This window comes from Tessaracoccus aquimaris, assembly GCF_001997345.1.
Lineage (GTDB): Bacteria > Actinomycetota > Actinomycetes > Propionibacteriales > Propionibacteriaceae > Arachnia > Arachnia aquimaris.
The window spans coordinates 2,163,510-2,274,364 of the sequence record NZ_CP019606.1 but is presented as its reverse complement, the minus strand read 5'-3'; the positions used below and the strand labels follow the sequence as shown (position 1 = coordinate 2,274,364).

Below are 110,855 nucleotides of genomic sequence, written 5' to 3'. Positions count from 1 at the left end.
AGCGCCGCCGAGACAAGCGATCCGGCGAGGATCGCGAACTTCGCCGCCGCGGTGTGCGGACCGTCCGGGAACGACAGTTCCGCGATCAGGAGCGAGACCGTGAACCCGATGCCGGTGAGCAGGCCGACGGGCAGCAGGTCGCGCAGGCCGACCGCGTCGGGTAGTCGCAGCGGGGTGAGCTTGGTGACAAGCGCCGTCGTGCCCATCACGCCAACGACCTTGCCGACGACAAGGCCCAGGAAGATCGCCAGCAGCACCGGTTGCCTCAGCACGGCCAGCGGCCCGTCGCCGTCGACCAGCGAGACGCCGGCCGCGAAGAACGCGAAGACCGGCACCACGATCCCGGAGGAGAGCGGCTGGATCGCGTGCGCGAAACGGTGCGAGCGGGAGTCGCTCTCCCCATGGATCGCCCGGGCGGGCACCACGAGGCCGAGCAGCACGCCCGCGATCGTCGCGTGCACGCCGGAGGCATGCATGAACCCCCAGGCCGGCAGCCCGACGGGCAGCAGCAGCCACCAGCGGGTGCGGCCCATCCGGGTGAGCACCGCGAACAGCGCGACGCAGCCGAGCGACACCACCAGCCACAGGGGGGACAGCGAGGAGGTGTAGAACGCGGCGATGACGATGATCGCGAGCAGGTCGTCGACGACGGCAAGGGTCAGCAGGAACACGCGAAGGGCCCGCGGCAGGCCCCGTCCGAAGACGGCGAGGACGGCGAGCGCGAAGGCGATGTCGGTTGCCGTCGGGATGGCCCAACCGCCGAGCGCGTCGGTCGCGCCGGTCACGGCGATCACCGCCGCGAAGACCAACGCGGGGACGGCCATGCCGCCGATCGCTGCGAACACGGGAACCGCCGCCAGTTTCGGGTTGCGGAGGCTGCCAGTGACGATCTCCTGCTTGAGTTCGAGGCCCACCACGAGGAAGAAGATCGCGAGAAGGCCGTCGGCGGCCCATTGCGACAGGCTCATGTCGAGGTGCAGCGCGGCCGGGCCGACGGTGATCGCCGACAGGTCGAAGTAGGCGGAGCGCCAGGGCGAGTTGGCCCACAGCAGCGCGAGCGCCGCGGCGATCAGGAGGAGGATGCCTGCCACCGACTCGCGCGAGACGAAGTCGCGCAGCCGGGTGATGGGTGAGGTCATGGTGCCTTTCGGTGACTGTCCCGCCGGGGATCCGACGGCGCCGACCAGACTTCCCGGCACACCGCGAGGCATTTTACCGGAGGTCGCGCCCGCCGCCGAAACGATCGGGTGTGGAGGTCAGTCGGGTTCGGGCCCGACGACCCTGAAGAGCATGGCGGTCAACTGGCCGTCGCGTTCGACGTTCTCGCGGTGCAGTCGCAGCCTGCGGGGCATCAGCGGCCTGCCCGATCCGAGGGTTACCGGCGTCAGGTGGACCCACATGTAGTCGAGCAGGCCCGCGTCGGCGAACTGGCCCGCGAGGTCGCCGCCGCCGATCACCCACACGTCCCTGCCGTCTGCCGCCTCGACGAGCAGGGGGTGCAGGTCGGCGACGTCGCCCTGGAAGAGTTTGACGCCGTCGGGCACCTCGACGTCTCGGTGCGTGACGACCCAGGAGGGCTGCTCATACGGCCATGCGAAGGGTTTGCCGGAGGACTGGGCCTCGCGCCTCAGCCACTCGAGGGTGTTGACCCCCATCACGGTCGACCCGACGCGCTCGATGAAGCGGTCGAAGTCGAGGGTGGCGTCGTCGCCGTAGCGGCCCTGCGGGTCGCCCTCGCAGTTGGGCGTGTTGAAGAGCCACGTGAGGCTCTCGGCGTCGTCGGCGATGAACCCGTCCAGCGAGGTCGCCGTGCAAAAGATGGTGGCCATGATCCATCGTGTCACTCGACGACGACGATCGTGGCCCACCTCGTAAGCTCGGCCCCATGCCCGATCAGATCTTCGACCATCCGCGCCTGGCGGCGGTCTACGACCCGCTCGACCCCGACCGTGGCGATCTCGACGCGTACGTCGCGATGGTCGCTGAGTTCGGCGCGACCGACGTGCTCGACATCGGCTGCGGCACCGGCACCCTCGCGACCCGCCTCGCGGCCGACGGGGTCACGGTGGTGGGCGTCGACCCGGCGTTCGCGTCGCTGGAGGTCGCCCGACGCAAGCCGTATGCCGACCGGGTCCGGTTCGTGCACGGCGTTGCCCGCGACGTGCTGCCGCTGCAGGTCGACCTGGCGTTCATGACGGCAAACGTCGCGCAGGTGTTCCTGACCGACGAACAGTGGGCCGACACGCTCGCCGCCGCGCGGGAGGCGCTGCGGCCCGGCGGCAGGCTCGTCTTCGAGTCCCGGGTTCCGGAGCGTCGCGCGTGGGAGGGCTGGACGAAGGAGGCGACCCGCCAGGTCGTCGACGTCGCGCACGAGGGGCCGGTCGAGGACTGGGCCGAGGTGACCTCTGTCGACGGGGAACTCGTCACGTTCGAGTCGCCGACGATCTTCCACCGCGACGGCGTTCGGGTCGACTCGACGTCCACACTGCGGTTCCGGTCGAGGGACGCGCTTGAGTCGTCGCTGCGCTCGGCAGGATTCGTCGTCGAAGAGGTCCGCGACGCCCCGGATCGGCCGGGCGCCGAGTACGTCTTCGTGGCCTCGGTCGGGTCTGCCGACTGAGCGTGTCGGGCAGGCGCTGGTTGAGCCATGTCGGGTGCGGAGCGGCCGACATCGGTCGAAACCCTCGTTGGTTGAGCCATGGCAGGCGCGGAGCGGTTGGCATCGGTCGAAACTTCGTGAGGTTCGCAGGGACCCCGTTCCCCGAGTTCGTCGAGGGGTCCGATCGTGGTCGGGTCTCTGCGCGGGCGGAAGTTGGTTGGTTTCGACGCGCGTCGCGGCGCTTCGCGCCTTGGCGCGGCTCAACCCACGATTGCTGGTTGAGCCATGTCGGGCGCGGAGCGGTCGACATCGGTCGAAACCTCGTGAGGGTCGCAGGGACCTCGTTCCCCGAGCTCGTCGAGGGGTCCGACTGTGGTCGGGTCCCTGGTTGCCTGGGGGTTGGTTGGTCGACGCGCGTCGCGGCGCTGAGCGCCTTGGGGTCGCTGGTTGAGCCATGTCGGGCGCGGAGCGCGGTCGACATCGGTCGAAACCCTCGTGAGGTGTCCAGGGTCCTTGGGATCTGGTCTCTGCGAGGGTGAGAGTTGGTTTCGACGCGAGCTGCGGCGCTGCGCGCCTTGGCGCGGCTCAACCGGCGGTGTGCTGGTTGAGCCATGTCGGGCGCGGAGCGGCCGACATCGGTCGAAACCTCGTGAGATTCGCAGGGACTCGGCCCCCGAGCTTGACGGGGCTCAACCGGCGGGGGCCAGTCGCGCGTCAGCCGACGCGGAACTCGCCCAGTTCGTCCCAGTGGTCGCCGTCCATGCGGACGTTTCGGACCTTGGGCGTCTCCGGCAGGTAGGCGGGCAGGTCGGCCTGCGCCTTGCGGAAGTGCTCGCTCGTCACGTGGGCCTCGGCGGCGTCGTCCTTGAACGCCTCGATCAGCACGTAGGTGTCGGGGTCGTCGAGGCTGCGCGACCACTCGAAGAACAGGTTTCCCGGCTCTGCCCGGGTCGCCTCGGTGAACTCGCGGGTGATCTCAGGCCAAGCCTCGGCGTGCTCCGGCTTCACCTTCCACTTCACGCAGATGAAGATCATCGTTCCTCCTCGATCGGTCGTGCAGCCAGCCTAGTGAGGCGGTGGGGTCGACGCGCCGGATGGTCGCAGTCAGCGTCGATCGCAGGACCCGGCTGGCTACAACCGGAACTGGGTGTCCGACTTCCGCGGGGAGAACGCGAGCGTGTAGTCGTCGTCGGGGCGGGGACGGATGCCGATCACGTGATTGCTGCCCAGGTGGAACGCCCGGGTGAAGCCGCGCAGTGCCTTGACCCCGGCCTCGGCGTCGACCACGGGGCAGAACCAGTTGACGACGGTGCCCCGATGGTAGGCGGGGTTGCTGGGTGTGCCCCCGACATCGTTGCCGTCGCATTCGCCCACTCCGAAGGCCCGCAGATGGGAGTCGAGCGCGTCCCACATGTCGCTCATCATCCGCTCGTCCTCGGGATGCGAGAGGTCCTCGGTCGCCGTCCAGACCTGCAGCACCACCCATCCGCGGTCATCGTCGGGGAACGGTGCGTAGCCCTGCTCGGCGGCCTCCGACGTGACGTCGTCCATCACCTGCTTCGCCGTCACACCCGCCTTCGCCCCGGTGCGGCGCAAGGAGACCCCGCCCCGGTGGCCGACCTTGCCCGTGTGGACAACCACGCCGCCGTTGTCTGTCCAGGCGTCCAGGTAGTGCAGCGTGCCGTCGGCGTCGCGTCGGTACACGAGGTCCAGATACGCCATGGCGTGGCCTTTCGTCGGGGGAGGTCGCACTGCTCGGACCCTAGTGACCTGATGGGTCACCGACGCGGGTCCCGCCCGGCCGACGGCCGCGCCGTCGTGGCGACCGGGGTAGGGTTGCGTCACCGTCGAGGGGAGTCACGTGAGCCAGAATCAGACGCCGGAAGAGCCGCGCGGCAACGGCCGGGTTGCGGTGCTGCTGATCATGGCCGTCGGGCTGCTGACCGCGATCATCGTGCTCGTCTCGGTGCTTTCGCTGAAGAAGTCCTCCGAGCAGCAGGACGGGTCCGCCCCCGTCGTCGTGTCGGTCGGCCTGCCATGAGCGAGTTCATCACCGCCTTCTCGCCCGGCATGGAGCACGTCTTCCGGCAGCGCGACCTCGAGAAGAGCCTGATCGTGGAGACCGGCAAGGGCGCGCCCGGGCCTCAACCGCCCGACCTCGAGTCCGGCGTCATCGAACTGGACGTGCCAACGCGCCCAACGAACGACGACGACGACGAGGCCTGACCCCTAGTCGACGTGACCCAGGGGACGGACGCGGCGCCGCGTGATCGACCCGACGATGAGCAGCATCCGCGGTTCGTCGCCCATGTGAGCGCTGCCAATCGGCAATCCCGGAAACGAACGTGGAATGCTGCTCAACGACAGACCCGCGCTCACCAACTGCGGCCGCCACCGCCGCCCCTGCCTCCGCCGCTGCGGCCGCCTCCGCGGGACCCGCCCCTGCGGGAGCCGCCGCCGCGGCCGGAGCCACCAGAGGAGAACTTGGTGAGCCCAGTGGCAAACGACGTCGAGGCCTGACGCAGCGTCCGACGCCCCGGCGCGAACGAGGCGCGCGTGCCCGGCCGAGGCCAACTGACCGACGACAGCAACTGCGCGAAGGCGACCGACGCGCCGCCGAGCATCCAGCGCGACCGGTTCCCGTCCAGGTCCGCGCCGACGAGGTCGGCCCAGGAGTCCTCAAGGCCGAAGATCACCGCGTAGGGCAGCAGCGGCTCGTACAGCTTGACCCTGGCCCTGTCGTCCGCGTCCCGGAGCCGAGGGGCTGACGAGGTGGACTGCAGCCAGGCGATCCGGTCCTTCTCCGCCATCGACATGAAGCGTTCGAGGCCGCGCAACTCGCCAAGCACTTCCTCGCCGTGCTCGGTCAGCCGACCGCCCGTCGGCATCCGGAACGCGGCGGCCACGAGCAGCAGCAGGCCGACGAGCCCCACGACCCAGACGACCCACCAGTGATCGCCCATCGCCCACAGGAAGACCGTCGACAGGGCGACGAGGAGGAGGAGCAGGACGTACGACTTGACGAACCAGCGGCCCGAGCCACCGGCCCTGCGCAGCCCGAGCGACTCGACGAGCGCGCGCCTGCGATCTTCCGTGAGGGCGTGCGGCACGTGTGACGGGTCGATCCGGCCCGCCGGGAAGTAGTCGAGCAACAACTTCCTGGTGGTGTCGTCCTTCACCTCCGCGAGGCCCTCCGCGACGAACCCGGCCCGCAGCCGCTTCGCCTCGCCGCGGGTGACGCGACGGGGTGGGCCGGCCTGCACGTACTGGTCGGCGAAGTCGCCCGCGGTGGTGAAGCGCACCTCCCCGTCCAGCACCGCTGCGATCAGTTCGGCGGTTGGGCCGCGCTCCGCGACACCCCAGACGTCCGCGGCCGCCATCAGCGGCAGGTCCTTGGGCGGGGCGAAGCGGACGGCCGCCTCGGCGTCGGTACGCGGCCGGGCGAGCCACCGCCGCACCTGCGCCACGGCGAGCGCGGCGAGGCCGACCGAGCTTGTCGCGAGCAGGAAGGGCAGCCTCCACAACGTCGGCGTGCGCGGCGTGGCGGCCCGCTCGAACGTCGCCGGCTCGAACCCGACGGCGAACGTCACCCCCTCGAACGCGCCGAGCGCACCGTCAGACGTGGCGGTGAAGGAGGTTCCGTCGGCGCCGTCGGTGCGCGAGATCGTGCACCGGTCCCTGGACCCCTTCGGCCCCTGGTAGCAGGCGGCGTCGCCGTTCAACCGGTCGACAAGCGAGGCGGGCACCCGCAGCGTTGCTGCGACCCGGTCGAAGCCGGTGCCCCACTGATTGCCGTTGGCGTTCTGATAGATCTCCTGACCGCCGAAGGTGTTCAGCGCGACGTCGGTGAAGGTGTAGCTGATCCGGTAGGCGTACCTACCCGGCTCCAGGTAGGTGTTGATCGAGCCGATCCTGATCGACGTGACCCCGGAGTCCGTGTCCACGTCGGTCTGCGCAGGCCCCCAGACGTCGGGGCCTCGTCGCCCGGGCCGAGCGGGCTCCACTCGACCTGCACGTCGCGGACCTCGTTGGAGTGGCCCCGGTAGCGGGTCGGGATGTCGCGGATGATGCCCCGCGCCGACGAGGTGAAGTCGATGACGACCACCTCGGTCACGTCGAGGTCGAGGCCCCCGTCGTGCTCGCGCGCCGAGTAGTCGGCGGTGAAGGTGTGCCCACGCATCGCGTCGTCGGGCCTCGGTGCGTCCCGCGGGCCCCAACTGGCGGCGAGCCACGTCATGGCGATGAGCACGACGATCAGCCCGATCAGGAAGCCGACCCAACTGGACCAGTTACGCCACATGCGCGAACCCTAAGGCACGCTCACCAACTGGAGCCACCGCCGCCTCCCATGCCGCCGCCGACGCTGCCCCCACCGCCGGAACTGCCGGAGGACCAGCTTCCGCCTCCTCCGCCTCCGCCCGACCAGCCTCCGCCGGAGCCGTCGTTGCTGCCTGCGAACATGTCGGAGATGGCGCCTCCTGCGCTGCTGAACCCGTCGCTCGCGCGGCCGTTGGCGCTGCTGAGGGTCATCGCGTGGTCGTAGGAGCGATGGCTGGAGTAGTTGTACGACTGCAGCATGTCGGTCAGCAGGTAGGCGCTCACCAGCGGGGCGACCGACCCGGCCGTCGGCACCCGGTCGTCCTCGCCGATCAGGCGGCCCCACGACTCCTCCAGCCCGAAGATGACGGAGTAGGGGAGAAGTGGTTCGTAGAGCTTGATGAGCGTCTGGTCGCCCCGGGCGACCCGCGGGGCGGTGTCGGTGCCCTGCAGGTAGGCGATCCGGTCGGCCTCCGACATGGCCATGAAGTGACGCAGCCCGCGCAGGTGCTGGTAGACGTCCTTGCCCTTCTCGGTCAGCTTGCCCATCGGCTGGGTGCGGTACAGGGCGATGATGAGCAGCAGCACCGTCACGACGGTCATCAGGATGTTCCACCCGGTGATCTCGAGCGAGATGTTCAGGGCGATCAGGTTGAACACGCCGAGCACGATCAGCCCGAAGATGTAGGTCGGCAGGAACCACGACCCCGCCTCCTTGTACCTACCGAAGCGCATGCCTGCCTCCTCGACGAGGGAGCGGCGCCGCTGCACGAGCGTGTCGCTCGGCATCGAAGACAGGCCGTAGCGGAACTGGCCGCGCAGCAGGCTGCCCACGCCGCGGTCGTCGAGTGTGTCGATGCCCTCGAAGCGGATCGACTCGCGCAACTGTTTGCGTTGCCTCGCCTGCCGCCACTTGGACATGCCTGCCTGCGCCTCGGAGGCCGCGGCCTCGGGCGTCACGATGCTGATCTGTTTGGTGACGACGGCCTGGATCAGTTGGGCGGCCATGCCGCGCTCGGGGACTCCCCACACGTCGGCCGCGACCACGGGTTCGACGCCCTTTGGCGGCTGGAACTCCGTGACGAGCACCCGCCTGTTCAGCAGCCACCTGCGCACCAGCGGGGGAGGACGACGCCGAGCAGGATGATGAGCGCGACGCCGAGCGGCACCGCCATCACGATCAGCGCGGTGTACAGGGCCCGCTGCGGCGTATACGCCTGGGAGAAGGTGCCCGGCTCGAAGCCGACGGCGAAGGTGAGCGACTGGTGCGGTTCGAAGCCCCGCGCACCCGAGGTGAAGACCACCGGGCCGTCCCCGGTGCGCTCGACGGAGCAGGTGGCGCGGTCGCCCTCCGAGCCCATGTAGCAGGCCGCGTTGCCGTTGAGGCGCTCGGCCAGCCCGGCAGGAACCGTCAGCTTGGTCGTCACGCTGCCGAAGGGGACGCCCCAGCCGGTGCCGTTGGCGTCGAGGGCCACCTCCTGGGCCTTGCCGTCGGGGGTGTTCATGGCGACGTCGGCGAGCCGGTAGCTGATCCGGTAGAACTGCTGGCCGGTCTCGAGCGTCGAGTAACTCGAACCGATCCGCAGGGCGATGCCGCCGTCGATGTCCTCCTCGCTGAACGACGCTGGGGTCCACTCCTGAGGCGTCTCCGATTCGCCCGGCTCGTAGAACTCGTTGGCGTCGCGCAGTCGACCCTCGACGACGACGTCAGAGACCTCGTTCTCGTGGCTCTGGTAGGTCAGCGGGATGGCCCGGATGATGCCGTGCTTTCCGGTGTGCTGGATGTCGACCTCGAGGGTCTCGGTGATGAGCACATCGAGGCTGCCGTCGTCCTGTTGCTCCAGGTCGTAGGTGGCGTCGAAGGAGGTGACCTCGAAGCTGGAGTCGAGGTCTCCGCTCTGGCCCTTCACGCTCGCCATCACGATGGTCAGGATGACCGCCAAGGCCCCCGCGATCAGGGGGTAGGCGATCCAGCGTCCGATCGTTCGCAGCATGGTGAAAGGGTAGGTGGCGCCAGGATCACGGGCAGCGGGGCGCGCGCTGGCTAGGGCCGCTGTTGGCGGCCGCGGCCGTCACCAGCGGTTGTGGACGTGCTCGGCCCAGCCCTCGATCCCGTCGATGCTGACCCAGGTGCCGTGTTCGTCGCGGACCCTGCCCCGCCAGGTGCCGAAGCACTGGTTGGTGTCGGACGAGAACACCTTGAGGTCGGTCACCGACTGCTTCAGGTGGAAGGGCTTCATGGTGGCGTCGATGCCCGCGCCGCGCACCCGCCACGGCGACATCCAGTCCTCCTGGTCGTACTCCCAGACCAGTTCCTCGCTGATCTTGGTGAGCCGACCGTCGACGACGAGCGAGTTCTCCGTGCTGCCCGTCGCGTCGGTCCACTTCCCGCCGACCTGCAGCCCGACGACGCGCCCGTCGACCACGCCTGCCCCCGCTCCCCAGTTCCAGGTCACGTCGTATGGCCAGCGGCCACGGCCGTGGTCAAGGGTCGCCCAGGCGCCCTCGGCGGGCAGGTCGTGGCGGGTGCCGTCGATCGCGACCCAGCCGGTTGCGGGCCGGGCGACGTCCTTGACGGTGTACTGGAAGCGCGTCTCGCTCCAGGGCACCACCACGCCGAGGCACTCGTGCCCCTCGGGGCGGTGCGCCACGATGTCGACCTCGACCCTGGGGCCGCGTGCCCGGAGCCTCGTGCCGCCGTCGACCTCGTCGATGGCGATCTTGACGGCGCGCGTCGACGTGCGCACGGGGCCCTCGCCGAGTGTGCCCGGCAGGTCGACCGAGCCGCCGAGCACCCCGATGGCGTCGTGCGCGACCGCCTGGCCAGTGGCCCGGTCAAGCACCCAGATGCCGTGCACCGCCGCGTAGTCGATGTCCGAGGTGACAAGGGCGATGACGTGGCTCGGCGTCATCACGGCCCAGTACTCCCACCGCTTGTTGCGCCCCGCGCCCAGCCTGCCGCGGCCGATGCCGTCGGTGCGGATCAGCGGCGTGCGGGTCCAGCCCGTCGACGCCGGATTGAGTCGACCGTCGGGCAGCGTCAACGACACCGGCGAGGTGATCTCGCACTCCAGCACCGGAACCGGCCTGGACGGCAGCCCGAGCGCGACGGCGTCGTGGCGCTGCCGCAGGCTGAGGTTCGAGCGGTGCACCGAGTCGGTGTCGACCTTCACGAACGCCCGGTCGTAGGTGACAAGCCCGTTTGTCTCGCCCTCCACGTCGCTGAGTTGGGTGTAGATGTAGGCCGAGAGGCCCCCGTCGATCGCTGGGCCGATCTGGTCGTGCTGCAGGCGCAGGAAGGCACGCTCGAATTCGCCCCGGTCGGCGAACCGGCGGTAGCCGAACTCGTCGTCGCCCCACGTGTGCCCCTCCACGCGGTGCGAGTAGCCGCCGTACTCGGTCAGAGCCGCGGCGCGCGCGTCGGAGGCGTCCGCGTCGCTCAGTCGGTACCTGCGGAAGTAGACGTGCCTGCTCGCCAGGTCGCCGCCGCCCTGGTCGTGCCAGCCGCTCGCGTGGTCGATGGGGCGCGTCGGGTCGAGTCCGCGCAACCGGTCGGTCACGGCGAGCGAGTCGAACTGGCCCCAGGCCTCGTTGAACGGCACCCACAGAGCGACGCTCGGGCTGGAGCGCAGCAGGGCGACCGTCGCGTCCAACTCCTCGAGGAACTCGTCGCGACCCTCCTCGTCCTGCCTGCCGAAAAGCCGGTGCCTGCGGTCGTCGAGATTGAGGGGGGCGACGACGGGTGCCTGGATGACGAGCGGGTTGTAGCGCCTGCCCCCGTTGACCATGTCCTGCCACACCAGGATCCCGAGCCGGTCGCAGTGGTGGTACCAGCGCAGCGGTTCGATCTTGATGTGCTTGCGCAGCACCGTGAAGCCAAGCTCCTTGGCAAGTTCGATGTCGTAGACCATCGCCTCGTCAGAGGGCGGGGTGTAGAGCCCGTCCGGCCAGTAGCCCTGGTCGAGCAGCCCCGCATGCAGGTACGGCGCGCCGTTGAGCAGCAGCCGTGGGTGCCCCTCAGCGTCGGGGCCGACCCCGACTGAGCGCAGCCCGAAGTAGCTCTCGACCTCATCGTCGCCGAGCCGCACCAGAACCTGATGCAGGAAGGGATCCTCCGGCGACCAGCGCCGCGCCGAGCGGCCAAGGGGGATCCGGGTCGCCACGTTGACCCGGACGTCTGCCTCGTCGACGCGCCTAGCGTCGCCGAGGATCCGGACCCGCGCCGTGCCTTCGTCGGCCACCACCGTCACCTCGACGGCGCCCTCCTCGAGCAGGGGCGTGAGCACGACGTCACGTACGAAGACCTCAGGCACCGACTCGATCCAGACGCTCTGCCAGATGCCCGACTGCGGCGTGTACCAGATGCCGCCGGGGCGGGTGGACTGCTTCCCGCGGCTGCGCCAGGTGGCGTCGGTGTCGTCGCCGACCCGGACGACCAGTTCTTCGTGGCCAGCGGCGAGCGCGTCGGTGATGTCGAGCGCGAACGGCAGGTAGCCTCCCCGATGCGACCCGACGCTGACGTCGCCGAGGAACACCTCGCAGTCCTGGTCGACGGCGCCGAAGTGCAGCAGCACACGGGAGCGCGCGAAGCCCTCGGGCAGGTCGATGCTGCGCCGGTACCAGAGGGCGGAGGCGGCGTCGAGCGTGCGGCCAACGCCCGACAGGGGGGCCTCGGGCGAGAAGGGCACCACGATCTCGCCGTCCCACACCTGCGGCCTGCCCGCGTCGAGCGGGGTGAAGGCGTAGTCCCAGGGGCCGTTCAGGTTCAGGTAGGAGTCGCGCACCAGTTGCGGGCGCGGGTACTCGGGAAGCGGACGGTTCGGGTCGAGGCTCTCGCCCCAGCGGGTCAGCATCTTCAGGCCTCCTGTCGGCGGCCGAGAAGCCGCACGGGTATGACGATGAACACGGCCACCACGGCGGCCGCCACGAAGATCCAAGGGGTCGGGACCTGCCTGGTCACGCCCAGGTCGACGTAGGTCTCGTTGGCGCCCCGGATGACGGCGGCGCCGATGAACGGGCCGACCACCATCGGGATCAGCACTACCGCCACCATACGCAGCCCCTGCACCTCGCCGGCACGCCCCTCCGGGGTCAGGTTGCGCACCGTCGCGGACAGCGCGGCGACCGCCAGCATGAAGCCGCCCATCATGACGATGCCGACGACGATCACCTGCACCATGCCGCGCGCCAGGAACATGCCGAGCAGCCCGACGACGTAGCCTCCCATCACGGGCAGGATCGCGCGTGTCGCACCGACCCGGTCGAGGACCCGGCCGCCGAGCACGCTCAGGATCGCCGCGCCGATCAGGACGGAGGCCAGCACGATCGGGTAGCCGTCGATGCGCAGGTAGCGCTGCACGTAGATGATCAGGTAGGGCAGGAACACCTGGGTGCTGGTGCCGAGCACCGCCCACGCGGCAAGCGCGATGTAGAGCTTGGGGCGCTCCCGCATGGTGGACGGCCGCAGCCCGTTGATCAGCGTCGACAGGTAGGAACCGCTCGGCCTCGGCGTGGTCGTATCGCGCAGGAACAGCGCCGCGAGCACGCCGACGACGGCCGTCGCGCCGCCCAGGATGCCGAAGAAGGCGAGCCAGTGGCCCTGTTGCGTGAGCGGATCGAGCGCGCCGAAGATGATCAGCATCGCGAGCAGCGGGAAGGTCGCGAGCACCCCGTCGACCTTGCCGCGGTTCGACTCGCTGGTGGAGTCGGTCACCCAGGCGTTGAACGCCGCGTCGTTGGCGGTCGCGCCCAGCGCGCTCATCAGGCAGTCCAGCGCCACGATCGCCACGATCGCGACGACGACCGCGTTGACCGCTGGGAACAGCAGCGCCGCGGTGTGCACGTCGATCAGCCCGAAGGCGGCGGTGCTCGCGCCCCACAGCACGTAGCCGGCCGCGATGAACGGCGTGCGACTGCCGCGCCGGTCCGACCAGGCGCCCGCGACGAAGGTGGCGACGGTCGCGGCGATCGCCGAGGCGGCGACAAGCGTGGCCAGCACGTTGGGGTCGTCGGTGATCGTGTTGTACACGAACACGTTCAGGTACATGTTCTCGAGGGTCCAGGCGAGTTGCCCCGTGAGGCCAAGGACCACCACCCAGAACCAGAGTCGGCGTCCAACGGGGGCGGCAGGCATGGCGCAACCCTAGTGGCTTCGCGACGGCCTGGGAGCGGGGGTGGAATTGCATCGCCATCAAGCGATACCATCGACGTATGGCGATTCAAGTGAGCGGTGAGGACCGCGAGGCCTCCGCGGTCTTCGCGCGACTGTTCCACGCGCTGGCCGAGCCGTCGCGGCTGGTCATCCTGCAGCACCTCTCGACCGGCGAGCACCGGGTGCGCGACCTCGTCGAGCACCTCGGCATCGCCCAGTCGACCGTCAGCAAGCACCTCAGTTGCCTGCTGGAATGCGGGCTCGTCACCCTGCGCGCCGAGGGTAGGGCCTCCTGGTACGGCCTCGCGGACGCCGACGACCTCGCGGGCGTGCTGTGCGCGGCGCAGCACCTCCTCGACGCGACCGGGGCGCGCGTCAGCCTGTGCAGCCAGTTGATGCGGCCGGAGGTCGCGTGATGGCGCACGACCACGCCCATGCCGGTCCCGTGACCCCCGACCATCGCCGCCGCCTCGGGTTGGTCGTCGCGATCACGGGCGTCATCGTGGTGGCCCAGTTCGTGGGGTCGATCATCACGGGCAGCCTCGCGCTTCTGACCGACACAGTGCACGCAGTCACGGACCTGTCCGGGCTGATCGTCGCGCTGATCGCCGCGACGCTGATGCTGCGTCCTGCGAACGACCGCAGGACGTGGGGCTTCCGTCGCATCGAGGTGATGGCGGCGCTCGGCCAGGCGGCGCTGCTGCTCGGCGTCGGCGTCTACGCCGTGATCGAGGGCGTGCAGCGGTTGGTCAGCCCGCCCGAGGTGCCGGCGGGGGAGTTGCTGGTCTTCGGCATCATCGGGCTCGCGGCAAACCTCGTCGGCCTCCTCGTGCTGCACGGTGGCCGCGACGCCAACCTCAATATGCGCGCGGCGTTCCTCGAGGTGCTCAACGACGCGCTCGGCTCGCTCGGCGTGATCGTGGCCGCCGTGGTGATCGCCACCACAGGGTTCCAGCGCGCCGACGCGCTCGCGGGCCTGCTGATCGCAGCGCTGATCCTGCCAAGGGCCTTCGTCATCCTCCGCGAGACGACCAGGGTGCTGATGGAGTTCACCCCCGAAGGGCTCGACCTCGACGAACTGCGCGCCCACCTCGTCGAGGTCGACCACGTGATCGAGGTGCACGACCTGCACGCCTCGACGGTCGCCACCGGGCTCCCGGTGCTGACGGCGCACGTCGTGGTCGCCGACTCCTGCTTCCACGACGGCCACGCCCAGGGCATCCTCGCCGAGGTCCGCGCCTGCGTCGCGGAGCACTTCGAGGTGGCGCACACGACCTTCCAACTCGAGGGCCCCAGCGCGCACGGCGACGACGAGGCGTGCGCCGTCAGCGCGGAACGCTGACCACGCCGACGGCAAGGGCGAGGGTCCCGATGGCAAGGGCCGCTACCCCCGGCACGGGCAGGACACCCGCCGCGAGACACGCCGCCGCCGCTGCCCCCGTCACCGGCCAGAGCGGGGTCGCAGCGGCCCCATCCGTCGCGCGAGCGGTCGCCACCGCTAGCAGATAGCCGCCCAGGCCAAGGCCAAGGAGCGCCCGCAACAGCAGCGGCACCGGATCCAGCGGTTCGGCGATCGCGGCGCCGATCCCGACCGCTGCGAACGCGATCGAGAGCATCGTCCACAGGTGGATCGACAGCCCGATCCGGGGAGAACGCCTGCCGAGCGCGTTGTGCGGACGCAGCGCGGGCGGGCCCGAGAAGCCCAGGACGAACATCAGAAGCAGGATCGCGAAGCCCGCCAGCACGGTCGCCACGAACGGCGGGTCCCAGTCGCTACGGGCCGCGTCAAGCACAAGGGTGCTGGCGATCGTGCCGAGCAGGATCAGCCACACCAGCCCGAGTCGCTCGCCCAGATGCTCCGCGTCAACCGTCACCGCCTCGTTGTCGGCCCAGGCCCGCAGGCGCCTGCGCAGACGGCGGTCGTTGACCCGGGGGTGGCGTTGCCGTCGCCCGGTGCGGATGGCCAGCACCCCCATGTCGACGAGGACCCCGAGCCCCCACAGCCAGTACTTGCCGGGGGTCGCGACCCACAACGACACGATCCAGGGCGCCGTCACGCTGCCCGCCTGGAGCAGCATCGGGTCGTTGACCAGCCTGCGGCCGGTGTTGCGCGCCCCGGCCGCGATCATCAGTCGCAGCGCGATGAACGCGATGGCGAACGCGTTGGCGCGCCCAGTGAAGTGCAGGGGCGAGGTGGCCGCCATCACTCCGAGCAGCACCATCGCCAAGACGACAGCGCGGGTCGCCGTCCTCTCGGCGGCCAGGTCCACATACATGACCACCAGGGTCCAGGCGAACCATCCGGTACTGAACAGCACGAGGAAGATGCCGAGGTTCGCCGCATCGGCGCCGGTCAGCAGGCCGTCGACGAACACCGCAACAGCCGCCGCCCCCATCAGGTCGAAGAAGAGTTCCAGCCACTCGATTCCCGAGTGGTCGCGTTCACGATCTGCCGTTGTCGCTGCGTCTTTCACGGGGAAAACTGTGCCATCCCGTCACGCGACAGAGGCGCTGTACCGCAACTCTGGCGGCGCGTGTCGATCGGGGAGGCCCGGGGCGGCGCCGACCGCCGGCGGTCGCTCGAGCGGGCTCGGCGACGCGAGGCGCAGGTTGGGCATGTCGGCCGCCCGGTTTCCGGCAGCCCCTTCCCATCAGAACTAAATCGCTTTAGTATCTGCCTTCAAGAGGGGGTTTCCTCCTCCTCCCTGAACAGAGAGGTTCACCCCATGAGACGTGCCATCGCCAGCGTCGCCGCGGGCTCGCTGCTGATCGGAATCGGGATCTCCGCCGCGCAAGCCGCGGACAGCGTCCCGGCCATCGGCTCCAAGGAGATCGCGTCGGCCCAGCCGCGCTTCTCCGGATACCGCCTGCAGGAGATCAAGGACTGGTCGCCCGAGACGGACCCCTACTCGGAATACCTGCGTTCTGCTATACCGCTTCAGCAGCGGATCGCCCCGCTGCAAGCCACCCAGGCCAACCCGACCCTCGACGGCAAGGCCGAGGTCATGCTCATGCAGGGTGACTACGGCAATGCCTTCTTCGACACCCCCATGGTCAACAACGATTTCGCCAACCACACCCTCAACTTCTGGCAGTACGTCGACTACTTCAGCCCTTGGCATGGCGCCGCGACCGCGAGCACGCCGTCCAGCCTGTACGACCCGGCGACCTCCGACTGGCGCAACCGCGGCTTCGAGTTCGGCATCGTCAACATCCCGAACCCCGCCTACACCAACGCCGCCCACCGCAATGGCGTGAAATCCATCGCCACCATCTACTTCGACCCCGCGTTCCGCCCCGGCCAGACCTTCAAGGAGTCCTTCGACAAGGATCCGAACTCGCACGGCTACGTGATCGCGCAGAAGCTGAAGGAGATGGCCGAGTACTACGGCTTCGACGGCTACTTCCTCAACCAGGAGGAGGGCGGCGACGACTCCGAGTTCAAGCCGTTCATGGCATGGCTGACCGCCCAGGGCCTCTACACGCAGTGGTACGACACCAACAGCACTTTCAACGCCGCCAAGAAGGAGTGGCTCTCCGACGAGACCAACGGCCAGATCCACGACTCAGTGTTCGTCAACTACGGATGGCCCTACTCGGTCAACCAGGCGCTCTCCTACGCGGCGGCCAACGACGTCGACCCCTACAAGGAGGTCTTCTTCGGCGTCGAGGCCAACCAGGCGAAGTTCAGCGGCTCGCACACCTCCTCGAGCATGCTTCCCAACCTGTACGCGCCCGGCACCAAGAGCCCGCGCGGCAGCGTCGCGCTGTTCACCCCCAGCGACTACTACCAGCGCGGCCTTGACGACGACGTCAAGATCCCCGCCCTGACCAAGGACCTGCCGCTGATGCAGCAGGACGAGTTCCAGTGGATGATCGCCGAACGTGAGCGGATGTACTTCTCCGGCGTCAAACAGAACCCGCGCGACACCGGCACGAAGGCAGGCTTCGCCCGCGCAGACGTGGGTGTCAAGAACGCCTCCGGCTGGGTCGGCGTCGCCGACTTCACCCCCGAGCGCTCCGTCATCGGAGGCACCGAGTTCTCCTCGACCTTCAACACCGGCCACGGCATGCAGTGGTTCAGCCAGGGAAAGGCCACCGACGGCGAGTGGACCGCGATCGACTCCCAGTCGCTGCTGCCGAGCTGGCAGTGGTGGGTCGACACCGAGGGCGCCCGACCCAAGGTCGACTTCGACTACGGCGATACCCTGACCAACAAGTCGACCGCCGGCACCGAGGTCGCACCGACGTTCACTCAGGTCGGCGGCTACGAGGGCGGCAGCTCGCTCGTGGTCCACGGCGACCTGAGCGCCCCCACCACACTTCGCCTGTTCAAGACCGACCTGACCGTCGAGGACTCGTCCAAGCTCAGCCTCACCTTCAAGAAGACCTCCTCCGACAGCGCAGCCATGCGCGCGGCGCTGATCTTCGCCGACGCCCCTGACCAGGTCGTCCCCGTCGACCTGCCCGACACCACGGCCGCCGGGGACTGGACGACCAGCAACGTCGACCTCGCGCAGTTCGCGGGCCGCAAGATCGCGACGATCGGCCTGCAGTTCGACGCCGCCTCCGGCTACCAGATCAACGTCGGCGCCATCGGCGTCACGGCGGGCGCGAAGGCGCCGGCCAAGCCCGCCGGCCTGTCGATCACGCACGCCTACTCAGACGGCCAGGCCGAACTGACGTGGGACGCGGCGGGCTTCGACTCCGTCGACCGCTACGAGCTGACCGCCATCGCCGCCGACGGCACCGCCCGCCACATCTACACCGGCTATGCGGCACTCGCTTACGCGAAGGTCGCACCGACCGACGGCGTGGTCGGCTACGAACTCCGCGCGATCGGCCACGGCGGCGCGGTCTCCGAGCCCGCAACAGTCTCGTTCGACTTCTCGGGCCAGCCCTCCAAGGTCACCGTGGCAGAGGCTGCCTCGGCGTCCGGCCTGCTCACCCAGGCAGCAAAGGCTGGCGAGGTCACCCTGACCTGGACGCCGGGAGGCAGCGCGGGGAAGACCTGCCGCGTCGACCTGTCGCTTCTCGACATCGCCAAGGACAACATCGACGACCAGCCATACGGCGCCTCCGTGCCGTGCGCCGACGGGTCGGCCACCGTTCCCGTCCCCGTCGCAGAGGGCTACTCCTTCGTCGCGACGGTGACCGCGGGCGACGGCCCCGGTGTCGCGGTGCGCGGCGCGACGCGTGACACCAAGGCGGAGCCGATGCCGTTGAGCGACTTCACGCTCGCTGGCCAGAAGCTTGCGCTGCACACGCCCTCCCCGAAGGACTGGTGGAAGCTGTCGGTGAAGTTCGCCACGGAGGCCGGCGCCGAGACGACCCTCGTCACCGCCAAGCGCGGCGACAACTCGAACCGCGGCCTGCAGAACATCCGCAACCTGCCAGCGGCCAACGGGACGGTCATCGTCACGGTGACGGACTACTCCGGTAACACCGTCGAACAGCGCCTGAAGGTCGCGGGCGGCGAACTCGTCCGCGACACGATGGCCCCCGTCTTCACGGTCACGCCGAGCGCCGAGGTCGCGGTCGAACTCGGCTCCGAACTCGAGCCGATCACCGTCGCGGTGACCGACGATTCGCCCGTCACGCTGCGGCTCACCACGCCGCTGCCCGAGGGGATGTCGTATGCGGGCGGCGTGCTGTCAGGCACCCCGGCGCTCGGCACCCACGTGATCGGTTTCGACGCCGTGGACTGGTACGGCAACCTCGCCCACCAGGACGTGACGATCACCGTCGCCGACACCACCGGCCCGACGCTGACCGCGACGCCGCCCACGCCGCAGACGCTGCGCCCCGGCACGACGGCCACCCCGGTGACCTTCGCCTCGACCGACCTGTCCGGGCCCGTCACCCTCGACGTGCAGGTGCCGAAGCACTTCACGGCGACCAAGCGGGCGGACGGAAGCGTGGTGGTGACCGGCAAGGTCTCCAAGCCGGGCCGCTATGAGATCGTGGCCACCGCCACTGACGCCTTCGGCAACACCAGCACGGTCACCGTGCCGATCGAGGTGAAGGCGGGCAAGCCGTAACCAGCCTAGAAAGGCGGCCCAGGGTGACCCTCACCCTGGGCCGCTTCGCGTCGCCCCCCAAGCTGTGACGGCTCAGTGGCTCGCGATGCAGAACTGGTTGCCCTGCGGATCCGCGAGCGTGATCCAGCGGAAGGACTCGTCGCCGCGCTCCTCGACGAGGCTCGCGCCGGCCGCCAGCAGTTCGTCGCGGGCGCCGTCCAGGTCCTCGACGGTGAGGTCCAGGTGGATCCGGTTCTTCCCGGGCGTCGGGTCGCCGACGTGCTGGATCGCGAGCGTCGGGGTGCTCCCGATGACGAAGAACCAGCCGTCGTTCTCGGCCTGGATCGGGGCCCCGAGCCGCTCGGCCCACCAGGTCGCGAGGGGGCGCGGATCGGAACTGTCGATGGTGATCATTGCGATATTGAGCGTCATGCGACCACGCTAACGGCCGGCACCGACAGTTCGTGTCGGTGCCGGAAAGTCGGCCCGACCTGCCCGTGCGCGCGGCACAATGACCCGCATGGAACTGGAGTTTGACGGCGAGATCATCGAGTGGCGCGGGCCCGCGCCGTTCCTGTTCGTCGTGCTTCCAGAGGAGGCCGCGGGGGTGATCTCCGACTCGGCGTCGATCCTGACCTACGGATGGGGCTGCATCTCGACCCGCGCCGTGATCGGCGGGACCGAGTTCACCACCTCGCTCTTCCCTCGCGACGGCGGCTACCTGCTCCCCGTCAAGGTCGCGGTTCAACGCGCGGAGGACATCGGCCTCGGCGACGTCGTCCACGCGACGATCCACCTCGAGCCCCGCGTCTAGGAGTTGCCATGACCCTCGAACTGCACACCACGATCGAGCCCGTCGGCCCAGCCGCCGCGATCATGCTCACCGACGCCCAGGTCGCGGAACTATCCGCCCGCAAGACGCCACCCGTGGTCGTCACGATCGACGGACGGTCGGCGCGACTGCGGGTCGCAAGGATGGGCGATGTCATCTGCATCGGGCTCAGCAAGGCGGCCCGCGCCGAGTTGGGCGTGGAGATCGGAGACAAGGTCGCGGTCGCGATCGCCCCGGACGAGCAGGAACGCACCGTCGAGGTGCCAGCCGACCTGGCCGCGGCGCTCGACGCCGACCCGGCGGCCAGGGCAGCCTTCGACGCACTCAGCTTCACCCGCCGCAAGGAGATGGCCCGCGGCATCGCCGACGCGAAACAGGACGCCACCCGGCAGCGTCGCCTCGCCAAGGCGCTGGAGGAACTGGCCGGCTGAGCCGCCGTGGCACAATGACCGGCGAACTCGTCCAAGGAGGCGCGATGTCGCACTGGTTCACCGAGGCCCGCTTTGGTCTCTTCGTCCACTTCGGCCTCTACAGCGGCGCGGCCCGCCACGAGTGGGTGCAGACCTACGAGCAGATGAGCCCGAAGGAGTACCGCGTCTACTTCGACCACTTCGACCCCGACCGCTTCGACGCCGAGGCGATCGTGGCGGCCGCGGTCGCGGCGGGCATGGGCTACGCCGTCCTGACGACCAAGCACCACGAGGGCTTCGCGCTGTGGGACTCCGCCCTGACCGACTACACGGCGACCGCCGCCTGCGGGCGCGACCTGGTGCGCGAGTTCGTCGACGCCGCGCGGGCCGCGGGGCTGCGCGTCGGCCTCTACCACTCGCTGATCGACTGGCACCACCCCGACTTCACCATCGACTGGGTGCATCCGCTGCGCGAGCGCGCCGACGTCGCCGAGGCCAACGCATCGCGCGACATGGCCCGCTACCGCAACTTCCTGCACGGGCAGGTCGCCGAACTGCTCACCGGGTACGGAGAGATCGACTACCTCTTCTTCGACTACACCTACCCCGAGACCAAGCAGGGGCTCCGCGGCAAGTCGGCGGAGGACTGGGACTCGGCGGGCCTGCTTGCGCTCTGCCGACGCCTGCAGCCCGCGATGATCGTCAACGACCGGCTTGGAGTCGAGGGCGACTTCGTGACCCCCGAGCAGTACCAGCCGACCGCCCCGCTGCTCAAGGACGGCGCGCCTCAGGTCTGGGAGGCCTGCCAGACGATGAACGGGTCGTGGGGCTACGACCGCGACAACGTCAACCACAAGCCAGCCGCGCTGCTTGCGCAGATGCTCGTCGACTCTGTCTCGATGGACGGCAACATGCTGCTCAACGTCGGCCCCGACGGCAGGGGAGCGCTGACCCCGCACGACGCGGCGACGCTTGCCGAACTGGGGGCGTGGATGGACCTGCACCGCGATGCCGTCATCGGCTGCGGGCATGCGGACCTCGAGCCGCCGCGCGAGGGGGTCTACACGCGCCGCGGAAACAGGTTGTACCTGCACCTGCACTCCTGGCCGCTCGGCTTCGTGCACCTGCCCGACCTTGCCGGACGGGTCAGCTACGCGCGCCTGCTGAGCGACGGGTCCTGGCTGCGCACCTCCGTCAGCAGCCCCGACCAGCGGGCCTCGCACCTGACCCCGGCGGGGGAGCGGGCCGGGACGCTGACGGTGCACCTTCCGGTGCAGCGGCCAGACGTGCTGGTCCCCGTGATCGAGTTGACGCTGATCTAGGGAGCCGCGAGCGTCAACTCGTCGAGCACCAGGCGCGCGGCCCCCAGCAGCGGCGCGTCGGCGCCGGTGGTCGCGGCCTCGATCCGCAGCGTCTGGGTGACCAGGGGGTGGCAACTCGCGTACACGCGGCTGCGCACGGCGGCCAAGAACGGCTCGGAGGAACTCATCGACCCGGTGAGGAAGACCGCGTGAGGGTTGAAGAAGTTCACCACCCCGGAGAGCACCTGGCCGAGGTGGGTGCCGGCGCTTCGCACCAGGCCGGTGGCCGTGACGTCGGCCGCCCTGGCGAGTTCGAGCGCCTCGGCGGTGGTTGTCACGTCGTAGCCGGCCTGCCGGAGTTGACGGACCACCCCTGCCCCGCTCGCGACCGTCTCGAGGCAGTTGATGTTGCCGCAGGAGCACGGCACCTGTTCGTCCGAGTCGATCCTGGTGTGCGTGATGTCCCCGGCGGCGGAGGTGGCGCCGCGGTGCACCCGCCCGTCAACGATGATGCCGGAGCCGATCGCGGTGCCTGCCTTGACCGTGATCGAGTGGCGGCGGGTGCCGAGGCGGACCCGGTGTTCACCGAGGGCCGCGAGGTTCGCGTCGTTGTCGACGGCCACCGGCACGCCGAACACATCGCTGAGATGGTCGCCGACCCGGTATCCGGGCCAGCCGGGCATCCGGGAGGGCTGCTCGACCCCGCCGATCTCGGGGTTGACCGGGCCGGGGAGCGAGACCCCGATGCCGCGCAGCCTGCTCGAGCCGAACTCCCGCAGCGCGGCCGCCACCGCGTCGAGGGTCGGCACCGGACCCTCGGCCAGCGTGATGGGGAGCGCGGCGGTCTCCACGAGCGCGCCGCTGAGGCCGTGCCTGCCGAGCCGGGCGTGGCCGCCGCCGAGGTCGATGGTGAGCACCTCACCCTGGCCCCCGTTGATCTCCAGCAGTCGTGGGCGCCGTCCGCCGCTGGAGGCGCCTGCCCCGCTCTCCCGCAGCAGGCCGGTGTCGACGAGTGACTGGACCCGCAGCCCGACGGTCGACGCTGCGAGCCCGAGGGCCGAGGCCAGTTCGGTGCGGGAGCGGGCCTGCCCGCGCGCCACGAGGTCGAGGATGCGCTGCGCCGTGACGTCCGTCTCGCCGGTTTCAGGGGGAGTCCGCATGATCTTCCTTCGGGGTCAAAGTAAGACAAGGGTATCCCTCGACGGTCCGCGATGCGCCCGGTAGGTCACCTTTTGATAACTTTGCGCCTCCCTCTAGCGGTTTCCTGCTGGATATGTCACAGTAACTTCATTCAGTCGTGTGGAAAGTTGTTTCGATCATCGAACAAAGTCCACCACCCGAAGGAGGGTTTCAATGAAGAAGATCCGTTTGGGAGCAGTGGCCGCGGTCGCTGGGCTCGCCGTCGTGCTCACCGGCTGCGGTGGCGGCGGCAACTCGCCGACGCAGGGCGGCACGAACGGTGGCGGCGACAAGGGCGAGGCGATCGTCGTCGACATGTGGGCAGGCAGCGAGGACGACACCAAGGCGCTCGAGGCGCAGATGGACGTCGTCAAGAAGCAGAACCCCGACATCAAGGTCGAACTGCGCACCGCACCCTGGGGTGACTTCTTCACGAAGCTCACCACCAACATGGCCTCGAACAACATGGCCTGCGTGACCGGCATGAACTCCGGCATGCTCGCCAGCTACACCGACGGCTTCGCCGTCCTCACCGCCGACGACCTCAAGGCCGCTGGCCTTGCGGAGAGCGACTTCGCCGAGGGGTCCCTTGAGATCCTCAAGAACAAGGGCGAGCTGTACGGCCTCCCGTTCGACGTCGCCACCATGGTGACCTACTACAACGAGGATCAGCTGACGGCCGCGGGCGCGACGCTGCCAAAGATCGGCTGGACCTTCGACGACTTCGAGGCGGCGGCCAAGGCGGCAACCAAGGACGGCAAGTACGGCTTCGGCATCGGCATGGGTGGCTTCCAGTGGCAGGCGCTCCCGATCGCCAAGGCTGGCGTGCAGCCCGTCACGCAGGACGGCAAGCTGCAGCTCACCGACCCCGCCTTCCTCGACGCGGCCACCTGGTACGCGGGCCTCGTCACCGAGCAGAAGGTCGCGGCTCCTGTCGCATCGGCCTCTGACACCGGCTGGGGCGAGAACCAGTTCACCGGCGCCAACGCGGCGATGGCCGTCGACGGCACCTGGAACGCCGTCGGCTACCTCAACAACGACGCTGGCTTCAAGGCGGGCCTCGCCCCGCTGCCCGCGGGCGACAAGGGCAACCTGTCGCTGATCCTCGGCTCCGGCTACGGCATCTCCAAGAACTGCGCCAACAAGGACGCGGCCCTCAAGGTGCTCGGCTCGCTGCTGAGCAAGGACTCGCAGGACTCCATCGCAAGCTCCGGTCGCAGCTACCCGGCCCGCGCCGAGAGCCAGCCGCTGTACTTCGAGTCGATCGACGAGGCGCACCGCGACATGGTCAAGGCCACCTTCGAGGCGGCGTTCAAGAACGTCGAGGGCCAGTACGTCAGCGACAACTGGGCGAAGGTCGACACCTACGTCCAGCCCGAACTGGTCAGCGTCTACAACGGACAGCAGGACATGAAGACCGTGCTCGAGACTGCCCAGCAGCAGTTCGGCGGCTAGGGGAATCCTCGACGATGACCTCGACAACCGCGCGAACGCGACGCGGGTCTCTCGCAAGGATGGAGGCGCGCCAGGCGCTGGGCTTTGCCAGCCCAGCCCTGGTGGGCCTCGCCCTGTTCACGATCGTGCCTGTCGTCTTGTCCATCGTGATGAGCTTCTTCGACTGGCCGACGTTCGGCGCCCGCACCTTCAACGGCGGGGCGAACTACGGGCGCCTGCTCGATGACCCCAACTTCCTCCCGGCGCTGAAGAACTCGCTTGTCTTCACCGTCCTCTACGTCCCCACCAACATCATCTTGTCGCTGCTGCTCGCGATCGGGCTCGGCCCGCGCATTCGCGGCCGCGGCGCACTGAGGGTCCTGTTCTTCATCCCCGTCGTGACCCCGATGGTCGCCAACGTGCTGGTCTGGAAGATGCTGCTGCAGCCCCAGGGGCTCTTCAACGGCGTCGCCACCAGTTGGTTCGGCGTCGAACTGCCCAACTTCCTGGCCGACCGCAACTGGGCCATGATCATGGTCGTCGTGATGAGCGTGTGGCAGGGCCTCGGCTACAACATGCTGATCTTCTCCGCCGCGCTCGAGCAGTTGCCCGAGTCGGTGCTCGAGGCGGCCGCCATCGACGGTGCGTCGGGCTGGCGCGTCACCTGGGGCATCATCCTGCCGATGATCTCGCCGTCGATCTTCTTCGCGGCCGTCATGACGATGATCACCTCGCTTCAGGTCTTCGCGCAGCCACAGTTGCTCACCGGAGGCGGACCAGGCAACGCCACGCTGCCGTTGGTGATGTGGATCTACAACCAGGGCTTCAAGTTCCAGGACCTCGGCCTTGCAGCGGCTGGTGCCTGGATCCTGTTCGCCCTGATCATCATCATCACCGCCGTCCAGTTCGGTGCCCAGAAGAAGTGGGTGCACTATGAGCACTAGTCCGATGGCAATGCCGCTCGACGAGGGAGTCGAGGCCGAGCACCGCTCGCAGGCGAAGGCGCCGCTGACCCCCGGCCAGCGCGCCCGCCTGATCCTGGCCCACATCACGGTCTACCTGGCGGCGGCCCTGTTCATGCTTCCGCTCATCTACGCCTTCTTCTCGGCGCTCAAGCCGAACGGCGAGATGTTCGCGATGCCCCCGCGCCTGATCGGCTCTGAGGTCCGCTGGAGCAACTTCGTCGAGGTCTTCAAGTTCGGCCCGTTCTGGACCTACATCTTCAACTCGCTGTTGGTCGCGATCGCGGGCACCCTCGTCGTGCTGATCGTCTCGTCCTGCGCCGGCTACGCCTTCGGGCGGCTGCGCTGGAAGGGCCGCGACGCCGTCTTCATCCTCTTCCTCGCGACGCTGATGGTGCCAGCAGAGGTGCTGGTCATCCCGATGTTCCAGGTCATGCAGTGGTTCAACTGGGTCGACACCTACCAGGCGCTGGTCCTGCCCTTCGCGTTCGGCGCCTTCGGGACCTTCCTGATGCGCCAGTTCTTCCGCGGCATCCCCTACGAGATGGAGGAGGCGGCCCGCGTCGACGGCGCAGGCCCCATCAGGACCTTCGTCCTGATCCTGCTCCCGCTGTCGAAGTCGGCCCTCGCGGTGCTCTCGGTGTTCACCTTCCTGTCCTTCTGGAACAGCTACCTGTGGCCGCTGATCGTGACGGTCGACTACAACGCCCGCGGGACCCTCCCCGTCGGCCTCGCCAGCTTCTCCGGCCTCACCGGAACCCGCTGGGACCTGCAGATGGCGGCCGCGATCATCTCGATGATCCCCACCACGCTGCTCGTGATCGTCCTGCAGAAGCACCTCGTCAAGGGCATCGCCATGGCCGGCCTCGGGGGGCGGTGAGGTGGCACCCGAGCAGAACGCCATCGCTGGCATCGACATCGGAGGCACCAAGATCGCCGCGCTGCTCGTCGACGACGGTGGAGCGGTCCTGGCGAGGGGCGTCGTGCCCGCGCCAGCAAGCGACGGGGGCCCGGCCATGGCCGACGCCGCCGCCGGGCTGGTCGCCTCGCTCGTCGCGAGTTCCGGCGTGCGACTCGTCGCGGCAGGCGTGGGGGCAGCAGGGGTCATCGACGCCGAACGCGGCCACGTCACGGCCGCCTCCGACACGTTCACCGGCTGGGCGGGGTTCGCGCTCGGGCCCGAACTCGAACGCCGCCTCGGCGTGCCGGTCCGGGTGGAGAACGACGTCAACGCCTTCCTGCTCGGCGAGGTCGCCTGGGGAGAGGCCTCCGCCCCCGACGTGCTCGGCATCATGCTCGGCACCGGGGTCGGCGGCGCCGTCGTCCTCGACGGGAGGCTCAGGTACGGCCCGCACGGCGCGGCCGGCGAGATCGGGCACACCCCCGGCTACAGCGACCTGGTGTGCACCTGCGGCCAGGTCGGCCACCTCGAGACCCTCGCCTCCGGGCGCTCCATCGAACTGCGCTACGCGGAGGCCGCCGGGGTCGCCCGGTCCGCCGCCGCGATCGCCGACCTTGCCCGCACGGGCGACCCGACCGCGCTCGCCGTCTTCGACAAGGCGGGAAGGGCGCTCGCGATGGCCTGCGTCGCGACCGCAGGAGTGCTCGACCTGACCCGCGTCGTCGTCGGCGGAGGGGTAACGCACGCCTGGGACCTGCTGCTTCCCTCGCTCGAGGCGACGCTGCGCAGCGATGCCCCCGTCTCGGGTGTGCCGCTCGACGTGGTGCGTGCCAGGCTCGGGGGAGACGGCGTCGCCCTCGGTGCGGCCGCCGCCGCGCAACGACGACTCAACGCCGCCTGACCGAACCAAAGCTCACTGAGAAGGAAGTGACCCGCGCCGTGACTGACGCACCCCTGGCCCACGAGATCTGGATGGGACCGCTGCCCGCCGTCGGGCCCGGCGGCCTCGCCAGGCCGCGGATCGGCATCGCGGGGATCTCCATCGAGTCGAGCACCTTCTCGCCGCACATCTCCGGCGACGAGGCGTTCACGATCCGCACCGGCGAGGACCTGATCGGCTACTACCCGTTCCTCGACGAGGGCAGGGAACTGCGTGAGGCGGCGCAGTGGGTGCCGCTGACCCACGGCAGGTCGCTGCCAGGCGGGGCCGTCGCGCCGGAAACCTACTCCGCCATGAAGTCGGCCATCCTGGCGGGCATCGAGGCGGAGGGCCCGTTCGACGCATTGTTCTTCGACATCCACGGCGCGATGAGCGTCGTCGGCATGACCGACGCCGAGGGCGACCTCGCGCGCGCCGTCCGCGAGGCGCTCGGGCCGGACGTGCTCGTCTCCGCGTCGATGGACCTGCACGGCAACGTCTCGCGCGACCTGCTCGACGCCGTCGACCTGATCACCTGCTACCGGATGGCCCCGCACGAGGACTGGCTCAACACCAAGGAACGCGCCGTCCACAACCTGCTGACCAGGCTGCGCGGGCCGCACGGCTCCGATCCGCTGCTGCGCAGGCCGTGGAAGGCGTGGCGCCAGGTGCCGGTGCTGCTGCCTGGCGAGAAGACAAGCACCAGGCTCGAACCGGCCAAGGGCATCTACGACGCGGTCCCGGTCGCCACGGAGGTGCCAGGCGTGCTGGAGGCGGCCGTCTGGGTCGGCTACGCCTGGGCCGACGAGCCGCGCTGCCAGGCCGCCGTCGTCGTCACGGGCGACGACCGCGACGCCATCGCCCGCGAGGCGGAGCGGCTGGCCCGCCGCTACTGGGACGCGCGCGCCGACTTCGTCTTCGTCGGCCCCACCGCCACGCTTGACGAGGCGCTCGACGTCGCGCTGCTGCCCGGCGCCGCCCGACCGTTCCTGATCTCCGACTCCGGCGACAACCCGACCGCGGGTGGCGCGGGGGACGTGTCCTGGACGCTCGGGCGCCTGCTGGAGCGCGCCGCCCTGCGCGACCCGGACCTCACCGTCATCCACGCCTCGATCTTCGACCCGGCGGCGGTCGCCACGGCGGTCGCGGCGGGCGTCGGCGCCACCGTCGAGGTGGAGGTGGGCGGCCGCGTCGACCCCGGACCCTCGGGGCCGGTGAGGCTCCGCGGCGAGGTCTTCTCCGTGACCAACGGCGACCCGGTCGCGGGCACCCAGGTCGTGGTGCGGGCCGGGGCGGTGCACGCCATCATCACCGAGCGTCGCAAGCCCTTCCACCACCTCGACGACTTCCGCAGCCTCGGCCTCGACCCGGCGGCCGCCGATGTCGTGATCGTCAAGATCGGCTATCTGGAGCCCGAACTCCACGACCTCGCGGGCGACTGGATCCTCGCGCTCACCCCAGGCGGCGTCGACCAGGACCTGATCCGGCTCGGCCACCACCGGCTCGCCCCCGGCGTCTACCCGTTCGACACCACCGTCGAGCACCCCGACCTGACCCCTGTCGTGACCCGACGAGGAGAGGAAGCCCCATGCTGAACTTCGAGACCCGCACCGGCCCCGACTTCGGCGCCAACCCGCCCCACTACCCAGAGGCCCGCGTCCCCGAGTGGTACCGCGACGCGAAGCTCGGCTTCTTCATCCACTGGGGCCTGTACTCGGTCCCCGCGTGGGCCACGACCCACGGCCCCGGCGGCGTCCCCGTCGAGGACGCCTACACGCACCACCAGTACGCCGAGTGGTACGGCAACACCGTCAGGATCGCGGGCAGCCCCACCTGGGAGCGCCACCAGCGCGTCTTCGGGGTCGGCACCAGCTACGAGGACCTGGCCGACCTGTGGAAGGCCGAGGCGTTCGACGCGGACGCGTTCGTCGCCGAGCTGGTGGGCGCGGGCGCCCGCTACGTCATCCCCACCACGAAGCACCACGAAGGCTTCTGCCTGTGGGACACCCCCTCGACCGGCTTCAACGCCGCCCGCCGCGGCCCCCGCCGCGACCTCGTCCAGGAACTGCACGACGCGACCCGCGCCGCGGGCGCCAGGTTCGGGGTGTACTACTCGGGCGCGCTCGACTGGCACGTCTCCGACTTCCCGCCCATCGAGTCCGACACCGACCTGTTCCGGTTCCGCCGCAACGACAAGCAGTTCGCCCGCTACTCGGCCGACCAACTCGAGGAACTCGTCGCCCGGTTCGCCCCGGACGTGCTGTGGAACGACATCGAGTGGCCCGACGGCGGCAAGGATGCAGACGAGCACTCGCTCGCGGAGATGTTCCGCCGCTACTACCTGGCCGTCCCCGACGGCGTCATCAACGACCGCTGGGGAGTGCCGTACCACGGCTTCCTCACCCGCGAGTACTCGCACGTCCCCGAGATCATGGCCGACCCCTGGGAGGCGACCCGCGGGCTCGGCTTCTCCTTCGGGTTCAACCAGGACGAGGACGACTCCCACTCGCTGTCCGGCGCTGCCCTGATCCGGCTGCTCGTCGACGTCGTCAGCAAGAACGGCAACCTGCTCATCAACGTCGGGCCGCGGGCCGACGGCTCGATCCCCGGACTGCAACTCGCCGCGATGCGCGAGCTCGGCGCCTGGCTTCGGACCAACGGGCAGGCCGTGTACGGCACCCGGCCGTGGCTGCGCGCCGGGGAGGCAACCGGCGCGCCGCGCGCCTACACCGCGAGCGGCGGGGCGGTGCACGTCCACGCGCTCGACCCGTCGACCGGCCGGCTCGAGCTACCCGCTGAGCTCGACGGGCGCGCCGCGACCTGGGCGGGCGGAGCGGAGGCCGCGATCGAGCGCCGCGACGGAGCCGCCGTGCTGCTGATCCCCGACGCGCTGCGCGCCGAGCCCGTCGCCGTCGCGACATTCGGGGAGGTTCGCTGACAGCGGACTGCACGGGATGAGGCTCCCGTGGGTCGGTAGCCTTGGTGGGTCAGCTGCAGAGGAGGGCCCATGGATCCCGCGCTCATCGTTCCCGACGATCAGGTCTGGGAGTCGATCAAGTCGGAGTGCGCCGCGGCCGCGGCCACCGAGCCGTTGCTCGCCGGGTTCCTGCACGCCACCGTGCTCAGCCAGCCCGACATCGAGGAGTCGCTGAGCTACCTGCTGGCGAGCAAGTTGGAGAACTCGACGCTGCCCGCCCTCGGGCTGCGCGACATCTTCTTCGACGTGCTGCAGGAGGACGAGTGCATCCAGCGCGCGATCCTCGCCGACCTGCAGGCCGTCGTCTCACGCGACCCCGCCTGCCCCGGCTACGCCAACCCGCTGCTCTATTTCAAGGGATTCCAGGCCATCCAGGCCTACCGCGTCGCGCACCACTACTGGGTGCAGGGCCGCAAGGCGCTCGCCTGGTACCTGCAGTCGCGCATCTCCGAGGTGTGGGCCGTCGACATCCACCCGGGCGCGCGGCTCGGCAAGGGCATCATGTTCGACCACGCCACCAGCGTCGTGATCGGCGAGACCGCCGTCGTCGACGACGACTTCTCGATGCTGCACGAGGTCACCCTCGGCGGCTCCGGCAAGGAGGGCGGCGACCGGCACCCGAAGATCGGCCGCGGCGTGCTGATCGGCGCGGGCGCAAAGGTCCTCGGCAACATCCGGATCGGCGACTGCGCCAAGATCGGCGCGGGCTCCGTCGTCCTCAAGGACGTGCCCGACCACACGACGGTCGCTGGCGTCCCGGCCAAGGTCGTCAACGTGCCCGCCACCTCGCTGCCTGCCTTCGACATGAACCAGAACTTCGAGGCCCTCGACGCCTTCGACCCATGCATCTAGACCCCTCCGAGGAGATCCCGCTTGCAGGCGGCGACGTCACCGAGGGCGTGGTCCGGGTCGGTGACACCGTCCGCCGCCCGATCGGCGAACACAGCGACCAGGTGCACGTCGTACTGCGGCACCTCGAGGCCAGCGGCTTCGACGGCGCGCCGAGGCTGCTCGGGGTCGATGACCGGGGCCGCGAGATCCTGACCTTCGTCGACGGCGAGGTCGCCGGACGGCCCTGGCCGTCGTGGGTCGGCGACCTGGAACGCGGCCGCTCGGTCGCCCGCCTGCTGCGCCGTCTCGACGACGCCATGCTCGACCTCGGCCTCCCCGACGGTGCCACGGCCGGCCCGCGTCCGGAGGGTTCTCCGGAGCCGGTCGGCCCGGCGCCGACGTTCCTCGGGCACCGCGACATCACCCCCGAGAACACCGTCTTCCGCGACGGCGCCGCGGTCGCCCTGATCGACTTCGACCTGACCCGGCCGAGTTCGCGCGTCGACGAGGTCGTCAACCTGCTGCAGTGGTGGGGCGGGTGGCAGGCGCCCGAGGATCGCGACCCGGCGTTCGACGGCGTGGACGTCGCGCGGCGCGGTAGGGCGCTGGTCGACGCCTACGGGCTGGACGCGGCGGATCGCGCCTGGCTGGTGCCCGCGTCGATCTCGACCGCGGAGCGTTCCTGGTTCTCGATGCGGGATCGCGCCGGGCGACTCGGGGGCGGCTGGGCGAGGATGTGGGACGACGGCGTCGGCGACGCGATCCGACGCCGCGAACTGTGGCTCCGCGGGGCCGCGGAAACGCTGGGTTCCGCGCTGGCCTGATCGCCCGATTTCCGCCGCGCCCGGGCGGCGAGGCGTTAGCGTGAGACATGCGGATCACAGACGTCATCAACCACAAGGGCAGTGCGGTCGTCACGGCCCGACCCGACGACGACGTGGCCCACCTGGTGGGCCTCCTCACGGACAACAACATCGGCGCTGTCGTGGTCGCGGGAGCCCACGGCGACGTGGCCGGGATTGTGGGGGAGCGGGACGTGGTCCGCGCCCTCGCCCGGTTCGGCGCCGAGGTGCTCGGCATGCCGATCTCGGCCATCATGACCCCAGAGGTGCACACCTGCGGCATGGACGATGACCTCGCCGACATCGCCGCCACCATGACCGAATTGAGGATCAGGCACATTCCCGTCCTCGTCGACGGTCACCTCGCGGCCATCGTGTCCATCGGCGACCTCGTCAAGAACCGGATCGACCAGTTGCAGTCCGAACAGGAGCATCTCGTCAACTACCTGCACGGCTGATCGGCGAGGATGGCGTCATGCCTGAGATGACCTGGTCCCACCTCACCGCCGACACCGTCGAGCAGTGGGCCGACCTCACCAACGAGTTGGCGCGCGCCGATCAGACCCAGGAGTTCTACGAGGCCGAGGACCTGGCCGAGGAACTCACGGAGGCGGGCATGACCCCCGCGACGGACACCTGGGCCGCCTGGGACGGCGACACGCTGATCGCCTACGGCCAGTTGCGCGTCGGGTTCACCGCGGGCGACGACGGGGAGGTGCGCCTCCAGATCGACGGCGGGGTGCGACCCCAGTGGCGCGGACGCGGGATCGGCCGGGACCTGATGGACAGGGCCGAGGCGAGGGCCGCGGCCCTGAACGCCGAGCGCAACCCCGGATCGACCGGGCTGCTGCGCGTCTCGGCGGGCCTTGAGGGCTCGTCGGCGTACCGGATGCTGAAGGCGCGCGGATACCTGCCGGTGCGCTACTTCACGCTGATGGAGCGCGACAACCCGGGCGAACCGCTCGACGTCGACTGGGCCGGCCTGGCTTCGCCGACCCCCGAGGACGAGGAGGCGGTCCGGGTCGCCCACAACGCGGCCTTCACCGACCACTGGGGCTTCGCGCCGTGGACGGCAGAGCGGTGGCACGACGTCTACGCGGGTCGCCCTGCGCGGCCACAGGTCTCGACCATCTCGCGCCGCGACGACGGCTCCGTCGACGCTTACGTGCTGGTCAGCCAGTACGAGCCGAAGGAACTGTGGGTCGGGTTGGTCGGCACGATCCGCGAGGCGCGCGGCACGGGGCTTGCGACCAGGGCGCTGGCGAGGTCGCTCGAACTGGCCCGCGACGTCGACGGCATCACGGTCGTCGGCCTCGACGTGGACTCCGAATCGCCGACCGGGGCGACCCGCCTGTACGAGAGGCTGGGGTTCGTCGCCAAGCAGACAACAGTGACGATGACGCGACCAGCCTGACGTCGCCCGCGGGGCGGCACCGACAAGGAGAGTTCGATATGCACATTCCACCGCCCGTCCCGTTCACCCTCGCCTGGATCGCGCAGTCGCTGATCGTGCGGAAGAATCGCGACACCCCGGTGCCGGTGCTGTCCCGGGCCGCCGGCGTCGCCGTCGGTGGGGTGTCGCTCGCGCTGATGGGCGGCACCGTCGCCCAGTTCCGGCTAGGTGACACCACGATCGACCCGGCACGCCCCGACCGGTCGAGCACGCTGATCACCACCGGCCCCAACCGGCTGACCCGCAACCCCATCTATCTGGGCTTCGCTGGCCTGCTCGTCGCGCACGCGCTGTGGCGTGGCTCGCTCACCGCTGCCCTGCCCGTCGCTGGCTTCGTCGCGGCCGTCACGCCGCAGATCGAGCACGAGGAGGACGCGCTGATGTCGCGCTTCGGCAGGGCTTACGCGCGCTACGTGGGTCGCGTGCCGAGGTGGGTCAGTTGGCGCTGACCAGTCGAGTCGGGTGAGACGGCAGGGGTTCCCTTCGGGCGGCCCTGGGCGTAGCGTCGAGGACCAGCCAGAAGGAGGCAGCCATGCCGGCCAAGAGGGACCCGGGCCCAAGCGTCAAGGACAAGGAACTCTACGAGGCGCTCCGAGAGGAGGGGAACTCTAACCTCGAGATTTCACGGGGGTGTGGTCTCGACCGGCGGAATGAATGGCGAAAGGTGCTCCTGGCCTGGGATGATACGAGGTGTTGAGACCCGTAGCCATCCGCTGGAAGGAGCACCTTTCAGGTGTCCCACCCTACCTTGTTCTTCTACCCCCGTCCGCGGGTGGACGTCGCCGAGGTTCCGGCCCTCGCGCATGCGGGCGCTGTGCTGCTGACCGACACGATTCACGCCACTGGCCTCGCTGCTTCGCTGCGTGAGGCGCTGGATTCGTGGACGAAACCGCTGGCAGAGCATCACAGCTCGAAGGTCCTGCTGGATCTCGCACTCACTCTCGCGATCGGCGGCGAGCACGCTTCGGATGCTGATCTGCTGCGGTGCGAACCGGACCTGTTCGGTGACGTCGCCTCGGCCCCCACGATCTCCCGCATGCTCACCACGCTGGCTGAGGACGCGCCCGCCGTGATCGAGGCGATCTCGAATGCCCGTCGCGCCGCGCGGGAACGGGCCTGGGCCTTGGCCGGGGAGCACTCCCCCGCCGCGGGGGCCAGTGCGAAGAGCCCGCTGGTCATCGACCTCGACGCCACCCTGATCAACGTCCACAGCGAGAAGGAGCAGGCCGCACCGACGTTCAAACGCGGCTTCGGCTATCACCCGCTGTGCGCGTTCCTCGACCACGGCAGCGAAGGGACTGGGGAACCGCTGGCGATCCATCTCCGCCCCGGCAACGCCGGCTCGAACACCGCGGCTGATCACATCACCGTCACCAAGGCCGCGCTCGCGCAGCTCCCACCAGCCCTGCTGGCCCGGAGCAGGCGGGGGTCGAAGAAGATTCTGATCCGCACCGACGGAGCCGGCGGCACCAAGGACTTCGTCAAGTGGCTGACCAGGCGGCGGCTGGCCTACTCCGTCGGGTTCACTCTCCCCGCGCACACTCCTGACCTGCTGGAACATATCGATGAGGCGCAGGCGTGGACTCCGGCCTATGACACCGATACCGACGGGATCCGCGAGGGGGCGTGGGTGGCGGAGCTGACCGGACTGCTGGACCTGTCCGGGTGGCCTGCCGGGATGCGGGTGATCGTGCGGAAGGAACGCCCCCACCCCGGAGCGCAACTACGGATCACCGATCACGAAGGAATGCGCATCACCGCGTTCGCCACCAACACCCCGCGCGGCCAGCTACCCGTCCTCGAGCTGCGTCACCGCCGCCGCGCACGATGCGAAGACCGGATCCGCAACGCCAAGGACCTGGGCTTGATGAAGTTCCCGCTGCAGGGCTTCGCGCAGAACCAGATCTGGTGCCAGATCATCCAGCTCGCCTCCGAGCTCGTCGCCTGGATGCAGACCATAGCTCTGACCGGCCATGACGCGAGGAAGTGGGAACCCAAACGGCTCCGCGCACGCTTGTTCGAGATCCCCGCGACTCTCGTGCGCCGCTGCCGGCACAAGGTCCTCCATCTCGCCGAACACGCCCCCGAAGCCCGAACCGTCCTAACCGGCATGAACCGGCTCCGCACCGCCGTCGCACAGACCTGACCAGGCGGCTCCACCCGCCCCACCGACCAGCAGAATCCTCCTCTCGGGAGTGGAACCCGACCGCCCGCAACGGACACTGCGACGATCTGTCACACCCACATGCCAGAATCAGCAGCTGAACACCGGCAACGACGCCGAACGCCCCCGCTCACCAACCCGATGAAACATCGAGGCTAGAGGCTTCGGCGCAGGTGCACAGTAGAGCGTGCTCGAGGGCCTGCAACGGCAATGCCTCGGTGGGCAGGCGGGCCGCGACGGCCCAGCCGACGATCCGCCGCGTGCGGACGTCCGTGAAGAGCGCGGCGTCGCAGAGCCCTTTCGGGATGCGAACGCAGGTGAACTTTGCGGCCCAGATGCCGCGGGCAGAGGCTGGGCGCTGCTTCGCGGCTCGGCAGCCGCGGGAGGTGAGAAACCCACATTCTGTCGTGCCGACCACGCGGCAGACAGCCTCGAAACCGAATTGTTCACGGTGCATATCGATGAACCGGATCATTTCGTCGTGGGGCGATCGGGCTGCGCGGATAAAATGCCGATGCCTTCTTCAAGATCTCGTTCGCACGGCGCATGTCGGTCACTTCGCTCCTCAGCCGGCGATTCTCCTCCTCGAGCGATTCCTGCGGACGGGACGATCTCTCGGCGGGGCCGTAGCGGTTGCACCAGCTCCGCAAGGGCTCCTCACCGACGCCGAGCTCGGGCGCGACGGCGCGGGTCGACTGCGCTCCTGGGCCACTTTCAAGGGCGTGGCGGGCGTAGACCATGCGGACCGCACGATCACGCAGCTCCGAGCAGAACTTCGTGGGCATACTCCAGTTCTCCTTCGTGAGACTCGGGAAGGAGACCCAGCGCGCTACAGCGTCCTGGCCGGCATCGTGAGCGGCTCTGGCTCTCGCATCTCCCCTCTGCGCCACTACACTCGCCGGATGACTGAACACCTTGGATGCTCCGGTGGCACCGCACACGCGATGCGACCGCAGGTCCGACCAAAGCAACAGCAGCCGATTGCGGATCTCCGATCATTGATCACGGATCGAGGCGAGGTCGTCGACTGCCAATGTGGGCGCGAGCACACGGTTGACCAACTTGGAACTGAATTCGAGTTCCCGGAGAACATGCGAGAAATCCTGCGTGAAGGAGCCGGTCGCCCTCGCCTGGATGTATTCGGCCCCTCCTTCCTTCTGCGAATAAACCGGATCGCAAAAGCAGGGCAAGAAGATCTACGAATAGAATCACTACACATTGTCTTTCATGACGACTGGCTGGTGGTCTTTGAAGATGTCGACGGAATCGGGACCGCCTGGCATCCGGCGGAAGACAACTCAGGGCGATACTTTGCCGCAGATGAGGCGGAACTGACGCTAACGCTCATCGTCGAGGCCGCGATCGATTCCTATGACTCTGCCGCACTTTCCCTGGAGGACGGCACTGCGGACTGCGAGTCGAGTATTTTCGGGGAATTCGAGAAGGACATCGAGAGCGTTTATCGGCTCGGCTCCGATGCCAGCAAGGTCCGCTCCTCTCTTGCTTCCCTGTGCCGGTTCATCGATCGAATCCCCGCGCCAGGGGCGTCGAAGAACTCAGACTGGTCAGCCGATGCTGCGGCCTTCGCCGAGGACGCAGATGACCTTCTGTCCAGAGTGTCCGGCATCCACGCACGGCTGACACAGCTCGTTACGGTTTACTTGGCCCTAGTGGCCCAGAAACAGAACGAGGACATGAAGCGCGTTTCAGGGTGGGCCGCCATCCTATTCACTCCGAGCCTTGTCGGAGCGATATACGGGATGAATTTTGCGTCAATTCCGGAACTTACCTGGGATTTTGGCTACCCGCTATCGATTCTGGCAATGGTCATCATCTCCGCGGGCCTGTACGCCGTCTTCCGCCGTCAGCGTTGGCTCTAGCCTCGATGTTTCATCGGGCTGGTGGGCGGGGGCGTTCGGCGTCGTTGCCGGTGTTCAGCTGCTGAACGGCTCGGCTACCCAACCCAGAAGCCCTTGGCGCTGCTGGAACGGATCATCAAGCTCACTACCAATCCGGGTGCGGTGGTCCTGGACCCGTTCTGCGGGTGCGGGACGACGGTAGACGCGGCGCAGAAGCTCGGTCGGTCGTGGGTAGGCATCGACATCACGTACATCTCGATTGACCTCATCATCAAGCGGTTGCAGGCCACTTTCGGCCAGTCCGTCATGGACCAGGTAGTGGTGGATGGAATCCCGTACGACATGCAGTCGGCGCAGCGCCTGTTCGAGAAGTCGCCGTTCGACTTCGAGCGCTGGGCGGTCTCGATGCTCCACGCCCAGCCGAACGAGAGGCAGGTCGGAGACAAGGGCATCGACGGCGTTCGCCGGTTCATCATCGACAGCACCACCGTTGGCAAGGTCCTTGTCTCAGTGAAGGGCGGCAAGACGGTGCCCCCGACCCACGTGCGCGATCTCGTTGGGACCGTCCACAATGCCCGCGACGCGCAGCTCGGCGTGCTGATCACCCTCAACGACACGCTCACACGAGGCGCCCAAGAGGTCATCGACACGTCCGGCTTCTGGACCCATCCTGCGAACGGTCAGGACTTCCCGACCTTGCAGCACATCGCCGTGCGAGAACTCATGGCCGGCCATCGACCCAACCTGCCAACCGCCCTCGCCCCGTATATCTCCGCTCAACGAGGCATCGAGTTCGTGGACCAAGGGAAGCTGTTTGGTTGAGATGCCGGAGCCTCGATAGCCTGCCGCGCCGGTGCGCCACAAACGCTCTGTCGTGGGTCGATCAGGGCGCCCTGTACGTTTGGGACTTCATGCCAACACTCACGGGCCCTCTGGCTCTATCCGAGTGCTTCGCCTCTACCGGCTCTGGCCCGGCTTCGGCCAGCTGTCCAACTTCTCCGACCAGTACGCGGCGGCGACTCGACGCTTCTTGTCGTTTGGGTCGTAGCTGGCATGAACGGTGACTGCGAAGCCGCCGCCTTCGTCTTCGATGGCGTCAGCCCAGTCCACTAGCCAGTCGTCGTCGCCGAAGTACTCCGTGAACCCCGCCGCTAGCCTCGAGTTTTCATAGCGGTGTGGTCTCGATGGGTGGGAGGCATAGAGAAAGGTGCTCCTGGCCTGGGATGATACGGGGTGTTGAAGCTCGTAGCCATCCGCCGGAAGGAGCACCTTTCAGGTGTCCCACCCTACCTTGTTCTTCTACCCCCGTCCGCGCGTGGACATCGCTGAGGTCCCGGCCCTCTCGCATGCTGGTGCGGTGCTGCTGACCGACACGATCCACGCCACCGGCCTCGCTGCTTCGCTGCGGGAAGCTCTGGATCCGTGGACGAAACCGCTGGCCGAGCACCACGCGGCGAAGGTCCTGCTGGACCTCGCACTCACTCTCGCAATCGGCGGGGAGCATGCTTCGGATACTGATCTGCTGCGTTGCGAGCCGGGCCTGTTCGGTGATGTCGCCTCGACCCCGACGATCTCCCGCACGCTCACCACCCTCGCCCAGGACGCGCCCACCGTGATCGAGGCGATCTCGAAAGCCCGCCGCACCGCGCGTGAAAGAGCCTGGACCCTCGTCGGAGCGCATTCCCCGACTGTGGGGGCGAGCGTGAAGAGCCCGCTGGTCATCGACCTCGACGCCACCCTGATCACCGCCCACAGTGAGAAGGAGCAGGCCGCACCGACGTTCAAACGCGGCTTCGGATATCACCCGTTGTGTGCGTTCCTTGACCACGGCAGCGACGGGACCGGGGAACCACTGGCGATCCAGCTGCGCCCCGGCAACGCCGGCTCCAACACCGCCGCTGATCACATCACCGTCACCCGGCAGGCTCTCGCGCAGCTGCCTGCGGGCCTGCTGGCCCGGGGTGGTCGGGGGTCGAAGAAGATCTTGATCCGCACCGACGGGGCCGGCGGCACCAAGGACTTCCTGGCCTGGCTCCAGCGGCAGCGTCTGGCCTACTCGGTCGGGTTCACCCTCCCCGCAAGCACCCCTGACCTGCTGAAACGCCTCGACGAGGCAAAGGCGTGGACCCCCGCCTACGACAGCGAGGACGAGGGGATCCGCGAGGGGACATGGGTGGCGGAGCTGACCGGGCTGCTGGATCTTCAGGGTTGGCCGCCCGGGATGCGGGTGATCGTGCGGAAGGAACGTCCTCATCCTGGGGCGCAGCTGCGGATCACTGATCACGAGGGGATGCGCATCACCGCGTTCGCCACCAACTCCCCGCGCGGCCAGCTTCCCGTCTTGGAGCTGCGGCACCGTCGCCGGGCGCGCTGCGAAGACCGGATCCGTAACGCCAAAGACATGGGCCTTGAGAAGTTCCCGCTGCAGTCCTTCGCGCAGAACCAGATCTGGTGCCAGATCATCCAACTCGCCTCCGAGCTCGTCGCCTGGATGCAAACCATCGCCTTCACCAGGCACGACGCGAGGAAATGGGAACCCAAACGGCTCCGCGCGCGGTTGTTCGAGATCCCCGCGACCCTCGTGCGCCGCGCCCGGCACAAGGTCCTCCACCTCGCCGAACATGCACCCGAAGCCGTGAGGGTCCTGACCGGCGTCAACCGGCTCCGCACCACCGTCGCACAGACCTAACCCGGCGAGACCACCCGCCCCTACGACCAGCAGCTCCTCTTCTCGGGAGTGGAACCCGACCGCCCGCAACGGACACTGCGACGATCTGTCATACCCGAATGCCACAATCAGCAGCTCAACACCGGCAACGACGCCGACCCACCCCGCTCACCAGCCCCATGAAACATCGAGGCTAGTGAGCTTGATGCAGCAAGTACTTGCTGCGGAGAGCAGGTTGGCGTGCCCACGCGGTGAGCACGCCAACCAGGTTTTACGCTTGCACCGAGCGCGGCGGCAGTACCCAGCCCGCACGAGGAAAGTGGCAGGTGTAACCGTTCGGATAACGCTCCAGGTAGTCCTGATGCACAGGTTCCGCCTCCCAGAACGACCCAGCCGACTCAATCCAGGTGACCACCTTGCCGGGCCACAGACCCGACGCGTTCACGTCTGCGATGGTTTCACGAGCGATCTGCGCCTGCTCAGGCGTGACCGGGAAGATCGCAGACCGGTAGCTCAAGCCCGAGTCGTTACCCTGTCGATTCGATGTCGTTGGGTCGTGGATCTGGAAGAAGAACGCAAGAATGTCACGGTAAGTGGTCTTGGCGGGGTCGAAAACCACCTCCAGCGCCTCAGCGTGGCCCGGATGCCGATCATAGGTGGCGTGGCTGTTCCGCCCGCCGGTATAGCCGACGCGGGTCTGCAGGACGCCCGGCTGACGTCGGATTAGGTCCTCCATTCCCCAGAAACACCCACCGGCAAGAACAGCCGTCTCGGTGCCTGGTGTGCGGGTGATCTGTCCGGTGTCGTGGATCCCACTGGTCATGATGCGTTCTCCTCTGCTGTGTCGGTGATGTCGAAGAGCGAGCGATACTCGCCGTATCCCTGGGCCTCGAGCTCCGCGACAGGGATGAAGCGGAGCGCAGCCGAGTTCATGCAATAGCGCAGTCCCCCAGCCTCTGCAGGGCCGTCGTCGAACACGTGCCCCAGGTGGCTGTCGGCGCCTGCGGATCGAACCTCGTTCCGCTCCATCCAGAGCTTTCTGTCACTCTTCGTGTGGACGACGTCCGGCTGGATGGGCCTGGTGAAGCTCGGCCATCCCGTGCCGCTCTCGTACTTGTCGGTGGATGAGAACAGGGGCTGACCCGAGACCACGTCGACGTAGATGCCGGGCTCGCGGTTGCTCCAGTACTCGTTGCGGAACGACGGCTCAGTGCCATCCTCCTGCGTGACGCGATACTGCAGCGAGGTGAGACGGCTGAGCGCCTCGGGAGTCTTGCGGTAGTCGTTGGACACGATTCCTCCGTTTCCGCCGCCGCTGGGTTGCGGCGTCACTAACTAGAACGCAGGAAGTGGACCTTTTAGTCCCAAGTTTCTGGGAGATCGCTGTGACTTCAGCTCTCGACTCGTCCGTCAGGCGTCTGTTCGAGTGCGGCACCCGACGATGGCGACTGAGCCAGTCGCTCCGAGGGACTGAGTAGATTGTCGAGTCGCTCACCGCCGGTGATCCGACGACAACACTCTCCGTCCCGGCGCCGACGTCAAGCGAGGTTCCCGTCAGCATCGCGTGCCCGTACCGGGTGCTCACTGAGGATGGAGATCCTGTTGAAAAGATTGATGGAGGCGGCCACCCATTCAGCGCTGACAAAGGTCTCCTCGCCGAGCGCGTTACGGGCAGCGAGGAGGTCCGCTTTGCTGTTCTCGCTCAGTGGCAACTCGGTCGCTGCTTCGGCGACAGCGAGCAACGCCGTCTCCCGGCTGCTGAACAGGGTGGCTTCCCGCCATGCCGGCAGCAGATCCAGCTTCTGCTGCGGCACACCCAGCTTTCGAGCCTGCCGTGAGTGCAGATCCAGGCAGAAGACACATCCGTTGAGCTGCGAGACACGCACCTTGACAATCTCGCTTTCGGCGAGCGTCAACCCGTGCTTGGCGGTCTCCTTGGAGACAACAGCCGCGAAAGCCCCAGCTGCCTTCCAAGCGTCGGGGAGAGCTTTGTCCATGTAAGGGAGCGCGTCATCCCCTGAATGCATCATCGCTCCCCGGGCGCGTCGTCGCCGCGCGCGCCGAGGAGATGGTCTTCAGTCGAGGGAGTGATCCTGTCCCCCACGCTGGCGGTGGCAACCATGCTTCCTTCTCTCAATGTGACTCAGTGAATGCGCCCGTGGCCCGAGCGTGCGTTGCCCGGAAAGGTGGGGTCCACGACATCCGCGTACTGGGGGTGAGAGTGGACGAAAGCCGTGGCGAACGGGCAAGTGAGAGTGGCTGTTCGCCCCTCGGCGCGGAGCAAGTCGAGGACTCCGCCGAGCAGATTGCCGGCGATCCCTTTACCGCGGAACTTGGGGAACACCGCAGTAGCGAGAATTGTCACCCGTGTCCCCGCTTCGTTGTACAGAAGTCCTGCTGCCGTCTGGCCGTCGACCCAGAGCTCGTATACGCCAGCCTCCTTGTTGTCAGTGATGGTGACTTTCTCCGCCTCGATCGCGCCGGTCGCGGGGTGTGCCAGTTCCCGGACCACTTGATCACTGCCTGTCAGTGTGACCATGCTCTCTTGGTTGCTTTCCATGTGCGTCCTGTCGTCGTGTGGTCACGGATCTACCCCTCGTACGAGCCACGCCGAGCATTCGGCGCGACAATGGCGTGCGGGAGGAGAATCCGGCGAGGTTGGCATCTGAAGCCACCGGAGCCCTCAGTACTACGCCGGCGCGTCCGCCTCAGTCCGGCTAGGGAGCACCCAGTCCGGGCGGACGAAGTGACAGGTGTAACCGTTGGGGTACGTGATCAAGTAGCCCTGGTGCTCGGGCTCGGCTTCCCAGAACGACCCAGCGGGCTCGATGGTCGTGACGGCGTTTCCTGGCCACAGACCTGACGCGTCGACGTCCGCGATCGTGTCGCGCGCGATCTGCTCCTGCTGCATGGAGGTCGGGAAAATCGCGCTCCGGTAGCTCGTGCCGTAGTCGTTGCCCTGGCTGTTCAGTGTCGTCGGGTCGTGGACCTGGAAGAAGTAGGCCAGAATGTCGCGATACGTCGTCTGGGCCGGGTCGAACACGATCTCGATCGCCTCGGCGTGCCCCGGGTGGTTGCGGTACGTTGCATAGTCGTTTTCGCCCCCGGTGTAGCCGACACGGGTGTCGACCACGCCTGGCTGGCGCCGGAACAGATCCTCCATACCCCAGAAGCACCCGCCAGCGAAGATGGCCGTCTCAGTGTCGGGGTTGCGGGTGATCTTCCCGCTGGTATCGATGCCGCTGGTCATGCTACGTCTCCTGTCGGCTCTGCGTCCGAGTTGAACAGGGAGCGGTACTGGCCGTATCCCTCCTCCTCAAGCGACGAGGCCGGGACAAAACGGAGAGCGGCGGAGTTCATACAGTACCGAAGTCCGCTGGCGTCCTCCGGTCCGTCCGTGAAGAGGTGGCCGAGGTGGCTGTCAGCACCCGCCGAACGCACTTCGATGCGGGGCGTGCTCAGTTGATAGTCGGTTCTCGTGTCCACGGCGTCGTCATCGATCGGTTTGCTGAAAGTCGGCCAGCCCGTCCCGCTCTCGTACTTGTCAGTCGAGGAGAACAGGGGCTGCCCGGAGACCACGTCGACATAGACGCCTGGCTCGTCGTTCGCCCAGTACTCGTTGTCGTAAGCGGGCTCGGTGCCCTCATCCTGCGTGACATGGCGCTGCTGTTCGGTGAGGCGACCGAGCGCCTCTTCGGTCTTGACGTAGTGCTTCGAACTCATGTTTTCCTCCTCGATACAGCTGACCTTTCTAGAGTAGGTCATCTTGGACCTTGAGGTCCATATATTGCTCAACTGGGCGTATGCTCGACCCAGCTCAAGGCTTCGGCGTTGAGCTCCCTGTAGCGCATGGCGAGCCCCGGCCCCGGCCAAGACGACCGCCCGCCGATTGCACGTCACCACGTTGGATTCGAGAGGCTCAAATGACCGACTTGCGCGTTCCACCTCACGTCCCCTCGCTTGCGCTGAACCCGGCAAACCAGAGCACGTCGGCAGTATCCTCGGACCAGCAAGCTCTCATGGACGAGATGCAGACGACGGCGCCAGCGAAGGAGCCATCGTTCTCAATCGCCCTGGACGAGTCCGCCGATCTGTTCGTGGCCACGAAGAATGGCGTCGAGTTCGGCGGCGTGTTGTTCGCCGAAAAGAATGACCGGGTGCTGCTTCTCGCGACGTCGATCCTGCCGGAGTTCCGAGGGCAGGGGTTGGCCGCGGCGCTCACACGAAGGGTGCTCGACATGCTTCACGCACAGGGCAAGAACGTGACTGTGAAGTGCCCGGTCTTCCGCTCGTTTGTCCAGCACCACCCGGAATACGCCGGACGCTTGGACCACCGGCCAGGACGGGACCGGAGTGCTGATGCCTAAGCGCGACATGAATCGCTTCGGTCCGGTACTCGAAAACGTGAGCTTCCAAAACACGCGGTTCGACCCCAACCAGACCCGCTTCGAGCGCTTGGCGAGCAAGATGGCAGCGGCATTCGGATACTCGGCGGAACTTCCCGGCGATCCGCGACTGCTACAACTGCTTAGGCTTCGCGTCGCACAACTCAACCCGTGCTCCTACTGCCTCATTCTGCACACCGAGGTCGCGACCAAGATCGGGATCTCTCAGGTCGTGGTCGCGCATCTGCCGTCGTGGCGGGAGAGCACGATGTTCTCCGTGAAGGAGCGAGCATCTCTGGAATACTGCGAAGCCCTCACCGTCTTCAATCAGGAGAGGTTCGCCGCTGCGCATGACAAGCTGCGCGCCCACTTCACCGAGCGTGATGTCGCCGAGATCGCCGCGGTGATCATAAACATGAACGTTTGGACTCGCCTCAAGCTCGCGCAAGGCGCTGTGCCCGTTGATGCAGAAGCGATGCGAGCGAACGAAACGCAGATCCGCGGTCGGGATGACTCTGCATGAGCCCTATCGATGGATTTGGACCCTGTGGACGACTTTACTCACACAGCCGACAGCGATGAAGTGATCGTCATGGTTACCCTGCAATTCAAGCCCGTTCGGCAGATAGAGTGCTAGCGGAAATGGTGCCTAGCCTCGAGATTTCACGGGGGTGTGGTCTCGATGGGTGGGAGGCATAGAGAAAGGTGCTCCTGGCCTGGGATGATACGGGTTGTTCAGACTCGTAGCCATCCACTGGAAGGAGCACCTTTCAGGTGTCCCACCCTACCTTGTTCTTCTACCCCCGTCCGCGCGTGGACATCGCTGAGGTCCCGGCCCTCTCGCATGCGGGCGCGGTGCTGCTGACCGACACGATCCACGCCACCGGCCTCGCCCCTTCGCTGCGGGAAGCACTGGCTCCTTGGACGAAACCGCTGGCCGAGCACCACGCGGCGAAGGTCCTGCTGGACCTCGCACTCACTCTCGCAATCGGCGGGGAGCATGCTTCGGATACTGATCTGCTGCGTTGCGAGCCGGGACTGTTCGGTGATGTCGCCTCGACCCCGACGATCTCCCGCACGCTCACCACCCTCGCCCAGGACGCGCCCACCGTGATCGAGGCGATCTCGAAAGCCCGCCGGGCCGCGCGTGAAAGAGCCTGGACCCTCGCCGGAGCGCATTCCCCGGCTGCGGGGGTCAGTGCGAAGAGCCCGCTGGTCGTCGACCTCGACGCCACCCTGATCACCGCCCACAGTGAGAAGGAGCAGGCCGCACCGACGTTCAAACGCGGGTTCGGCTATCACCCGTTGTGCGCGTTCCTTGACCACGGCAGCGACGGGACCGGGGAACCGCTGGCGATCCAGCTGCGCCCCGGCAACGCCGGCTCGAACACCGCCGCTGATCACATCACCGTCACCCGGCAGGCTCTCGCGCAGCTGCCTGCGGGCCTGCTGGCCCGGGGCGGGCGGGGGTCGAAGAAGATCCTGATCCGCACCGACGGGGCCGGCGGCACCAAGGACTTCCTGGCCTGGCTCCAGCGGCAGCGTCTGGCCTACTCAGTGGGGTTCACCCTCCCCGCAAGCACCCCTGACCTGCTGAAACGCCTCGACGAGGCAAAGGCGTGGACCCCCGCCTACGACACCGAGGACGAGGGGATCCGCGAGGGGACATGGGTGGCGGAGCTGACCGGGCTCCTTGACTTAGCCGCGTGGCCTGCCGGGATGCGGGTGATCGTGCGGAAGGAACGTCCTCATCCTGGGGCGCAGCTGCGGATCACCGATCACGAGGGGATGCGCATCACCGCGTTCGCCACCAACTCCCCGCGCGGCCAGCTCCCGGTCTTGGAGCTGCGGCACCGTCGCCGGGCGCGCTGCGAAGACCGGATCCGTAACGCCAAAGACATGGGCCTTGAGAAGTTCCCGCTGCAGTCCTTCGCGCAGAACCAGATCTGGTGCCAGATCATCCAACTCGCCAGCGAGCTCGTCGCCTGGATGCAGACCATCGCGCTGACCGGCCATGATGCGCGGAAGTGGGAGCCCAAACGGCTCCGCGCGCGGTTGTTCGAGATCCCCGCGACCCTCGTGCGCCGCGCCCGGCACAAGGTCCTCCACCTCGCCGAACATGCACCCGAAGCCGTGAGGGTCCTGACCGGCGTCAACCGGCTCCGCACCACCGTCGCACAGACCTAACCCGGCGAGACCACCCGCCCCTACGACCAGCAGCTCCTCTTCTCGGGAGTGGAACCCGACCGCCCGCAACGGACACTGCGACGATCTGTCATACCCGAATGCCAGAATCAGCAGCTCAACACTGGCAACGACGCCGACCCACCCCGCTCACCAGCCCCATGAAACATCGAGGCTAAGGAGAAGTCGGCGCGCATCGCCAACGCCGCGGCGGCCACGTCACGCAGCGCCGTCGGTCGGAAGGGTGGCGAGGCCGAGGACTACGAGGACCGCACCGTCGAGGAACTGCGCAAACGGGCGGCCGAGTTGGAGATCTCCGGCCGGTCGAAGATGACCAAGGCCGAACTCATCGACGCCCTGCGCCATCACTGAACGAGCCACCCGGCTGCCGTTTCGCGAGCGCGTGAGCGGGGCTGGCGTTGAGCAGCATCGTGGCCTCGGCTGCGGTTTGCACGTTCCAACGCCACGAAATCGGCAACGAACGTGGACTACTGCTCAACGCCACAGCCGACGCCGGCCCGGGCGCAGCCGGGGAGGTCAGTCGAGGTTGACCCGGCGCGCCAGGATCTTCATCCCGGCCGCGGCGAGGTCGGCCTCGATCGCCTCGGTGTTGCGGGTGTTCAGGCCCACCACCACGACGCTGGTGTCCAGGTTGCCCCGGTGAACGGCCAGGTGCTGGATGTTGGCCTGATGCGCGGCGGTGATGCCCGTCAGCTTGCTGAGGCCACCCGGCTCGTCCTTCGCCTCGATCGTCAGGCGGGTGCCGTGGTCGCGGAAGCCGAGCAGGTCGATGAAGGAGTCGAGGATGTCGGACTCGGTGATGACGCCGATCAGTTCATCGCCCTCGACCACCGGCAGCATCTCGATCTTGCCGTCGCGCAGGATGACCGCGGCCTCCTCAAGCAGCGCGTCGGGGGAGATCACCACGGGCGGGGTGCTCATCACCTTGCCGACCTTCAGCTTCGAGATCAGGTAGGTGGCCTCCTGCGCGCTGAGCGTCGTGGCCTTCGACGGGGACGCGGCGGCGATGTCGTTGCGGGAGATGACGCCGACAACGCGCCTCCCCTCGACGACGGGCAGGTGGCGCACGCCGCGCTCTGTCATCACAGACAGGGCGTCCGGGATCGACTGGTCGGGGGTGACCGTGAACGGGCTGGTGGTCATCCGCTGCTTGACGAACATCTCTTCCTCCGAGCTTGAGTCCTCCGCCGAGCCACGTCGGTCGGCGGGTGTGTGCGGCTCGCGATCCAGCCTAGTGGTCGCGCTCCTGGCGGGTCCGGGGAGGATCCCGAAAGGCGTCCTCAGCCGCCGAGGTAGGCCTTCTTTACCTCGTCGGTGGCCGCAAGTTCGGCCGCCGGGCCCGAGAGCACGACAGAGCCGGTCTCGAGCACGTAGGCGCGGTTGGCGATCTGCAGCGCGATGTTGGCGTTCTGCTCGACGAGCAGCACCGTGGTGCCCGCCTTGTTGATGTTGACGATGATGTCGAAGATCTCCTGCACCAGCAGGGGCGCAAGGCCCATGGACGGCTCGTCGAGCAGCAGCAGTCGTGGCTTGGCCATCAGCGCCCTGCCCATCGCGAGCATCTGCTGCTCACCGCCCGACAGGGTCCCGGCGAGCTGCTTGCGTCGCTCGGCAAGGATCGGGAAGCGCTGGTAGACCTCGTCGTAGTCGGCTGCCACGGCGTCCTTCCGCAGGAACGCGCCGAGTTCGAGGTTCTCGAGCACCGTCATGTCGGGGAAGATCCGCCTGCCCTCTGGCACGTGCGACATGCCCCGCCGGACGCGGTCCTGCGCCGACAGGTTCGTGATGTCCTTGCCCTCGAGCGAGATGGAGCCCGACGACGGCCGCTTCAGCCCGGAGAGCGCCCGCAGCGTCGTCGTCTTGCCCGCGCCGTTGGCGCCGATCAGGGTGACGATCTCGCCCTCGCTGACGTTGAACGACACGGATTTGATGGCGTTGATGACGCCGAAGTGGACGGCCAGGTCCTTGACCTCAAGCACTCGGGGCCTCCTCTCCCAGGTAGGCCTCGATGACCTTCGGGTTGTTGCGCACCTCGTCGGGGGTGCCCGACGCGATCACGATGCCGTGGTCGAGCACGTAGATGCGCTCGCAGATCTTCATCACGAGGCTCATGTCGTGCTCGATGAGCAGGATCGTCAGGCCGAAGTCGCGGCGCAGTTCCGCGATCAGCCCGGTCAGTTCCGCGGTCTCGGCAGGGTTCATGCCCGCGGCAGGCTCGTCGAGCAGCAGCAGCGATGGGTGGGTGGCGAGCGCCCTGGCGATCTCAAGGTGGCGCTGCTCGCCGTATGACAGGTTGCGGGCCAGTTCCTTGGCCTTGCCTCCGAGCCGCATCAGGTCGAGCAGTTCCTGGCTCTCCTCGCGGATCCGCCGCTCGCTCGCCGCGTAGGGCGGGATGTGCAGCAGCGACGCGAACAGGTTGTACGGAACGTTCTGCTGCAGCGCGATCATCACGTTCTCCAGCACCGTCAGGTCCTTGAAGAGGCGGATGTTCTGGAACGTCCGGCCGACGCCCGCGGCGCAGATCCGGTGCGGGGCCTTGCCTCCCAGCGAGGTGGTCGTGCCGTCGATGTCGAGGGTGATGGTGCCTGCCGACGGCGGGTAGACGCCGGTGAGCAGGTTGAACAGCGTGGTCTTTCCCGCGCCGTTAGGGCCGATCAGGCCGATCAGTTCGCCCTTGTCGAGGTGCAGATTCGCCTCGAAGACGGCGGTCAGGCCGCCGAAGTTGCGGGTCAGTTTGCTGACTTCCAGCAGGCTCATCGGGCCTCCTCCGCGGTCGCCTTCTTGCCCTCGCGTCTGAACACTCTGCCGAGCACCGTGTCGGTGACCTCCTTGGATCCCATCAAGCCGCCGGGGCGGAAGATCATGATGAGCACGAGCACCAGCGCGTAGATGATCATCCGGATGTCGGAGAACTCGCTCAGCGCGACCGAGACGATCGCGAGCAGGATCGCCGCGATCACGGTGCCCGACAGGGAGCCCAGGCCGCCGAGGACGACGATCACGAGGATGTCGATGGACTTCATGAAGCCGAACTGGTCGGGCTTGATGAAGTAGAAGTAGGACGCGTACAGGCCGCCGCCGATGCCCGCGAAGAACGCGCCGATCGTGAAGGCCTGCACCTTGCTCGCGGTGGTGTTGACGCCGATCGCCTCCGCGGCGATCTCGTCCTCGCGCACGGCGATGGCGCGGCGACCCTGCGAGCTGCGGATGTAGTTCCACAGCACGATCAGCGTCAGCGCCGTGAACCCGAAGGCCCAGTTCCAGTCGACGACCTGCGGGATGCCGGACAGGCCCGCCGCGCCGTTGGTGATCGGCAGGTTCAGCATGACGACGCGGATGATCTCGGCCATGCCGAGGGTCGCGATGGCCAGGTAGTCGCCGCGGAGCCGCAGCGTCGGGAGGCCCACGAGCGCGCCGACGAGGGCCGCCGCGATGGCGCCTGCGAGCATGCCGAGCAGGAACGCGGGCACGTCGCCGAGCGTGGGGCCGAAGTTGATCGAGATCAGCGCGCACGTGTAGGCGCCGATCGACATGAAGCCTGCGTGGCCGAGCGAGAACTGGCCCGTGAAGCCGGTCACCAGGTTGAGGCTGGCGGCCAGGATGATGTTGATGCAGATCGTGACGATGATCGAGAAGACGTAGTCGCCGATCAGGCCCGCGTTCATCAGGCCGAGCACGATGGCGTAGGAGGCGACGAAGGGGAGGGCGCGCAGCCCGATCCGGGTGAGCGTCGACATCACACCTTCTCCTTACGGTTCTTGCCGAGGAGGCCAGCGGGCTTGACGATCAGGATCAGGATCAGGATCGCGAACACGACGCCGTCCTTGAACATCGAGTAGCCGAGGCTCGACACGAGCGTCTCCGAGCCGCCGATCACGTAACCGCCGATCAGTGCGCCCGGGATGATGCCGATGCCTCCGAAGACGGCGGCGATGAAGGCCTTGAGGCCGACGGCGATGCCCATCAGTGGCTTGATCGAGTTGTAGTAGACGCCGACCAGGACGCCCGCGGCTCCCGCGAGCGCAGAGCCGATCGCGAAGGTGAACGAGATGGTCCGGTCGACGCTGATGCCCATCAGGCGCGCCGCGTCGGGATCCTGCGACACGGCCCGCATGGCCTTGCCCATCTTCGTCTTCTTGACGATGAACTGCAGCACGATCATCAGGAACACGGAGACGCCGATGATCAGGATCTGCTGGTTCTTGATGATGACGCCGCCGACGTCGATCGAGCCGTTCATGAACGACGGCATCGGCGGGTAGGCGCGCGGATCTGGCCCGACGAAGAACATCATCGTGTACTGCAGCAGGAGGGAGACGCCGATCGCCGTGATGAGCGCCGCAATGCGCGTCGAGTTCCTGAGCGGCCGGTACGCGACGCGTTCGATGACGACGCCGAGCACCGTGCACACGATCATCGCCAGGATCAGCGACTCGAAGAAGCCCAACTTGAGGAAACTCATGGAGGCGTAGCCGACGTAGGCGCCCACCATGTACACCTCGCCGTGGGCGAAGTTGATCAGCTTGATGATGCCGTAGACCATCGTGTAGCCGAGCGCGATCAGCGCATAGATGCTGCCGAGCGACAGGCTGTTGATCACCTGTTGCAGAAACTCCGTCATGTCACCCTCCCACTGGCGGGGCGCGGCCGGGTCAGACCCGGCCGCGCCCCTCAGTCCGGCTCGGTCAGCCGACCTTCTCGCTGGTGGCCTGCTTGCCGTCCTTGAGGCCGATCACGACGATCGACTTGACTGGGTTGTGGTGCTCGTCGACGTCGAAGGTGCCCGTGACGCCCACGAAGCCCTTGGTCTCCGCCATCGCCTTCTGCACGGCCTCGCCGGTCAGCTCAGAGGCGCGGCTCACCGCGTCGGCGACGAAGTGACCGAGGTCGTAGCCGAGCGCGTGGAACGCGTTGGGCTCCTCGTTGTTGGCCTTCTTGAACGCCTCGATGAACTCGACGACCTTCGGGTCCTTGTCGATGGAGGAGTAGTGGTTGGTGAAGTAGACGTCGTTGAGCGCTGCCGCGCCGCCCAGTTCCTCGAGCTTGGGCGAGTCGAAGCCGTCGCCACCGAGGACCGGGGCGGTGATGCCGAGGTCGCGCGCCTGCTTGATGATCAGGCCGGCCTCCGAGTAGTAGCCGGGCAGGTAGATGACGTCGAAGGTCTGGCCCTTGATGCGGGTCAGGATGGTGTTGAAGTCGGTGTCGCCTGCGACGAACGCCTCCTCGCCCGCGATGGAGCCGCCGAGCTTGCCGAACTCCTCGGTGAAGGCGGTCGCGAGGCCCTTCGAGTAGTCGTTGGAGTTGTCCTTGATGATGACGGCCGTCTTGCCCTTCAGGTTCTCCGCGGCGAACTTGGCCATCACGGTGCCCTGGAAGGAGTCGTTGAAGCAGATCCGGAACGCGTACTCCTGGACGGACTTGCCGTCCCAGGTGACGTCGTCGGCGGTGGCGGAGCCGGACACGACGGGGATCTTGTTCTTGTTGGCGACCGGGATGGTGGCCTTGAAGCCGCCCGAGGTCGCGGGGCCCATGCAGGCCAGCACCTTGTCCTGGGACATCAGCTTGTTGGCGAGCGTGGTGGCCTCGGCAGCGTCGGACTTGTTGTCGTACTCGACCAGCTTGATCTTCTTGCCGCCGACGCCGTCCTTGGCGTTCAGTTCCTCGATGGCCATCTTGATGCCGACGGCGGAGGCCTGGCCGTAGGTGGCGACGTCGCCGGAGAGTTCGTAGTTGAGGCCGAGCTTGATCTCGTCGGCCGCCGGTGCGGCCCCGCCGCCTCCGCCGCCCGGCTTGGCGGAACAGGCGGTGGTTGCTGCGACGGCTGCGACGCCGAGGGTGGCACCGAGGACGGTGCGGCGGCTGAGGTTCATGGTGTCTCCCAGGTCGTTGTTGAGCGAGGGCGCGTGTCACGTCTCGCGTGACGCTGGGGACATCTAAGCACCGAAGAACCAGAAATCACCCCGTTGGTTACCAAAGCGAGACAATGTCAAACGCCCGCGGGTTCGTGCTTACGGCCTAGCCCGGGCTCGATCACCGTTGCCAGGTGATACCCAGAGGGGTGAGGGAACCCTCGACGTTCTCGACGGAATCGTTATGGACGGCCGCCGTCAGGCCTGCGAGCACCGTCGTGTCGAACCCCTCCGCCGCGGCGTCGGCGGCCGTCGCCTTGACGCAGAAGTCGGTCGCGATGCCGCACACGTCGACCGAGGTGATGCCCCGCCTGCCGAGCCAGCGGGCCAGCCCCTCGCCGTCGGGGGACCCGCCGACGGTGCCCTCGAAGCCCGAGTAGGCCGCCTCGTAGGACCCCTTGTCGAAGACAGCATCGAAGCCGAACCCCGTCAGGTCGGGGTGGATTTCCTGCCCGGGTGTGCCGACGACGCAGTGCGGCGGCCAGGTGTCGACGAAGTCGGGCGTCGCGGAGAAGTGGGAACCGGGGTCGATGTGGTGGTCACGGGTCGCGACGACGGCGTCGTAGCCGTGCTCGCCCGCCAGTAGCGACGCGACGTCGGACGCGACGGCGTTGCCGCCGTCCACCCCGAGGGCCCCGCCCTCGCAGAAGTCGACCTGCACGTCGACGACGATCAGTGCCTTGCCCATTGCCAGCCTCCAGGATCGGTTTGCGACAGCCTAGCCAGTAGCGTCGTCACCGTGAGTAACCCGATCCACGTCTCGGCAGTCGTCCTCCGCGATCTCGAAGGTCGCGTCCTGATGGTGCGCAAGCGGGGCACCGCGATGTGGATGAACCCGGGAGGCAAGCCGGAGGCGGGCGAGGACGGCGCGCGGTGCGGCGCCCGCGAGGTCGCGGAGGAACTGGGGCTGAGCCTCGACCCCGCGCGACTGGTGTTCCTCGGGGAGCAGCGCGCCGCGGCGGCGAACGAGGCGGGTCGGACGGTGGTGTCGCAGACGTACGCGTGGCCCGACCCTGTCGCCGTCGACGTGCGCCCTGCCGCGGAGATCGACGCGGTGCGCTGGGTGGGGCCAGGCGACCTGGGCGATCCGAGCCTGGCGCCGCTGTTCGTCCAGGCGATCGTTCCTCTGCTGGACGATCACTGGCTAGGGTGATGGCCATGCAGGTAGTCAAGGGCATTGTGGCCCGCGCCAAGGGCCAGCCAGTCACTCTCGAAGACATCACCGTCCCCGACCCGGGGCCAGGCGAGGCGGTGGTCACCATCCAAGCGTGCGGCGTGTGCCACACGGACCTCCACTATCGCGAGGGCGGCATCAACGACGAGTTCCCCTTCCTCCTCGGGCACGAGGCGGCGGGCATCGTCGAGGCCGTCGGTGAGGGCGTCACCAACGTCGCACCGGGCGACTACGTCGTGCTGAACTGGCGCGCGGTGTGCGGCGACTGTCGCGCCTGCCGTCGCGGCGAGCCCCAGTACTGCTTCAACACGTTCAACGCCACCAACAAGATGACACTCTCGGACGGCACCGAACTAACGCCGGCGCTCGGCATCGGCGCGTTCATCGAGAAGACGCTCGTGCACGCGCTGCAGTGCACCAAGGTCGACCCGGCCGCCCGCCCAGCTGCCGCAGGGCTGCTCGGCTGCGGCGTGATGGCTGGCCTCGGCGCCGCCATCAACACCGGGGGAGTGACCCGCGGCAAGTCGGTCGCGGTGATCGGCTGCGGCGGCGTCGGATGCGCCGCGATCGCGGGCTCTGCGCTCGCGGGCGCAGGCACCATCATCGCCGTCGACCTGGACGACAAGAAGCTCGAGTGGGCAAAGGGGCTCGGCGCCACCCACACCGTCAACTCCTCCGGGGTTGACCCGGTCGAGGCGATCCGCGAACTGACGGGCGGCTACGGCGCTGACGTGGTGATCGACGCCGTCGGCATCCCCGCCACCTGGAAGCAGGGCTTCTACGCCCGCGACCTGGCGGGCACCCTCGTCCTGGTCGGCGTGCCGCATCCCGACGCGAAGATCCCCGAGATCCCGCTGATCGACGTGTTCGGGCACGGCGGTGCGCTCAAATCGAGCTGGTACGGCGACTGCCTTCCCTCGCGCGACTTCCCGATGCTGATCGACCTGTACCTGCAGGGCAGGCTCGACCTCGACGCGTTCGTGAGCGAGGAGATCGGCATCGGCGACGTCGAGGCGGCGTTCGAGAAGATGCACCACGGTGAGGTGCTGCGCTCGGTGGTGATCCTGTGACCCTCACGCACGCGGTGACCTCCGGCACCTTCTCGCTGGACGGCCAGACGTTCGACGTCGACAACAACGTGTGGGTGATCGGCGACGAGCGCGAGGTGATCGTGCTCGACGCCCCCCACGACGTCTCGGCCATCATGGCGGCGGTCGACGGACGAAAGGTGCAGGCCATCGTCTGCACCCACGCGCACGACGACCACGTCCGCTATGTCACGGAACTCGCCGACCTGACGGGCGCTCCGATCTGGCTGCACCCCGACGACGAGCCGGTCTGGAACCTGACGCATCCCGACCGTCGCTGGGACCAGGACCTCGCCGACGGGCAGGAGTTCACCGTCGGGCCGGTGACGCTTCAGGTGCTGCACACGCCTGGCCATTCGCCGGGCGCCGTGTGCCTGTACTCGCCGACGCTCGGCTGCGTCTTCTCCGGCGACACCCTCTTCAACGGGGGCCCGGGGCGACGGGCCGCTCGTTCAGCAGTCGCGAGGTGATCGAGGACTCGATCCGCCGCAAGCTGTTCGTGCTCCCCGACGACACGGTCGTGCACACCGGTCACGGCGACGACACGACGATCGGCGCGGAGGCCGCAGCCCTCGGCCGCTGACGGCACCCCCCGCCGGGGACCCCCGTCCTCGTGGGGCGGTGGTGAGGCTCGCCCTTGAGCATGTTTGGTTGCTCGTTGTCGGTTGAACCGCATTTGATCGTTCAGATCCGCAACGAGTCACCAAACATGCTCAACGCAAGGCCCGCCGTGCGCACGAAACTGCGCGCTCGAGAGGTGGGAAGGCGGCGGCGCGCCCAAAGGAGGAAAGGGCGCGCCGCCGCTGCTCGGTTGTCCCGTCACCCTCAGCGCCGGGGTCGTGGCCGGGTCATCCGGCTCGGGTCAGTGCTCGTGTGGCTGGTCGGGCTGGCCCGTGACGATCGCGATCTCGAACGGCGTGACGCCGAGCGCATGTCGCTCGACGACCTCAAGGTCGTGCAGGTCGATCACGACGAGTTCGTCCGCGGCCGCGTCCGTGACGTAGGCGCGCTCGCCCGAGACCTTCAGGATCGGTCCGGGTGCGTGCCAGTCCTCGTTCTCCTGCCAGGCGCCGATCGCGGCGACCGAGGCGGTGACGGTGCCCTTGTCCGGGTCGATCACCTGCACGGCGCCGTCTGTGGTCAGCACGAGCGCCTCGCCGTGCGGGCCGCGAGCAAGCGAGCGGAACCAGTAGGAGGCGCCGAGGTCGACGAGTCGCAGCGACGCGTCGGTGGTGTCGATCAGCGCGACCTGGGTCGGGTGCTCGTGCTCGGCGGACTCGTCCACCTTGTAGTCGGCAAGCACGATCGTTGAGGTCGGGGACCCGGCGAGGGTGCCGGATCGGCCGTAGTTGCCCTCAATGGCGACCTTGTGGAAGGCCCCGCCGCGGTAGACCACCGCGCCGTTGGCACAGCCGATCACCGCAACGTCGCCGCCCGAGGAGGGCTTCGCGGTCGCCTCGCCGTGCGTCGACGGGCAGTTGGTGGTCTCGGCGATCACCTTGTCGGCGGCGCGGACCTGCACGGTCGTGCGGGCCTCGGTGGTGCCTTGCGTGTGCAGGACTGAGCCGTCTCCGAGTCGGACGGCGACGCCGTGGTGCGGCGCATCGGCCGCGAGTTTCTCGACGGGCGCGCCTGCCTCGGCGATCGCGTCGCTCTCGATGATCTGGATGGACCCGTCGCCGTCCCCGAACAGGGCCGTGTGGTCGCCGTGCGCGACGGCGTGACCCGGCTTCGCGGCGGTGTAACTGACGTCGGTGAAGGCGGGCTCGCTCGCGTAGTAGTGGGAGTGGTCGCCGTGTGACTCGGCCTGCAGGCCGCCGTCGAAGACCCGGAACGCGTCGCCCTCGGTGACCATCACGTGTCGGCCGTCGCCCGAGTCGTTCAGCCGGACGAGGCCCTCCGTCGGGATCGTGGAGATGGTGTCGCCGGTGGCGAGGTCGACGGTGCTGAGGCCGCCGTCGTGGGAGATGACGGCGCGGGGATGCGAGCCGCTGACCTCGGTGGTCTTGGCGGCGGTCGGGGTCGGGGAGTCGTCGTCGGTCGCGGGGGTCGCGCCCGGCTGTGCCGGTGCGGCACAGGACGCCAGCAGGGTCAGGGGGAAGAGCAGCAGGAGTAGTCGTCTGTGTGTAGCCATGGCTTCACCTTAAATGAAACTGAGACTGATTATCAATAAGACGTGAGGGTGTGGCCCTTTCGGGGGCACCGTTCGCTGAGCTTGTCGAAGCGTCCGATCACCCGGCGGCGTTCGCTGAGCTCGTTCAAACACCCGGTAGCCGCGCGGCTGCCGAGGATGCGTGGTCTGCGCGGGTTTGGTCGGTGGTTGCGGACCCCTCGACGAGCTCGGGGAACGGCCGCTGAGCTTGTCGAAGCGTCCGGTCACCACGCGGCAGGCAAAGAAAGCGGTGAGCGCGGGTTTGGTCGTGGTTGCGGACCCCTCAACAGGCTCGGGGAACGGCCGCTGAGCTTGCCGAAGCGTCCGATGCCCAGCATGTCTGGCGCCCATGAGCGCGGGGAGGGCCGTTCGCTGAGCTTGTCGAAGCGTCCGATCGCGCGCGTGTCTGGCGCCCGTGAGTGCGGGGGAGGGCCGTTCGCTGAGTTCGTCGAAGCGTCCGCGCGGCAGTCGAAGACGCGTGGTCAGCGCGGGTTTGGCCGATGGTTGCGGACCCCTCGACCAGCTCGGGGGCCGTTCGCTGAGCTTGTCGAAGCGTCCGATCACCCAGCGTGTTGGTTGGTCGGGTGGTCAGGGGTCGGTCCTGCGGTGGTTGCGGACCCCTCGACAGGCTCGGGGAACGGTGGCTGCAGCTCCGAGACGGTGGTTGCAGATTGCGTCGAAGCGTCCCGAGCTGAGCGGCCGCCCCGACCCGGCGAATGCGCGTCAGACGGCGATCGTCATCCTCAACAGGTGACTGGCGCCCGCGGGGATCAGTACCGCCGTCGACTTGACCTCTCCGTACTCGACGCAGACGAAGCGCGACCACTCGTCGCCGGGCACCGGCGGATCCTCGGGGCCCGGGTTCCACACCACGACCGACCCGGCGCCCTGGGCCGCCAACCGCAGCGTCCCCTCGTCCGAGACGATCGTCGTGGGCCGGTACTCCCGGTAGACGCGATCCAGGTAGCGACCGACCGGCACAGGGGCATCGTCGGTGCCGTCGACGCCCGCCGCGTAGTCCGTGTACCTGGCGCCCTGCAGTCCGTCGACCGTCGCGGTCCTTGCGTCGGTGAGCAGATAGGGGTGCAGCGCCATCTCGACGACGGCGTCCCTCGACGGGGTCGCGACCGTCAGGCCGAGCGTCAGTCGTGACGCGTCCGCCACCACGTCGAGTTCGTAGCGCAGGTCGGCGGGGAAGCGGTCCGCGCCAGGCAGGTGGGCCGTGGCGGCACCGTCGGTGGCGAGGACGACGTGCGCCCGATCCTCGCCCGCCTCGGAGGCGACCACGCGCCACCGGACCCGGCTCACCAGCCCGTGGATGAACGGCACCTCCCAGTCGCCGGTGCCGACGCCGAACCAGGGGGTGCACACAGGGATGCCGCCGTGCCACATCGCCTCCGTGCCGGGGACCGCGTCAGAGGCGGTGTACAGCGCCTCGCGGCCGCCCGGGCGCCAGGACGTGACCGTCGCGCCGATCGGGTGCACCGACAGCGACCCCCATGAGCCGGAGAGGAACAGTGCGTCGTCAGGGGAGGCCGTCATGGCCCCAACGCTATCGTCCGGGGCCGCGGACGCGCCGCGCGGCCCAGTCGCGGCGAATTAGGATGAGCCCATGCCGACGATTCGCCCAGCCACCCACAACGACATCCCGGCCATCACTGAGATCTACAACGAGGCTGGCGTCGGAACTACCGCGTCCTACGCGCTCGAGCCCGTCACCGTCGCCGACCGGCGCGCCTGGTTCGACCGACTCGCCGCCGAGAACCACCCGGTGCTCGTGTTGGAGGACGACGGCGTCGTCATCGGCTACGCCAGCTACGGCAGCTTTCGCTCGCTCGGCGGGTACGCCTACACCGTCGAGCACAGCGTCTACATCTCGACGGGGCACCGCGCCGCTGGGCTGGGCCGGATGCTGATGAACGCCCTGATCGACGTCGCCCGAGGCAACCGCGTGCACGTCATGGTGGGCGTCATCGACGCGGCCAACTCGGAGTCGATCGCCTTCCATGAACGGCTCGGGTTCGAGGTTTCCGGCAAGCTCCCCGAGGTCGGCCGGAAGTTCGACCGTTGGCTTGACGTGGTCTTCGTCACCCTCGTGCTGGCCTGACGAGGCCCACTACGATGGCGACCATGGCTTATCACGCGGACGCGACCGACCTGACCGACAAGGAAATCCTGACCTGGGAGGGCTTCGGCGACGCGGCGCGCGAGCTGTCCCAGGCTGTGGTCGACTCAGGCTTCGAGGCCCAGACGATCATCGCGGTCGCCCGCGGTGGCCTCACCCTTGCAGGTGCGATGACCTACGCGATGGGCGTGAAGCTCACCGACGCCATCAACGTCGAGTTCTACACCGACGTCAACGAGACCCTTCCCGACCCGGTGCTGCTCGCCCCGATGCTGGACACCGACGCGATCGCCGGGCAGCGGATCCTGGTCGTCGACGACGTGGCCGACTCCGGTCGCACGCTCGGCCTGGTCATCAAACTGCTGCGCGGCTTCGGCGCCGAGGTGCGCTCGGCGGTGCTCTACTCCAAGCCCCGCACCATCGTCGCCCCCGACTTCGTGTGGAAGGCCACCGACGACTGGATCGTCTTCCCCTGGTCGGCCCAGCCACCCGTGACGAAGGAGCAGTGATGGCAGAGACCCGTAAGTTCAAGCCCACCGAGGGCGACGACCTCCAGAAGCAGGTCAGGGAGGCCATCGGCGAGACCGTCCGCCCCTTCGAGGCGGGACGGAAGGGCCAGAGCCAGGACCCCACCGACGACGAGAACGGTGCTGCCGCCCCGAGCATCACTGACCTCGACGCGTCGACCGGCTTCCTGTTCTACCCGCCTGCCGAGTAGCCGTCCATTGGGCCACACCCAGGCCGAAAAGCGGTGCGCGGTAGGCTCTGCACTTGTAAGCCGCGGACAAACAAAGTAGTTAGGACAAACTGTGACTCTTGAGTGGACCGAACAGGACGCTCGCGCCGTCGACACGGCCCGAATCCTCGCTGTCGATGCGGTCGAGAAGACCGGAAACGGGCACCCTGGCACTCCCGTATCCCTGGCCCCCGTGGCTTACCTGCTGTACCAGAAGGTGATGAACACCGATCCCCAGGACTCGGCCTGGATCGGTCGCGACCGCTTCGTCCTGTCCGCCGGCCACGCGTCGATGCTGCAGTACGCGCAGCTCTACCTCGGCGGCCTCGGGCTCGAGTTGAGCGACATTGAGTCGCTGCGCACCTGGGGCTCCAAGACCCCCGGACACCCCGAGTACGGCCACACCGACTTCGTCGAGTGCACCACCGGCCCGCTGGGCGCAGGCATCTCCAACGCGGTTGGCATGGCGATGGCCGCCCGCCGCGAGCACGGCGTCTACGACCCCGAGGCACCCGCGGGCGAGTCCGTCTTCGATCACTTCGTCTACACGGTCGCCGGTGACGGCTGCCTGCAGGAGGGCGTCTCGTCCGAGGCGTCGTCGCTGGCGGGCACGCAGGAACTCGGCAACCTCGTGCTGATCTACGACGACAACCGGATCACGATCGAGGGCGACACCGACATCGCGTTCAACGAGGACGTCGACGCCCGCTACGCATCCTACGGCTGGCACGTGCAGCACGTCGACTGGACCCATGGCGGCACCGAGTACAAGGAAGATCTCCAGGCGCTCTACGACGCCATCGAGGCAGCAAAGGCCGTCACCGACAAGCCCAGCTACATCCGCCTCACCACCGTCATCGGGTGGCCGCTGCCGAACAAGCAGGGCCAGCACTCGATCCACGGCTCGAAGATCGGCGGCGACGAGATCGCAGCGCTGAAGGACCTGCTCAAGTTCGAGCAGAAGCCCTTCGGTGTCGAGCAGGACCTCGTCGACGCGACCCGCGCCAACCTCGCCGCCCGCGGCAAGGCCGCCCGTGAGGCATGGGACGCCCGCTTCGCCTCCTGGGTCGACGCCAACCCGGAGCGCGTCGCGCTGCTGCAGCGCGTCGAGGCCCGCAAGCTGCCCGAGGACCTGAAGCTTCCTGTGTTCGAGGAGGGCAAGAAGTCCACCCGCGCCGCCTCCGGTGAGGTGCTCGCCGAACTCGCAGACCAGCTTCCCGAGCTGTGGGGCGGCTCCGCCGACCTCGCGGGCTCGAACAACACCACCATGAAGGGCCAGAAGTCGTTCCTGCCCGACAACCGCGTCTCGAAGGACTGGCCGGGCGACAAGTACGGCCGGACGCTGCACTTCGGCATCCGTGAGCACGCGATGGGCGGTGTCCTCAACGGCATCAACCTGTCCGGGCTGACCCGCGCCTACGGTGGCACCTTCCTGGTCTTCGCCGACTACATGCGCCCCGCCGTCCGCCTCGCGGCGCTGATGAACCTCGACTCGATCTTCGTGTGGACGCACGACTCGGTCGGCGTCGGCGAGGACGGCCCGACGCACCAGCCGATCGAGCACCTGGCCGCGCTGCGCGCCATCCCGGGCCTCTCGATCGTGCGCCCGTCGGACGCCAACGAGACCTCGGTCGCGTGGGGCGAGATCCTGCGTCGCACCGATCACCCGGCAGGCCTCATCCTGTCGCGTCAGGACCTCCCGACGATCCCGCGCGGCGACACGTACGCCTCGGCCGAGGGCGTCGCGCAGGGCGCCTACGTCGTCAGCGAGGCCACCGGCGACGTGCAGGTGATCCTGATCGGCACCGGCTCCGAACTCTCGGTCGCCCTTGACGCGCAGGAGAAGCTTCAGGCCGAGGGCGTCGGCACCCGCGTCGTGTCGATGCCGTGCCAGGAATGGTTCGACGAGCAGAGCGACGAGTACAAGGAGTCGGTGCTTCCCGCCGACGTCACCGCACGCGTCTCCGTCGAGGCGGGCATCGCGATGGGCTGGTCGAAGTACGTCGGGCCTAAGGGCACCTCTGTGAGCATCGAGCACTTCGGCGCCTCCGCGGCCGGCGGCAAGCTGTTCGAGGAGTTCGGCTTCACCGCCGACCACGTGGTCGACGCGGCCAAGTCGGTCCTTTCCTGATTCAACGCTTCGGGGCCCTTCCCTTCGGGGAGGGCCCCGTTCGCGTCCCCGGGGTGCGGTGGTCGGGCGTCGGGTTTGAGCATGTTTGGTAACTGGTTTCCGATGTTGGCGGGCGGGCTCAGGTGGTGGGTGCAACAACTTGGTTGGAGGGTTGTTGTGTCGTATCCGGGTGTGGTTCGGGAGATGGTGTTAGCCAGGATCGCTGGGGGTGAGTCTGGGTTCGCGGTAGCGCGGGAGACCGGGATTGGTCACGCGAGTGTGCGGAGGTGGGCCAAGCTCGCTGGTATGAGTTTCCAAGTTGGCCGTTTAGGTGGTGTCCCAGGAGCGGCGGAGCATCGACGTAAACGTCCCCTGCAACGGATCGAGCCTCAGATCGAGGAGGCTGACTGGGTCGACCCGCGAGGGTGTTTGACCCGGGAAGCTCGGGTCGTGATCGAGGTCCGACTCCGGGACGGCTGGTCCCAATCGAAGATTGCTGCCGTGCTCGGGGTGCATCGGTCAACGGTGTCGCGTGAGGTTCGACGGGTTCCTGGCCGGTATCGGGCCAGACCCGCCCAGCGCGCCAGGCAGGCTGCCGCTCGACGACCACGACCCTCGAAGCTTGGTCCCGGGACACCACTGCGCCGGGAGGTGATCACCGGTTTGAGCGGGCGGTACTCTCCCGAACAGATCGCTGGACGACTGAAACGACAGTTCCCTGACCGGCAGGATATGTGGGTGAGCCACGAAACGATCTATCAGGCGCTCTACGTTCAAGGGGCTGGCGCGCTCCGGCATGAACTGACCGTGGAGAAGGCACTCCGGTCAGGCCGGAAGAGCCGCAAACCGCAGTCGAAACTGGTCGGCGCGCCGGTGTCGTCCAGGTCCTGGATCGGGCCTGACACGATCATCACTGCCCGACCAGTCGAAGCCCTCGATCGGGCAGTACCTGGCCATTGGGAAGGTGACCTCGTGATCGGCCGCGACTCGCGTTCGGCGTTGATCACCCTGAACGAACGCGCTTCACGGTTCACGCTGATCTCCAGGCTCGATACCCATGACTCGGTCACCGTCACTGACCGGCTGCAGGAGATGATCCACCGGCTCCCCGCCGCGGCGTTCAAGACGTTGACCTGGGACCAAGGAGTCGAGATGGCCCGGCATGCTCAGTTCACGATCGCGAGCGGTATCCGGGTGTTCTTCTGTGATCCTCACTCGCCCTGGCAGCGGCCCACCAACGAGAACGGGAACGGACTCATCAGAGATTTCTTCCCGAAGGGCACTGATTTCACCACCGTGACCGATCAAGAGATCGCCGACATGGAGACCAGCCTCAACAACAGACCCCGCAAGGTCTTGAACTTCGCCACCCCCGCTGAAACACTCCAACAAATACTCAACGTTGCGTCGACCACTTGAAACCGCCGCGTTAACACTTGTCAGGGTGCGGAACCAGCAACCAAACATGCTCAAGGCGAGAGCCGCCCCGAGCCTGGTTGGAGGGGTCCGTAAGCTGGACCAATGGGAATCAGCGACATCCTCAGCAAGGTCACCGGAGACAAGCCGATCGTCCTCGAACTCGACATGGCGCGCGGGGTGCTTGCCGCGCGGCCTTCCAACCCACTCCAGGCACTCCAACTGATCAACTCGGCAACGCTCAGCGGGCTGCGCGACCACCTGCGGGTCGCGGCGGACGACGAGCGGGTCGTCGGCCTGATCGTGCACGCCGTGCCCACCTCGGTGACGCTGGCCCACGCCGAAGAGGTGGCCGGACTCGTCGAGGAGTTCGGCACCAAGAAGAAGACGATGGCCTGGGCCGAGTCGTTCGGCGAACTGACGAGCGGGCTCGGCGCTTACCACCTTGCGACCGCCGCGCAGGAGATCTGGCTCCAGCCGACCGGCGCGGTGTGCATCGAGGGCATCGAGCTGAGCGTGACGCTGCTCAAGGGCCTGCTGAACAAGGTCGGCGTCGAGCCGCAGTTCGGGCAGCGCTACGAGTACAAGACCGCCGCCAACACCTACGCCGCCGACCACGTCACAGAGCCGCAGCGCGAGATGACCACCCGGCTCGGCCAGTCAATCGTCGAGTCGCTGGTCGGCGACATCGCCCGCCGCCGCAGCCTCAGCGCTGACGCCGTCTGGGAGGCGGTCAACGACTCGCCGATCGAGCCCGAGCGCGCCAAGGACCTGGGCCTGATCGACCACATCGGCTACCGCGACGAGGCCTACACCTCGGTGCTCACCGCCTGGGGCGTCGAGCCCGAGTCGCTGCTGTTCGCGCAGCGCTACTCCAACAAGGCGGAACTGGCCAAGAAGTTCCGCCCGAAGCAGCCCAAGATCGCCCTGGTGCAACTGCGCGGCGCGATCGTGACCGGACGCGGCGCCCGAAGCGTCACCGGCGGCCAGCAGGCGGGCGCCGACGTCGTCGACGAGCAGTTGCGCGCCGCGCTTCGCGACGACGACGTCAAGGCCGTCGTGTTCTCCGTCGACTCACCCGGCGGCTCCGCCGTCGCCTCCGACTTCATCCGCCGCTCCGTGCTGCGACTGAAGGAGGCGGGCAAGCCGGTCGTCGCGCACATGGAGTCCGTCGCGGCCTCCGGCGGCTACTACGTCTCGATGGGCGCCAACGAGATCGTCGCGCAGGCCACCACCCTGACCGGCTCGATCGGCGTCCTCGCGGGCAAGATGGTCACCGCCGGCCTGTACGACAAGCTCGGCCTGATCCGCGAGACCGTCGACATCGGCGCGGCAGCAGGCACCTTCTCCAGCGCCCACGAGTTCTCCGAGGCTGACTGGGAACGCCTCAACCGCTTCCTGGACCGCGTCTACCTGGACTTCACGACCTTCGCGGCCGCCGACCGCGGCATGGCCTACGACGACCTCGAGCGGCTCGCCCGCGGCCGGGTCTGGACGGGCGCCGACGCCAAGGAAGGCGGCCTCGTCGACCACATCGGGGGCAGCGCATCGCCGTCGAGCGCGCCGCCGCGCTGGCCGGGGTCGACGTCGACAAGGTCCGCCTGAGCCACATCGGCGACCCTGGCTTCATCGCGATGTTCAAGCCCGCGACCTCCTCGGAGTCCGCGGCGGGCGGCGCACACCTGCCGAGCGTCGAGTCGGAGTTCGCCGCGGTCGCGGCACGGCTCGGCATCGAAACGCCCGGCGTCCTGGCGATGCCGTGGCGGATCAGGACCGCGTGACACACCTTCGTTTAGGTGGACGAGCCGAGGGTTTCGTAGCATGGGAGACGTTTTTGGCCATCAGGGCTTCGAGGGGTGCAGGTGAATAAGGGTAAGAAGATCGCTCTGGGGGTCGTCGGCGGAGCCGTCGTGCTCCTTGGCGGCGGATATGTGGCGTCCTACTTCGTGGCGGGCAATCAGGTCCCCGCGAAGGCCGAGGTCGACGGCGTCGCCATCGGAGGGCTCGCCCCCGACCAGGCGGTCGAGAAGTTGCGCACCGAACTCGGCCCGAAGGTCGACGCGCCCATCACCGTCGCGGCGGGCGACCGCTCCGTCAGCATCACCCCGTCCCAGGCCGGCCTGATCGCCGACTACGAGAAGACGGTCGCCGAAGCGGGAGGCGGGTTCAGTTGGAACCCCGCGGACATCCTGCACTCGCTGACCGGCGGCGGCTCCGTCGACCTGGTGCGCCTGGTCGACCAGCCGAAGCTGACCGCCGCCGTCGAGGCCGACGCGAAGACGTTCGACGTCGAGGGCGTCCCCGCCACCGTCAAGTTCGACGCTGGCAAGGTCGTGCGCACCGAGGCCGCCAACGCCGAGAACCTCAACGTCGCCAAGACGACCGAGGCCGTCACTGCAGCGTTCGACGACGGCAAGGGCCACGTCGAGGCCGTCGTGGACTCCGTCGAGCCGGCCGTCACCGACAAGATGGTCGACGAGGTCGTCACCTCCTTCGCCGACCCGCTGGTCAGCGGCCCCGTGACCCTGACCCACAACGACACCTCCATGCAGATCACCCCGGCCGCGCTGGCCGAGGCGGCCACGTTCGACGAGCAGGACGGCAAGCTCGTCGGCAAACTCGACGCCGACAAGTTGTTCGCCTCCACTGCGGAGGCCCAGAAGGCACTGAAGCTGAACACCGCCAAGGACGCGAGCTTCGCGCTCGACGGCGCCGGCGTCAAGGTCGTGCCTGCCGTGGTCGGCGAGGAGATCGACAAGAAGTCCTTCGTGGCAGCCGTCGAGAAAGCAGCCACCGCCTCCGGCGCGGAGCGCACCGCCAAGATCGAGGTCGCCACCAAGCAGCCCGAGTACACCACCGAGAAGGCGACCGCGCTCGGCGCGTTCACCAACATCGGCGACTTCACCACGAACTACCCGCACGCCGCCTACCGCAACACCAACCTGGGCCGCGCCGCGGAACTGGTCAACGGCACGGTGCTGATGCCCGGCGAGACGTTCTCGCTGAACAAGGCCCTCGGTGAGCGCAACTCGGCAAACGGCTTCGTCGACGGCTACGTCATCAACGGCGGCCGCCTCGTCAAGGAGTCCGGCGGAGGCATCTCGCAGGCCGCGACGACCCTGTACAACGCGGGCTTCTTCGCCGGCTACAAGGACATCGAGCACAAGCCCCACAGCCTCTACTTCGACCGCTACCCGGCGGGCCGCGAGTCGACGATCTACTACGGCTCGCTCGACATGCGCTTCCAGAACGACACCGAGTATCCCGCGGTGATCCGCGGCTACATCAGCCCGTCGTCGTCCGGCAAGAAGGGCTCGCTGACCTTCGAGATCTGGTCCAAGCCCACGTGGGAGAAGGTCACCTCGACCGAGATCGCGAAGTCCGACTACTACACCGGCACCACCCGCACCGTGAAGGGCGACCCGAAGTGTGAGCCCCAGGCGCCGATCCGCGGCTTCACCGCCTCGTGGAGCAGGCAGTTCTGGCAGGGCGGCAAGGTCGCCAAGACCGAGAAGTACAGCTGGAAGTACAACGCGGGCGACCGCATCGTGTGCGAATAGTGGCCGTCGGGGGCCCCCGCCCGAAGCAGCGCTAAGCTGAATCACGCACAAGCACTCTGAAGGAGAACCAAAGTGACGTACATCATCGGTCTGCCATGCGTTGACGTGAAGGATCGGGCCTGCGTCGAAGAGTGTCCCGTTGACTGCATCTACGAGGGCAACCGGATGCTCTACATCCACCCCGAAGAGTGCGTGGACTGCGGCGCGTGCGAGCCCGTCTGCCCCGTCGAGGCCATCTACTACGAGGACGACGTTCCCGAGGAGCAGGCCGAGTACTACGACGTCAACGTCCAGTTCTTCGACGACATCGGCTCGCCCGGTGGCGCCGCCAAGCTCGGCGTGATCGACAAGGACCACCCCGTCGTTGAGGCGCTGCCGCCCCAGGCTCAGTGAGATGGGGCTGAGCTCCCGCCTGCCCGATTTCCCCTGGGACACGCTGAGCGGGGCCAAGGCCGCCGCCTCCGCGCACCCCGACGGCATCGTCGACCTCTCCGTCGGCACTCCGGTCGACCCGACGCCCCAACTCGCGATCGACGCGCTCACCGCGTTCGGTGACTCGCCCGGCTACCCCACAGTGTGGGGCGCCCCTGAGACCCGGCACGCGATCGTCGACTACCTGCAGGACAGGTGGCACTCGGTGCCGCTGACCGACGAGTCGGTGATGCCGGTGGTCGGCACCAAGGAACTGGTTGGCTGGCTGCCGACGCTGCTCGGCATCGGGCATGGCGAGGCCGTCGTGTTCCCCGAATGCGCCTACCCGACCTACGAGGTGGGGGCGCTCACCTCTGGGGCCCGACCGGTCGCGCTCGACGACCCGTCGTCCATCCCAGACGACGCCAGGCTGATCTGGATCAACTCGCCCGCCAACCCGTCGGGGCGGATCCTGGGCCTCGACGAACTGCGCGCCTTCGTCGCCGCCACCCGCGAACTGGGGGCGGTGCTGGCAAGCGACGAGTGCTACGGCGAGTTCGCGTGGGACGCCGAGCCCGTCTCGGTGCTCGACCCCCGCGTCAACGACGGCGACCTGACGGGGCTGCTCGCCGTCCACTCGCTCTCGAAGCGCTCCAACGCCGCCGGCTACCGCGCCGGGTTCGTGGCGGGCGACCCCGCGATCGTGCAGGAACTCGTGGCCGTGCGCAAGCACCTCGGCATGATCGTGCCGCGTCCCATCCAGGGCGCCATGATCGCGCTGCTTGGCGACCGGGAGCACGTCGAGGAGCAGCGGCAGCGCTACCTGGCGCGCCGCGCCGTCCTTCGGCCCGCGTTGGAGGCCGCAGGCTTCCGGATCGACCACTCCGAGGGATCGCTGTACCTGTGGGCGACCCGCGGCGAGCCGTGCCGCGACACGGTCGCCTGGCTGGCCGAGCGCGGCATCCTGGTGGCCCCTGGCGACTTCTACGGCCCCGCGGCCGCGCGTCACGTCAGGATCGCGCTGACGGGCACCGACGAGCGGATCGCCGCCGCCGCGTCCCGCCTCGCCTGATCCTGCCGGACCTGCCGTTGAGCAGCATTGCGAACTCGTTGCAGAGTGGAACGTGAAAGTAGGCCGAATCGGTCGTCGAGGGTGGATTACTGCTCAACGCCAGACCAGCGGATCGCCGCCGCCGCGTCCCGCCTCGCCTGATCCTGCCGGACCTGGCGTTGAGCAGCATTGCGAACTCGTTGCCGAGTGGAACGTGAAAATGGCCCGAATCGGTCGTCGAGGGTGGATTACTGCTCAACGCCAGACCAGCGCCCGAGCGTCGACTCGCGCAGCGTCAACTCCCACGGGACCTTGACGCGTTCGCCGACCGCCTCGGAGCCCTTGATGCGTGCCACCAACTTCTCGAGCACCTTGTCGACGAGGAACTCCAGGTCGGGCGTCACCGTGGTCAGTGGGGGAGTGCAGTACTTGCCCTCGAGGATGCCGTCGAAGCCCGCGATGGCGACGTCGTCGGGCACCCTGACCCCGCGCTCGGCGCAGGCCCGCAGCGCGCCGATCGCCATGAGGTCGTTGAAGCAGAACACCGCATCGGGGGGCTCCGGCAGGTCGAGCAGAGCCGCCATCTCCTCCCTGCCGGACTCGCGGGAGTAGTAGTCGGTCGAGCGGATGTACTCCTTGACGATCGGCAGGCCCGCGTCCTTCATGGCCTTCTGGAAGCCCTTGAGTCGCGCGGAGCCGGTCGTGACGCCCTTGCTGCGCCCGATCGCGCCGATCCTGCTCCGCCCGAGCGAGAGCAGGTGCTCCGTCATGGCGCGGGCGGCGGCGACCGAGTCGACGGCGACGTGGTCGACGCCCTTGGGGATCGACCGCTCGCCCAGGAACACCGTGGGGGCCCCGAGCCGCGACGGGTCGATGTCGCCCGCCTCAAGGGAGAGGGGGAGAAGATGACGCCGTCGATCATGCGGGATTGGACGCCTTCGAGGACCTTCCGCTCGGCGCGCTGATCGGCGCGCGTGATGTCGAGCAGCATGATGTAGCCCAACTGCTCGGCCTTCGCGTCGACCAGCGTCGCCAGTTCCGCGAAGTAGGGGATGTCCAGCTCAGGCACCGCTAGCGCGATGAACCCGGAGCGGCCGTACTTCAGGTGGCGCGCCGACAGGTTGGGCCGGTAGCCCAGTTCCTCGATGGAGCGCAGCACCTTCTCCTTGGTCGCCGCGGAGATGTGGGGAAAATCATTGACCACGTTGGAGACGGTCTTCACCGACACCCCAGCGTGGGACGCGACGTCGCGCAGCCTGACTGCCATGCGCGCCACCCTATCCTGGCCGGAGCGCCGCCATCCAGTCATCTTTGCTCTCGTTGCAAGACCGATGCGCTGGCGGTCGGTCCCATCCGAAAGGGTGAGGCCCTTCGCGCAGGTTGTGGCGGGGGCAAGGTCGACTCAAACGACCCTTGGCTAGGAGCTCTTCCCGAGCGTGACGACCGCGCTCGAGGCCGCGGACGGGGTCTTGGCCTGGTGCCATCCCTGCTTGGTGTGGCTCCACTCCTTGTCACCCACCACGACCGACGTGACGCCGCCGTCGTAGCTGTTGGCGACCACCTGCTGGGCCGCGGCCCAGAGCGTCGTGTCGTCGCCGGCCGTCAGCGTCATCGTCGCCCCGTCGGTGGAGACCTGCAGCGCCTCGCCGAACGTGGCGAGCACCCGCTCGAACGCGGCGGGCTTCGCGGTGGGGGCCTCGTTGAAGCTCAGGCACGACAGCGTCGCGGGCGCGGATCCCCGCAGCGCTCCCGCCACGGCCCGCGCCTTGGCCTCGTGCTTGCGGTACGCCTCCGGGTGGCCGCTGCGCTGGACCTTCTGCGCGATGTCGTTGACGTCGGTGGTTTCCCAGTTGTCGAACTTGACGAGTTCCTCGTAGAACCGGTTCGAGGAGTACCAGGGATCCATGATCTCCTCCTCGGTTCCCCAGCCGTACGAGGGTCGCTGCTGGAACAGCCCGAGCGAGTCGCGGTCGCCGTAGTCGAGGTTCCGCAGCGCCGACTCCTGGTAGGCGGTCGCGATCGCGACGATCGCCGCCTGCTCGGGAAGGCCCCGCTCGACGGACGCGGCGACGATGATCGACGCGTTGGTCGCCTGCTCCTGCGAGAGCGTGGTCGGGTCCTCGGAGCCGGGGATCAGCACCTCGCACTGCTCCGGGGTGAAGCGCTGGTACAGGTACTGGTATGCCTTCCAGCCGCCGAACCCCGCAAGCCCGAGGAGCACCACGACGACGAGCGTGATGATCAGCGGTTTGCGCATCAGTTCTTGTGCAGTTCGGAGTTGAGGGCGACCTTCGAGCCGCGGCGGTGCCGCACGATGACGCTGCCCTGCAGCGAGTCGCGCAGGAACAGCAGGTCGTTCTGGCCGCTCAGTTCGCGGGCCTTGACGATGGCGCCGTCGTCGAGCTTCACTTTGGTGCCCGCCGTCACGTACAGGCCCGCCTCGACGACGCAGTCGTCGCCGAGCGAGATGCCAACGCCGGAGTTGGCGCCGAGCAGGCAGCGCTCGCCGAGCGAGATGACCTCCTGCCCGCCTCCGGAGAGGGTGCCCATGATCGACGCGCCGCCGCCGACGTCGGTGCCGTCACCGACGACGACACCGGCGGAGATCCGGCCCTCGACCATCGAGACGCCGAGCGTGCCAGCGTTGAAGTTGACGAAGCCCTCGTGCATCACGGTGGTGCCCTCGGCGAGGTGGGCGCCGAGGCGGACGCGGTCGGCGTCGGCGATCCGGACGCCCGAGGGGACGATGTAGTCGACCATGCGCGGGAACTTGTCGATCCCGTAGACGGTGAGCTGCTCGCCGCGGGAACGCAGCAGGGTGCGGACGCGGTTCACGTCGCCGATGCGCACCGGGCCAGCGGTGGTCCAGGCGTTGTTGGGGAGCACGCCGAAGATGCCGTTGAGGTTCTGGCCGTGCGGGTGGACAAGGCGGGAGCTCAGCAGATGCAGCCGAAGGTAGGCGTCCTCGACGCCCTCCGGGTCGGCGTCAAGGTCGATCTCGACCCGCACGACCTTCGTCTCAACCTGCCGGATCTCGTCGACGTACTGCGCCTCGACCAGCATCGACGGCGGCTCGTCGCTGATCTCGTTGCCGAGCCTGGGTTCCGGGTACCAGGCGTCGAGGACGGCTCCGGTGGTATGAACGGTGGCAAGGCCCCAGGCCCAGGCGGTGCGGGTCGCGTTGGTCATGCGGCAAGTCTAGGGGGAGCCTCAGCCAAGGACCTTCTTCGCGGCCGTCTCGATCGCCAGCTGGACGGCCGTCTTGCAGATGGCCTGAGCAGGCGGGATCCAGCCGAGGGAGGCGCCGTAGGTCGCAGGGATCGCCGCGATTGCTGACCAGTACTTGGCGCAGAACACCGACAGGTCCACGATCGAGATGATCTTTAGCACCAGGATCGCGGCGCCGATCACGAGCAGGCAGGTGCCGGTGATCTTGGCTGCCTTCGACAGGTTCTTCGACACGTCCTTCGGGGAGTTGTCCGACTCGAAGTTCGACGTGAACGCGTCCTTCGCGGCGCCCTTGTTGTTGTTCTTGACCTCGTCCGCTGCGCGATCGGTCGCCTCGACCAGCTTGGTGACGGCGTCGGAGAAGCGTTGCCACTTCTGCGCCCACTGCATGATCTCGGTCTCCTGGCCCTCTGGGAACTTGAAGCCGATCAGCTGCGTGAACATGGTCAGCGCGCCTGGCAGGGTGATGCTCATCTCAGTAGTCCTTCCCGACGAGGGCCGCTAGCGAGGACGCAGCCTCGGAGGTGTTCTGGTACAGCTCTCCGACCTTGCGAAGCGTCTCGGACTGGTCGAAGAGGCCGTCGATGAGCCCGTGCACGATCTCACGGAACGCCTCGATGAAGATCCGGTAGAGCTCGTTGGCGATCTTGCCGATGGTGTCGTTGGTGCCGAGGACCTGGAAGTCGGTCACGGAGTCGAGCAGCTTGTCGATCTCCTCCTTGATGAACGACGTGGCGTCCTCGATGAGGCCGCCTGCCTTCTTGTAGGACTCGGGTGAGAAGACGATCTCGCTCATCAGCCCTCCTTCGCCGCGGTCGACTCCATCATCTGGGTCATCAGGTCGAGGTATTCGGTCAGGCTCCTGCTCGCCTCGCCCGCGATGGCGTCGAGGTCGGTGTTCAGCGTCGACGGGTCGGTGGCGTCGGCCTGCATCGCGACCATCAGCGCGTCGGCGTGCGCCACGAGCGCGGCGTTCATCGCCTCCTTGAGGTCGTCTGCCAGTTCGACGCTCGACTTGCGTAGCGAGCGTGGGTCGATCGCGATGTCGCTGACCTGGCCTCCCGAGACGGTGACGCGCACCATCTGGTCCTCGGAGAGGCCCTCGCCCTCGACGGTCGGCACCTCCACCTGGGGGAGCGGCTTGTCCAGTTCGGTGCCGAGCTTGCTCAACAGCTCTTCGAGTTCATTCATGTGGGGTCCTTACTGGGTGGTTGCCATCAGGGCGCCGAAGAGGTCGCCGAACGACGAGAAGCGAAAAACGGTGTGCCAGCCGTACCTGGCGACGGCCTTCCACTGGCCCTCGGAGGTGTCGAAGGCGAACAGCACGTCGCCAGCCTCCCCGATGAAGCGCAGTGGTGTGTCGAGCGAGGTGACGCCGTGGATGAGGCGCTCGTTGGCGTCGAAGATGCCGGGCAGGAAGCCGCCCTGCTCGTCAACGTCCTGCAGGCCGTAGACGACGATGCCGTCGAAGTCGAACCCATCGGTGACGCGCAGCAGGTCGGCGTACTCCGCTGGGAGGTCGATGCCGAACTGGCGCTGGAAGGCGGGCCGGATCTGCGCGATCTCCGCCTCCGACGCGCCACCGCGCTGCGGGAACCCTTGGGCTTCTGCGTAGTCGACCCAGTCGGTGATGGCGCGCATCTCAACCCGCCAGGGTCGCGCCGCCGCCCAGCACGATGGTGACCTGCTGGCCGCCGATCGGCAGGGAGATCACCGACACGTTGCCGAAGCGGACCTCGGTGATGGACTGGTTGACGTGGTTGCAGTTGCACTGCGACTGCGCGGACGTCGGGGCGAGTTGGTAGTGCGACGGGGCCGCGTCGGTGCCGGGCACCCGCTCCATCTGGTAGCCGGCGGGCACCCTTCCGTTGCCCGCCTGGGCGACCTGCTGCTGGTTCATGCCTGCCTCGCGGAGCGTGCCGGGGTCGGCGGAGCGCAGCGCGTCGCCGCGGGCCTGCTTCTCGCCGGTGTTCCACATCGCGGCCAGCCGTCGCTCGACGTCGACCGGGTCGTAGGTGGCCGTCGCGATCGTCGCGATGCGGGTGGAGACGCCGCGGTGCGACCCATAGGTGCCGCCCTGAAGTGCTGTCGCCTGCGCAGGTGCCTCGCTTGCACGGGGCCCGGTGGAGCCGGTGTGGGTGCCGTAGGTGCCGCCCTGCAACGCCGTCGCGGGTGCGGGCGCCTCGCTGGCGCGCGGTCCGGTTGAGCCCGCGTGCGTGCCGTAGGTGCCGCCCTGGAGCGCGGCGGCCGGTGCGGGCGCCTCGCTTGCGCGCGGTCCGCTCGACCCGGTGTGCGCGCCGATCGTCTCGCGCGACCGGTCCCGCTCGGGCCTGCCCTCGACCTGGGGTGGGGCCGCCGACAGCGCGGGCGCGGACGAACCCTTGTCGCTGCGCGTCTTCTTGATCCATTTGACGAGGAACTTCGCGACGAGCTTGGCGAAGATGCCGCTGCCCTGGCTGCTCGAGGTACTCACAGTCGCGATCCTATGGAGCACAGGGGGCCAACTTGCCGCAGTTTCAACAGGAATGGGTAGCGGTACCTAGCCACCCGGTGAGTCCGGATCGGCGCCGCCTAGACTGCGCGGCATGGCCATCTCGAAGATCCTGCTCTTCTACCGCTTCGCGCCGTTGGCCGATCCGGAGGCCGTCAGGCTGTGGCAACTGGAACTGTGCACCCGCCTCGGGCTGCGGGGCCGCATCATCGTCGCCCCGCACGGCATCAATGGGACCCTCGGGGGAGACATCGACGCCTCCAAGGCCTATCTGAAGGCGACACGGCAGTTCGGTCCCTTCCACGACCTTGACCCGAAGTGGTCGGAAGGCTCGCCCCTGGACGCGGATGGGGCGAGCGCGGACTTCCCGCGCCTCAGCGTCAAGACCCGGCCCGAACTGGTCGCATTCGGCCACCCCGAACTTGCCGTCGACGGGGACGGCGTGGTCGGCGGAGGTAGCCGCCTGACGCCGGAGCAGGTCGACGAGTTGGCGGCCGCCCGCGACGACGTCGTGTTCTTTGACGGCCGCAACCGGATCGAGGCGGCCGTCGGGCGCTTCGACGGCGCCGTCGTGCCCGACGTCGACAACACGGCCGACTTCGTCGCCGAACTCGACTCGGGCGGCTACGACCACTTGAAGGGCAGGCCGGTCATCACGTACTGCACCGGCGGGGTGCGCTGCGAGGTGCTGAGCGCGCTGATGATCCAGCGCGGCTTCTCCGAGGTGTACCAACTCGACGGTGGCATCGCGCGCTACCTGGAGCGGTTCGGCAGCGGGTCGAGGTGGCGCGGGGCCCTGACGGTGTTCGACGCGCGGGAGGTGGTCGAACCGGAAGGCGCGGAACCCATCGGGGTGTGCCACCGCTGCGGGGCGCCGTCGTCGCGGCTTCAGAACTGCTCTGACCTGGCGTGTCGCACCCGGCTCGTCACCTGTTCGGGTTGCGCGGGGCGAAACATCGCGTGCGGCGACCACGCAGCCAATAGCCTTGGCTCCCATGAGTGAGCTGTTCGACGGCTACCCCCGGGGGCAGGCCGTCTACGACGAGATGGTCGGCCCCGACGGCGTGCGGCCGGCACTGAAATCCGTCGCCGCCGAGTTCGACCGGCTCGGCCTCGACGAGGTCCGCACCCGCGCCGACTACCTCAGCTCCGTCTACATCGACCAGGGCGTCACGTTCGACATCGGCGGCGAGGAGCGGCCGTTCCCGCTCGACATCGTGCCGCGCGTGATGCAGGCTGCCGAGTTCTCCCACGTCGAGGCGGGCAGCAGGCAGCGGGTCCGCGCCATGGAGGCCTTCCTCGACGACATCTACTCGGAGGGCCGCTGCTTCGTCGACGGCGTCATCCCGCGCCATGTGGTTGCCTCCTCCCCGCACTTCCACCGCGTGATGGCGGGCCTGACCACCGCAAACGGCGTCCGGGTCCACATCGCTGGCATCGACCTGATCCGCGGCGACGACGGCGTCTACCGGGTGCTGGAGGACAACGTCCGCAGCCCATCAGGCGTCTCTTACGTGATGACCAATCGGCGCGCGATCAACTCGGCGCTGCCGGAGGTCGCGGGCAAGCACCGGATCCGCCCCGTCGAGGACTACCCGTCCGAGCTGCTGAAGGCCCTCCGGGCGGCCGCCCCGTCCGGCATCACTGACCCGACCGTGGTGGTCCTTACGCCCGGCGTCTACAACTCCGCCTACTTCGAGCACGCGCTGCTCGCCCGCATGATGGGCGTCGAACTGGTCGAGGGCCGCGACCTGGTCGCGCACGGCGGCCGCGTGTCGCTGCGCACCACCCGCGGCCTTCGCCCCGTGCACGTCATCTACCGCCGCATCGACGACGAGTTCCTCGACCCAGCAGTGTTCCGGGCCGACTCGGTGCTCGGCTGCGCCGGCCTGCTGAACGCGGCGCGCGCGGGCAACGTGACCATCGCCAACGCCGTCGGCAACGGCGTCGCCGACGACAAGCTGGTCTACAGCTACCTGCCTGACCTGATGCGCTTCTACCTCGGCGAGGAGCCGATCCTCGCGCAGGTCGACACGTGGCGGCTGGAGGAACCCGACGCCCGCGAGGAGGTCCTCGACCGGCTCGACGAGCTCGTCGTCAAACCCGTCGACGGCTCGGGAGGCAAGGGCATCGTGATCGGCCCGCGCGCCACCCCCGAGCAGTTGGAGAAGCTGCGCCGCCTGATCATCAAGGACGCGCGCGGCTGGATCGCCCAGCCCGTCGTGCAACTCAGCACCGTGCCGACCATGATCGACGGGCAGTTGCGGCCCCGCCACGTCGACCTGCGGCCCTTCGTCGTCAACGGCGGCTCCGAGGGCATCTACGTGCTGCCCGGCGGCCTCACCCGCGTCGCGCTGCCCGAGGGGGAGCTGATCGTCAACTCATCGCAGGGCGGCGGCTCGAAGGACACCTGGGTGCTCGCCGACTCGCGCCCCACCCGTCGCCGCGAGCAGGACCGGCAGGTCGCCCGGCCCTCCGCGGTGCCGCTGAGTGACCAGATCATCGACCGGGTGATCAGGCACCAACACGAGCAGCAACAGCAGAGCCGGGGAGGGGAGGCGTCATGCTGAGCCGGATCGCCGACTCCCTGTTCTGGATCGGCCGCTACCTGGAACGGGCGGAGGACACCGCCCGCATCGTCGAGGTGCACCTGCACCAGAGCCTCGACGACCCGACGCTCGACAAGACGCAGGCCGCCAACGACCTGCTGCTGCTGATGGGGCTGCCTGGTTCCGAGAGCCCGGACGTGCTGCTGCGGCTCTGCTACGAGGAGTCCTCACCCGTCAGCTTCCTCTCCGCGCTCACCCACGCCCGCGAGGCCGCAAGGAGGGCCCGCGAGACGGTCTCGACGGAGGTGTGGGAGTCGATCAACACCACGTGGCTCGCCGTGCGCGGCGGCCGCCTGCAGCGGATGCGGCCCGCGTCGATGTTCAAGTTCATCCGCGAACGCTGCGCCGTCATCGCGGGCCTCGCGGACAACACCATGAGCCACGACGAGGGCTGGCTGTTCCTGACGCTTGGCCGCAGCATCGAGCGGATCGACATGACCTCGAGGCTGCTGTCGACCCCGTCGTTCGCAGCGAACTCGCAGCGCGCCTGGGACCACGTGCTCAGCGGTTGCGGCGCCCACCACGCGTTCGTGCAGCGCTACGGCGCGCTCGCCTCCGACCGGGACGCCGTCGAGTTCCTGATGCTGGACAGGCTCTTCCCCCGCAGCCTGATCTACACGCTCAACACAGCCGTCGAGGCGCTTGCCCAACTCGGCCCCAGCAACCTGCGGATCCGGCCGGACGACCCGGCGATGCGACTGCTCGGCGCGGCCCGCGCCACGCTGGAGTACCTGCCGCCCGACGAGATCCTGCGGGACCTACCCGAGGAGATGGCCCGGCTGCAGGCGGTCTGCTCGCAGGCCACGAGCGCGATCTCCGCACGCTACTTCGAGGGCTCCGCCGCAGCGGAGTGGGTTGGAGGTGCCTGGTGAGCCAGTACCGCATCGTCCACACGACCGGCTACCGCTACGGAGGCGGCGCAACCGACTCGTTCAACGAGGCCAGGATGACGCCGCTGACGTCGCGCCGCCAACTGGTGCTCTCCAGCAAACTCGACATCACCCCGGTCGCCTGGACGCACAGCTACCGGGACTACTGGGGCACCTCCGCCGTCGCTTTCGAGGTGCACGAGCGGCACTCCGAACTGAAGGTCGTCGCGACGTCGACGGTCGACATCCACGAGGTCGGCCGCGTCGAGGAACCGCTCGGCTGGGAGGGCCTCGCCGACCCCGAACTGCGCGACCGCTACGGGGAACTCCTCGGCCAGACTGGCTACGTCCGGCCGCACCGCGACGTGTTGCGGATCGCCGAGTCCGTCCGGAAGAACGCGCCGACCCCTGTCGACGCCGTCGCGGAACTGACGAGCAGGCTGCGCGGCACCGTCGGCTACGTGCCAGGCGTCACGCAGGTGCACACCCAGGCCGCCGAGGTGTGGGAGCAGGGCGCCGGCGTCTGCCAGGACATCGCGCACCTGACGCTTGGCGGTCTGCGCGCGATGGGCATCCCGGCGCGCTACGTCTCCGGCTACGTCGTGCAGCGGGCCGACCCGGCGATCGGCGAGGTGCTGATCGGGGAGTCGCACGCCTGGCTGCAGTTCTTCGACGGGGAGTGGCTGGGCTACGACCCGACGAGCGAGTCGGTGCCGAGCGGCACCCACGTCGAGGTCGGCTTCGGCCGCGACTACGCGGACGTGCCGCCGCTCAAGGGCATCTACACCGGCTCCGGCGGGTCCGAGATGTACGTGTCGGTGGAGATGACGCGGCTCACCTGAGCGGCCTCCGGCACGTCGTTGACGGCCGCGGTCACCGTCCGGATGAACAGCAGCAGCCAGACGAACACAGAGCTGACGGCGCCCATCTCGAAGGCCGTGATGTTCAGGTAGCCCGCTCCGAGGTGCAGGTAGACGACGCCCGCGAGCAGCGCCACGACGATGAGGGTCACGGCGATGAAGCCGCCCGGCAGTTTCTTCAGCAGGATCGGCACGCCGACCAGCAGCACCGCGAACACGCCGATCGCGCCGTAGGTGACCATGTTGTGCCAGAACATCGACAGGTTCACGGGTATCACGCCGACCATGCCGAGCAGCAGCCCGAGCGCCACGAGCGCGACGCGGATGAAGCGGACCTTCCAGACGGGTTCGTCGTGGTGCTCCGCCCAGGTCGACAGGTCGTGGGTGAGGAAGTCGGCGAGCGCCATCAGCACCAGCCCGCTGAGGATCAGGGTGAAGTTGAACAGCACCCCGGAGCGGTCCGAGGCGGCGCCGAGCGCGGAGAAGTGCTGCTGCCACCACTGCGGATCGGACGAACTGAGCGCGCTGGCGAGCGATCCGACCACCAGGAAGAGGGCCACGAGCACCGACAGGGACTCGGTCGTCAGGGTCGTGGCGCTGGAGGCAGACACGTAGGCGGCGATCGCGCAGACGAGGCCGACGGTGAAGGCGCCCGCGTAGCGGTCCAGGTCAAGGGTGCGGAAGGCGCCGGAGAAGACGGCGTAGACGGCGGTCGCCGCGAAGAACGCGAACGAGGCGTGCACAAGCGCGAGCCCCGCCTGGTCGAGGAACCTGCGGGGCCGCGAGAGTTTTTCGAGCCAGGGCCGCTCGCCAAAGCCCGTCAGCCGCATCGCGATCAGGAACCCGATGCCCGCGGCGAAGAAGGCCACGAAAGCGCCGAGTTCGCCGACCGAGCCCCGGCCGAAGATCGCCGACTGGGGCTTGAGAATGAACAGGGCGAGGACGACGCCGACGACGAGCCCGATCCCGCCCAGCAGGAGGGCCAGGTTCTCGTCCCGGGACGTGCGGTTCTGCGTCGAGGTGCTCACTGGTCAAGTCTTGCGCAGTCAGCAGCCAACGGTGCGCGTCCGCCTGCACCGGTCGGTGAGCCGCATGCACGCCGCTCGTGGAACCGGACGGCCTACCGTTCGTTGGGCCGGACGCCTACCGTTCGTTGAGCCGGACGCCTACCGCTCGTTGAGCCGGACGGCCGACGAAGTCGCGCGTCCGCGTCGAAACGTCCGTGACGTGGATGAAGCCTTGGCCCAATGCTGTGTGCGCGGATCCGAGGCGTCAGGTGACGCTCGGTGTTCGGACCCCTCGACAGGCTCGGGGAACGGGGGACCGCTCGTTGAACCGGACGGCCCACCGCTCGTTGAGCCGGACGCCTACCGTTCGTTGAGCCGGACGGCCGACGTAGTCGCGCGTCCGCGTCGAAACGTCCGTGACATGCGTGGCGTCTCGGCCCCGGGCTGTGTGTGCGGATCTGGGTCGGTCACGTGGCGCTCGGTGTTCGGACCCCTCGACAGGCTCGGGGAACGGGGGACCGCTCGTTGAACCGGACGGCCCACCGCTCGTTGAGCCGGACGCCTACCGTTCGTTGAGCCGGACGGCCGACGTAGTCGCGCGTCCGCGTCGAAACGTCCGAGACGTGTCCTGGGTCCTGGGCACGGGGAGTCGGTCGAGAACCGGTCACGCGGCGCTCGGTGTTCGGACCACTCGACAGGCTCGGGGAGCGGTGACCGTTCGTTGAGCCGGACGGCCGACGAAGTCGCGCGTCCGCGTCGAAACGTCCGCGATGTGTGCGGTGTTCCGGCACCCCCACCGTGCGGTTCTGCTCTCGCGCGGCTTCCGCATCGTCAGCACCTTATAGAGTCGCGGCTGGTAGCTTCCGAGGATGGTGAGAGAAGGCTGGAAGACGATCCAGTGGCCGGACGACCGTCTGGCCGTTTTTCGACAGGTTAGGGCGATCGCGAGGTCGATCGAGAAGCCAAGACTCCACAGAACCGGCACCCACCTTCGAGACTTCGTCATCGACAACGTCGTGTACCAGTTGTTCGACGAGTTTCATGCGGTCACTACGCCTGAGAAGCTGGGCACTGTGATCCACTCCTCTGAGGTGCCAGCTTTCAAGGAGCTTGGACGGCTCCTCGCCCCGGTGGTGGGTGACCTGGGCAACAGTCGCGAGGAGGTCTATCTCGCCGATCCGAGGTGGCCTGCGGTGGTGGAGGCGGCTCGCGTCGTGTTGGCGGCGATGGAGGCCTCTGACACGTGGACTGAGGACGACCCGCCTACCATGTATCCGATTCCTCCATTTCGGCAATGACGCGTTTGGCGGCGTTCACCACGCCCGGCCAGCGGGGATCTGCCCTGGGGTCGTCCTCTTGGTCGTAGTCGTCGTAGATCGCGCCGAGGGCCTCGCCGAAGGCCGCGAATGCGGGGATTTCCCATTCGTGCAGAATCGCACCTGGGGTAGCAAGTGAGACGTCTGGCAGCAGGTCGTAGTCCTCATACAGCACCTCCCACGTGTAGAAGAAGCTGAATGCTGGTACGGCCAAGCCAATGCCGTGCAAGTCGGGCTTGTCGATCGAGTCCGCGATGCGCTCGAGCGTCGCCAGTACCTGCCAACGGGAGTTGGGGCCTGTGACGATGCAAGGGCGTGACTTCTCCATCACCGCACTCTAGTGAGCGGGCGCCTGCCCGAGGGGGGTTGCCGAGCACTCGGCGGCGGCATCCGCGTCGAAGCCTCTGACCATGAGCGCTCGGTGTTCGGACCCCTCGACAGGCTCGGGGATCGGTAACCGCTCGTTGAGCCGAAGGCCCTCCGTTCGTTGAGCCGGACCGCCGACGTAGTCGCGCGTCCGTGTCGAAACGTCCGAGACGTGTGCGGTGTTCCGGCCCAGGTGTGTGCGGATCCGGGGCGGTCACGTGGCGCTCGGTGTTCGGAGCCCTCGACGGGCTCGGGGAGCGATGACCGCTCGATGTTCGTCACCCTCGACAGGCTCCTGGAACGGATCGGCGATCGGACCCCGCGACAAGCTCGGGGGCCGAAGCGAGGCGCTACGCTCGGGACCATGACCCACCAGCTTGCGGCCCTCCTGCAGGAGATCATCGACGTCGAGTCGGTGTCCGGCAACGAGCGGGCCCTGGCCGACCTGGTCGAGCGGCACCTCGCCGCGCAGCCCCACCTCACCGTCTTCCGCGACGGCGACTGCCTCGTCGCGCGCACCGAGCGCGGCCTGCCGGAGCGGGTCGTCATCGCGGGGCACCTCGACACCGTCCCTGTGCTCGACAACCTGCCCTCGCGCTACCTCCAGACGCCCGAGGGCGACGTGGTCTGGGGCAGGGGCGCGTGCGACATGAAGGGCGGCGTCGCCGTCATGCTGACGCTCGCCGCCGAACTCGCCGAACCGAACCGCGACCTGACCTGGATCTTCTACGACCACGAGGAGGTCGAGGCCGCCAAGAACGGGCTCGGCCGGCTCGCCGGGAACCGCCCCGACCTGATCGAGGCCGACTTCGCGATCCTGATGGAGCCCACCTCCGCCACCATCGAGGGCGGCTGCCAAGGCACTATCCGCGCCGAACTGCGCACCACGGGAACCGCGGCGCACAGCGCTCGCGCCTGGATGGGTCACAACGCCATCCACGATCTGGCACCGGCGCTCAACGTGCTCGCCGGCTACGTCTCGGAGGAGATCGAGGTGGAGGGCCTCACGTTCCGGGAGGGCCTCAACGCGGTCGGCGTCAGCGGTGGCGTCGCCACCAACATGATTCCGCCTGCCGCGACGCTGACGGTCAACTACCGCTACGCGCCCGACAAGACCCCCGACGAGGCGCTCGCCCGCCTCGCTGACTGGTTCGACGGCTACGACCTCGCCATCACCGACGTCTCGCCCGCGGCACGACCCGGCCTCGACCGTCCCGCAGCGCAGGCCTTCGTGGCCGCCGTCGGGGGCGAGGCCTCGGCGAAGTACGGCTGGACCGACGTCGCCCGGTTCAGCGAACTGGGCGTGCCCGCCGTCAACTTCGGCCCGGGCGACCCCTCGTACGCGCACCGCGCCGACGAGTTCTGCCCCGTCGCCGACCTCGACACCTGCGCGGCAGGCCTGCGCAGTTTCCTCACCAGTTCGCCCGAAAGTGAGCCAACCCATGACTGAACCGAAGCGCCGCCGCCAGGGGGCAGTCCTCCTCGGAGGCAAGGAACACGCGCAGCCGATGGCCGACCAGGCGCTGCTCGAGGGACGCGAGAAGAACCACTGGAGCCAGCACGACCCGTGGCGGGTGCTGCGCATCCAGTCGGAGTTCGTGGAGGGGTTCGACGCCCTCAATGCGCTCGAGCCTGCCGTGTCGATCTTCGGCTCGGCGCGCACCAAGCCGAACGACCCGATGTACAAGGCGACCGAGGAGATCGCACGAAAGCTCGTCGACAAGGGGTTCGCGGTGATCACCGGCGGCGGCCCCGGCATCATGGAGGCCGGCAACAAGGGCGCCTACGAGGCGGACGGGTGCTCGGTCGGGCTCGGCATCGAACTGCCCCACGAGCAGGGCATGAACGACTACATCACCATCGGCGTCAACTTCCGCTACTTCTTCGCCCGCAAGATGATGTTCCTCAAGTACAGCCAGGGCTTCATCACCATGCCAGGCGGGTTCGGCACCCTCGACGAACTGTTCGAGGCGCTCACCCTGATCCAGACCGGCAAGGTCACCCACTTCCCGATGGTGCTCTTCGGGCGCGACCACTGGGCGGGCCTGCTCGACTGGGTCCGCGGGTCGATCGCGGAGGGCGGCTATATCTCGCACGAGGACCTCGACCTGATCACCGTCACCGACGACGTGGACGAGGCGATCGAGGCCATGGGCGAGCCCGGCCAGTTCGGCACGGTGTAGCCGGATGTGGATCGCGATCGTCATCGTCGGTCTCGTGGTGCTCGGCCTCGCCGCGTACGCCGCGCTCGGACGCCTGGGGGAGATGCGCCCCGACGCCATCACGGACAGCCCGAAGGGGCGGGTACCCGAGGGCCAGGTCGACGCTGAGTTCATGCAGGGTCTCGTGATCCCGCTGCGGACGAACGGCTACTCGCCGCAACAGGTCGACGCCTTCCTGGGCGAGGTCATCGCCGGGACCGCTGGCCCCGCGGTCGATGCGCGCTTCGACGTGGTGCGGCGCGGCTACGACATGTCGGTGGTCGACGACATCCTCGACCGCGTCACCGCGCGGGAACGGCAGGAACAGGGCGTCGGGGAGGCCCCGGGTGCTCCGTTCGTGGACGCAAACCCTTTGGTCGACCCGACCACAGACGCGGCGTTCAGGCCGGTGCCCGAAACCGCGTTTGACGACGCCGAAGACGTCGCGACGCCCCAACGTGGGCTCCCGGAGGACACCGATCGTCCCGCCTGAGCGTGCGGCGCATATTGTGCCCCTTGCCGCCGCGTTTTGCGTGAATAAGGAATAATGGATGCCAACCACAGTTCGGCAACACAGAATGAGGGTGGCAGATGGCAGCGATGAAGCCCCGCACGGGTGACGGTCCGATGGAGGTCACGAAGGAAGGCCGAGGGATCGTGATGCGCGTTCCGGTCGACGGAGGTGGACGCCTCGTCGTCGAAATGAACGCCACAGAGGCCACCGACCTGCTGAACGCCCTCAAGGAGGTCGTCGGCTAGTCCGACTCACCCACAGCAGACGCCGACGGGGCGGCCCCACTCAGGGGCCGCCCCGTCGGCGTTCGCGCTGCTCAGGCCTGCTTGGCCGCGTGCGAGGCGATCGCCGCGTTGTACACGTCGACGGTCTCCTGCGCGATCTTCGCCCACGAGAACTCGTCGATGCAGCGCTGCCTTCCCGCGAGGCCGAACTCGCGGGCCCGCTCGGGGGTGCGCGTCAGCTCGTTGACCTTCGCCGCAAAGTCGGCCTCGAACGCGGCCACGAACTCCGGGTCACCCGCCTTCGCCGGGTCGTAGGCCACCAGGTAGCCCGTCTGGCCGTCGACGACGACCTCGGGGATGCCCCCGACGGCGCTCGCCACGACGGGCGTCTCGCAGGCCATCGCCTCGAGGTTGACGATGCCGAGCGGTTCGTAGATCGACGGGCAGGCGAACAGCGTGGCGTGGGTCAGGACCTGACGGACGGCGGCGCGCGGCAGCATCTCCTGCACCCAGATCACCGGGGCGGAGCGCTCGGCCTTCAGGTCGGCGAAGGCCTCCTCGAACTCGGCGGCGATCTCCGGGGTGTCGGGGGCTCCCGCGAGCAGCACCAACTGGGTGTCGGGGTCGAACTGCTTGGCGGCCCGCACCAGGTGCACGAGGCCCTTCTGGCGCGTGATGCGACCCACGAAGGCGACAGACGGGCGGTCAAGGTCGATCCCGAGGCCCGTGACGACGTCGGTGTCGTGATCGGGGCGGAACTCGTCGGTGTCGATGCCGTTGCGCACCACGTGCACCTTAGCCGGGTCCAGATCGGGGTAGCTGGCCAGCACGTCGCGGCGCATCCCCTCGCTGACCGAGATGACGGCGTCGGCGGCCTCATAGGCCGTCTTCTCCGCCCACGACGACACGCGGTAGCCGCCGCCCAACTGCTCGGCCTTCCACGGGCGGTGCGGTTCGAGCGAGTGCGACGTCACCACGTGCGGCACGTCCAGCATCAGCGAGGTCAGCAGGCCGCCCATGTTGGCGTACCAGGTGTGCGAGTGCACGATGTCGACGTCGGGGCTCACCGCCGCGGCCATCGACAGGTCAGCGCCGAGGACCCGCAGCGCGGCGTTGGCGCCCTCGGGGAAGTCCTCGGCGTGGGCGGTCGCGCCCTCGCGGGGCTCGCCCATGCAGTGGACCTCGACGTCGATCAGCTTGCGGAGTTGGGGGACGAGCTGAGCCACATGGACCCCTGCTCCGCCGTAGATGGACGGGGGATATTCACGCGTCAGCAGGGCCAGTTTCATGGTCATGTTCGCATCGTTGCACACCGGAGGTGGCCCTTGCGGTTGGATTTCCTGGAATCGCTTGTTGCCGAGCCTCGAAAGGCAATAGGTTCAGGGCATGGTCGCACGTCCAGAGATCCTGTCCATCGTCCTTGCAGGCGGCGAGGGTAAGCGGTTGATGCCCCTGACGGCCGACCGGGCCAAGCCCGCCGTACCCTTCGGCGGCACGTATCGCCTCATCGACTTCGTGTTGTCGAACCTCGCCAACTCGAACCTGCGTCAGATCGCGGTACTGACGCAGTACAAGTCGCACTCGCTCGACCGTCACATCTCCAAGACGTGGCGCTTCTCGACGATGCTCGGCAACTACGTGGCCCCGGTTCCCGCCCAGCAGCGCCTCGGGCCCCGCTGGTACCAGGGCAGCGCCGACGCCATCTACCAGAGCCTGAACCTCATCCTCGATGCCCAACCCGACTACATCGTCGTATTCGGGGCGGACAACATCTACCGGATGGACATCGAGCAGATGCTCGACGCCCACATCGACTCCGGCCTCGGGGCGACCGTCGCCGGGATCCGGGTGCCGCGCAAGGAAGCGTCGGCGTTCGGCATCATCGACTCCGCCCCCGATCACAAGATCAAGAGCTTCCTCGAGAAGCCGGCCGACCCGCCCGGCCTGCCCGACTCGCCGGATGAGTCGTTCGCGTCGATGGGCAACTACATCTTCAGCAGCCAGGCGCTCATCGAGGCCCTGCGCGCCGACGCGGCCGACCCGACCGCCCGTCACGACATGGGCGGCGACATCATCCCGTGGTTCACGGAGCAGGGCCAGGCGCAGGTCTACGACTTCAAGGAGAACCGGGTCCCCGGTGCCACCGAGAAGGACATCAACTACTGGCGCGACGTGGGCACCATCGACGCCTTCCACGAGGCCCACATGGACCTCGTCAGCGTCGAGCCCGAGTTCAACCTCTACAACAGGGACTGGCCGATCTGGACCGATCAGGTCCAGGCTCCCGGCGCCAAGTTCGTGATGCGTGGCCGCGCCGAGGACTCCATCGTGACGGCGGGCTGCATCATCTCCGGCGGCGAGGTCGACCGGACGGTGCTCAGCCCCAACGTGCGCGTCGAGAAGTGGGCTCAGGTCTCCGACTCGGTCCTGATGGACAACGTCCAGATCGGCCGCGACGCCGTCGTCCGCCGCGCGATCCTCGACAAGAACGTCGTCATCCCCGACGGCGTGCAGATCGGCGTCGACCATGAGCACGACCGCGCCCGGGGCCTCAGCGTCTCCGAGGGCGGCATCGTCACCGTCGGCAAGGGCGAGACCGTCCCGCGCGACTGAACCACACGCAGTAGGGTCCGGCGGAACTGCTCCGCCGGGCCTTCGCGTTGTCCGCCGTCAGTCCTTGACGGCGACCAGCATGCCGTTGCCGACAGGCAGCATCGCCTGCGTGTACGACTCGCTGCCCGTGATCGCCTCGAGCGCCTCGCGGATGATGATCGCCTCGTCCGACTCGTCGTCGGGGTCCGCGACGTGGTTGTGCCACAGCACATCGTTGACGACAAGCAGGCCGCCGTGGCGCAGCAGGCGCAGCGCGCCCGCGACGTACTCGACGTATTCGAGCTTGTCGCCGTTGATGAAGACGATGTCGTAGGCGCCGTCGCGCAGCTTCGGCATGATCTCGATGGGCGAACCCGAGATCAGACGGAACCGCGACGACGTGAAGCCGCCCCTGGCGAACAGGGCGCGCGCCGGGATCTGGTTGTCGGCCTCCACGTCGATCGAGGTGAGGATGCCGTCGGGGCCCATCCCCTCGAGGAAGGTGAGGCCGGAGGCGCCCATCAGGGTGCCCACCTCGACGACCGCCTTGGCGTCGATGGCGCGGGTCAGCATCTTTAACGTGGCGGCGACGCCCGTCGAGATGGGGGTGATGGTGTTGACCGTTGCCTCGTCACGGGCCTCGGCAACGTCGGGGGAGGGCGCGATGTAGTCCTCGGCGAAGGACCAGCTCGCGGCGTCAGGGGAATGCACTGGGTTGCTCACGTGGCCAGCCTACTAAGCCCCATGACGTCTTGACCTAAGATGTCGGGCATGAACGACGACGACATGTCGCCCGTCTTCGGACGGGTGCTCTCCGCCATGGTCACGCCGTTGACACCCGATGGTTCGGAGGTCGACTACGCGCAGGCCGCCAGGCTCGCTTCCCACCTCGTCGACGACCTGGGCCATGACGGCCTCGTCGTCAACGGGACCACGGGCGAGTCGCCCACCACGAGCGACGATGAGAAGCGGGCACTGCTCGACGCGGTCGTCACGGCGGTGGGTGACAGGGCGAGCGTCGTCGCAGGCGTCGGGACGTTCTCCACCAAGCACAGCGTCGAACTCGCCAGGCAGGCCGCCTCGGTCGGTGTCGACGGCGTGCTGATCGTCACCCCGTACTACTCGCGCCCCCCGGTGGACGCACTCGAGGACCACTTCGTCGCGGTCGCGGAGGCCACCAGCCTGCCCGCGATGCTCTACGACATTCCGCACCGCACCGGGACCGCCATCCCAGAGGACATGCTGATCCGGCTGGCGCAGCACCCCAACATCCGCGCCGTCAAGGATGCCAAGGGCGACGTCGCGTCGTCGTCGGTGGTGCTCGCCAACTCCGAACTCGCTTACTACGCGGGCGACGACGCCATGCTGCTCCCGCTGATGGCCGTCGGCGGCGTCGGGGTGGTCGGCACCTCCACGCACTTCACCGGGCTCGCCGCCCGCGAGATCGTCGACCACTTCGTCGCGGGGCGGGTGCAGGAGGCCGTGATGGCCAACCGGCACGTGCTGCCCGCCTTCCGTGGGGTGTTCGCCACCCAGGGCTGCATGATGGTCAAGGCGACCCTCGGGCTGCGGGACTTCAACGTCGGCCCGTGCAGGGCACCGATGGGGCGCGTCCCGGCTGGCATGGCCGAGGAGTACGCCGAGCTGCTGGAGAACCTGGGCTACGGCGCCTGACAAGGCAGGGAGCGTCCCGTGGAACAAACTGGGGCGCTCATCCGTTAAAGCTGTGAGGTATTTCACAGCTTGCTCACAGGTGGATCTGTCAGGCTGGTGGGCATGGAGAGGCGATCAATGTTCAGAGGCGGTAAGGCGGCCAAGGCCGCGGACCCGACCTGGACCGCGCCCACGTGGCAGGAACTCGTCCGCGACCATTCGGCACAGGTGTACCGCCTTGCCTACCGACTCACCGGCAACCAGCACGACGCGGAAGACCTCACCCAGGATGTCTTCGTCAAGGTGTTCAAGTCGATCCACACGTTCCAGCCAGGCACCCTCGAAGGGTGGCTGCACCGCATCACCACGAACCTCTTCCTCGATCAGGCCCGCCGCAAGCAGCGCATCAAGATGGATGCCTTCAGCGTCGCGCCCGAGGCGGTGTGGGGTTCAGCCTCGGGTCCCGAGGAGTTGCACGACGACTACGAGCTCGAGGCCGATGTTGCCTCCGCGCTCAAGGCCCTCAACCCCGAACAGCGGGTGGCCGTGGTCCTGTGCGACATCGAGGGCCTCAGCTATGAGGAGATCGCGGCGGTCCTGGACGTGAAGCTCGGCACCGTGCGCAGCAGGATCGCCCGAGGACGCGCAGCCCTGCGCGACGCTCTGGCGCACCGCGCACCCACCGACGGCCGCACGCGCTACGCCGGGGTCAACTAGATGGCCTCACCCTGCTGCGAGCGGATCCGCCCCGACCTGTCGGCCTACGCCGACCAGACCCTCCCGCCCAAACGCTGGGAGCAGGTCGCCTACCACCTCGCCGGCTGCGCCGAGTGCCGCGCCGAGCTCACCGCCATCGACGCCGTCTGCAGCGAGTTGAGCAAGTGCCGCGCCTCCGACCCGTCCGCGCTGCTCGCCTCCCGGCTGGAGTCGATCGCAGGCGAGCAGGCCGCGGCGCCCCTGTACATGGCGAGCGGGCCCGGGGAGCTTCCGTCGGCCCGACGCACCCGTAACCGCCGCGTCGCGCAGGGCTCGGTCGCGATGCTCGTCGTGGTGATGTCGGCCGTGGTGTTCGCGGTGCTGATCGCGCCGGAACCGCTGCGGATCAGCGACCCCGTCAAGGCGGCCCGCGAACAGTTCTCGATGTCGTCGTCGGCCGTCAGCGTCAACGAGGCGGTTGGCGCCGTCCTGCTCGCGTTCGAGCGGGGAGCCGACCTGGGGGAGTCCGTCAGCTACCAGTCGCGCCACAACGACAACGACATGCGCCCGGTGCAGCCGGAGCATGCTGCCCGCCTGCTCCGCGGTGCGACCGACTCGTCGGCCAGTTACACCGGTACCCAGCGGGTGTGGATCTCCGACGGCTCCGGGCACTACCGGAACGCCTCGGTGCGCACCACGAAGGTCGCGGGGGAGGGCGCCCAACTGGAGGTCTTCGACTCGCGCGGCGACCGGTTCATGTCCAGCTTCCTTCCCGCCATCACCACCAGCCCCGTCGACGCCCCCGAGGACTGGGAGTTCACGGAGGGCGCGCAGGTCGAGAGTGTCGGCGGTCGCGACGCCGTCCACCTGCAGGCAAACGACGGCGGTCGCCCGGTCGCGGCGTGGTGGTTCGACACCGACTCCGGCGTCCTGCTGTGGACCGAGCGCTATGAGGCCTCCGGCGACGTCACCCTCGCGATGGGCTACCAGGAGTTGCGGCTTGGCGAGGCGACCCTCAGCGAGGGCGTCGCCCAGCAGATCTCCCTCGAGCCTGCCTCGAAGAGCCAGACGGCCGGGTGGTGCATCGGGCTCGCCAGTTGCCCGCAGGAGATCGCAGGGCTACCGCTGGTGGCCTATGCGGCCTCCGACCGGCAGGGGCACCGGTCGATGACTCTGGTCTATTCGGACGGCTTCGAGTCGGCAGTGGTCGGCTGGACCGAGGGAGTGCTCGCCGACGGCACGACGCAGCAGTTGGCGCAGGGCCCTGGCGTCCCCACCGTCGAGTTGTGGCAGTGCGACGACGCCGTGATCTGGGTGACCACGAACGGCTCCGTCGACTTGGTCTCCGAGATCTCGCAGCAGTTGCCCCAGGAGGAGCCCTACCAGGCTTCGCTCGTCGACAAGATCAAGGCCGGCATCGACCGGCTGGTCTCGGTCGGCTGACCCCTCGAGCTACCGGTACCCTAGCTCTGTGTTCGGCATCGATGCGATAGACCTCGTCATCATTCTCGTGCTGGCCGTCGTCATGTTCGGCCCCGAGAAACTTCCGCAGTACTCGCGGAAGGCCGCTCGCGTCTTCGTGTACCTGCGCGACATCGCCAACAACGCCAAGAACACCATCGGCACCGAACTCGGGCCCGAGTACGCCAACCTCGAGTTGAAGGACCTGAACCCGAAGACGTTCATCGCGAAGCAGCTTCAGAACGAGGTCGCGCTGATCGACGAGGCGAAGAAGGAGCTGAAGGAGGCCGAGGAGATGCTGAAGTCCGGGGCCAACGACGCGACCTCCGCCGTCAAGGACAAATCTGCGATCGCCGAGCCGGCCGAGACGGCCCTCGAGCTGGTCGGCCCGAAGCACTCACCATTCGACCCCGAAGCCACCTGAGCCTGTCGCGGGGCGCTGATCGGCGCTCCTCGCTGAGCGCGTCTGCCTCCCCGAGCTTGTCGAGGAGTCCGCGCCCCCGAGCGGGTCTGTTCGTTCCCCGAGCTTGTCGAGGGGTCCGCGCCCCGAGCGCTGCTTTCGGACGTCTCGACAGGCTCGACGAACGGTGTGCGCCGAGCGGTGGTTTCTGACGTCTCGACAAGCTCGACGAACGGCGTTTCCCGAGCGTGTCTGTTCGTTCCCCGAGCTTGTCGAGGGGTCCGAGACCCGAGCGGTGCCTTCGGACGTCTCACAGGCTCGACGAGCGGGGCTGTTCGTTCCCCGAGCTTGTCGAGGGGTCCGAGCCCCGAGCGGTGCTTTCGGACGTCTCGACAGGCTCGACGAGCGGCGTCCGAGGTCCGCGCCCAGAGCGTGTCTGTTCGTTCCCCGAGAGTGGAGTCCGGCAGAGTGGTGTATCGCTGGTGATCGTGTCGCTGCAGTGTTGGGGGCGGTCACCGGGTGATTCTTCGAGAGATCTCTCACAACCACCTCGAAGAGAAGGACACACCGATGACCGCTGTTCCAAGTATCGATGACCCGGCCGAGTTCCTCCATCAACTGTTGGGTCAGTCCTCGCCTGACCTGTTACGTGACCTGCTGGAAGGGTTCGTCAACACGATCTTGCCGGCGCAGGCAGACGGGGTCTGCGGCGCCGAGTACCAGGCCCGTTCCGATGATCGGGTTAACCAACGCAACGGCTACCGGCATCGCCGTCTCGACACCAGGCTCGGGTCGATCGATGTCGCAGTGCCGAAACTACGCCGCGGATCGTTCTTCCCGGAATGGCTACTGCAACGGCAGAAGCGTTCCGAGGCCGCGTTGACCACGGTCGTCGCCACTTGTTACCTGCTCGGAGTCTCGACCCGCAGGATGGACCGCCTGGTCCAGGCCATGGGCATCACCGGTTTGTCGAAGTCACAGGTCTCGGTGATGGCCAGCGAACTCGATGACCTGGTCGCCCAGTTCCGGAGCCGACCCCTCGACCAGGGCCCCTACACGTTCGTCGCCGCGGACGCATTGACGATGAAAGTGCGTGAGGGTGGCCGGGTAGTCAAGGTTGCGGTGATGGTCGCTACCGGCGTCAACAACGACGGCTACCGCGAAGTCTTGGGTGTTCAGGTCGCTACCAGTGAGTCAGGGGCCGGCTGGCTCGCGTTCTTCCGTGACCTGGTCGCCCGCGGCCTGTCCGGAGTGTCTCTGGTCACTTCCGACGCCCATACCGGGCTGGTCGACGCGATCGGCGCGACCCTACCGGGCGCCTCCTGGCAGCGTTGCCGCACCCACTACACCGCGAACCTGATGAGCTGCTGCCCGAAGAACGCCTGGCCAGCAGTGAAGGTCTGGCTGCACTCAGTGTTCGAGCAAGTCGACCCAGAAGCCGTCCACGCGCAATACGACCGGCTCCTGGTCGAGGTCGAACGCAACCAACTCCCCGCAGTCCGTGATCACCTCGAAACCGCACGCGAGGACGTGTTGGCGTTCACCGCGTTCCCCCAGGGCCTCTGGCGACAGATCTGGTCGAACAACCCCAACGAACGCCTCAACAAAGAGATCCGCCGCCGCACCGATGTCGTCGGGATCTTCCCGAACCGCGACGCGATCATCCGGCTGGTCGGAGCCGTCCTGGCCGAACAACACGACGAATGGGCAGACGGCCGCCGCTACCTCGGCCTCGAACTGATCCGAGAAGCACGCCTCACCATCATCCCCACCCCCGAAGAAGACCCAGCCACCCCCGAAGCCCTAACCGCCTAACCGAAGAAACCCCGATACACCACACAAAAGGACTTGACCTCCCCGAGCTTGTCGAGGGGTCCGCGCCCCGAGCGGTGCTTTCGGGCGTCTCGACGGGCTCCCGAGCGGTGCCCCCTGCGCTGAGTGGTGGTTTCGGACGTCTCGACAGGCTCGACGTACGGTGTGGTCCGTGCGCTGAGTGGTGGTTTCGGACGTCTCGACAGGCTCGACGAACGGTGTGGGCCGAGTGGTGGTTTCGGACGTCTCGACAGGCTCGACGAACGGTGTGGTCCGTGCGCTGAGTGGTGGTTTCGGACGTCTCGACAAGCTCGACGAACGGTGTGGGCCGAGTGGTGGTTTCGGACGTCTCGACAGGCTCGACGAACGGTGTGGTCCGTGCGCTGAGTGGTGGTTTCGGACGTCTCGACAAGCTCGACGAACGGTGTGGGCCGAGTGGTGGTTTCGGACGTCTCGACAAGCTCGACGAACGGTGTGGTCCGTGCGCTGAGTGGTGGTTTCGGACGTCTCGACAAGCTCGACGAACGGTGTGCCCCGAGCGGTGCTCTCGGGCGTCTCGACAAGCTCGACGAGCGGGTCTGTTCGTTCCCCGAGCTTGTCGAGGGGTCCGCGCCCCGAGCGGTGCTTTCGGACGTCTCGACAAGCTCGACGAACGGTGTGTGCGCCGAGTGGTGCTTTCGGGCGTCTCGACAAGCTCGACGAACGGTGTCCGAGGGGTCCGCGCCCCGAGCGGGTCTGTTCGTTCCCCGAGCTTGTCGAGGGGTCCGCGCCCCGAGCGGTGCTCTCGGGCGTCTCGACAAGCTCGACGAACGGTGTGGTCCGTGCGCTGAGTGGTGGTTTCGGACGTCTCGACAGGCTCGACGAACGGTGTGGTCCGTGCGCTGAGTGGTGGTTTCGGACGTCTCGGAGGGGTCGACGAGCGGTGCCCCTGCGCTGAGTGGTGGTTTCGGACGTCTCGACAGGCTCGACGAACGGTATGCCCCGAGCGGTGCTTTCGGACGTCTCGACAGGCTCGACGAGCGGTGTGCGCTGAGTGGTAGTTTCGGACGCCTCGACGAGCGGTGTCCGAGGGGTCCGCGCGCCGAGTGGTGGTTTCGGACGTCTCGACAGGCTCGACGAGCGGCGTGGTCCGAGCACCGAGCGGTGGTTTCGGACGTCTCGACAGGCTCGACGAACGGCGTCTGTTCGTTCCCCGAGCTTGTCGAGGGTCCGCGCGCCGAGCGGTGGTTTCGGACGTCTCGACAGGCTCGACGAGCGGTGTCGGGCGTGGGCCTCAGCCCAGGTCGGCGAGCGTGAGGGCCTCGTAGCAGTGGTAGGCCGGCTCCTCGTAGGGGTGTGCCGCGATCATCGCCTCCAGCGCGGCCCTGGCGAGCTCCCGAGGGCACACGCACTCGACGCGCACCTCGTCGACGACGCTGATCTGGCCCTCGGCGCCGACGAACGGGGTCGAGCCCGCCTCGGGGCGGAAGCGCCCCTCACCTGAGGAGCTGAAGCTGCACGCCGTGTACGCGCCCATCGCGCCCGCCCCGGCCCCCGCAAGAGCCGCGCGCACGGCGTCGGCATGGCTCAGGGGGACGAAGCACACGATGACGAGCATGGCTCAGGAGGTCGGCGACAGGGGGAGGCGCTGGCCGACGAGGCCGCGCTTTTTCTCTGCGACCTGCTCCGCGAGCGACGTGATGGCCTTCGCGGCCGGGTGGTCCGGGTGCGCGTCGACGATGGGCGTTCCGCGGTCGCCGCCAGCCAGCAGCGACTCGTCGAAGGGGATCTGGGCCAGCAGCGGCACGTCGTAGACGAAGCGCTCGGTGAGCCCCTCGGCGACTGCCTCGCCGCCGCCTGCGCCGAACAGTTCGAGCCGGTGCGACTCGCCGCAGTGCGGGCAGGTGCTCTCCAGCCAGCTCATGTTCTCGACGACGCCGAGCACGCGCTGCTCCAGGATGTGGGCCATGGTGCCCGCGCGTTCGGCGACCTCGGAGGCGGCCGTCTGCGGGGTCGTCACGACGATGACCTCGGACTCGGGGATCTTCTGGCCGAGCGACATCGCGACGTCACCGGTGCCGGGCGGCAGGTCGAGCAGCAGGTAGTCGAGGTCGCCCCAGTAGACGTCGGCGAGCAACTGCGTCAGCGCCCGGTCGAGGATCGGGCCGCGCCAGGCGACGACCTGGTCGCGGGACGGCTTCAGCATGCCGACGGAGATGACCTTCAGGCCGCGCGCGGCGGGCACCGGCATGATCATGTCGTCGACGACCGTGGGGCGCGCGTCGCCGAGGCCGAGCAGGTCGGGGATCGAGTGGCCGTAGATGTCGGCGTCGAGGATGCCGACCGAGCGGCCCTGGGCGGCGAGCGCGAGCGCCAGGTTCACCGTCACGGACGACTTGCCGACGCCACCCTTGCCGGAGGCGACGGCGATCACCCGGGTCAGGTTGCCGGGCTGCGCGAATGGGATGACCCGCTCGGCCTGCCCGCCGCGCAGCATGGTGCGCATGGCCTCGCGCTGCTCGTCGTTCATCACGCCGAGTTCGACGTCGACCGAGGTGACGCCCTCGACCTTGGAGACGGCGTCGGTGACGCGGGTGGTGATCTCGGAGCGCATGGGGCAGCCGGAGACGGTCAGCAGCACCCGGACGAAGACGGCGCCGTCGTCGTCGGCGCGCAGGTTGTCGACCATGCCGAGGTCGGTGATGGGGCGGCGGATCTCGGGGTCTTCGACCTCGTGGAGGGCCGCGCGCACGTGGGGCAGCAGGGGATGTTCGCTCACCCTCCCAGCGTTGCTCCCCGGGGCCTATAAGCAAATCGTTACGCCGAGAGCGGGCGGCATTCTCCGTCGAGAGGGAGAGTCGGGGTCGGCCCTGGCGTTGAGCAGTATCGGAAGGTCGTTGCCTAGGTGAGCGCTCCCACGTGGCGCGCCGGGAATCGAGTTGCGAATGCTGCTCAACTCCAGCCCAGCGCCGAGCGCGGCAAGGTCAGGAGGAGCGGCGCTGGTTCAGCGCGTCGCTGAGCAGGATCACGCTGGTGGCGAGCAGCGCGGGGAGCCACAGGCCGGAGAGGCTGCCGAGCACGATCACGGCCGGCCCCGCGACCACGTTGACCGTCAGCCGTTCCTTGTAGCCGAGCCTCCTGGTCGACCCGGGCGCCAGCCAGAACCGCCACACGGCCGCGTAGGCGGCCACGAACACTGCCGCGGCGACCGCGCCGACCCACCAACCGCCGGCGATCCGCCACAGCGCCACGGCGCCGATCGCCAGCAGGCCCAGGTGGCCGACGAGCAGGACGAGGCCGAACCACCTGATCTCGCTCGAGGGTCCCGCGACCTCGGCGACGTCGGGATGCTGCTCGGTCACGGCTTCTCCTCCTCGGTGCGCTCGAGGCGCTCGGCAAGTTCGCGAAGCTCGCTGCGCAGTTCGCCGCGCACGAAGTCACGGGTGGCCAACTCGCCCAGGTGCATCCGGATGGAGGCGATCTCGCGGGCGAGGAAGTCCATGTCTGCGCGCGACTGTGCGGCGATCCGACGGTCTTCGTCGAAGCTCATCTTGTCACGACGCTCCTGCCGGTTCTGCGCCAGCAGGATCAACGGCGCCGAGTACGACGCCTGCGTCGAGAAGAACAGGTTCAACAGGATGAACGGGTACGGGTCCCAGCGCATCCCGAACAGGCCGATCAGGTTCAGCGCGATCCACACGATGACGAACACCGTCATGTAGACGAGGAACTTCGCGGTGCCCATGAACGACGCGACGCCCTCGGCGAACCTGCCGAACGTCTCGGAGTCCACCGACACCTTCGGGATCAGGCGCCGTTCGCCGGGCTGGGAGAGGGGATTGCGCTCAGCCATCGCTCACCTCGCTCACCTCGACCTCGTCCATCTGATCGCCGCGCCAGTCGTCGGGCAGCATGTGATCGAGCACGTCGTCGACCGTGACGGCGCCCAAGAGGTGCCCCTCGTGGTTGACGACCGGCGCGACCACGAGGTTGTAGGTGGCGAAGAAGCGACTGACCTGCGCGAGCGGCGCGTCCGGGGTCAACGCCTCGAGGTTGTCGTCCAGCAGGGTCGCCACGAGCGTCGTCGGGGGTTCCCGCAGCAGCCGTTGGATGTGCACGGCGCCGATGTAGCGTCCCGACGGTGTTTCCAGCGGCGGGCGCGTCACGAACACCATCGACGCGAGCGCCGGTGTCAGCGCCTCGAGGCGGACGTTGGCAAGCGCCTGCGCGACGGTGGCGTCCGTGTCGAGGATCACCGGTTCAGGCGTCATCATGCCGCCCGCGGTGAACTCGCCGTAGATCAGGAGGCGACGCACGTCGGAGGCCTCCTCGGGCTCCATCCGCTGCAGCAGGTCCTCGGCGACATCGCTCGGCAGGTCCTTGATGAGGTCGGCGGCGTCGTCGGGGTCCATCTCGGCGAGCACGTCGGCGGCCCGCTCGGTGTCCAGTTGCGAGATCAGCTCGATCTGCTCGTCCTCGGGAAGCTCCTCCAAGGCCTCGGCGAGCGTCTCGTCGTCGAGGGCCTCGACGACGGCAAGCAGAGACTCCGGTTCCAGGTCGTGCAGTTCCTGGGCGATGTCGGCGGCCTTCATGTCGGAGAACTCCGCGATCAGGTGCGCGGCGGTGCGGCCGGTGCGCAGGATCAGGTCGGGGATCTCCCGCCACGACACGACCTGGGCGTCGCCGCGGCCGCCGAAACCGAACCGCCCGACGCGGGTAGAACTGCGCAGCGCGACCGAGGAGAGCTCCCACTCGCGGTTGCGGACCTGATGCATCGAGATGTCGAAAATCTTGGTGCGGCTCTCGCGCCCGATGCTCCGGTCGAACAGGTCGGCCGAGACCAGAAGCTCGGTCTCGCGGCGCTGGAAGCGGCGGGTGTCGACCTGCCCGAGGATCGCCACCTGGTTAGGGGTGATGTTGTGGACGCGCACCATCGGCACGAAGATCCGGGCCCGGGCGAACAGCTCTGCGACGATGCCCTTGACGCGCGGCGCGAGGCCGTCGGCGCGGATGTAGCACACCACGTCTTTGACCCGGCCGACCTGGTCGCCCGCGGCATCGACGATGGGTAGGCCGATGACACGCGAGATGAAGACCTCGGATTCCTTAGCGACCATGCTGGTCAATCTAGTGGTTGATCGCGACGACCGGCGTACGGCGCCAGCGTAGAGTTGAGCCGAATTCGCAGCGAACCGACCAAGGAGGCGTCCGTGAGCGAGCCGCTCGTCCCGTCAGCATCGAAGGCTTTCCGCCTGGAATACCCACAGCACCTCGCCGAGTTTTCCACCTACGAGGAGGCGCAGTCCGCGGTCGACTATCTGGCCGACAGCAAGTTCGCCGTCGAGAACCTGATGATCGTCGGCACCAACCTCAAGCTCATCGAGCGTGTCACGGGGCGCCGCACCTGGGGCAGCGTGCTCGGACAGGGGGCGGTATCCGGCATCACCATGGGCCTGCTGGTCGGCGTGATGCTGATGCTTTTCCTGCGGGGAGACATGGTGATGCTGCTCGTCGGCCTGGGCATGGGCATCATCTTCGGCGTGATGGCGGCGGGCCTCGGCTACGCGGTCAGCGGAGGCAAGCGGGACTTCAACTCGGCGCGTCAGACGGTCGCCACCAGTTACGAGATCGTCGTGGAACACAAGGTCGCTGCAGAGGCGCGCGAACTGCTCACCCAGCGACCGGGGGCTCGGGCGGCGATGTTCGAGTGACGGCCGAGTTCTGGGACGACCGCTACTCGCACCCGAACTTCGTCTTCGGGTACCGGCCAAACGACTTCCTCAAGGAACAGTCCCGGCTGCTGAAGCCGGGCTCCCGGGTGCTGTGCCTCGGCGACGGCGAGGGACGCAACGGCGTCTGGCTTGCCGAACGCGGCCACGACGTCGTCAGCCTCGACTTCTCCCGCGTCGCGCTGGACAAGGCGGAGGCGTTGGCGGCGGAGCGCGGCACCTCGATCGAGACGTGGCACGTCGACCTGTCCGAGTACGTCGAGAACCCCGACCCGCTGCGCCCGTGGGACGCGGTGGTCGCCATCTTCGTGCACCTGCCCGCTCCGCTGCGGCGTCGCGTCGCGGAGGTCGTCACCCGTCAGTGCGCTCCCGGCGCGAAGCTGATCCTCGAGTCGTACACGCCCGCGCAGTTGGCGCTGGGCACCGGAGGCCCGAAGGACCGCGACCTGCTCGTCACCCGAGAGGACGTCATGCACGACTGGGACGGCTGGCGCCTCGACGTCCGGCTTGTCGAGCGGCGCGTCTTCGAGGGGATGGGGCATCAGGGGCTGAGCTCGGTGGTGCAGGCGCTCGGTTTGCGGTGACCCGTCGGCTCGGCCAAGGACGCCGTCGGGTAGGTTTTGGCGTGTACGGAAGGCCCCTTCAGCGAGGAGAAGTCCCATGGAGTTGAACACGACGATCTACAACCGCAACACGCCGGCCGACCGGGTGCTGCTGGTCGGTCCGAGCCTCGGCGGCAACGCCACGCACCAGTGGACGAAGGTCGCCGCGTCGCTGATCGACGACGCCCGCGTCATCTTCATCGACCTGCCAGGCACCGGCCTGAGTGAGCCGTGGGACGACAATGACGAGCCGACGCTCGACACCGTCGCCGCCGCGATCGCCGGGATCGCCCGTGACCTGAAGGACGAACTCGGCCAGGACGTGCCGATCTACTACGCGGGCCTCTCCATCTCAGGCGCCATCGGCCTGCACCTCGCCCGCGACTACGACGACCTGTTCGCGGGCGTCGTGGTGGTCGCCTCCGCCGCGACGGTCGGCGAGGCGCCCCGCTGGATCGAGCGCGCCGAGCAGGTCGAGGCGACCGGGACGCAGCAACTCGTCGAGGAGACCACCAAGCGCTGGTTCACGCCGGACTTCCGCGCCGAGCAGTCCGACACCGTCGCCATCATCATGGAGGGCCTGTCGGTGAGCGAGGACCACTCCTACGCGCAACTGTGCCGCGCGCTCGCCGTCCACGACCTGCGGGGCGACCTGCCCTACATCCAGACCCCCGTGATGATGATCGCAGGCGGACGCGACACGTCGACGCCGATCGCCAACGTCGAACTGGTTGCCGAGACCGCTCCCCGCGGCGAGCTGCACGTCATCGAGGACGCCGCGCACCAGGTGCCGGTGATGCGTCCTCTCGAGGTCGCCGCCCTGATCCGTCAGATGCTGGATCGCCCCCGCTGGAACCGCGTCGTCAGCGAGTCCGGCGACTAGTCCCGCACCGCCCCCGCAAGGACCCCCGACGGTTGGCGTCGGGGAGTGTCAATGAGCATGTCTGGTGACTCGTTGGCCCGCTGGGGCATGTTGCACGTTCCAACTCGCAACGAGTTACCAAACATGCTCAAGTTCCACCCCGCCACCGGGTGCTTTCCCGCCTCGAGCGCACAACGACCCGCCCCTTGATCGGGGCGGGTCGTCGCACGTGTCCGGGGCGTCAGGCCATCAGCCTGGCCATCCACGCCTCGACGTCGTCTGCCGAGCGGGGCAGGGCCGCCGACAGGTTGACGGGGTCGCCGTCGGTGATCAGGATGTCGTCCTCGATCCGGACGCCGATGCCGCGGTACTCCTCGGGCACCCTCAGGTCGGTCGACTTGAAGTAGATCCCCGGCTCGACCGTGATGACCATGCCCTCCTTGAGGTCGCCCTCGCGGTACAGCTCGGCGCGGGCCTGCGCGCAGTCGTGCACGTCAAGGCCGAGGTGGTGCGACGTGCCGTGCACCATCCAGCGACGGTGGAAGCCGCCGTTGACCGGGTCGAGCGACTCGGCGGCGGTGCCCGGCAGGATGCCCAGTTCCTCGAAGAACTCCGCGAGGACCGCGATCGCGGCCTGGTGGGGCGCCGTGAACGAGTTGCCCGCGCGGCAGGCCTCGATGCCTGCGGTCTGCGCGGCGAGCACCACCTCGTAGACGCGGCGCTGGGCGGGCGTGTACGTGCCGCCGATCGGCATGGTGCGGGTGATGTCGGCGGTGTAGAGCGAGTCGACCTCGACGCCAGCGTCCATCAGCATCAGGTCGCCGTCGCGGAGCTCGCCGTTGTTGCGGATCCAGTGCAGCGTGTTGGCGTGGTCGCCGCTCGCCGCGATGGTGTCGTATCCGACGGCGTTGCCGAGGTGGCGGGCGTGCAGGGCGAAGATGCCCTCGACCCAGCGTTCGCCGCGGCCCGCCTTGACCGCCTCGGGCAGGTTAGCGACGACCGCCTCGAAGCCGACCTTTGTCGCCTCGCAGGCGCGCTTGAGTTCCGCGACCTCGAACTCGTCCTTGCAGAACCGGGCCTCAGAGGCGAAGCGCTCCAGCGACGCGTCGCCCTCATCGTCGGCGGAGCCGCGGGCGGCGTCGACCATCGCGGTGATGGCGGGGTCGGGCTCGCGGATCACCAGCACGTCGGAGGAGGGCAGCGACGCCTTCAGGTCGAGGATGGTGCGGCAGTCGAGCCCGGTGGCCGCGGCCATCTCGTCGAGCGACTCGCGCTGCCCGACCCACATCTCGCCGTAGCGGGCGTCGGCGTAGAACTCGCGGTCGGTGCGGGGTGCGCGGGGCGGAAGTAGAGGGTCGACTCGCCGTCCTTGACGACCAGCGCCGCGTCCGGCTCCCTGTCCTCGCCAAGGCCCGTGTAGTAGGCGAAGGCGCTGTGCGGGCGGAAGCGGTAGTCGGTGTCGTTCGAGCGGGTCTTCAGCGGCCCTGCGGGGATCACCAGCGTCTTGCCGGGGAACTCGGAGGCGAGGGCCTGTCGGCGTGCGGCCGCGTACTCCGCCGCCGGGAAACGCGCCGGAAGCTCGTCGGAGTACGGTGCCCAGTCGCTGACGATGAAGGTCTTGAAGGCCTCGGAGTAGGGGTCTCGACGGTTCTCGTTACGGTCCTGGTTTTCACTCATGTGGCCCACCATACGCGGGGGCCTTACAATCGCGGCGTGATGGGTAGGCCACGCTGATGACCGAGACGACGCTCCTGACCTTCCTGCAATGGATCGACCTTGTCGGGGTCCTGTTCAACGCCGTGCTCGGGGCGGTGATCGGCCGCGCGGCGCGGCTCGACGTGGTCGGCCTCGTGGTGCTTGCCATCATGTCGGGGCTCGGCGGCGGCATGATCCGCGACGTGATGCTCCAGTCGGGCCCACCCATCGCGATCACCGACTGGCGCTACATCACCGCGGCGCTGCTCGGGGCCCTCATCGTGATGATCGTCCGCGTCGAGGGTCGGCTCTGGGACCGGATCTACCCGCCGATCGACGCGCTCGCGCTCGGGACGTGGGCGGCGGCCGGGTCGCTGAAGACGCTCGAGGCGGGCTTCGGGGTGCTTCCGGCGCTGATGCTCGGCACGATCACCGCGGTCGGCGGAGGATTCGTGCGCGACATGGTGCTGCGCCGCATCCCAGGCGTGCTCGGCGGCAACACCTTGTATGCGACGGCGGCGTTGGCGGCCTCGCTCGTCGCGGTCGGCTCCTGGTACCTGCACGTCCCGACGATCGGCTCGATCGCCGCGACCGCCGTCGGCGCAGCCCTGGTGCTGCTGGCCCGCTGGCGACGGTTGTCGCTGCCGGTGGGAGACGATGCCATCACGATCGGCCAGGCGGTCGCGCGTGGCCTCGCCAAGTCGAGGAGGCGCCCTCCGGGCAAGGGCCGCGGCGAGAGCTGACCCGGTCCCTGCCCCGTGTCGGGTGGATTTCGACGCAGCGGCGGGCGACTGCGTCGCCGCGGCTGGCTCAATCAGCGGGGCCGTCGCTGCGGTTGGTGCGCTGGTTGAGCCAAGAAGGACGCGTTAGCGGGCTTCTTCGGTCGAAACCGCTGTATTCAGCAGCGGGACCTGGGTCTCTGCCTCGGGTCGGGGGATTTCGACGCAGCGGCGGGCGACTTCGTCGCCGCGGCTGGCTCAATCAGCGGGTCCGTCGACGCGGCTGGTGCGCTGGTTGAGCCAAGAAGGACGCGTTAGCGGGCTTCTTCGGTCGAAACCTCTGGATCCAGCAGCGGGACCTGGGTCTCTGCCCGGTGTCGAGTGGATTTCGACGCAGCGGCGGGCGACTTCGTCGCCGCGGCTGGCTCAATCGGCGGGGCCGTCGCTGCGGTTGGTGTGCTGGTTGAGCCGACCGTCGGGGCGTAGCCCCGCGCGCGTCGCGTCGAAACCAACTCGCGCCCGATTGCGGAACGTGAGTCTCTGCCCGCCTCGGGGGGATTTCGACGCAGCGGCGGGCGACTTCGTCGCCGCGGCTGGCTCAATCAGCGGGGTCGTCCCGGCGGTTGGTGTGCTGGTTGAGCCGACCGTCGGGGCGTAGCCCCGCGCGCGTCGCGTCGAAACCAACTCGCGCCCGATTGCGGAACGTGAGTCTCTGCCCGCCTCGGGGGGATTTCGACGCAGCGGCGGGCGACTTCGTCGCCGCGGCTGGCTCAATCAGCGGGGCCGTCGCAGCGGCTGGCTCAACCAGTGGGCCGTCGCCGCGGCTGGCTCAATCAACGGGGTCGTCGCCGCGGCTGGCTCAATCAACCACCGTCAGACCTTGCGGATCCGGATCGAGTCGACCATGTGGTCGGAGCCCTTGACCAGGATCGCGGTCGCCCGCTCCCTGGTCGGGGCGACGTTCTGGCGCAGGTTCGGGCCATTGATCGTCTCCCACACCGTCGAGCCCATCTCCAAGGCCTCATCGTCGGAGAGTTCGGTGTACGGCTTGAAGTAGCTGCGCTCGTCGGTGAAGGCCGTCCGGCGAAGCTCCATGAAGCGGTTGAGGAACCACTCCTTGATGTGGGTCTCGTCGGCGTCGACGAAGACGGAGAAGTCGAAGAAGTCGCTCACCGTCAGCCCATGCGTGCCGTCGGCCTCGACCCGGGCGGGCTGCAGCACGTTCAGGCCCTCGATGATCAGGATGTCGGGGCTCTCGACGATGATCTGGTCGTCCTCGACGATGTCGTAGACCATGTGGCTGTACACGGGTGCGGCCACCCGAGGCTCACCCGACTTCACGTCCATCACGAACTTCAGCAGCGCGCGACGGTTGTACGACTCGGGGAAGCCCTTGCGTTCAAGCAAGCCGCGTCGCTCCAACTCGGCGTTGGGGTACAGGAAGCCGTCGGTGGTGATCAGGTCGACCTTCGGCTCGCCCGGCGCCCTGCGCAGCAGTTCCTGCAGGACGCGCGAGACGGTCGACTTGCCGACGGCCACCGAACCGGCGACCCCGATCACGAACGGCGTGCGGCGCACGTCGAGGTGCAGGAACTCGTTGTTCTGCGCGTAGAGCCTTCCGGTGTTGACCATGTACAGGTGCAGCAACTGGCACAGCGGCCGGTACACCTCCTCGATGTCGAGGCCGGAGGTCGGGTCGCCGATGCCTCTGAGCGTGGCGAGCGTCGCCTCGTCGAGATCGATCTCGGTCGCGTCGGACAGCTCCGCCCAGGTGCGACGTTGCAGCGTGACGTAGGGTCCGGACACTGGGCTCCTTTGTGCGATGACCTGCGCAAGCCTAACGGAGCGGCCCTTCCCGCGAGGGGTGGGGCCGACACGCGAACCGGCACATTTCCGGCCCCGATGCAACTTGCGGAGACATCGGAGCGTCAATGTCAAGAAGTGCTCAATCATGATGTACATTTCTCGCCGTGTGTGGAATCGTTGGATACCTAGGTGACCGTGACGGACTCGACGTGGTGCTCAGTGGGCTGCGTCGACTTGAATACCGCGGATATGACTCCGCAGGCGTGGCGATGCCCGTCGAAGGGGCGATCGAGTGGCGCAAACGCGCAGGCAAGATCAGCAACCTTGAGGAGGAGATCGCGGCCCGCCCGCTGCCTCCGACCTCCGTGGCCATCGGCCACACCCGCTGGGCGACGCACGGCGCGCCCACCGACCAGAACTCGCACCCGCACGTCGCGGGCCGCGTCGCGATCGTGCACAACGGCATCATCGAGAATCACGACCAGTTGCGGGCCGAACTCGGCGACGTCGAGTTCGCCTCCGAGACCGACTCCGAGGTCGCGGCCCACCTGATGCTCCGCGAGGTCGAGTCAGGCAAGGGCCTCGTTGACGCGATGCGCGCCGTCGTCGAGAAGCTGGAGGGCGCCTTCACGCTCGTGGCGGTCGACGCTCAGGACCCCGACCGCATCGTCGCCGCCCGCCGCAACTCCCCGCTCGTCGTGGGCGTCGGTGAGAGGGAGTACTTCCTCGCCTCCGACGTCGCCGCGTTCATCGCCTACACCCGCGACGCGATCGAGCTGGGCCAGGACCAGATCGTCGAGCTGACCCGCGACGGCGTCAACGTGACGACCTTCGACGGAGCACCCGCCGAGACCAAGGCCTTCCACGTCGACTGGGACCTTGAGGCCGCGCAGAAGCAGGGCTTCGACTGGTACATGCGCAAGGAGATCTTCGAGCAGCCGAAGGCCGTCTCGGACACGCTGCTCGGCCGCCTCAACGACAAGGGCGAGCTGCAACTCGACGAGCTGCGGATGAGCCCTGAGCTGCTGCGCCGCGTCAACAAGATCGTCATCGTGGCGTGCGGCACGGCCTTCTACGCGGGCCTCGTCGCCAAGTACGCCATCGAGCACTGGACCCGGATCCCGTGCGAGGTCGAGCTCGCCTCCGAGTTCCGCTACCGCGACCCGATCATCGACCCCATGACGCTCGTGGTGACCATCTCGCAGTCCGGCGAGACCGCCGACACCCTGATGGCGATCCGGCACGCCAGGGAGCAGCACGCCAAGGTGATCGCGATCTGCAACACCAACGGTGCGACCATCCCGCGCGAGTCCGACGCCGTCATCTACACCCACGCTGGCCCCGAGATCGGCGTCGCCTCCACGAAGGGGTTCACCACCCAGTTGGTCGCCTGCTACCTGCTCGGGCTGTACCTCGCCCAGGTGCGCGGCATGAAGTACGGCGACGAGATCGCCGCGCTGCTCTCCGAACTGGAGCGGATGCCCGAGGCGATCCAGAAGATGCTCGACGCGAAGTCGACGGTCTACGACCTGGCCGAGGAACTGGTTGACGCGACCTCCGTGCTGTTCCTCGGCCGCCACGTCGGCTACCCGAGCGCGCTCGAGGGGGCGCTGAAGCTCAAGGAACTGGCCTACATCCACGCCGAGGGGTTCGCGGCGGGCGAGCTCAAGCACGGCCCCATCGCCCTGATCTCACAGGATCTCCCGGTGTTCGTGGTCGTCCCGCCCAAGGGCCGCGACCAACTGCGTGACAAGGTGATCTCCAACATCGCAGAGGTGCGCGCCAGGGGCGCCCGCACCATCGTGCTCGCGGAGGCCGACGACGAGGAGGCCCGCGCCGTCACCGACACGCTCATCGAACTGCCGAAGGTCTCGACGCTGCTGCAGCCGATGGTCGCGATCATCCCGCTGCAACTGTTCGCCTGCGAACTGGCAACCGTGAAGGGCCACGACGTCGATCAGCCGCGCAACCTCGCCAAGTCGGTCACCGTCGAGTAGCCGCCCACTGCCCGGAAGCCGCGGCGCCGTCCATCTGGGCGGCGCCGTCGGCCGTTTGGGGGGAAGTCAGCAGGTGGCGGAGGTGAAGCGCGTCAGGTCGATGGCCGCCGTCTGGACGGGTCCGCGGAGGTCGGCGACGCTCAGCAGCAGGGCGCCGTCCTGGAAGCGCGCCCAGCCCCAGCCGTTGTGGTAGCGGTGCGCGACGCCGGTGGCCGCGTTGAAGATGAGGTACTCGTCCTCGCCGTCGCCGTCGGGTCGGGAGACCGAGTAGCTGACAAAGTCGCCGTCGACATCGTCTGAGTCGAGCCAGATCCACTGCTCGGCGCTGTGCAGCAGCACGCCCTCGCCCCAACCTGGCCTCCAGACCCGCAGCGAGTAGGTGTGGTCGGGGTCGCGCGACACGATCGCGAAGGTCTCGCCGTCGGCCGCGATCTCCCAGGCGTCGAGGGCGCCGATCTCGCTGGGCGGCTTCCAGTCCCCGCCTGCGGCCAGTTCGATGCCCGCCAACCACCTTGGCCCGTCACCGCGCCCCGCGTTCCACACGACGGTGTCGTCGTCGAGCAGCACCGGGGAGATGACCGCCCCCGTGACGAGCCTTCGGGTGGTCGAGTTCTGCAGGTCGGTGAGCGTGATCGTGATGTCGTCGGCGGCCGTGCCTGTCGTCCAGACGACGAGCGGGCCGCGGGCGTCGAACAACCCGACCGATGAGGCGATCAGGACCGGAGGGGTCGACGGGGTGCGCATGTTCCAGCCGTAGAGTTGCTGGTCGGCGCCCGCCCAGAGCGTGTCGGCGGTGGTGAACAGCACCCAATCGCCGCTGAGTTGCGGCGTCGAGTTGATCCGGTCGCCGTCCCAGCCGTCCGGATCGGGCGTCTCGAGCGGAGGGCTGACGTACAAGTCGCCCGAGTCCTCGCCGATGTGCCACGACAGCCGGCGGTCGGCATGGGTGATGGTGAGGTCCCCGTGGCGTAGGACCACACCGGCGTCGGGGAGGAAATCCTCGGCGGGCACCGTCAGGTCGACCAGGCACGTCTGCGGGGGCGCGGCGGCGCTCAGCTCCGCCGTCGGAGGCTTGCCAGGCAGATCGACCAGGGGGAACCGGTTCTGGGGCAGCGAGCAACCCGCCAGCGCGATACATGCCACGAGGCACCCGAGCGCCGTTCGGGTCAGTGGGCGGGGCGACGCTGCCATTTTCGACTCCTCGGTCGTCATGCTACGGGCCGCAGGTAACCCGCGGAACGTCGCCCCAGGTCGAGGCCGAGGAGCACCTTATGGCCGCCCTTTCGCGATCGTCAGCGGGTCAATGACCGTCGGAGACGGGGCGCGCTCGGTCGGCGGATCCCGAAGACCGGACCCGCCCGGGGCGATCGGCGGTCACCGGCGAACGGGAGGCGCCGCGACAGTAGGGTGAGGCCATGATCGTGGGCATCGGCACCGACCTCGTCGTGATCGACCGGTTTGAGGAGATGCTGGCGCGCCGCCCGGGCATCGCGCAGCGACTGCTGACGGAGCGCGAGTTGGAACTCTCCGTCGAGTCGCAGGCCGCCCGGTTCTCGGCGAAGGAGGCGCTCGCCAAGGCGCTCGGCTCGCCGGGAGGGATGCGCTGGCTCGATTGCGAGGTCGTCAAGACCGACGACGGGGTGCCCTCGTTCGTGGCGAGCGGAACCGTCCGCGCCAGGATCGAGGAACTGGGGATCGAGCGCATCCACCTCAGCATCAGCCACGACGGCGACTATGCGACGACGATGGTGGTGTGTGAGAAATGAGGCAGATCCTCACCGCGAAGCAACTGCGTGCCGCCGAGCAGCGCGTCTTCGACGCCGAGCCGGACGTCGACCTGATGGGACGGGCCGCTCAGGCGGTCGCCCGGGTCACGGACGCGGTCGTGCCGACGGGGACGGTGCTGGTGGCAGTCGGGCAGGGCAACAACGGGGGAGACGGGCTGTTTGCGGCCGCCCGACTCGCGGCGCATCGCCCGGTGCTCGTCTGGCTGGCCATGGGCTCGGCCCACGAGGCGGGCCTGGAGGCCGCCGTCGTGGCGGGGGCGCAGGAGGTGGACGCCGTCGGCGCGATCAAGGCGCTCGCCGAGTGTTCCGTCGTCGTCGACGCCGTCACGGGTCTCGGGTCGCGCCCGGGCCTTCCCGCCGAGGTCGAGACGTTCGCCGCGGCCTGTCAGGCGCAGGGCGTCCCTGTCGTCGCCGTCGACCTGCCCTCCGGCTTGGGAGCCGACGACGCCAGGGTGCATCCGAGCTTCCAGGCCGACCACACCGTCACGTTCGGTGCCCCGAAGCCCTGCCACGTGCTGAACCCGGCCGCGTCGAGGTGCGGAGTGCTGCACGTCGCCGACATCGGCATCGACGCCGAGCCGACCATGCTGCGGGCGGCGGAGGAGTCAGACATCGCCGCCTGGTGGCCCGTCCCCGGCGCGCGCTCCGACAAGTACTCACGCGGCGTCCTCGTGCTCGACACCGGCTCGGAGAGCTACCCCGGCGCGGCGCTGCTGAGCTGCGCAGGCGCGCTGCACGTTGGCGCAGGCATGGTCCGCTACGCGGGGCGGGCGCCGTCAGGGCTGATCATGTCGCGCTTCCCGAGCGTCGTGATCGGCGACGGTCGCGCCGAGGCGACGGTGCTCGGGTCGGGCTGGGGTGACAGGGACAACGCCGAGTCGCGCGTCGAGTGGGCGAAGCTGCACCAACTTCCCGCAGTCGTGGACGCCGACGCGCTGTACAGCCTGCCCTCTGGTCGCCTGGACGGCTGGCTGCTGACGCCGCACGCGGGCGAACTTGCCCGCATCCTCGGCTGCACCAGGGCACACGTCGAATCGCAGCCGCTGGAGTGCGTTCGCGAGGTCGCCCGGACGACCGGTGCCGCGGTCCTGCTGAAGGGGGCGACGCAGTACGTCGCCGAACTGTCGGGTCGCGTCACGATCGCGGTGCCCGGCCCGGCGTGGACGGCGCGCGCCGGCTCCGGCGACGTCCTGGCGGGCATCTGTGGCGCGCTGCTGGCCTCGGGCCTTCCTGCATGGAAGGCGGGCGTCCTCGGGGCGAGCATCCAGGCGATGACCGCCGCCCGCAACCCGGGGCCATACACGCCCGACGAGCTGTCTGCCCGGATGCCTGCGGTGATCGCGGAGCTCGCCGCCGCGAGGTGAGCCCGGGCGGTTCCTTGAGCATGTTTGGTAACTCGTTTCGCTGTGAACGTTCAAACAGGCGTGGAACGGCAACGAGCAACCAAACATGCTCAAGTCGGCGCCCTCCCCGAGCCCCCTAGCGTCCCGGTCGGGCCGATCCGACCATGCTGGTGACGGTCGGCTCTGCTGGTTCCTTGAGCATGTCTGGTAAGTCGTTTCCGGTATGAACGTTCAAACAGGCTTGGAACGGCAACGAGCAACCAAACATGCTCAAACTCGCGCCCGCACCGAGCGCAGGGGACCCCGAGCGCTGGGCGCCGGGCGGTGACCGGTCAGGCGGCGAACTGCTCCCCGCGCACCGACATCCCGATCGCCTTCCAGTAGTGGCCGATCAGTTCGTCGCAGACGTTGTCCCACGTCCGGGCGAGCACCGAGGCGCGGGCGGCGCGGCCGAAGGCCTGGCGCTTGTGGTCGTCGCCGACCAGGTCCTCGACGCGGGCGCGCATGCCGCGCAGGTCGCCCGGCTCGTACAGCCATCCCGTGCGCGACGGGTCGATCAGGTCGATGGGGCCGCCGCGGCGCGGGGCGATCACCGGCAGGCCGGAGGCCTTCGCCTCCTGGATGGCCTGGCAGAAGGTTTCCATCTCGCCCGGGTGCACGAACAGGTCGAGGCTCGCCATCGCCCGGGGGAGGTCATCGCCGGTCAACTGGCCCAGGAACAGCGCCCCGGGAAGGCTCGACTCCAACTGGCCGCGCAGCGGGCCGTCGCCGATCACGACGAGCCGGGTGCCCGGCACGTCGGCGATCGCAAGCAGGTCCTCGACGCGCTTCTCGGTCGCGAGCCTGCCCATGTAGCCGATCACCTTCTCGCCGTTCGGGGCGAACTGTGAGCGAAGGTCGGGTGAGCGTTTGGCGGGCGTGAACCGCACCGAGTCGACGCCTCGGCCCCACACCCCGACGCGCGGGATCCCCTGGGCGACCAACTGATCGCGGGCGAACGTCGACGGGGCGAAGTTCAGCGTCGCGAGCGAGTGGACCCGGCGCACCTGGTGCCACAGGATCGGCGTCACCTGGGGGAATCCGTAGCGTGCCGCATAGGTCGGCACCTCGGTCTGATAGATGCCGACGATGGGGATGCCCAGCTTCGCCGCGACCGAGGCGGCCTTGTATCCGACGATGAACGGGGCTGCAAGATGTACCACGTCGGGCTGGAAGTTCGTGAGAAGACGTTCAAGCGTTGACGACGTCGTCGTCACGACACGCACCTGGTCGTAGAACGGTAGGCCGATGGAATTGACGGCCTCGACGGGGAAGCCGCAGTACTGGTCGGGGGTCCTGTCGCCGTCCTGCGGAGCGATCACCATCGCCTGGTGTCCGTTCGCCTTCAGATGCTCGAGGATTCTGAGAACCGAGTTGGTGACTCCGTTCAACTGCGGGAGAAAGGACTCCGCAACTATCGCCACTCGCACGCCCCCATGCTACTCCGATCGGCGTAAATGCCGGACCACGCGAAGGACAACACCAGGTGACGCTCACCTGACGGTTCGTTTAATCCGGTCCTATTCGCGTACACTTATACGGCCCGGCCGAGGCGAGCTACGCCCGCGTGACAGATGAACGGGCGCGAACCCGCGACACTTTGCGGGCGGACTCCCAGTGCTAGGACACACAAGCAAGATGAATGCACCACGCCAGAAGGCACGTTGGTCGACAGAGAAGCGCGCGGCGAAGGGCAAGAACCCGTCGCGACGCAAGGGCGGCGGCTTCGACGCCCCCGCAGGCGGCGCGATGAACCGCAAGCAGCGCCGGGCGCTGCAGTTCGGCGACACCCCCAAGACCCAGCCACGCGAAGAGCGTCGCGACAGCGGCTCCAGGGGCCGCGACGACCGGTCCCAG

Annotated in this window: 117 protein-coding genes and 1 pseudogene (2 of these 118 cut by a window edge); 65 read left to right on the top strand and 53 right to left on the bottom strand. The window is 68.3% G+C overall.

The annotated features are described in order from the left end of the window. On the bottom strand, positions 1–1,139 hold the 5' portion of the coding sequence (nhaA, locus tag BW730_RS10645) for a Na+/H+ antiporter NhaA (protein WP_226996711.1). It extends 97 nt beyond the left edge of the window; only the first 1,139 of its 1,236 coding nucleotides appear in the window; the start codon lies at positions 1,137–1,139; the stop codon falls past the left edge of the window. A 117-nt stretch (positions 1,140–1,256) separates the two neighbouring features. Further along, entirely contained in the window at positions 1,257–1,829 is a 573-nt protein-coding gene (locus BW730_RS10640; RefSeq protein ID WP_077686218.1) for a dihydrofolate reductase family protein, read from the bottom strand. A 56-nt stretch (positions 1,830–1,885) separates the two neighbouring features. Here BW730_RS10640 and BW730_RS10635 point away from each other — a divergent pair, with 56 nt between their 5' ends. Further along, positions 1,886–2,620 (top strand): class I SAM-dependent methyltransferase, encoded by a 735-nt coding sequence (locus tag BW730_RS10635; RefSeq protein WP_077686217.1) that lies wholly within the window; start codon positions 1,886–1,888, stop codon positions 2,618–2,620. Positions 2,621–3,313: 693 nt separating this feature from the next. Here BW730_RS10635 and BW730_RS10630 read toward each other — a convergent pair. Both BW730_RS10630 and BW730_RS10625 read right to left on the bottom strand, forming a co-directional pair. Then, entirely contained in the window at positions 3,314–3,634 is a 321-nt protein-coding gene (locus tag BW730_RS10630; RefSeq protein ID WP_077686216.1) for a putative quinol monooxygenase, read from the bottom strand. Between the two features lie 96 nt (positions 3,635–3,730). Then, a complete protein-coding gene (locus BW730_RS10625; protein WP_077686215.1) occupies positions 3,731–4,321 on the bottom strand; it encodes a hypothetical protein in 591 nt (196 codons plus the stop codon). A gap of 139 nt (positions 4,322–4,460) precedes the next feature. Between BW730_RS10625 and BW730_RS10620 the strand changes: the two genes are divergently transcribed. Further along, on the top strand, positions 4,461–4,640 hold the full coding sequence (locus BW730_RS10620; RefSeq protein WP_077686214.1) for a hypothetical protein: 180 nt from the start codon (positions 4,461–4,463) through the stop codon (positions 4,638–4,640). Then, positions 4,637–4,825, top strand: coding sequence for a DUF6191 domain-containing protein (locus BW730_RS10615; protein ID WP_077686213.1), 189 nt, complete (start codon positions 4,637–4,639; stop codon positions 4,823–4,825). Before BW730_RS10620 ends, BW730_RS10615 begins: the two co-directional genes overlap by 4 nt. A gap of 149 nt (positions 4,826–4,974) precedes the next feature. Here BW730_RS10615 and BW730_RS10610 read toward each other — a convergent pair whose 3' ends face one another. The 6 genes from BW730_RS10610 to BW730_RS10585 form a co-directional block, all read right to left on the bottom strand. Beyond that, positions 4,975–6,543, bottom strand: coding sequence for a DUF2207 family protein (locus tag BW730_RS10610; RefSeq protein ID WP_145952812.1), 1,569 nt, complete (start codon positions 6,541–6,543; stop codon positions 4,975–4,977). Next, positions 6,432–6,899, bottom strand: a complete 468-nt coding sequence (locus tag BW730_RS18150) for a DUF2207 domain-containing protein (protein WP_145952811.1) — start codon at positions 6,897–6,899, stop codon at positions 6,432–6,434. The genes BW730_RS10610 and BW730_RS18150 overlap by 112 nt, the downstream gene beginning before the upstream one ends. Positions 6,900–6,919: 20 nt before the next feature. Then, complete coding sequence (locus BW730_RS19980) at positions 6,920–8,032, bottom strand: DUF2207 family protein (protein WP_158522603.1); 1,113 nt, start codon at positions 8,030–8,032, stop codon at positions 6,920–6,922. Continuing rightward, entirely contained in the window at positions 8,014–8,910 is an 897-nt protein-coding gene (locus BW730_RS19975; RefSeq protein WP_077686210.1) for a DUF2207 domain-containing protein, read from the bottom strand. Before BW730_RS19975 ends, BW730_RS19980 begins: the two co-directional genes overlap by 19 nt. Positions 8,911–8,988: 78 nt before the next feature. Further along, on the bottom strand, positions 8,989–11,769 hold the full coding sequence (locus BW730_RS18555) for a DUF2804 family protein (RefSeq protein WP_226996709.1): 2,781 nt from the start codon (positions 11,767–11,769) through the stop codon (positions 8,989–8,991). A gap of 2 nt (positions 11,770–11,771) precedes the next feature. Next, complete coding sequence (locus tag BW730_RS10585) at positions 11,772–13,049, bottom strand: MFS transporter (protein ID WP_077686209.1); 1,278 nt, start codon at positions 13,047–13,049, stop codon at positions 11,772–11,774. 77 nt (positions 13,050–13,126) lie between these two features. On the opposite strand from BW730_RS10585, the gene BW730_RS10580 reads away from it, so the two are divergent. Together BW730_RS10580 and BW730_RS10575 are read left to right on the top strand one after the other, a co-directional pair. After that, a complete protein-coding gene (locus tag BW730_RS10580) occupies positions 13,127–13,483 on the top strand; it encodes an ArsR/SmtB family transcription factor (protein ID WP_077686208.1) in 357 nt (118 codons plus the stop codon). Then, on the top strand, positions 13,483–14,409 hold the full coding sequence (locus BW730_RS10575) for a cation diffusion facilitator family transporter (RefSeq protein WP_077686207.1): 927 nt from the start codon (positions 13,483–13,485) through the stop codon (positions 14,407–14,409). The genes BW730_RS10580 and BW730_RS10575 overlap by 1 nt, the downstream gene beginning before the upstream one ends. Here the strand turns inward: BW730_RS10575 and BW730_RS10570 are convergent. Next, entirely contained in the window at positions 14,393–15,541 is a 1,149-nt protein-coding gene (locus BW730_RS10570) for a low temperature requirement protein A (RefSeq protein WP_077686206.1), read from the bottom strand. The two genes, BW730_RS10575 and BW730_RS10570, sit on opposite strands and share 17 nt — an antisense overlap. Before the next feature lie 252 nt (positions 15,542–15,793). Here BW730_RS10570 and BW730_RS10565 point away from each other — a divergent pair, with 252 nt between their 5' ends. Next, positions 15,794–19,108 (top strand): endo-beta-N-acetylglucosaminidase, encoded by a 3,315-nt coding sequence (locus tag BW730_RS10565; protein ID WP_077686205.1) that lies wholly within the window; start codon positions 15,794–15,796, stop codon positions 19,106–19,108. Positions 19,109–19,180: 72 nt separating this feature from the next. Here BW730_RS10565 and BW730_RS10560 read toward each other — a convergent pair whose 3' ends face one another. After that, on the bottom strand, positions 19,181–19,519 hold the full coding sequence (locus BW730_RS10560) for a VOC family protein (RefSeq protein ID WP_077686204.1): 339 nt from the start codon (positions 19,517–19,519) through the stop codon (positions 19,181–19,183). A gap of 88 nt (positions 19,520–19,607) precedes the next feature. Between BW730_RS10560 and BW730_RS10555 the strand changes: the two genes are divergently transcribed. From BW730_RS10555 to BW730_RS10545, 3 genes are read left to right on the top strand one after another with little or no spacing between them, the layout of a single operon-like run. Continuing rightward, positions 19,608–19,901, top strand: a complete 294-nt coding sequence (locus tag BW730_RS10555; protein WP_077686203.1) for a DUF1905 domain-containing protein — start codon at positions 19,608–19,610, stop codon at positions 19,899–19,901. An 8-nt stretch (positions 19,902–19,909) separates the two neighbouring features. Then, positions 19,910–20,350, top strand: a complete 441-nt coding sequence (locus tag BW730_RS10550; protein ID WP_077686202.1) for a YdeI/OmpD-associated family protein — start codon at positions 19,910–19,912, stop codon at positions 20,348–20,350. A 44-nt stretch (positions 20,351–20,394) separates the two neighbouring features. Further along, a complete protein-coding gene (locus tag BW730_RS10545) occupies positions 20,395–21,651 on the top strand; it encodes an alpha-L-fucosidase (RefSeq protein WP_145952809.1) in 1,257 nt (418 codons plus the stop codon). Here BW730_RS10545 and BW730_RS10540 read toward each other — a convergent pair. Further along, positions 21,648–22,790 (bottom strand): ROK family transcriptional regulator, encoded by a 1,143-nt coding sequence (locus BW730_RS10540; protein ID WP_077686200.1) that lies wholly within the window; start codon positions 22,788–22,790, stop codon positions 21,648–21,650. The genes BW730_RS10545 and BW730_RS10540 overlap by 4 nt on opposite strands. 193 nt (positions 22,791–22,983) lie before the next feature. Here BW730_RS10540 and BW730_RS10535 point away from each other — a divergent pair, with 193 nt between their 5' ends. The 13 genes from BW730_RS10535 (at position 22,984) to BW730_RS10480 (ending at position 35,274) form a co-directional block, all read left to right on the top strand. After that, a complete protein-coding gene (locus BW730_RS10535) occupies positions 22,984–24,264 on the top strand; it encodes an ABC transporter substrate-binding protein (RefSeq protein ID WP_077686199.1) in 1,281 nt (426 codons plus the stop codon). Positions 24,265–24,323: 59 nt separating this feature from the next. Then, positions 24,324–25,187, top strand: a complete 864-nt coding sequence (locus tag BW730_RS10530; RefSeq protein WP_226996707.1) for a carbohydrate ABC transporter permease — start codon at positions 24,324–24,326, stop codon at positions 25,185–25,187. After that, positions 25,177–26,085, top strand: coding sequence for a carbohydrate ABC transporter permease (locus BW730_RS10525; protein WP_077686197.1), 909 nt, complete (start codon positions 25,177–25,179; stop codon positions 26,083–26,085). Before BW730_RS10530 ends, BW730_RS10525 begins: the two co-directional genes overlap by 11 nt. Position 26,086: 1 nt before the next feature. Next, on the top strand, positions 26,087–27,007 hold the full coding sequence (locus tag BW730_RS10520) for an ROK family protein (RefSeq protein ID WP_077686196.1): 921 nt from the start codon (positions 26,087–26,089) through the stop codon (positions 27,005–27,007). Positions 27,008–27,045: 38 nt separating this feature from the next. Further along, positions 27,046–28,620 (top strand): M81 family metallopeptidase, encoded by a 1,575-nt coding sequence (locus BW730_RS10515; protein WP_077687620.1) that lies wholly within the window; start codon positions 27,046–27,048, stop codon positions 28,618–28,620. Beyond that, positions 28,614–29,963: an alpha-L-fucosidase gene (locus BW730_RS10510; protein ID WP_077686195.1), complete on the top strand. Its 1,350-nt coding sequence runs from the start codon at positions 28,614–28,616 to the stop codon at positions 29,961–29,963. Before BW730_RS10515 ends, BW730_RS10510 begins: the two co-directional genes overlap by 7 nt. Positions 29,964–30,032: 69 nt before the next feature. Beyond that, positions 30,033–30,854, top strand: a complete 822-nt coding sequence (cysE, locus tag BW730_RS10505; protein WP_077686194.1) for a serine O-acetyltransferase — start codon at positions 30,033–30,035, stop codon at positions 30,852–30,854. Next, positions 30,845–31,657 carry a phosphotransferase gene (locus BW730_RS10500; protein ID WP_077686193.1) on the top strand — a complete coding sequence of 271 codons (813 nt, stop codon included), beginning with the start codon at positions 30,845–30,847 and terminating at the stop codon, positions 31,655–31,657. Before cysE ends, BW730_RS10500 begins: the two co-directional genes overlap by 10 nt. Before the next feature lie 47 nt (positions 31,658–31,704). Further along, entirely contained in the window at positions 31,705–32,133 is a 429-nt protein-coding gene (locus BW730_RS10495) for a CBS domain-containing protein (protein WP_077686192.1), read from the top strand. Between the two features lie 17 nt (positions 32,134–32,150). Then, entirely contained in the window at positions 32,151–33,089 is a 939-nt protein-coding gene (locus BW730_RS10490) for a GNAT family N-acetyltransferase (protein ID WP_077686191.1), read from the top strand. A gap of 38 nt (positions 33,090–33,127) precedes the next feature. Further along, positions 33,128–33,577, top strand: coding sequence for a methyltransferase family protein (locus BW730_RS10485; protein ID WP_077686190.1), 450 nt, complete (start codon positions 33,128–33,130; stop codon positions 33,575–33,577). 83 nt (positions 33,578–33,660) lie between these two features. Continuing rightward, positions 33,661–33,825 carry a DUF7218 family protein gene (locus BW730_RS20510; RefSeq protein ID WP_471248199.1) on the top strand — a complete coding sequence of 55 codons (165 nt, stop codon included), beginning with the start codon at positions 33,661–33,663 and terminating at the stop codon, positions 33,823–33,825. Between the two features lie 36 nt (positions 33,826–33,861). Continuing rightward, entirely contained in the window at positions 33,862–35,274 is a 1,413-nt protein-coding gene (locus tag BW730_RS10480; protein WP_077684975.1) for an IS1380 family transposase, read from the top strand. Positions 35,275–35,422: 148 nt separating this feature from the next. Here the strand turns inward: BW730_RS10480 and BW730_RS18550 are convergent, their stop codons facing one another. Further along, positions 35,423–35,767: a hypothetical protein gene (locus BW730_RS18550; RefSeq protein ID WP_158522599.1), complete on the bottom strand. Its 345-nt coding sequence runs from the start codon at positions 35,765–35,767 to the stop codon at positions 35,423–35,425. Beyond that, complete coding sequence (locus BW730_RS18545) at positions 35,739–36,077, bottom strand: transposase (protein WP_158522598.1); 339 nt, start codon at positions 36,075–36,077, stop codon at positions 35,739–35,741. The genes BW730_RS18550 and BW730_RS18545 overlap by 29 nt, the downstream gene beginning before the upstream one ends. Positions 36,078–36,194: 117 nt before the next feature. Here BW730_RS18545 and BW730_RS18540 point away from each other — a divergent pair, with 117 nt between their 5' ends. Beyond that, on the top strand, positions 36,195–37,172 hold the full coding sequence (locus tag BW730_RS18540; RefSeq protein ID WP_158522596.1) for a magnesium transporter CorA family protein: 978 nt from the start codon (positions 36,195–36,197) through the stop codon (positions 37,170–37,172). Positions 37,173–37,265: 93 nt separating this feature from the next. Beyond that, positions 37,266–37,973: a DNA methyltransferase gene (locus BW730_RS20100; RefSeq protein ID WP_418082014.1), complete on the top strand. Its 708-nt coding sequence runs from the start codon at positions 37,266–37,268 to the stop codon at positions 37,971–37,973. Positions 37,974–38,108: 135 nt separating this feature from the next. Here the strand turns inward: BW730_RS20100 and BW730_RS18135 are convergent, their stop codons facing one another. After that, complete coding sequence (locus tag BW730_RS18135) at positions 38,109–38,420, bottom strand: hypothetical protein (RefSeq protein WP_145952807.1); 312 nt, start codon at positions 38,418–38,420, stop codon at positions 38,109–38,111. A gap of 22 nt (positions 38,421–38,442) precedes the next feature. Here BW730_RS18135 and BW730_RS10465 point away from each other — a divergent pair, with 22 nt between their 5' ends. Further along, positions 38,443–39,840 carry an IS1380 family transposase gene (locus BW730_RS10465; RefSeq protein WP_193432385.1) on the top strand — a complete coding sequence of 466 codons (1,398 nt, stop codon included), beginning with the start codon at positions 38,443–38,445 and terminating at the stop codon, positions 39,838–39,840. A 250-nt stretch (positions 39,841–40,090) separates the two neighbouring features. Here the strand turns inward: BW730_RS10465 and msrA (BW730_RS10460) are convergent, their stop codons facing one another. From msrA (BW730_RS10460) to msrB (BW730_RS10435), 6 genes are all read right to left on the bottom strand, one after another. After that, a complete protein-coding gene (gene msrA, locus BW730_RS10460; RefSeq protein WP_068477507.1) occupies positions 40,091–40,642 on the bottom strand; it encodes a peptide-methionine (S)-S-oxide reductase MsrA in 552 nt (183 codons plus the stop codon). Further along, positions 40,639–41,112: a peptide-methionine (R)-S-oxide reductase MsrB gene (msrB, locus tag BW730_RS10455; RefSeq protein ID WP_068477509.1), complete on the bottom strand. Its 474-nt coding sequence runs from the start codon at positions 41,110–41,112 to the stop codon at positions 40,639–40,641. The genes msrA (BW730_RS10460) and msrB (BW730_RS10455) overlap by 4 nt, the downstream gene beginning before the upstream one ends. Before the next feature lie 245 nt (positions 41,113–41,357). Beyond that, positions 41,358–41,816, bottom strand: coding sequence for a carboxymuconolactone decarboxylase family protein (locus tag BW730_RS10450; RefSeq protein WP_226996705.1), 459 nt, complete (start codon positions 41,814–41,816; stop codon positions 41,358–41,360). A 146-nt stretch (positions 41,817–41,962) separates the two neighbouring features. Next, entirely contained in the window at positions 41,963–42,379 is a 417-nt protein-coding gene (locus tag BW730_RS10445; RefSeq protein ID WP_068477513.1) for a GNAT family N-acetyltransferase, read from the bottom strand. 129 nt (positions 42,380–42,508) lie between these two features. After that, on the bottom strand, positions 42,509–43,069 hold the full coding sequence (gene msrA / locus BW730_RS10440; protein WP_068477515.1) for a peptide-methionine (S)-S-oxide reductase MsrA: 561 nt from the start codon (positions 43,067–43,069) through the stop codon (positions 42,509–42,511). Continuing rightward, complete coding sequence (msrB, locus tag BW730_RS10435) at positions 43,066–43,584, bottom strand: peptide-methionine (R)-S-oxide reductase MsrB (protein WP_226996703.1); 519 nt, start codon at positions 43,582–43,584, stop codon at positions 43,066–43,068. Before msrB (BW730_RS10435) ends, msrA (BW730_RS10440) begins: the two co-directional genes overlap by 4 nt. A 254-nt stretch (positions 43,585–43,838) precedes the next feature. Here msrB (BW730_RS10435) and BW730_RS18535 point away from each other — a divergent pair, with 254 nt between their 5' ends. The 4 genes from BW730_RS18535 to BW730_RS20505 all read left to right on the top strand — a co-directional run bounded on the left by BW730_RS18535 (position 43,839) and on the right by BW730_RS20505 (position 46,760). Then, positions 43,839–44,186 carry a GNAT family N-acetyltransferase gene (locus BW730_RS18535; RefSeq protein WP_158522594.1) on the top strand — a complete coding sequence of 116 codons (348 nt, stop codon included), beginning with the start codon at positions 43,839–43,841 and terminating at the stop codon, positions 44,184–44,186. Beyond that, positions 44,179–44,727, top strand: a complete 549-nt coding sequence (locus tag BW730_RS10425) for a carboxymuconolactone decarboxylase family protein (protein WP_077687619.1) — start codon at positions 44,179–44,181, stop codon at positions 44,725–44,727. Before BW730_RS18535 ends, BW730_RS10425 begins: the two co-directional genes overlap by 8 nt. Before the next feature lie 266 nt (positions 44,728–44,993). After that, positions 44,994–46,391 (top strand): IS1380 family transposase, encoded by a 1,398-nt coding sequence (locus BW730_RS10420; protein WP_193432384.1) that lies wholly within the window; start codon positions 44,994–44,996, stop codon positions 46,389–46,391. Between the two features lie 165 nt (positions 46,392–46,556). Then, positions 46,557–46,760, top strand: coding sequence for a DUF7218 family protein (locus BW730_RS20505; RefSeq protein WP_077687618.1), 204 nt, complete (start codon positions 46,557–46,559; stop codon positions 46,758–46,760). A gap of 165 nt (positions 46,761–46,925) precedes the next feature. Here BW730_RS20505 and BW730_RS10410 read toward each other — a convergent pair whose 3' ends face one another. From BW730_RS10410 to BW730_RS10380, 7 genes are all read right to left on the bottom strand, one after another. After that, on the bottom strand, positions 46,926–47,570 hold the full coding sequence (locus BW730_RS10410) for a CBS and ACT domain-containing protein (RefSeq protein ID WP_077686184.1): 645 nt from the start codon (positions 47,568–47,570) through the stop codon (positions 46,926–46,928). 119 nt (positions 47,571–47,689) lie between these two features. Further along, complete coding sequence (locus BW730_RS10405) at positions 47,690–48,388, bottom strand: ABC transporter ATP-binding protein (protein ID WP_077686183.1); 699 nt, start codon at positions 48,386–48,388, stop codon at positions 47,690–47,692. Next, positions 48,381–49,166, bottom strand: a complete 786-nt coding sequence (locus BW730_RS10400; protein ID WP_077686182.1) for an ABC transporter ATP-binding protein — start codon at positions 49,164–49,166, stop codon at positions 48,381–48,383. Before BW730_RS10400 ends, BW730_RS10405 begins: the two co-directional genes overlap by 8 nt. Beyond that, the gene (locus BW730_RS10395; protein WP_077687617.1) at positions 49,163–50,146 is read right to left on the bottom strand and encodes a branched-chain amino acid ABC transporter permease; all 984 of its coding nucleotides are present in this window, start codon (positions 50,144–50,146) and stop codon (positions 49,163–49,165) included. Before BW730_RS10395 ends, BW730_RS10400 begins: the two co-directional genes overlap by 4 nt. Further along, entirely contained in the window at positions 50,146–51,030 is an 885-nt protein-coding gene (locus BW730_RS10390) for a branched-chain amino acid ABC transporter permease (RefSeq protein WP_077686181.1), read from the bottom strand. The genes BW730_RS10395 and BW730_RS10390 overlap by 1 nt, the downstream gene beginning before the upstream one ends. Before the next feature lie 64 nt (positions 51,031–51,094). Next, on the bottom strand, positions 51,095–52,279 hold the full coding sequence (locus BW730_RS10385) for an ABC transporter substrate-binding protein (RefSeq protein ID WP_077686180.1): 1,185 nt from the start codon (positions 52,277–52,279) through the stop codon (positions 51,095–51,097). A 160-nt stretch (positions 52,280–52,439) separates the two neighbouring features. Beyond that, entirely contained in the window at positions 52,440–53,006 is a 567-nt protein-coding gene (locus BW730_RS10380) for an isochorismatase family protein (RefSeq protein ID WP_077686179.1), read from the bottom strand. A gap of 51 nt (positions 53,007–53,057) precedes the next feature. Between BW730_RS10380 and BW730_RS10375 the strand changes: the two genes are divergently transcribed. The 3 genes from BW730_RS10375 to BW730_RS10365 are packed head-to-tail and all read left to right on the top strand — an operon-like array spanning position 53,058 to position 55,050. Further along, positions 53,058–53,471 carry an NUDIX hydrolase gene (locus BW730_RS10375; protein ID WP_077686178.1) on the top strand — a complete coding sequence of 138 codons (414 nt, stop codon included), beginning with the start codon at positions 53,058–53,060 and terminating at the stop codon, positions 53,469–53,471. A gap of 5 nt (positions 53,472–53,476) precedes the next feature. Next, on the top strand, positions 53,477–54,562 hold the full coding sequence (locus BW730_RS10370) for an S-(hydroxymethyl)mycothiol dehydrogenase (protein WP_077687616.1): 1,086 nt from the start codon (positions 53,477–53,479) through the stop codon (positions 54,560–54,562). Continuing rightward, the gene (locus tag BW730_RS10365) at positions 54,559–55,050 is read left to right on the top strand and encodes an MBL fold metallo-hydrolase (RefSeq protein WP_335340860.1); all 492 of its coding nucleotides are present in this window, start codon (positions 54,559–54,561) and stop codon (positions 55,048–55,050) included. Before BW730_RS10370 ends, BW730_RS10365 begins: the two co-directional genes overlap by 4 nt. Positions 55,051–55,442: 392 nt before the next feature. On the opposite strand, the gene BW730_RS10360 is transcribed toward BW730_RS10365, so the two are convergent. Both BW730_RS10360 and BW730_RS10355 read right to left on the bottom strand, forming a co-directional pair. Continuing rightward, positions 55,443–56,714, bottom strand: coding sequence for a hypothetical protein (locus BW730_RS10360; protein ID WP_226996701.1), 1,272 nt, complete (start codon positions 56,712–56,714; stop codon positions 55,443–55,445). A 741-nt stretch (positions 56,715–57,455) separates the two neighbouring features. Next, positions 57,456–58,274, bottom strand: a complete 819-nt coding sequence (locus tag BW730_RS10355; protein ID WP_077686177.1) for an aldose epimerase family protein — start codon at positions 58,272–58,274, stop codon at positions 57,456–57,458. 70 nt (positions 58,275–58,344) lie between these two features. Between BW730_RS10355 and BW730_RS10350 the strand changes: the two genes are divergently transcribed. The 10 genes from BW730_RS10350 to dapC all read left to right on the top strand — a co-directional run bounded on the left by BW730_RS10350 (position 58,345) and on the right by dapC (position 68,162). Continuing rightward, positions 58,345–58,839, top strand: a complete 495-nt coding sequence (locus BW730_RS10350) for a GNAT family N-acetyltransferase (RefSeq protein WP_077686176.1) — start codon at positions 58,345–58,347, stop codon at positions 58,837–58,839. A gap of 23 nt (positions 58,840–58,862) precedes the next feature. Next, positions 58,863–59,366: a phosphoribosyltransferase gene (locus BW730_RS10345; RefSeq protein WP_077687614.1), complete on the top strand. Its 504-nt coding sequence runs from the start codon at positions 58,863–58,865 to the stop codon at positions 59,364–59,366. Beyond that, positions 59,366–59,575, top strand: a complete 210-nt coding sequence (locus BW730_RS10340) for a hypothetical protein (protein WP_077686175.1) — start codon at positions 59,366–59,368, stop codon at positions 59,573–59,575. Before BW730_RS10345 ends, BW730_RS10340 begins: the two co-directional genes overlap by 1 nt. A 91-nt stretch (positions 59,576–59,666) precedes the next feature. Beyond that, the gene (tkt, locus tag BW730_RS10335) at positions 59,667–61,724 is read left to right on the top strand and encodes a transketolase (RefSeq protein WP_077686174.1); all 2,058 of its coding nucleotides are present in this window, start codon (positions 59,667–59,669) and stop codon (positions 61,722–61,724) included. Between the two features lie 81 nt (positions 61,725–61,805). Further along, positions 61,806–63,122 (top strand): IS30 family transposase, encoded by a 1,317-nt coding sequence (locus tag BW730_RS10330; protein ID WP_145952806.1) that lies wholly within the window; start codon positions 61,806–61,808, stop codon positions 63,120–63,122. A 102-nt stretch (positions 63,123–63,224) separates the two neighbouring features. After that, complete coding sequence (locus BW730_RS10325) at positions 63,225–64,724, top strand: S49 family peptidase (RefSeq protein ID WP_077686173.1); 1,500 nt, start codon at positions 63,225–63,227, stop codon at positions 64,722–64,724. Positions 64,725–64,753: 29 nt separating this feature from the next. After that, the gene (locus tag BW730_RS18530) at positions 64,754–64,900 is read left to right on the top strand and encodes a hypothetical protein (protein ID WP_158522592.1); all 147 of its coding nucleotides are present in this window, start codon (positions 64,754–64,756) and stop codon (positions 64,898–64,900) included. Between the two features lie 81 nt (positions 64,901–64,981). Then, positions 64,982–66,679 carry a VanW family protein gene (locus tag BW730_RS10320; protein ID WP_145952805.1) on the top strand — a complete coding sequence of 566 codons (1,698 nt, stop codon included), beginning with the start codon at positions 64,982–64,984 and terminating at the stop codon, positions 66,677–66,679. A gap of 72 nt (positions 66,680–66,751) precedes the next feature. Then, complete coding sequence (gene fdxA / locus BW730_RS10315) at positions 66,752–67,072, top strand: ferredoxin (RefSeq protein ID WP_077686171.1); 321 nt, start codon at positions 66,752–66,754, stop codon at positions 67,070–67,072. 1 nt (position 67,073) lies between these two features. Next, a complete protein-coding gene (gene dapC / locus BW730_RS10310) occupies positions 67,074–68,162 on the top strand; it encodes a succinyldiaminopimelate transaminase (protein WP_077686170.1) in 1,089 nt (362 codons plus the stop codon). Positions 68,163–68,389: 227 nt separating this feature from the next. Here dapC and BW730_RS19305 read toward each other — a convergent pair whose 3' ends face one another. The 9 genes from BW730_RS19305 to BW730_RS10270 form a co-directional block, all read right to left on the bottom strand. Then, on the bottom strand, positions 68,390–68,986 hold the full coding sequence (locus tag BW730_RS19305) for a LacI family DNA-binding transcriptional regulator (RefSeq protein ID WP_226996697.1): 597 nt from the start codon (positions 68,984–68,986) through the stop codon (positions 68,390–68,392). Then, positions 68,908–69,408: a LacI family DNA-binding transcriptional regulator gene (locus BW730_RS19300; RefSeq protein ID WP_226996695.1), complete on the bottom strand. Its 501-nt coding sequence runs from the start codon at positions 69,406–69,408 to the stop codon at positions 68,908–68,910. Before BW730_RS19300 ends, BW730_RS19305 begins: the two co-directional genes overlap by 79 nt. 150 nt (positions 69,409–69,558) lie before the next feature. Continuing rightward, the gene (locus tag BW730_RS10300) at positions 69,559–70,398 is read right to left on the bottom strand and encodes a hypothetical protein (protein ID WP_077686169.1); all 840 of its coding nucleotides are present in this window, start codon (positions 70,396–70,398) and stop codon (positions 69,559–69,561) included. Further along, positions 70,398–71,330: a 2,3,4,5-tetrahydropyridine-2,6-dicarboxylate N-succinyltransferase gene (gene dapD / locus BW730_RS10295; protein ID WP_077686168.1), complete on the bottom strand. Its 933-nt coding sequence runs from the start codon at positions 71,328–71,330 to the stop codon at positions 70,398–70,400. Before dapD ends, BW730_RS10300 begins: the two co-directional genes overlap by 1 nt. A 21-nt stretch (positions 71,331–71,351) precedes the next feature. Continuing rightward, positions 71,352–71,843, bottom strand: a complete 492-nt coding sequence (locus BW730_RS10290; RefSeq protein ID WP_077686167.1) for a WXG100-like domain-containing protein — start codon at positions 71,841–71,843, stop codon at positions 71,352–71,354. Between the two features lies 1 nt (position 71,844). Continuing rightward, positions 71,845–72,165 carry a hypothetical protein gene (locus BW730_RS10285; protein ID WP_077686166.1) on the bottom strand — a complete coding sequence of 107 codons (321 nt, stop codon included), beginning with the start codon at positions 72,163–72,165 and terminating at the stop codon, positions 71,845–71,847. After that, positions 72,165–72,560: a YbaB/EbfC family nucleoid-associated protein gene (locus BW730_RS10280; protein WP_077686165.1), complete on the bottom strand. Its 396-nt coding sequence runs from the start codon at positions 72,558–72,560 to the stop codon at positions 72,165–72,167. The genes BW730_RS10285 and BW730_RS10280 overlap by 1 nt, the downstream gene beginning before the upstream one ends. A 9-nt stretch (positions 72,561–72,569) precedes the next feature. Beyond that, a complete protein-coding gene (locus BW730_RS10275; protein ID WP_077686164.1) occupies positions 72,570–73,010 on the bottom strand; it encodes a YrhA family protein in 441 nt (146 codons plus the stop codon). A 1-nt stretch (position 73,011) separates the two neighbouring features. Beyond that, on the bottom strand, positions 73,012–73,842 hold the full coding sequence (locus BW730_RS10270; RefSeq protein WP_077686163.1) for a hypothetical protein: 831 nt from the start codon (positions 73,840–73,842) through the stop codon (positions 73,012–73,014). Between the two features lie 112 nt (positions 73,843–73,954). On the opposite strand from BW730_RS10270, the gene trhO reads away from it, so the two are divergent. Genes trhO through BW730_RS10250 form a run of 4 tightly spaced genes read left to right on the top strand, consistent with a single transcriptional unit; the run spans position 73,955 to position 78,180 of the window. Further along, positions 73,955–74,863, top strand: a complete 909-nt coding sequence (gene trhO, locus BW730_RS10265) for an oxygen-dependent tRNA uridine(34) hydroxylase TrhO (protein WP_077686162.1) — start codon at positions 73,955–73,957, stop codon at positions 74,861–74,863. Beyond that, a complete protein-coding gene (locus BW730_RS10260; protein ID WP_077686161.1) occupies positions 74,856–76,430 on the top strand; it encodes a circularly permuted type 2 ATP-grasp protein in 1,575 nt (524 codons plus the stop codon). The genes trhO and BW730_RS10260 overlap by 8 nt, the downstream gene beginning before the upstream one ends. Beyond that, positions 76,424–77,341: an alpha-E domain-containing protein gene (locus BW730_RS10255; RefSeq protein ID WP_077686160.1), complete on the top strand. Its 918-nt coding sequence runs from the start codon at positions 76,424–76,426 to the stop codon at positions 77,339–77,341. The genes BW730_RS10260 and BW730_RS10255 overlap by 7 nt, the downstream gene beginning before the upstream one ends. After that, positions 77,338–78,180: a transglutaminase family protein gene (locus BW730_RS10250; protein ID WP_077686159.1), complete on the top strand. Its 843-nt coding sequence runs from the start codon at positions 77,338–77,340 to the stop codon at positions 78,178–78,180. The genes BW730_RS10255 and BW730_RS10250 overlap by 4 nt, the downstream gene beginning before the upstream one ends. Here the strand turns inward: BW730_RS10250 and BW730_RS10245 are convergent. After that, entirely contained in the window at positions 78,120–79,226 is a 1,107-nt protein-coding gene (locus BW730_RS10245; RefSeq protein WP_077686158.1) for a hypothetical protein, read from the bottom strand. The genes BW730_RS10250 and BW730_RS10245 overlap by 61 nt on opposite strands. An 848-nt stretch (positions 79,227–80,074) precedes the next feature. Here BW730_RS10245 and BW730_RS10240 point away from each other — a divergent pair. Then, positions 80,075–80,503, top strand: coding sequence for an SCO4402 family protein (locus BW730_RS10240; RefSeq protein ID WP_145952804.1), 429 nt, complete (start codon positions 80,075–80,077; stop codon positions 80,501–80,503). On the opposite strand, the gene BW730_RS10235 is transcribed toward BW730_RS10240, so the two are convergent. Further along, positions 80,469–80,849, bottom strand: coding sequence for a hypothetical protein (locus BW730_RS10235; RefSeq protein ID WP_077686156.1), 381 nt, complete (start codon positions 80,847–80,849; stop codon positions 80,469–80,471). The two genes, BW730_RS10240 and BW730_RS10235, sit on opposite strands and share 35 nt — an antisense overlap. 402 nt (positions 80,850–81,251) lie before the next feature. Here BW730_RS10235 and dapE point away from each other — a divergent pair, with 402 nt between their 5' ends. The 4 genes from dapE (at position 81,252) to BW730_RS10215 (ending at position 83,847) form a co-directional block, all read left to right on the top strand. After that, entirely contained in the window at positions 81,252–82,337 is a 1,086-nt protein-coding gene (gene dapE, locus BW730_RS10230; protein WP_077687613.1) for a succinyl-diaminopimelate desuccinylase, read from the top strand. Then, positions 82,330–83,070: an LOG family protein gene (locus BW730_RS10225; RefSeq protein ID WP_077686155.1), complete on the top strand. Its 741-nt coding sequence runs from the start codon at positions 82,330–82,332 to the stop codon at positions 83,068–83,070. The genes dapE and BW730_RS10225 overlap by 8 nt, the downstream gene beginning before the upstream one ends. A 4-nt stretch (positions 83,071–83,074) precedes the next feature. Next, positions 83,075–83,581: a hypothetical protein gene (locus BW730_RS10220; protein WP_077686154.1), complete on the top strand. Its 507-nt coding sequence runs from the start codon at positions 83,075–83,077 to the stop codon at positions 83,579–83,581. A gap of 98 nt (positions 83,582–83,679) precedes the next feature. Beyond that, on the top strand, positions 83,680–83,847 hold the full coding sequence (locus BW730_RS10215; protein ID WP_077686153.1) for a DUF3117 domain-containing protein: 168 nt from the start codon (positions 83,680–83,682) through the stop codon (positions 83,845–83,847). A gap of 71 nt (positions 83,848–83,918) precedes the next feature. Here the strand turns inward: BW730_RS10215 and glgA are convergent, their stop codons facing one another. Beyond that, on the bottom strand, positions 83,919–85,115 hold the full coding sequence (glgA, locus tag BW730_RS10210) for a glycogen synthase (RefSeq protein ID WP_077687612.1): 1,197 nt from the start codon (positions 85,113–85,115) through the stop codon (positions 83,919–83,921). A 97-nt stretch (positions 85,116–85,212) separates the two neighbouring features. Between glgA and glgC the strand changes: the two genes are divergently transcribed. Beyond that, complete coding sequence (gene glgC / locus BW730_RS10205) at positions 85,213–86,439, top strand: glucose-1-phosphate adenylyltransferase (protein ID WP_077686152.1); 1,227 nt, start codon at positions 85,213–85,215, stop codon at positions 86,437–86,439. 57 nt (positions 86,440–86,496) lie between these two features. Here the strand turns inward: glgC and BW730_RS10200 are convergent, their stop codons facing one another. Then, the gene (locus BW730_RS10200) at positions 86,497–87,141 is read right to left on the bottom strand and encodes an O-methyltransferase (RefSeq protein WP_077686151.1); all 645 of its coding nucleotides are present in this window, start codon (positions 87,139–87,141) and stop codon (positions 86,497–86,499) included. Positions 87,142–87,189: 48 nt separating this feature from the next. On the opposite strand from BW730_RS10200, the gene dapA reads away from it, so the two are divergent. The 5 genes from dapA (at position 87,190) to BW730_RS10175 (ending at position 92,443) form a co-directional block, all read left to right on the top strand. Further along, positions 87,190–88,092 (top strand): 4-hydroxy-tetrahydrodipicolinate synthase, encoded by a 903-nt coding sequence (gene dapA / locus BW730_RS10195; protein ID WP_226996693.1) that lies wholly within the window; start codon positions 87,190–87,192, stop codon positions 88,090–88,092. 117 nt (positions 88,093–88,209) lie between these two features. Beyond that, positions 88,210–88,788 (top strand): RNA polymerase sigma factor SigE, encoded by a 579-nt coding sequence (sigE, locus tag BW730_RS10190; protein WP_077686150.1) that lies wholly within the window; start codon positions 88,210–88,212, stop codon positions 88,786–88,788. After that, positions 88,789–90,210: an anti-sigma factor family protein gene (locus BW730_RS10185; protein ID WP_077686149.1), complete on the top strand. Its 1,422-nt coding sequence runs from the start codon at positions 88,789–88,791 to the stop codon at positions 90,208–90,210. A gap of 28 nt (positions 90,211–90,238) precedes the next feature. Beyond that, positions 90,239–90,652, top strand: a complete 414-nt coding sequence (locus BW730_RS10180) for a sec-independent translocase (RefSeq protein ID WP_077686148.1) — start codon at positions 90,239–90,241, stop codon at positions 90,650–90,652. Between the two features lie 546 nt (positions 90,653–91,198). Continuing rightward, positions 91,199–92,443, top strand: coding sequence for an IS256 family transposase (locus BW730_RS10175; RefSeq protein ID WP_077686147.1), 1,245 nt, complete (start codon positions 91,199–91,201; stop codon positions 92,441–92,443). A 1,270-nt stretch (positions 92,444–93,713) separates the two neighbouring features. On the opposite strand, the gene BW730_RS10170 is transcribed toward BW730_RS10175, so the two are convergent. The 5 genes from BW730_RS10170 to BW730_RS10150 all read right to left on the bottom strand — a co-directional run bounded on the left by BW730_RS10170 (position 93,714) and on the right by BW730_RS10150 (position 97,536). Continuing rightward, positions 93,714–94,037, bottom strand: coding sequence for a hypothetical protein (locus tag BW730_RS10170; protein WP_077686146.1), 324 nt, complete (start codon positions 94,035–94,037; stop codon positions 93,714–93,716). A gap of 3 nt (positions 94,038–94,040) precedes the next feature. Beyond that, positions 94,041–95,198, bottom strand: coding sequence for an Mrp/NBP35 family ATP-binding protein (locus tag BW730_RS10165; RefSeq protein ID WP_226996690.1), 1,158 nt, complete (start codon positions 95,196–95,198; stop codon positions 94,041–94,043). Between the two features lie 205 nt (positions 95,199–95,403). Continuing rightward, on the bottom strand, positions 95,404–95,781 hold the full coding sequence (locus tag BW730_RS10160) for a hypothetical protein (protein ID WP_077686145.1): 378 nt from the start codon (positions 95,779–95,781) through the stop codon (positions 95,404–95,406). Then, positions 95,778–96,272 carry a DUF1003 domain-containing protein gene (locus tag BW730_RS10155; RefSeq protein ID WP_077686144.1) on the bottom strand — a complete coding sequence of 165 codons (495 nt, stop codon included), beginning with the start codon at positions 96,270–96,272 and terminating at the stop codon, positions 95,778–95,780. The genes BW730_RS10160 and BW730_RS10155 overlap by 4 nt, the downstream gene beginning before the upstream one ends. Beyond that, positions 96,265–97,536: a magnesium transporter MgtE N-terminal domain-containing protein gene (locus BW730_RS10150; protein ID WP_077686143.1), complete on the bottom strand. Its 1,272-nt coding sequence runs from the start codon at positions 97,534–97,536 to the stop codon at positions 96,265–96,267. The genes BW730_RS10155 and BW730_RS10150 overlap by 8 nt, the downstream gene beginning before the upstream one ends. A 93-nt stretch (positions 97,537–97,629) precedes the next feature. On the opposite strand from BW730_RS10150, the gene BW730_RS10145 reads away from it, so the two are divergent. The 3 genes from BW730_RS10145 (at position 97,630) to BW730_RS10135 (ending at position 99,633) form a co-directional block, all read left to right on the top strand. Beyond that, the gene (locus BW730_RS10145) at positions 97,630–98,130 is read left to right on the top strand and encodes a YflT domain-containing protein (protein WP_077686142.1); all 501 of its coding nucleotides are present in this window, start codon (positions 97,630–97,632) and stop codon (positions 98,128–98,130) included. Then, a complete protein-coding gene (locus tag BW730_RS10140; RefSeq protein WP_077686141.1) occupies positions 98,127–98,732 on the top strand; it encodes an SAM-dependent methyltransferase in 606 nt (201 codons plus the stop codon). Before BW730_RS10145 ends, BW730_RS10140 begins: the two co-directional genes overlap by 4 nt. Before the next feature lie 76 nt (positions 98,733–98,808). Then, positions 98,809–99,633, top strand: coding sequence for an alpha/beta fold hydrolase (locus BW730_RS10135; RefSeq protein WP_077686140.1), 825 nt, complete (start codon positions 98,809–98,811; stop codon positions 99,631–99,633). Between the two features lie 220 nt (positions 99,634–99,853). Here the strand turns inward: BW730_RS10135 and BW730_RS10130 are convergent. Beyond that, positions 99,854–101,289, bottom strand: a pseudogene (locus BW730_RS10130) (aminopeptidase P family protein). 56 nt (positions 101,290–101,345) lie between these two features. Here BW730_RS10130 and BW730_RS10125 point away from each other — a divergent pair. Next, entirely contained in the window at positions 101,346–102,050 is a 705-nt protein-coding gene (locus BW730_RS10125) for a trimeric intracellular cation channel family protein (RefSeq protein WP_077686139.1), read from the top strand. 849 nt (positions 102,051–102,899) lie between these two features. On the opposite strand, the gene coaA is transcribed toward BW730_RS10125, so the two are convergent. Next, positions 102,900–103,832 carry a type I pantothenate kinase gene (gene coaA / locus BW730_RS10120; protein ID WP_226996689.1) on the bottom strand — a complete coding sequence of 311 codons (933 nt, stop codon included), beginning with the start codon at positions 103,830–103,832 and terminating at the stop codon, positions 102,900–102,902. Between the two features lie 164 nt (positions 103,833–103,996). Here coaA and glmS point away from each other — a divergent pair, with 164 nt between their 5' ends. Next, positions 103,997–105,829: a glutamine--fructose-6-phosphate transaminase (isomerizing) gene (gene glmS / locus BW730_RS10115; protein WP_077686138.1), complete on the top strand. Its 1,833-nt coding sequence runs from the start codon at positions 103,997–103,999 to the stop codon at positions 105,827–105,829. Between the two features lie 66 nt (positions 105,830–105,895). Here the strand turns inward: glmS and BW730_RS10110 are convergent, their stop codons facing one another. After that, positions 105,896–107,020, bottom strand: a complete 1,125-nt coding sequence (locus BW730_RS10110) for a hypothetical protein (protein WP_077686137.1) — start codon at positions 107,018–107,020, stop codon at positions 105,896–105,898. Between the two features lie 224 nt (positions 107,021–107,244). Between BW730_RS10110 and BW730_RS10105 the strand changes: the two genes are divergently transcribed. Both BW730_RS10105 and BW730_RS10100 read left to right on the top strand, forming a co-directional pair. Next, positions 107,245–107,595 carry a holo-ACP synthase gene (locus BW730_RS10105; RefSeq protein ID WP_077686136.1) on the top strand — a complete coding sequence of 117 codons (351 nt, stop codon included), beginning with the start codon at positions 107,245–107,247 and terminating at the stop codon, positions 107,593–107,595. Then, positions 107,592–108,980, top strand: coding sequence for an NAD(P)H-hydrate epimerase (locus BW730_RS10100; RefSeq protein ID WP_077686135.1), 1,389 nt, complete (start codon positions 107,592–107,594; stop codon positions 108,978–108,980). The genes BW730_RS10105 and BW730_RS10100 overlap by 4 nt, the downstream gene beginning before the upstream one ends. A gap of 311 nt (positions 108,981–109,291) precedes the next feature. Here the strand turns inward: BW730_RS10100 and BW730_RS10095 are convergent, their stop codons facing one another. Continuing rightward, the gene (locus BW730_RS10095) at positions 109,292–110,428 is read right to left on the bottom strand and encodes a glycosyltransferase family 4 protein (RefSeq protein WP_077686134.1); all 1,137 of its coding nucleotides are present in this window, start codon (positions 110,426–110,428) and stop codon (positions 109,292–109,294) included. Positions 110,429–110,636: 208 nt separating this feature from the next. Here BW730_RS10095 and BW730_RS10090 point away from each other — a divergent pair, with 208 nt between their 5' ends. After that, positions 110,637–110,855, top strand: partial view of a DEAD/DEAH box helicase gene (locus tag BW730_RS10090; protein ID WP_077686133.1) — the 5' end (the start) only. The gene runs 1,980 nt beyond the window's last position; only the first 219 of its 2,199 coding nucleotides appear in the window; its start codon is at positions 110,637–110,639; the stop codon falls past the right edge of the window.

What these genes read in the sequence shown, in the direction of transcription:
- BW730_RS10575 (WP_077686207.1), top strand. Translation starts at nt 13,483, where the DNA reads ATGGCGCACGACCACGCCCATGCCGGTCCCGTGACCCCCGACCATCGC.
- BW730_RS10100 (WP_077686135.1), top strand. Translation starts at nt 107,592, where the DNA reads ATGAGGCAGATCCTCACCGCGAAGCAACTGCGTGCCGCCGAGCAGCGC.
- BW730_RS10280 (WP_077686165.1), bottom strand. Translation starts at nt 72,560, where the DNA reads ATGAATGAACTCGAAGAGCTGTTGAGCAAGCTCGGCACCGAACTGGAC.
- BW730_RS10385 (WP_077686180.1), bottom strand. Translation starts at nt 52,279, where the DNA reads ATGAACCTCAGCCGCCGCACCGTCCTCGGTGCCACCCTCGGCGTCGCA.
- BW730_RS10580 (WP_077686208.1), top strand. Translation starts at nt 13,127, where the DNA reads ATGGCGATTCAAGTGAGCGGTGAGGACCGCGAGGCCTCCGCGGTCTTC.
- BW730_RS10560 (WP_077686204.1), bottom strand. Translation starts at nt 19,519, where the DNA reads ATGACGCTCAATATCGCAATGATCACCATCGACAGTTCCGATCCGCGC.
- BW730_RS10540 (WP_077686200.1), bottom strand. Translation starts at nt 22,790, where the DNA reads ATGCGGACTCCCCCTGAAACCGGCGAGACGGACGTCACGGCGCAGCGC.
- BW730_RS10390 (WP_077686181.1), bottom strand. Translation starts at nt 51,030, where the DNA reads ATGACGGAGTTTCTGCAACAGGTGATCAACAGCCTGTCGCTCGGCAGC.
- BW730_RS10525 (WP_077686197.1), top strand. Translation starts at nt 25,177, where the DNA reads ATGAGCACTAGTCCGATGGCAATGCCGCTCGACGAGGGAGTCGAGGCC.
- BW730_RS10155 (WP_077686144.1), bottom strand. Translation starts at nt 96,272, where the DNA reads ATGGCTGAGCGCAATCCCCTCTCCCAGCCCGGCGAACGGCGCCTGATC.
- BW730_RS10125 (WP_077686139.1), top strand. Translation starts at nt 101,346, where the DNA reads ATGACCGAGACGACGCTCCTGACCTTCCTGCAATGGATCGACCTTGTC.
- BW730_RS10290 (WP_077686167.1), bottom strand. Translation starts at nt 71,843, where the DNA reads ATGAGCATCACCCTGCCAGGCGCGCTGACCATGTTCACGCAGCTGATC.
- BW730_RS10235 (WP_077686156.1), bottom strand. Translation starts at nt 80,849, where the DNA reads ATGGAGAAGTCACGCCCTTGCATCGTCACAGGCCCCAACTCCCGTTGG.
- BW730_RS10360 (WP_226996701.1), bottom strand. Translation starts at nt 56,714, where the DNA reads ATGGCTACACACAGACGACTACTCCTGCTGCTCTTCCCCCTGACCCTG.
- BW730_RS20510 (WP_471248199.1), top strand. Translation starts at nt 33,661, where the DNA reads ATGCCGGCCAAGAGGGACCCGGGCCCAAGCGTCAAGGACAAGGAACTC.
- BW730_RS10325 (WP_077686173.1), top strand. Translation starts at nt 63,225, where the DNA reads ATGGGAATCAGCGACATCCTCAGCAAGGTCACCGGAGACAAGCCGATC.
- BW730_RS10380 (WP_077686179.1), bottom strand. Translation starts at nt 53,006, where the DNA reads ATGGGCAAGGCACTGATCGTCGTCGACGTGCAGGTCGACTTCTGCGAG.
- BW730_RS10150 (WP_077686143.1), bottom strand. Translation starts at nt 97,536, where the DNA reads ATGGTCGCTAAGGAATCCGAGGTCTTCATCTCGCGTGTCATCGGCCTA.
- BW730_RS10410 (WP_077686184.1), bottom strand. Translation starts at nt 47,570, where the DNA reads ATGTTCGTCAAGCAGCGGATGACCACCAGCCCGTTCACGGTCACCCCC.
- BW730_RS10565 (WP_077686205.1), top strand. Translation starts at nt 15,794, where the DNA reads ATGAGACGTGCCATCGCCAGCGTCGCCGCGGGCTCGCTGCTGATCGGA.
- BW730_RS10340 (WP_077686175.1), top strand. Translation starts at nt 59,366, where the DNA reads ATGGCAGAGACCCGTAAGTTCAAGCCCACCGAGGGCGACGACCTCCAG.
- BW730_RS18540 (WP_158522596.1), top strand. Translation starts at nt 36,195, where the DNA reads ATGACTGAACACCTTGGATGCTCCGGTGGCACCGCACACGCGATGCGA.
- BW730_RS10370 (WP_077687616.1), top strand. Translation starts at nt 53,477, where the DNA reads ATGCAGGTAGTCAAGGGCATTGTGGCCCGCGCCAAGGGCCAGCCAGTC.
- BW730_RS18545 (WP_158522598.1), bottom strand. Translation starts at nt 36,077, where the DNA reads ATGCCCACGAAGTTCTGCTCGGAGCTGCGTGATCGTGCGGTCCGCATG.
- BW730_RS10240 (WP_145952804.1), top strand. Translation starts at nt 80,075, where the DNA reads ATGGTGAGAGAAGGCTGGAAGACGATCCAGTGGCCGGACGACCGTCTG.
- BW730_RS10490 (WP_077686191.1), top strand. Translation starts at nt 32,151, where the DNA reads ATGCCTGAGATGACCTGGTCCCACCTCACCGCCGACACCGTCGAGCAG.
- dapA (WP_226996693.1), top strand. Translation starts at nt 87,190, where the DNA reads ATGAACGACGACGACATGTCGCCCGTCTTCGGACGGGTGCTCTCCGCC.
- BW730_RS10220 (WP_077686154.1), top strand. Translation starts at nt 83,075, where the DNA reads ATGTGGATCGCGATCGTCATCGTCGGTCTCGTGGTGCTCGGCCTCGCC.
- BW730_RS10545 (WP_145952809.1), top strand. Translation starts at nt 20,395, where the DNA reads ATGTCGCACTGGTTCACCGAGGCCCGCTTTGGTCTCTTCGTCCACTTC.
- BW730_RS10255 (WP_077686160.1), top strand. Translation starts at nt 76,424, where the DNA reads ATGCTGAGCCGGATCGCCGACTCCCTGTTCTGGATCGGCCGCTACCTG.
- BW730_RS10450 (WP_226996705.1), bottom strand. Translation starts at nt 41,816, where the DNA reads ATGGACAAAGCTCTCCCCGACGCTTGGAAGGCAGCTGGGGCTTTCGCG.
- BW730_RS10260 (WP_077686161.1), top strand. Translation starts at nt 74,856, where the DNA reads ATGAGTGAGCTGTTCGACGGCTACCCCCGGGGGCAGGCCGTCTACGAC.
- BW730_RS10395 (WP_077687617.1), bottom strand. Translation starts at nt 50,146, where the DNA reads ATGTCGACGCTCACCCGGATCGGGCTGCGCGCCCTCCCCTTCGTCGCC.
- BW730_RS10330 (WP_145952806.1), top strand. Translation starts at nt 61,806, where the DNA reads ATGTTTGGTAACTGGTTTCCGATGTTGGCGGGCGGGCTCAGGTGGTGG.
- BW730_RS10630 (WP_077686216.1), bottom strand. Translation starts at nt 3,634, where the DNA reads ATGATCTTCATCTGCGTGAAGTGGAAGGTGAAGCCGGAGCACGCCGAG.
- BW730_RS10285 (WP_077686166.1), bottom strand. Translation starts at nt 72,165, where the DNA reads ATGAGCGAGATCGTCTTCTCACCCGAGTCCTACAAGAAGGCAGGCGGC.
- BW730_RS10275 (WP_077686164.1), bottom strand. Translation starts at nt 73,010, where the DNA reads ATGCGCGCCATCACCGACTGGGTCGACTACGCAGAAGCCCAAGGGTTC.
- BW730_RS10110 (WP_077686137.1), bottom strand. Translation starts at nt 107,020, where the DNA reads ATGGCAGCGTCGCCCCGCCCACTGACCCGAACGGCGCTCGGGTGCCTC.
- BW730_RS10135 (WP_077686140.1), top strand. Translation starts at nt 98,809, where the DNA reads ATGGAGTTGAACACGACGATCTACAACCGCAACACGCCGGCCGACCGG.
- BW730_RS10500 (WP_077686193.1), top strand. Translation starts at nt 30,845, where the DNA reads ATGCATCTAGACCCCTCCGAGGAGATCCCGCTTGCAGGCGGCGACGTC.
- trhO (WP_077686162.1), top strand. Translation starts at nt 73,955, where the DNA reads ATGGCCATCTCGAAGATCCTGCTCTTCTACCGCTTCGCGCCGTTGGCC.
- BW730_RS18150 (WP_145952811.1), bottom strand. Translation starts at nt 6,899, where the DNA reads ATGTGGCGTAACTGGTCCAGTTGGGTCGGCTTCCTGATCGGGCTGATC.
- sigE (WP_077686150.1), top strand. Translation starts at nt 88,210, where the DNA reads ATGTTCAGAGGCGGTAAGGCGGCCAAGGCCGCGGACCCGACCTGGACC.
- BW730_RS19300 (WP_226996695.1), bottom strand. Translation starts at nt 69,408, where the DNA reads ATGGCAGTCAGGCTGCGCGACGTCGCGTCCCACGCTGGGGTGTCGGTG.
- dapD (WP_077686168.1), bottom strand. Translation starts at nt 71,330, where the DNA reads ATGACCAACGCGACCCGCACCGCCTGGGCCTGGGGCCTTGCCACCGTT.
- BW730_RS10495 (WP_077686192.1), top strand. Translation starts at nt 31,705, where the DNA reads ATGCGGATCACAGACGTCATCAACCACAAGGGCAGTGCGGTCGTCACG.
- BW730_RS10635 (WP_077686217.1), top strand. Translation starts at nt 1,886, where the DNA reads ATGCCCGATCAGATCTTCGACCATCCGCGCCTGGCGGCGGTCTACGAC.
- msrA (WP_068477515.1), bottom strand. Translation starts at nt 43,069, where the DNA reads ATGACCAGCGGCATCGATACCAGCGGGAAGATCACCCGCAACCCCGAC.
- BW730_RS10105 (WP_077686136.1), top strand. Translation starts at nt 107,245, where the DNA reads ATGATCGTGGGCATCGGCACCGACCTCGTCGTGATCGACCGGTTTGAG.
- BW730_RS10300 (WP_077686169.1), bottom strand. Translation starts at nt 70,398, where the DNA reads ATGCGCAAACCGCTGATCATCACGCTCGTCGTCGTGGTGCTCCTCGGG.
- BW730_RS10510 (WP_077686195.1), top strand. Translation starts at nt 28,614, where the DNA reads ATGCTGAACTTCGAGACCCGCACCGGCCCCGACTTCGGCGCCAACCCG.
- BW730_RS10485 (WP_077686190.1), top strand. Translation starts at nt 33,128, where the DNA reads ATGCACATTCCACCGCCCGTCCCGTTCACCCTCGCCTGGATCGCGCAG.
- glgA (WP_077687612.1), bottom strand. Translation starts at nt 85,115, where the DNA reads ATGAAACTGGCCCTGCTGACGCGTGAATATCCCCCGTCCATCTACGGC.
- BW730_RS19975 (WP_077686210.1), bottom strand. Translation starts at nt 8,910, where the DNA reads ATGCTGCGAACGATCGGACGCTGGATCGCCTACCCCCTGATCGCGGGG.
- BW730_RS10400 (WP_077686182.1), bottom strand. Translation starts at nt 49,166, where the DNA reads ATGAGCCTGCTGGAAGTCAGCAAACTGACCCGCAACTTCGGCGGCCTG.
- BW730_RS10175 (WP_077686147.1), top strand. Translation starts at nt 91,199, where the DNA reads ATGACCGCTGTTCCAAGTATCGATGACCCGGCCGAGTTCCTCCATCAA.
- BW730_RS10530 (WP_226996707.1), top strand. Translation starts at nt 24,324, where the DNA reads ATGGAGGCGCGCCAGGCGCTGGGCTTTGCCAGCCCAGCCCTGGTGGGC.
- dapE (WP_077687613.1), top strand. Translation starts at nt 81,252, where the DNA reads ATGACCCACCAGCTTGCGGCCCTCCTGCAGGAGATCATCGACGTCGAG.
- BW730_RS10350 (WP_077686176.1), top strand. Translation starts at nt 58,345, where the DNA reads ATGCCGACGATTCGCCCAGCCACCCACAACGACATCCCGGCCATCACT.
- dapC (WP_077686170.1), top strand. Translation starts at nt 67,074, where the DNA reads ATGGGGCTGAGCTCCCGCCTGCCCGATTTCCCCTGGGACACGCTGAGC.
- BW730_RS10345 (WP_077687614.1), top strand. Translation starts at nt 58,863, where the DNA reads ATGGCTTATCACGCGGACGCGACCGACCTGACCGACAAGGAAATCCTG.
- BW730_RS10445 (WP_068477513.1), bottom strand. Translation starts at nt 42,379, where the DNA reads ATGGAAAGCAACCAAGAGAGCATGGTCACACTGACAGGCAGTGATCAA.
- BW730_RS10640 (WP_077686218.1), bottom strand. Translation starts at nt 1,829, where the DNA reads ATGGCCACCATCTTTTGCACGGCGACCTCGCTGGACGGGTTCATCGCC.
- BW730_RS10425 (WP_077687619.1), top strand. Translation starts at nt 44,179, where the DNA reads ATGCCTAAGCGCGACATGAATCGCTTCGGTCCGGTACTCGAAAACGTG.
- BW730_RS10615 (WP_077686213.1), top strand. Translation starts at nt 4,637, where the DNA reads ATGAGCGAGTTCATCACCGCCTTCTCGCCCGGCATGGAGCACGTCTTC.
- BW730_RS10585 (WP_077686209.1), bottom strand. Translation starts at nt 13,049, where the DNA reads ATGCCTGCCGCCCCCGTTGGACGCCGACTCTGGTTCTGGGTGGTGGTC.
- cysE (WP_077686194.1), top strand. Translation starts at nt 30,033, where the DNA reads ATGGATCCCGCGCTCATCGTTCCCGACGATCAGGTCTGGGAGTCGATC.
- BW730_RS18535 (WP_158522594.1), top strand. Translation starts at nt 43,839, where the DNA reads ATGGACGAGATGCAGACGACGGCGCCAGCGAAGGAGCCATCGTTCTCA.
- BW730_RS10215 (WP_077686153.1), top strand. Translation starts at nt 83,680, where the DNA reads ATGGCAGCGATGAAGCCCCGCACGGGTGACGGTCCGATGGAGGTCACG.
- BW730_RS18550 (WP_158522599.1), bottom strand. Translation starts at nt 35,767, where the DNA reads ATGATCCGGTTCATCGATATGCACCGTGAACAATTCGGTTTCGAGGCT.
- BW730_RS10625 (WP_077686215.1), bottom strand. Translation starts at nt 4,321, where the DNA reads ATGGCGTATCTGGACCTCGTGTACCGACGCGACGCCGACGGCACGCTG.
- BW730_RS10535 (WP_077686199.1), top strand. Translation starts at nt 22,984, where the DNA reads ATGAAGAAGATCCGTTTGGGAGCAGTGGCCGCGGTCGCTGGGCTCGCC.
- BW730_RS10355 (WP_077686177.1), bottom strand. Translation starts at nt 58,274, where the DNA reads ATGACGGCCTCCCCTGACGACGCACTGTTCCTCTCCGGCTCATGGGGG.
- glgC (WP_077686152.1), top strand. Translation starts at nt 85,213, where the DNA reads ATGGTCGCACGTCCAGAGATCCTGTCCATCGTCCTTGCAGGCGGCGAG.
- BW730_RS18555 (WP_226996709.1), bottom strand. Translation starts at nt 11,769, where the DNA reads ATGCTGACCCGCTGGGGCGAGAGCCTCGACCCGAACCGTCCGCTTCCC.
- BW730_RS10185 (WP_077686149.1), top strand. Translation starts at nt 88,789, where the DNA reads ATGGCCTCACCCTGCTGCGAGCGGATCCGCCCCGACCTGTCGGCCTAC.
- BW730_RS10555 (WP_077686203.1), top strand. Translation starts at nt 19,608, where the DNA reads ATGGAACTGGAGTTTGACGGCGAGATCATCGAGTGGCGCGGGCCCGCG.
- msrA (WP_068477507.1), bottom strand. Translation starts at nt 40,642, where the DNA reads ATGACCAGTGGGATCCACGACACCGGACAGATCACCCGCACACCAGGC.
- BW730_RS10225 (WP_077686155.1), top strand. Translation starts at nt 82,330, where the DNA reads ATGACTGAACCGAAGCGCCGCCGCCAGGGGGCAGTCCTCCTCGGAGGC.
- msrB (WP_226996703.1), bottom strand. Translation starts at nt 43,584, where the DNA reads ATGACCTACTCTAGAAAGGTCAGCTGTATCGAGGAGGAAAACATGAGT.
- BW730_RS10170 (WP_077686146.1), bottom strand. Translation starts at nt 94,037, where the DNA reads ATGCTCGTCATCGTGTGCTTCGTCCCCCTGAGCCATGCCGACGCCGTG.
- BW730_RS18530 (WP_158522592.1), top strand. Translation starts at nt 64,754, where the DNA reads ATGTTCAAGCCCGCGACCTCCTCGGAGTCCGCGGCGGGCGGCGCACAC.
- BW730_RS10550 (WP_077686202.1), top strand. Translation starts at nt 19,910, where the DNA reads ATGACCCTCGAACTGCACACCACGATCGAGCCCGTCGGCCCAGCCGCC.